We start from the raw sequence: 114,668 nt of genomic DNA on the forward strand, positions 1-114,668 counted from the left end.
GCCCCGGGCACGGGTCACGGGCGGCGGCCCAGCAGCACGTCGTTCGGCGCGCAGACACTGCACGGGGTGAAGCCGAGCTCGACCGCCTCGTGCGCGGGCAGCGGCTCGTGCTCCCGGCCGAGCAGGTGCGGGCAGCCCGGGACGTGGTACCGGGGGCGGCCGTCGATGACGAGCACGTCGGTCTCCATCGCGGCGACCCGGGCGGCGTCGGCTGCCGACGACTGCTGGATCGGCGGCTCGTCCGCCGGGTCCTCGTCGTCGTAGTCGTCGTCATCGTCGTCGTAGTCGGGCGTGGACGGCCCGGCGCCGCGCCCGGCCACGGCCGGATACTCGTCGTGGCGGGCCCAGTCGGTCTCACCCTGCTGTGGGATCGCCGGCGCCGTGTCGGGCTCGTCCCGGATCGGCGCGATCATGGCGGTTTCGTCCATTCCGGGAGAGCCGCCGCCATACGCGGCGCCGGTCCGCGCGCCCGCACCCACGGGCTGGCGCTCGCCGCCCCGTGCCCGGCGGACCCCGGCGAAATCGTCGGCGGAGTGACCGCCGGTTGTCTGCAGGTCGTCGTGGGTCAGCCGCGACTCCAGCGGATCGTAGCGCTCCGACGGCACCTGGCGGCCGGTCCGCGTCGCGCGCGCCGCACGCGCGGCGGCGGCCTGGCGGCCTCCGACGATGAGTGCGACCGCGGCCAGCAGGCTCGCCGCGATCGACGCCACCAGCAGGGCGTCGGAGCCTTGCAGCAGGCCCAGCACGAGCAGGCCGACGGCAACCACGATCAGCAGCAGACTTCCGACGATCACGGCCCTGTCCCTCCGCATGACGATCCCGGCGCGAGTTCCGGGCGAGTGTCTCTCAGCCGGTACAACGACCGAGCCCCCCGGAAGCGACCGGCGCCCCGGCCGAAATCGGCCGGGGCGTCGCGTGTCGCTGTGACCGGGTGTGCCGGTCGCGCTGTGCTGCCAACTCACGTTGCGGTGCTGGTGTGCCGCCTGTCCCGTGGGGCGTCAGCGCCCCGGCGGAGGCGCCGGCAGTGCCCGGTGCGCCTTCGCCGCCGCTTCGCCTGCCTCGTCGGTCGTCAGTGGCCGGCGCCGTCGCGACCGTAGGCGCCCGACAGGCTGGCCGTGGCCAGGCCACCGCCACCGGCCGTGGCGGCGCGGGTCGCGCCCTCGTTGCGGGCGGTCATCTCGGCCTCGAGGCTCTGCTCGCGGCCGGTCAGGTCGCGTAGCTGGCTCTCCAGGTAGGCCTTGAGACGCGTGCGGTACTCCCGCTCGAACTGCTTGAGCTCCTCGATGTGCTTCTGCAGCGCGGTGCGCTTGGCGTCGAGGCCGCCCATCGCCTCCTGGTGCCGCTGGCGGGCGTCCCGCTCCAGCGCGTCGGCCTTGGCGCGCGCGTCACGGGTGACCTCCTCGGCCTTGGTGCGGGCCTCGGAGAGCAGCTTGTCGGCCTCGCGGCGCGCGTCGGACACGTGGTCGTCGGCGGTGCGCTGGGCCATCATGAGCACGCGGAGGGCCTGCTGCTCACCGTCACCGGCGCCGCCGCCACCACCGCCCTGCGTGCGGATCTGGTCGAGCTCCTGCTGCATGCTGCGTGCCGCCTGCTCGGCGGACGACTTCTCCCGCTGTATGCGCTCGAGCTGCGACTTGAGGTCGGCGAGCTCCGCCGTGAGACGTGGGTCACCACCGACACCGGCGGGGGCACGGCCGCCGCCACCGCGCTCGAGCTGCGCACGCAGCTCGTTGTTCTCCTCGATGAGCCGGGCGAGCTCACGCTCGACCTCGTCGAGGAAGGCGTCGACCTCCTCCTCGTCGTAGCCCCGTTTGCCGATAGGGGGCTTCTTGAAGGCGACGTTGTGGACGTCGGCCGGGGTCAGCGGCATCGAAACTCCTCAGGTCAGTTGCGGCCGCGTGGCCGCCGAGCGGCGCTGGTCACGAGAACCACACGATCAGGCGGCTTACCACGACGTTCATCAGCACGAACAGGATAACCAGCAGCACAAGCGAAGACAGGTCCACGGCCACGGTACCAATCCGCAGCGGACGAATCACCCGCCTCAACGCTTTGAGCGGCGGATCGGTGACGCTCCACACCACTTCAAGCGTCGCCGCGGCACCCCGGCCCGGTTGCCAGCGACGGCCGAACTGCATGACATATCCCATGACGAAGCGCGCGAGCAGTGCCACCAGGAAGAGGAAGAGCAGCAGATGCACGATCTGCAAGGTGATGGACACCACGGCCGTTGAGTCCTCGCATCAGCTTTGGTTGAAGAACCCACCCTCGGCGATCTTAGCTTTGTCCTCCGCGGTGACCTGGACATTCGCGGGCGAGAGCAGGAAGACTCGGTTGGTCACCCGCTCGAAGTTACCACGCAGGCCGAATACCAGCCCGGCTGCGAAGTCGACCAAACGTTTGGCGTCCGCCTCGTCCATTTCGGTGAGGTTCATGATCACGGGAACACCGTCCCGGAAGTGCTCACCGATCGTGCGCGCCTCGTTGTACGTCGTCGGGTGCAGCGTGGTGATCGCGTAACGGCGATCGTCGCTCTCCTCTTCCACCACTGGCGTCCGCTCCCGCTCCCGGACGGTCGCCTGCGGCGCGAGCGCGAGATTGTCGCGTGTCGGGTAGCTGACCGTCGACGTGGGCCGAGTGATCGAGCGCACGGTGCTCGTCCGGCTCGCCGTGCTCGCCTCCAGGCGCTCGGCAGCCGTGAGCCGCTCCGAGACCGTCCTGGCACGCGGCGCCGGCACCTCGTCGACCTCGTCCTCGTCGTCGGCGAAGTCGTCGCCGTAGCCCCGGTAGTGACGATCATCGTAGCCACGCTCGTCCTCGTCCTCGACGAGTCCGAGCCAGACGCCCGCCCTGCGCAGAGCACCCATACGCGCTCCTCCGTCCACCGCCATGCGGCACTTCCCCCCGTTGGTGCCACCGATCACGTTGTGCGACACCGCCCCGCCGGCGCAGAACCACACCCGTGTAGTTTTTCCGTTCCCGCGGCCAGGCTACCCCAGTGGAGTTCGATTTCCGAGCAATGCGCTACCGACACGAACATGTGTCGAGCCGTACAGAATCGCCGTTTCGAGATCGTTGCTCATGCCTGCGGAAATCCAGTCCGCACCGGGAAACCGCTGCCGAATCCGGGCCGCGATCGCGGCCAGCCGGGCGAACGCCTCGTCCGGTTCCCAGCCCAGCGGCGCCACCGCCATGACGCCACGCAGCCGTAGTGCCGGGCTCGCCGCGATCGCCTCGGCGACCTGTTCGACCATGCCGGTGACCGCACCGCCACGGTGCTCGTCGTCGTCCAGGCTCACCTGGACGAGGGCACCCAGCGGCTCGGTCCGCTCCGCCCGCTCGGCGGCCGCCGCCAGGGCGTCGACCAGCCTCAGGCTGTCCACGGAGTGCACCGCCGACGCGTACCGCACCACGGACCGGCACTTGTTGCGCTGGAGTTGTCCGACGAAGTGCCAGCGCAGGTCCTTGTCGCCGACGGCGGCCGCCTTGGGCGCGGCCTCCTGGTCACGGTTCTCCCCCACGTCGTGCACCCCGAGCGCGGCCAGCTCGGCGACGTCCTCGGCGGGGTAGGTCTTGGTGATCGCGACGAGTGTCACCTCGTCGGGCTCGCGACCGGCGGCCCGGCAGGCAGCGGCGATCCGCTCCCGCACCCGGGCAAGGTTCCGGCCGATCTCCTCGGTCCGCGCGTCGTCCACGATGGGTCAGCCTCTCAGAAGACCGAGGCGGCCGCTCGGAGCAGGTGCCCGAGCGGCCCCTCCGAACGGCCCGCCCGGGTGGCGTGACGGCCTGCAAAACCTGACAATCTACGCAATGCGGGGCGAATTATCGATGCTGGGCGGCGGCATCGCGCGACGGCGGCGACGTGGTCCTCGATGGCCGCGATGTTCAGCCGCACGGCCGCCCGTCCACCCCGGTGTCGCGCTACGGGATGGTGACGCGCAGTCGTGCGGGTGGCACTTGATCGCCCATGATCGCCGCTGGACCCGGATGGCGGGCTCCGTGTCGAGCGACTCCATGACAGATCATGGGAAAGATCCGGCTATCTGGGCAGCCACATTTTTCCCATGATCACGAGATCGAGCGGCACGGCGGCGGGACGGACCTGCACGAACACGAACACGGAGCCCCGCGAGGAGCTCCGTGATCATGAACACACCACGACGCGGCCCCGTCGGGGGCCGCGATCCCGCTTACGCGCCGTTCTTCAGGAAGTCCGGCACGTCCACGTCGTCGAACAGGACCCGCCTCGGCGGCGGCGGAGCCTGGCGCTCCTGCGGAGCGGGCTCCTTCGGCTGAGGGTGCGGGGTGCTGTGCTGGGGCCGGGGCGCGCGGGCCTCGACCGGACGGTACGCCGGGGCGCCGCCGTCGAAGCCGGCCGCGATGACCGTGACCCGGACCTCGTCGCCCAAGGCATCGTCGATCACGGCACCGAAGATGATGTTGGCGTCCGGGTGAGCGGCGTCGGTGACCAACTGCGCGGCGTCGTTGATCTCGAACAGGCCAAGGTCGGAGCCGCCGGCGATGGACAGCAGCACACCGCGGGCGCCGTCCATGCTCTGCTCCAGCAGCGGGCTGGAGATCGCCGACTCGGCGGCTTCGACCGCGCGGTTGTCGCCGCGGGCGCTGCCGATGCCCATGAGCGCGCTGCCCGCGCCGCTCATGACGCTCTTCACGTCGGCGAAGTCGAGGTTGATCAGGCCGGGTGTGGTGATCAGGTCGGTGATGCCCTGCACACCGGAGAGCAGCACCTGGTCGGCCTGGCGGAACGCGTCCATCATGCTGATGCCGCGGTCGCCGAGGGCCAGGAGCCGGTCGTTCGGGATCACGATGAGCGTGTCGCACTGGTTGCGCAGCTCCTCGATGCCCGCCTCGGCCTGCACCTGACGGCGCTTGCCCTCGAAGGAGAACGGCCGGGTGACCACGCCGATGGTGAGCGCGCCGAGCTTCCGCGCGATGTTCGCCACGACAGGCGCGCCGCCGGTGCCGGTACCGCCGCCCTCGCCGCAGGTGACGAAGACCATGTCGGCGCCCTTGAGCACCTCTTCGATCTCGTCCCGGTGGTCCTCGGCCGCGTTCTTGCCGACGTCCGGATTGGCCCCCGCACCCAGCCCGCGGGTCAGCTCCCGACCGACGTCGAGCTTGACGTCGGCGTCGCTCATCAGCAGCGCCTGTGCATCGGTGTTGATCGCGATGAACTCGACGCCCTTGAGGCCAACCTCGATCATGCGATTGACGGCATTCACCCCGCCGCCGCCGATGCCGACGACCTTGATGACCGCGAGATAGTTGTGCGGATGAGTCATCGGACCACCTTTCCTTTCGAGGTTGGCGAGCGCCGATCCTTCCCGGAGCCGTCGAACTGGTCGCACCAGACCCGAGCCCGACCCCGCGACGGGCGGCGTCCGCCAATGCGAACGCAGAGGGTGGAGGTCCCGCTAACCCTCACCCTTTACTAGAGGCTTATAGTTATGTCAACTAATGCCTTATCGCAAGGTAAGGGCCCGGCTGTCGTGATCCAAGGACCGCCACCCGGCGTGTCGGCTATTCGCCCACGACACCGTCGACCATTTCCCTAACGGCGTCGAGGTGTCCGTTGTGACGGGCGGTCTCCTCGATCATGTCCGGAGCACCCATCGGACGGAGACGTTCCTGCCGTTGCGCAGCCCGGCGCAGACCCTGTCGAGGCCCAGACCCTCCGTGAGCTTGCGGGAACGGTACCGCCGCGGCAGGAACTCGGCGGTGACCCCGCCCCGGCCGCCGGCGCCGCTCCAGGCCGGGGCGGCTCACCGCTCCACCACGACGCCCGGCGCGCTCACGTCGAGCGTGCGGCCGGGCGCCACCTCGGTGAACTGCAGCACGCGCACCTTGGCCTCGTTCTCCGTGGCGTCGCCCCAGACGATCACGCGGTCGTCGGTGAGCTCGAGCCGGATCCGCGTCGGCGACTCGGCGACGAGCGCGGTCATCGGCACCCGCAGCACGGGTGGAAGCGCGGCGAGGACCGTCAGCGCGGCCTTGGTGGTCGCGTCGCCCGGCTCCGGATCGGCGAGCCGCACGATCGGGAGCCCGACCGGCGCCGACTCGACCGGCAGGTAGGCGACGCCGTCCGCGGCGATCAGCGTGAACCCGCCGACCTTCGGCACGGCGGCCACGGCGGTGCGCTCCTCCACCGTGAGCACCAGCGTGTCCGGGAAGTCGGCCCGGGCGGTCACGGTGCGCACCGGCTTGAGCTCACGCACCCGGCGCTCGACCGCGCGACGGTCCAGCCGGGCCAGCGGCGTGCCGGGGCGGACGGCCGCCGCGGCACGTACCGCATCCGGGGAGAGCACCGACACGCCGAGGATCCGGATCCGCTCGACGCCCAGTGCCGGCGAGGCGAACACGACGGCCGCCGCCACGCCGAGGACCACGACGACCCCCAGCGCGATCAGCCACGGCCTTGCCGCGCGAAGACGCTCCCGCCTCGCCCGCTTCGCGAACCGCCGCACCGACTGGGGTGCGTCGCGAGGAGCGATGACGAGGCGCCATCCGCGCGTCTGGGTCAACGGCGATCAGTCCCCGCGGGAGTGGCGGCCGACGTACCCCGTCGAGGCGTTCTTGAGCGCGGCGAGCAGCTCGTCGCCCATCAGCGAGATCGGCGGGGCGCCCATGGTGACGACCACGTCGCCCTCCTGCGCGCGTGCGACGACCTCGCCGGGCACGTCCTCCCACGAGGGCACGAACACCTTGCGATCCTCGGGCAGGTCGACGGCGGCGGTCAGCGCCACCCCGCCCTCCCCCGGCTCGCGGAGCTCACCCGGCCCGAAGACCTCCATCACGATCGCTTCGTCGGCGAGCGACAGCGCCTCGGCGATCTCCGTCTGAAAATCCCGGGTTCGGTACATCCTGTAGGGCTGGAAGACTACGACGAGCCGGCCGCCCGCGGCGACCTCGCGCAGCGTCCGCAGCGCGGCGGCCATCGGGACCGGGTGGTAGGCGTACTCGTCGTAGATCTTCACGCCCGACTCGGTGCCCTTGAACTCGAACCGCCGCCGGACGCCCGGGAACGCGGCGAGCGCCTCGATCGCGGTCTCGGCCGGGATGCCCAGCCGCACCGCGGTGAGGATCGCGCCGGCCGAGTTGAGCCCGAGGTGGGCGCCCGGAACCGGCAGGAAGACCTCGCCGAGCGGGACGCCGTCGTGGTGGGCGACGTACCGCACACCGTTGACGGACGAGCGGACCTCGCTGATCTGCAGGTCGGCGTCGGGCGCGGTGCCGTAGGTGACCACGTCGGCGCCGTTGGCCCGGGCCCGCACCGCCATGCGCGTCGCCCCGGCGTCGTCGGCGCAGGTCACCACGAAGCCGCCCGGCTCGACCCGGCCGCAGAACTCCACGAAGGCGTCCTCGAGGCCCTGAAGGTCGCCGTAGGTGTTGAGATGGTCGGCGTCGATGTTCGTGACGACCGCGACGTGCGGGTTGTAGAGCAGGAACGACCGGTCGCTCTCGTCGGCCTCGGCCACGAACAGGTCGCCGCTGCCGTGGTGGGCGTTGGAGCCGGCCTCGGAGATCTCGCCGCCGATCACGAACGACGGGTCGGCCCCGCCGTGCTGGAGGATCAACGTGATCATCGACGTCGTCGTGGTCTTGCCGTGCGTGCCGGCGACGGCGATGCTGCGCCGGCCGACCATCGTCGCGGCCAGGGCCTCCGAGCGGTGCATCAGCCGCAGGCCGCGCTCGCGCGCCGTGACCAGCTCGATGTGGTCCTGCGGGATCGCCGTCGAGTAGACGACCGTGTCGACCCCGTCGAGGTTGGCCGGCTCGTGGGTGCGATAGATCGTGCCGCCGAGCGCCTTGAGGGCCGCCAGTTGCGGCCACTCGCGCAGCTCGCTGCCGGACAACGGGATGCCCCGGGTCAGCAGCAGCCGGGCGAGGCCGCTCATGCCGACCCCGCCGACACCGACGAGGTGGACCCGGCCGAGGTCCTCAGCGGTCAGCGGAGTGCTCATGCTCCCACCACCTTCAGCAGGTACTGCCGGAGCGCCTCGTCGCCGTCGCGGCGCCCGTAGCCGGCTGCCGCGCGGCTCATCGACTCGAGCCGGGCGCGGTCACGCACCAGCGGTACCACCGTTTCCATGACCCACTCGGGCGACAGGTCGCCGTCCTCGACGATCAGGCCGCCCCCCGCCTCGACCACCGGCAGCGCGTTGCGGCGCTGCTCGCCGTTGCCCCAGGGCAGCGGCACGTAGATCGCCGGCATGCCCACGGCCGCGGTCTCCGCGCAGGTCATCGCGCCGCCGCGGCAGAGTGCCAGGTCGCCGGCCGCGTAGCCGAGCTCCATCTCGGAGAGGAACTTGATCTTCACGTATGGCGCGGGGAGGCCGGTCGGCACCTCGACGTCGTCGTTGCGCGCACCGATGATGTGCAGGACCTGAACGCCCGATGCCGTGATCCGCTTGGCCGCGCCGGACACCGCCAGGTTGATCGACCGGGCGCCGGCCGACGCGCCGAACACGAACAGCGTCGGCAGATAGGGGTCGAGCCCGAAGTGCGCCCGCGCCTGCGCACGCAGCGCCGCGCGGTCGAGCCTGGCGATGCCCTGCCGCAGCGGGACACCCACCACCGCGGCGTTCGCCACGGCGGGCATCTGCCGCGCCTGGTGCGGGAAGCCGAGCACGATGTGCTTCGTGAATCGCATGCCCATCTTGTTGGCCACGCCGATCGGCACGTTGACCTCGTGGATGATCGTGGGCGTCTTGCGCCGCCAGGCGGCGAGGTAGGCGGGAACGGAGACGTAGCCGCCGAAGCCGACCACCGCGTCGGCGCCGACCTCGTCGAGGATCTCGCGGGTCGCCTTCGCCGCCTTCCACATCCGGTCGGGCGTGCGGACCAGGCTCATGTTCACCGACCGCGGCAGTTGGTAGGCCGGGACGTGGCGCAGTTCATAGCCGCGCTGCGGGATGATCTCCGACTCCATGCCCCGCGGCGATCCGATGCAGGTGATGCGCAGATCGGGGTCGTGCCTGCGCAGGCAGTCGGCGAAGGCGAGCAGCGGGTAGATGTGTCCGCCGGTGCCTCCGCCGGCCAGCACCACCGAGCGCAGCGCTGCCATCAGGTGCTCCTTCCGCGGGTCGGCCCCGAGAGCGTCGTGGGCCGGCCCGTCGCGCGTGTCGAGGGGGCCTCGCCGTCGTCGTCCGCGCGGGCGCGCGGCAACGGCGGCAACGGCGCCCAGAGTAGTCGCACCCATTTCCGCGGCGGACGGGCGTGCATGGCTCGCGCGCAGTCCGGCTCGGCGCGGGCCGCCGACGTGAGCATCCCGGCCGCGCCGAGCGCCACCACCAGCGCGCTGCCGCCGTCGGAGATGAACGGCAGGGGCAGGCCCGTGATCGGCATCAGGCCGACGACACCGCCGATGTTGATGATCGCCTGGCCGACGAACCAGATCGTGATCGACGCGGCGACGAGCCGCCGGAAGGGGTCCTCGACCCTCCTGGCGATGCGCAGCCCGGTGTACGTCAGCATGCCGAAGAGCAGCAGGATCACCAGGCACCCGACGACGCCGAGTTCCTCGGCGACGATCGCGAAGATGAAGTCGTTGTGCGCGTTGGGCAGGCGGCCCCACTTCAGGTGCCCCTCGCCAAGGCCCACGCCGAACCAGCCGCCGTTGGCGACCGCCCAGAGGCCGCGGAGGTACTGGTACCGCCCCTTCTCGGCGTCCGGATCGATGCTCGGGTCGAAGAAGACCTTGATCCGGTCCAGCCGGTAGTCCTTGCCGGCGGGGAACAGGATGAGCGCCACGATGCCGGCGAGCGCGAACCCGCCCAGCCAGCCGAAGACCGGCAGCCGTGCCCCGGCCGCCCAGAGCAGGCCGGTGAAGAGCACGACCATGCAGATCATCGACCCGAGGTCGTTGTAGCCGACGAGGACGAGCAGCCCGACGGTCACCGGGAGCAGCGGCATGAGTAGCTGGCGCCACGCCAGGATGCTGCGCCCCTTGCGCACCAACAGGTCGGCGCCCCACACGACAAGGGCGATCTTGGCCAGCTCCGCGGGCTGGAGCTGCAACCCGCCGACGTGCAGCCACAGGTCTTCGACCCAGATCGGCCCGAGGCGGATGGCCGTCACCTCGGCGCCGGGCGGCGTGCGCCGGGCGGCCAGCCATCCCATGAGGTCGACGAACCCCATGAGGACGAAGGCGCCGATCAGCAGCGGTGCCGCCACCGCACGGAACGTCCGGACCGGCAGCCGCTGGCAGACCCAGAAGGCGATCAGGCCGACGACTCCGGACAGGATCTGCTTGGCGATCGAGGTGAAGGGGCTACCCGTGGTGGCGTAGTTGTCGATGCTGGTGACGGAGAAGACCATGACGAGGCCGATGAAGACCAGGAGGCCGATGCTGGAGAGCAGCAGGTAGTACGAGGCGAGCGGTCGGTCGAGGAGCCCCCGCAGCGTGTCGAGCCACGCGGTCGGCCACCCTCCGCCGGTTGCCGTCTCCTGATCTCCCTCACCGCGCATGGGGACCATCATCCGTCGGCACCCCCGCCACGTTCCCGACCACCGCTCCGCGTGTCGCACCCAACGCCTCTTCATATGCGTCGATCTTGCAGTTGTGGTGCCGAGACACTCCCAACTCGTCCGGGTTTGTCAGGCACCACAACTGCAAGATCGACGCTGTCGTTCGGAGGGGTCAGCCGGAGCCGCTCATCACCCGCAGGAAGTCGGCCGCGAACAGGCCCAGGGAGGCGGCCATGCCGAGGCCGGCGATGATCCAGAACCGGACCACGATGTTGACCTCGCTCCAGCCGGCCAGCTCGAAGTGGTGCTGGAGGGGCACCATGCGGAAGATGCGCTTGCCGGTCGTGCGGTAGGAGCCGATCTGCATGATCCAGGTCACCACGATGATGAAGAACAGCAGGCCCATCAGCGGCAGCAGCAGGATCGTCTTCGTGGCCAGCGCCAGGCCGGCGATCAGCGAGCCCAGGGCCATCGAGCCGGTGTCGCCCATGAAGATCCGCGCGGGCGAGGTGTTCCACCACAGGAAGCCGACCAGGGCGCCCACCGCGGCGCCGGCGATGAGGGCCATCTCCAGCGGGTCGCGCACGTCGTAGCAGTAGCCGGCCGTGTACGACTCGTCGGCGCACCAGTGACGGTACTGCCAGAAGGCGATCGCCATGTAGCTGCCGATGACCAGGATCGAGGTGCCCGTCGCGAGGCCGTCGAGGCCGTCGGTCAGGTTCACCGCGTTCGACATCGACATGACGACGAACACGAAGAAGATGACCGCGCCGATCTTGGTGATGTTGAACCAGTCGATGTCGTGCACCCACGACAGCTTCGGACTGGCCACCGTCGTGACGACCTGCCGGCCGGTCTGCGTCGCCGGCACGTACAGCGCGATGGCCCCGAAGATCGCGCCGATCAGCGCCTGGCCGATGAGCTTGCCGCGCTTGTTGAGCCCGTCGCTGTTGCGCTTGGCGACCTTGAGGTAGTCGTCGAGAAAGCCGAGGAGACCGGTGAAGACGAAGAGGCCGAGCAGCACCACGGCGGTGGCGGTCGGGCCGCTCGGGCGCAACTGCTTCTCCGGCAGGGTGGTCAGCGCGATGTGCCCGCCGGTGTAGGCGACGAGCGTGGCGAAGATGAACACCACGCCGCCCATGGTGGGCGTGCCCTTCTTGCCGAGGTGGGTCTGCGGACCCTCGGTGCGGATGGGCTGGTCCGCCTTGAGGCGGGTGAAATACCTGATCGCGATCGGCGTGCCGAACAGCGAGATGAGAAACGCCACGAAGGCCGCGACGAAGACGGCCCTCACTTGGCGGACACCCCGCCCGGCTCATCGTGGGAACGCAGGGCGTCCACGACGTCCCAGGTCCGGTACCGCGATCCCTTGACGAGGACCACGTCGCGCGGAAGCAGCGAGCCGCGCAGCAGCGCGACGGCGGCCTCCTGATCGGTCACGAGCACCGAGTCTCCTCCCCAACTCGCCACGGCGGCCGCCCCGTCCAGGATCGGCGCGGCCTGCTCGCTCACGGCGATGAGGCGGTCGACGCCGAGTTCCGCGGCGAGGCGACCGACCTCCTCATGGCCGGCTCGCTCGTACTCGCCCAGCTCCGCCATGAAGCCGAGCACTGCGATCTTGCGCCGCCCGCCGGCCACCGCGGCGAGCGCGTGCAGCGCCGCCGCCATGGACGCCGGATTGGCGTTGTACGAGTCGTCGATGACCGTGACATCGTCGGCACGGTCGAAGACATCCATCCTTCGGGTGGACAAACCCTCCCGGTCACCGAGGGCCGCGGCGATCGCGGCCGGTGCCACCCCGGCGTGCGACGCCACGGCGGCGGCGAGGAGCGCGTTGCCGACCTGGTGCCGTCCCGCGGCCGCCAGCCGGACCGGGACCGGCGAGGCGCCCGGGACGTGGAGCGTGAAGCCGAACCGGCCGCGCTCCAGCGCGACCACGTCGGTGCCCCGGATCTCGGCGGCCTCCGACTCGCCCGCCAGCATCACGCGGGCGGACGTCCGCGCGGCCATCGCGCGCACCCGGTCGTCGTCGGCGTTGAGGACCGCGAGGCCGGCCGGCGCGAGCGCCTCGACCAGCTCGCCCTTCGCCAGCGCGATGCCCTCGACGGAGCCGAACTCGGCGAGATGCGAGTTGCCGACGTTGATCACGACGGAGACGTCGGGCCGGGCGATGCCGCAGAGGTACCGCAGATGCCCGACCCCGCGCGCGCCCATCTCCAGCACCAGGAAACGGGTCTCCGCGGTGACCTTGAGGACGGTGTACGGCGTGCCGAGCTCGTTGTTCTCGGAGCCGGCCGTGGCGACCGCGGGCGCCCGGACCGCCAGCAGCTTGGCGATGAGGTCCTTGGTGCTGGTCTTGCCGGACGAGCCGGTGATCGCGACGACGGTGAGGTCCGGCAGCCGCTCCAGCACGGCGTGCGCGAGCAGGCCCAGCGCGTGCCGGGGGTCCTCCACCACGATCGTCGGCACGTCGGGGACGGGCCGGCTGCCCAAAACGCCGACGGCGCCGTCGGCGACCGCCTTGGCGGCGAAGTCGTGGGCGTCGACCTTCTCGCCGACGAACGCGACGAACAGCCCGCCGGGCCCGACCTTGCGGGAGTCGTACTCGACCGGGCCGTCGACCACGGGCGAGCCGTCGGAGCCGTGCAGCGCGCCGCCGGTGATCGAGGCGATGTCCGCCAGCGTCAGCGGGATCACGAGGCCGCCGCCGTCCGGAGTGCGGCCGCCAGCTCGACCCGGTCGTCGAACGGCAGGACCTCGCCGTCGACCTCCTGGCCGCGCTCGTGCCCCTTGCCCAGCAGGGTCACCACGTCGCCGGGCCCGGCCTGCGCGACGGCGTAGACGATGGCGGCCCGGCGCCCGTCGACCTCGACGACCGTGGCGGTGCCCTCGCGGGTCCCGGCGAGGATCTCGGCACGGATCTTCGCCGGATGCTCGGTGCGCGGGTTGTCGTCGGTGACGACGACCAGGTCGGCGCCCTGCGCGGCGGCCCGGCCCATCAGCGGGCGCTTGCCGCGGTCGCGGTCCCCGCCGGCGCCGACGACGCAGATGACCCGCCCGCCGCGCGCGGCGGCGAGGGTGCGCAGGGCGGCGAGCACCTCGACCATGGCGTCGGGCTTGTGCGCGTAGTCGACGACCCCGACGACGTCGCCCGGCGCGTCGACCCGCTCCATCCGCCCCGGCGAGCCGGGCGCGGCGGCCACGGCCGGGCCCGCGACCTCCAGGTCGACGCCGACGGCGACGAGAGCGGCGATGGCGAGCAGGGCGTTGGCCACGTTGTGCCGGCCGGGCAACTGGACGCCGGAGCGCACCGAGCGCCCCCGGTGGAGCACCGTGAACGACTGGGCGTAGCCGTCGACGGTGACGTCGGTCGCCCGGAAGTCGGCGCCGTCGGTGCCGGCCGCCGAATACGTCCACGTGTCCGGCTTGCGCAGCTTCATGACGTCGGCGTCGTCGAGGTTGAGGATCTCGATCGCGGCCCGGCCGTCGAAGAGCCGCGCCTTGGCCGCGTAGTAGGCGTCCACGTCCGGGTGGAAGTCGAGATGGTCCAGGCCGAAGTTGGTGTAGCCGGCGGCGGCGAACCGCACTCCGCCGACCCGGCCGAGCTCCAGCGCGTGGCTGGACACCTCCATCACCACCGACCGCACGCCGTGCTCCAGCGCCGCGGCGAACAGCGCGTGCAGGTCCGTCGCCTCGGGTGTGGTGCGGGCGCTCTCGACGACCAGGTCGCCCAGCCGCGTCTCGACGGTGCCGATGAGCCCGGTGACGTGCCCGGCGGCCCGCAGGCCGGCCTCGACGAGATACGCGGTGGAGGTCTTGCCCGCCGTCCCGGTGATGCCCACGATGGTCAGGCGGCGGCTGGGCTCGCCGTACACCTTCGAGGCGATGTCCCCGAGCGCGGCCCGCGGGTCGTCGACCACGACGACGGGCAGGCCCTGCGCCCTGGCCGCGCCGGCGGTGTCGGTGAGCACCGCGACCGCCCCGTTGGCCACCGCCTCCGGGATGAACTGTGCGCCGTGGACGCGCGAACCGGGCAGCGCGGCATAGAGGTCACCCTGGCGAATCGAAGAGCTACTGTGTGTCACTCCGGTGACGGCGACATCTCCCACGCCCCCCAGCTCGGCGATGAGCACGGGGCGGACATTCCTCGGACGGGGATAGCCGGGCACGGGGTCAGACCCTACCCGCCCCACCGCTGGACGCCAGACCCGGTGTCACGGGTAGATCGTCAACTTCGGGGGCTGGGTGCCGGTGGGAACGACACCGAAGTTGCTCAGGGTGACCGCCATCATCTCCTTGAACACCGGCGCGGCCACCGAGCCGCCACCGCCGCCGGGCACGTGGGCGTTCACCGCCACGATGTACCGCGGAGCCTCCGCCGGCGCCATGCCGATGAACGACACCACGTCACCGGACGCGTACCCGCCGTTCTCCGCCAGCTTCGACGTGCCGGTCTTGCCCGCGATCCGGTACCCCGGGATCGACGCCTGGCGGCCGGTCGCCTCGTCGAGCGTGGTGACACCTTCGAGCATGACGCGCAGCTCCTGGGCGTGCCGCGGGTCGAGCACCCGGCGGGTCTGCTGGGCCGGCGGCTTCGTCGGCGAGCCGTCCGGGGCGATGATCTTGCGGACCAGGGTGGGCTGCACCCAGAGGCCGTCGTTGGCGATCGCGCCGTACGCGGCGGCCATCTGGATCGCCGTCGTGGCGAAGCCGTTGCCGATCGGGATCGAGCCCGGGTCGGAGCCGCTCCACTTCCCCGGCGGCTGCAGCAGGCCGGCCGACTCGTTGGGCAGGCCGACGCCGGTCCGCTCGCCGAGACCGAACTTCCGCTGGTACTCGTACACCTTGTCCTTGCCGAGCTGATCGGCGACGGCGATCGTGCCGACGTTCGACGACAGCGCCAGGATGCCCGGGACGGTCATCTGCGTGCCGTTCTTCTGCGGCGGGTGGTCCTTGTAGGTGACGCCGCCCTTCCTCGCCTCGGAGTTGACGGTGACCGTGCTGGTGGGCGTGATGATGCCCTCCTGGAGCGCCGCGCCCATGATGATCGCCTTGTGGATCGAGCCGGGGTCGAACACCGTCGCCGTGCACTGGTCCTTGAGCTGACCGGGCGGCGACTTGCCGGGATCCGCCGCGGCGAACGACGGATAGCTCGCCATCGCCATGACCTCCATCGTCCGGGCGTCCAGCACGATGGCGCTTGCGAAGCTGGCGCCCAGCGGCTGCATGCGCTCGAAGAGCGTGTTCTGGATCGAGTACTGCAGGTCGGCGTCGATCGTCAGCTCGACCGAGCTGCCCGGGTGGGCCGGCTTCAGCTCGTCGTACCCCCGCGGCAGCGGCTTGTCCAGGTCGCCTTCGCCCCGCTCGTACACGTGGAGGCCGTCGACGCCACGCAACTGGGCGTCGTACTGCTGCTCGATGCCGAGCTGGCCGGCCAGGTCGCTCTTCCTGGTGAACCCGATGATGTTGGACGCCAGGTCGTAGCCGGGGATCTCGCGGCGCTCGTCACGGGAGACCCGCAGCGCGCCGACGCCGAGCGCCTTGATGCGGTCGCCGTCGGCGACGTCGATCTGGTGCGCGAGGTACTCGAAGCGCACGTTGGTCTTGCCGTCCGCGGTCTTGTGCGGCGTCAGCTTGCGGACCAGGTCGGAGCGCAGGACGCCGTACTTGTCGAGGATCGTGAAGAGCTTGTCGGCGAGCGCCTCGGGGTCCTGGACGATCATCGGGTCCGCGGCGACGAACCGGGTCTCGACCGAGTGCACGAGGATCTTGCCGTTGCGGTCCAGGATCGCGCCGCGCGACGCGGGCAGCACCTCGGGGACCAGGCGATCCCTGAGGCCCTCGGCGGCGTATGCGCTGGCGTCGGTCAGTTGTAGCTGGACGAGCCGCACGCCGATCGCGGCGAACATCAGCAGCGCGAGCACGGTGGCCAGGCGCAGCCGGCGGCGCGGCTCGGCGAGCTTCGGCAGCCCGGGCCGCCGGGCCGGCCGCGGAACCTTGACCCGGCTCTGCTTGCGGGGCTTCCGCACGGGAGTGGCACCTCGCCCGGCCGTCCGTTTCGCCGCGGCGGTACGGGCCGTGCCGCCCTTCACGGGCGTGGCGGCGACGGTGCGCTCGGCCGTCCTCGCCGTCCGGCGCTGCGCCGCCTTCTGCGGTGCCGCCTTCGGGGACGCCGCCTGTTGCGGGTTCGCCTGACGCGCGGTCTTCTGCGGGTTCGTCCGGCGCGGCTGGGCCGAACGGCCGCCCTGGAGGACCTCCAGCGCCGGGCGGAAGGGGTCGCCGCGACCGCCGGCCTCCACCGACGCGTCGCGGACCGACCGGCCCCGCGGTGTGAACCGCCGGGCCTCGGACATGGTGCCGCGTACCGGCGGCTCACCCGTACCGCCGCCGCTGCGGCTCCGGTCGCCCCCCGTGCGGGAACGGGCGGTCGCGCCGGCACCCCCTGCGCCCGCGCGCCCGCCCGTCCGCTGACGCCCGTCCACTCCACGACCGGCCGCGTCCCGGCGTTCCGTGCTGCTCCGCCGATCAGGAGTGTCGCCCGCCATCGCCCCGAACTTCCCGTCGTCTGTCCACTATGGACTTGGTAACCGCCTGACTACTTGCCCGGACCGGGCATCTCCAACTTGGTGCCGTCGGGCAGCAGCAGGAAGGCCGGGGTGCGCGAGGGCACCAGACCCAACTGCTTCGCCCGCGACGCGAGGGTCACCGGCGACTCCTTGTTGGCCAGGTCGCTGCGCAGCCGCTGCTCGTCCTGGTCGAGGCTGGACTGCTTGGTCTTCAACGCGTCGAGCTTGAAGGCGTTCTCGGCGATCCTGGTGTTGAGCACCAGGATGCCGATGACGCCGGCGAGCACCAGCACCAGCACGAGCGCCACGAAGGGCGCCCGCGGCGCACTGACCGGTGCCGGCGGTGCCACCCGCAACCGGGTGGACGTCTTCTTGGCGGGCGTGCCGACCGGTGTCGTGGTCTCGCGCGCCGGCTGAAGCGCCGTCGCGCCGTCGGTCAAGTTGTCCGGAAGCCTCGGCTCAGCCGCACGCGCCGTGGTCCGGCCCCCCGACCGCGGTGCTGCCTGCTGAGTGCTGCGCTGCCGGTTGGCCGGCAGTGTCGTCACGTTCATCACACCTCCCCCGATGTGTCTGTCCTGTTCGGACGGTCCTGTCGCGCCACGGCGCGGAGTCGCACGGACGCCGCCCGCGGGTTGGCCGCGATTTCGGCCGCGTCGGGAAGCTCGGCCCCCCGGGTGAGCGCCCGCAGCTTGGGTTCACTGCCGGGCGGCTCGAACGGCAGCTCGACCGGCACGGTCGAGCGGGTCCGCTCGGCGATCGCCTGCTTGACCAGGCGGTCCTCGAGCGACTGGTACGACATCACCACCAGGCGCCCGCCCGGCTTCAGCGCGTCGAGCGCCGCCGGAACGGCCCGCTCGAGGGCGGCGAGCTCGCCGTTGACCTCGATGCGGAGCGCCTGGAACGTGCGCTTGGCCGGGTGACCGCCGGTCCGTCGTGCCGGTGCGGGGATGGCCTCGCGGACGAGTTCGGCAAGGCGGGCCGAACTCGCGAGCGGGGCCTTGGCCCGTTCCCGGACGACGAACTGGGCGATACGGGAGGCGAACTTCTCCTCGCCGTACACCCGGAGGACCCGGGTCAGGTCACCATGGCTGTAGGTGTTGACCACCTCGGCCGCGGTGATGCCGCGGGTCTGATCCATGCGCATGTCCAGCGGCGCGTCCTGGGCGTAGGCGAACCCGCGGGCGGCGTCGTCCAACTGCATCGACGAGACGCCCAGGTCGAACAGGCCCCCGTCGATCCGCTCACCGCCCAGCACCTCGGGCAGTTCGTCGTAGACGGCGTGCACGAGACGGATCCGGTCGGCGAACGGCGCCAACCGCTGACCCGCAAGGCCCAGCGCTCGCGGGTCACGGTCCAGGCCGAGCAGGCGCACCCGCGGGTGCGCACGCAGCACGGCCTCGGCGTGACCTCCGAGGCCGAGCGTGGCGTCGAGGTACAACGCGCCCGGCCGGGCCAGCGCCGGAGAGAGCAGCTCGAGGCAGCGCTCGAGCAGCACGGGAACATGGATGCCCCGCTCCCCCATCGTCGACCCCCTACCGCGGCGGGTTCGCGGCCCGCCGATACTGCTGATCATGCATGCCCAGCGCGCCGGTTCCTCAATCCCGATCACGCGCACAGGTGCGGTAGTGCACGAGCGCCGTACCGCCAGCTCCCCATCCGCTCGCTCCGCCCTGGCACCGGGGAAGTGGTGTCAGGACATAGGAGCGGCTGGAGAACTCGCGGTACGGCTGCCACGAGGGGTTCGCCTGGCCTGGCTCGATGCGGCTTCGCCGGACCGAGCCGGACCAGGCGCTGCAGATGGACTTCACAGCCCGCCCGGCAGCACCCCCTCCTCGATTCCAGCGAAGTCCTCTTCGCTTTCGGCGAGATAGGTGTCCCACGACTGCCGGTCCCAGATCTCCACCCGGGTGCTCGCACCGATCACGACAAGCTCGCGGTCCAGCCCGGCATATTCGCGGAGATGCTGCGGGATGGTGACCCGGCCCTGCCGGTCGGGAACCTCGTCGTGAGCGCTGGCGAAGAACACCCGGCTGTAGGCCCGGGCGGCTTTGTGGGTCATCGGTTGAGCGTGAAGCTGCTCGGCGATCCGACTGAACTCGGCGGTCGGGAACACGTAGAGGCAGCGTTCCTGTCCCTTGGTGATCACGACACCTCCCGCCAGCTCATCCCGGAACTTGGCCGGCAGGATCAACCGGCCCTTGTCGTCGAGGCGGGGAGTGTGGGTGCCGAGAAACATCGACAACCACCCCTTCCCACCGCAAGCGGTCCCCCCGGGGCCGGCCGAGCCCCCCGGCTCCGCCATCGCGCTCCACTGTACTCCACTTCCCTCCACCGTCAACGGAAAACCACCCGATGCGACCCCGGGGTCCATGAAGAATTCCCACGTCAAACGGGGTGAGGCCGGGTGGAGGACGGTGGAGGTGACCGTTTCGCCGATGGGTGATTCCGGTGATCCAGTCACGCCGCAAATCGGGCGAAGCATCCCACGAGGGCGGAGTTCACCGAGGTGGCCAAGCCGCGCCGCGCTCCGGTGGAGGAAAGTGGAGCAATTCCGGGCCCGGCGGTGGGGTCGAGTGGGGGCTCCCCGGAACGGTCGCGGGAGGGCTCGGGAGCGCTCGGGAGGGTCGGCCGATTGGGAGTGTCGCGGCGGCCGGGTAGGGTCAGCGCATCCCGAACACCGTGGAAGCGAGATGACGGACAACAAGCTGCCGATGCGGGCCAAGCTCGCCACCTCGATATCGCGCGGTGCCGCCGCGCTGTCCCGCGCCACCGGCCGGGGGGACGGTTCGGTCATCGGCGGCCGGATCGGCCTGATGATCGACCCCAACCTGCTCGCCGAGCTCGCCGCGGGCCGCCAGATCGCCCTGATCTCCGGCACCAACGGCAAGACCACCACGACGCGGCTCACCGCGGCGGCGATGGGCGTGCTCGGCCCGGTCGCCACCAACAGTCTCGGCGCCAACATGCCGACCGGGCACACGTCGGCCCTGGCGAAGGCCGGTACCACGCCCTTCGCGGTGCTGGAGGTCGACGAGCACTACCTGAAGCAGGTGCTCGACCAGACCAGGCCGAAGGTCGTCGCGCTGCTCAACCTGAGCCGAGACCAGCTCGACCGGGCCAAGGAGGTCGCCATGATGGCGGCCCTGTGGCGCGACGCGCTGCCCGGCCGCGGGCTGCACATCGTCGCCAACGCCGACGACCCGATGGTGGTCTGGGCCGCCGGCAAGGCCGTCGCCGAGGGCACCGCGGTCACCTGGGTCGCCGCCGGCCAGCGGTTCCACGACGACTCGTGGGTGTGCCCGGAGTGCGGCGCGTCCATCGAGCGCACCGGCGAGCAGTGGTCCTGCGCGCAGGGCAACCTGACGCGCCCGATCCCCCACTGGACGGTCAGCGGCGACGGCGTCGTCGACAACACCGGGACGTACCACCACATCGAGCTCCAGCTCCCCGGCCGGGTCAATCGCGCGAACGCCGCGACCGCCCTGGCCGTGGCCGCGCAGTTCGGCGTCCCGCCGGCCAAGGGCGTGCCCGAGCTGTCGAAGGTCGCCTCCATCGCCGGCCGCTACGCCACGGTGGTCCGTGAGGGGCGCACCATCCGGCTGCTGCTGTCGAAGAACCCGGCCGGCTGGCTGGAGGCGTTCGACATGGCCGAGGACGTGCCGACCCTGCTGTCGATCAACGCCCGCGACCCCGACGGCCTCGACACCTCGTGGCTCTACGACGTCGACTTCTCCCCGCTGCGCGGCCGGCGGGTCCTCGTGACCGGCGACCGGGCGATGGACCTGGCCGTGCGCCTGGAGGTCAACGAGGTGCCGTTCGAGCACGTGAAGTCGTTCGGGCAGGCGCTGTCCCTGGTGCCTCCGGGCCGCCTGGAGGTCATCGCCAACTACACCGCATTCCAGGACATCCGAGCGGAGCTGGACCGTGTCAACTGAGTCGCACCTTCGTCTCATCTGGCTGTACCCCGACCTGCTGTCGACCTATGGCGACCGGGGCAACCTGCTGATCCTCGCCCGGCGCGCGGACCTGCGGGGCCTGCCGGTCGAGTGCGCCGAGGTCCGGGCCGACCAGCCGGTCCCGTCGGACGGCGACGTCTACCTGATCGGCGGCGGCGAGGACGGCCCGCAGGCGCTGGCCGCGCAACGTCTCGTCACCGACGGCGGCCTGCACAGGGCGGTCGACCGCGGCGCGACGGTATTCTCGGTCTGCGCCGGCTACCAGTTGATGGGCCACGCCTTCTTCGCCAAGGGCACCAAGTGCGCCGGCCTCGGCCTGCTCGACATCACGTCGGACCGCGGCGAGACCCGGGCGGTCGGCGAGCTGGCCGGCGAGTGCGACCCGATGCTGGGACTGCCGACGCTGACCGGTTTCGAGAACCACGGCGGCCGCACCCACCTGGGCCAGGGCGTCCGCCCGGTGGCCCGGGTGACGTCGGGCATCGGCAACGACGGCGCGTCCGAGGGCGCCTGGCACGGCAGGATCCTGGGCACGTATTCGCACGGCCCCGCCCTGGCCCGCAACCCCGCGCTCGCCGACCTGCTGCTGCGCTGGGCGACCGGCCTGACGCTGGAGCCGATCGACGACCGCTGGCCGACCCGCCTCCGCGAGGAGCGCCTGTCCGCGGTCCGCTGACCTCGCTCCCGGCGGCTTTGGCGCCGCGCGACCCGGGCCGGCCGCGGACCCCAAGCCGGGTGAGCTTCGCAAGCCGGACACGCACCAACGCGCGACGGCGGGCGGCCGGCACCTGCGAACGCCGTGGCCCGGCGCCGCGAGGACTTCGCGGGGCCGGGCCACGAACGTTCGTCGAACCCGGGATCAGACCACCACGGAGACCATGCGGCCGGCCACGACGATGACCTTCTTGGGCTGCTTGCCGGACAGGTGGGACTCGACCGCGGTCAGGGCCGCCTCGCGTACGGCATCCTCGGGCGCGTCGGCGGCGATCTCGATCTTGCCGCGGACCTTGCCGTTGACCTGGACCGGGTAGGTCACCGACTCGGCGACCAGGAACGCGGGGTCCGCGGCCGGGAAGTCGGCGTAGGCGATCGAGGACTCGTTGCCCAGCCGCTGCCACAGCTCCTCGGCCAGGTGCGGGGCGAAGGGCGCGATCATCCGCACCAGCGGGTCGGCCACCTCGCGCGCCGTGCCCGCCGAGGACACCTGCGTGACCCGGTTGGTCAGCTCGATCAGCTTGGCGATGGCCGTGTTGAAGCGCATCTCCTCGATGTCGACCCGCACGCCGTCGATCACGCGGTGCAGCAGCCGCCGGGTCTCGTCGTCCACCGCGCCGCCGACCACCCGCAGGGCGTCGGTCTGCTCGTCGACGAACAGGCGCCAGACGCGCTGCAGGAAGCGGTGCGCGCCGACGACCGCCCGGGTCTCCCACGGGCGCGACACGTCCAGCGGGCCCATGGACATCTCGTAGACGCGGAAGGTGTCGGCACCATACCGCTCGCACATCTCGTCGGGCGTGACGACGTTCTTCAGCGACTTGCCCATCTTGCCGTACTCGCGCTCCACCGGGGTGGAGCCGTGGAAGTACTTGCCGGGCTCCCGCTCCTCGACATTCTCGGCCTCCACGTAGACGCCGCGCGGGTCCTTGTACGCGTACGCCTGGATGTACCCCTGGTTGAACAGCCGGCGGAACGGCTCCTCCGACGACACGTAACCCAGGTCGAACAGGACCTTGTGCCAGAACCGCGCGTACAGCAGGTGCAGCACCGCGTGCTCGACACCGCCGACGTACAGGTCGACACCGCCGACGTCACCGTCGCGCTGCGGACCCATCCAGTACCGCTCGTTGGCCGGGTCGACCAGCGCCGAGACGTTCGTCGGGTCCAGGTAGCGCAGCTCGTACCACGACGAGCCGGCCCACTGCGGCATGACGTTGGTCTCGCGGGTGTACGTCTTCGGCCCGTCGCCCAGGTCCAGCGTGACCTCGACCCACTCCTTGGCGCGGGATAGCGGCGTCTCGGGCATCGAGCCGGCGTCGTCGACGGCGAACGTGCGCGGCGAGAAGTCCTCGACGTCCGGCAGGGTCACCGGCAGCATCGACTCGGGCAGCGCGACCGGCATGCCGGTCTCGTCGTAGACGATCGGGAACGGCTCGCCCCAGTACCGCTGGCGGCTGAACAGCCAGTCGCGCAGCCGATACGTGATCGCGCCCTGGCCGTGGCCGTTGGCCTCCAGCCACTCGATGATCTTCGCCTTCGCATCGGCGATGTCCAGCCCGTCCAGGAAGCCGGAGTTGATCGCCGGGCCCTCGCCGATGAACGCCCTGCCGTCGAAGCCCTCGCTGGGCTGTACCGTCCGGATGATCGGCAGCTCGTAGACCTCGGCGAACTCCCAGTCCCGCTCGTCCTGGCCGGGCACCGCCATGATCGCGCCCGTGCCGTAACCGGCCAGCACGTAGTCGGCGATGAAGATCGGGATCTTCGCGCCGTTGACCGGGTTGGTGGCATACGCACCCGTGAAGACGCCGGTCTTCTCCTTGGCGTCGGCCTGCCGCTCGACGTCGGTCTTGCCCGCCGCGAAGTCGCGGTAGGCGGCGACCGCCTCGGCGGGTGTGGCCTTGCCGCCGGTCCACTTCTCGTTGGTCGTGCCGTCCGGCCACGCCGCCGGCACGATCGCGTCGACCAGCTCGTGCTCGGGGGCCAGCACCATGTACGTCGCGCCGAACAGGGTGTCGGGGCGCGTGGTGAAGACCCGGATCGGCGTGCCGACCTCGGTCGGGAAGTCGATGTGCGCGCCGCGGGACCGGCCGATCCAGTTGCGCTGCATCGTCTTGACCTTGTCCGGCCAGTCCAGCCGGTCCAGGTCGTCCAGCAGCCGGTCACCGTACGCGGTGATGCGCATCATCCACTGGCGCAGGTTGCGCTTGAAGACCGGGAAGTTGCCCCGCTCGCTGCGCCCGTCGGGCGTGACCTCCTCGTTGGCCAGCACGGTGCCCAGTCCCGGGCACCAGTTGACCGGCGCCTCGGAGATGTAGGCCAGGCGATGGTCGTCGACGATCTGCCGCCGCTCGACCGCGGACAGATCGGCCCAGGCCCGCCCGTCCGGCGTCGGCCGGGTGCCCGCCTCGAACCGCTCGATCAGCTCGGCGATCGGTCGCGCCTTCCGCAGGCCGGTGTCGAACCACGAGTTGAAGATCTTCAGGAAGATCCACTGGGTCCAGTGGTAGAACTCGGCGTCGGTCGTCGCGACGCTGCGCCGGTCGTCGTAGGCCAGGCCCAGGCGGCGCAACTGGCCGCGGTAGCGCTCGATGTTGGCCTCGGTGGTGGTGCGCGGGTGCGTGCCGGTCTGCACGGCGTACTGCTCGGCGGGCAGGCCGAACGCGTCGAAGCCCATCGGATGCAGGACGTTGTAGCCGGCCATGCGGAAGTACCGCGTGTAGCAGTCGGTGCCGATGTACCCCAGCGGGTGACCGACGTGCAGGCCCGCGCCCGACGGATAGGGGAACATGTCGATCACGTACAGCTTCGGCGCCCCGGCGCGTGGGTGGTTCGGGTCGCTGAGCGGGCCGGTCGGGTTCGGGGCCTGGAAGGTGCCCTGCTCGGACCAGTAGTCCTGCCAGCATGCCTCGATGTCGCCCGCCATCGCCGCGGTATAGCGGTACGGCGGGATGTCGACCGCTCCGTCGGTCACTGCCTCGCTCATGACTGTCCCCACCTCAGGTCTCGGGATTCCCCAGCATTGTCCGGACATGAAAAAACCCCTCACACAGGAGGGGTCGCCGTGCCGTCGCAACTAGTGCGTCAGCACGGCTCGCCAAGAAGCCGGACCGCCCAGGTCATACCACGGAGTGTAGCGCAGCGTGCGGGGACCCACGGACCGCGTTTCCGCCGGGTGCCCACGGGCGGGGTGGCCCGCGGACACCCGGCGCGGGTCAGAGCGGGGTGGCGACCGGCAGGCCGGGCAGGCAGCGGCGCGGCAGCGCGCCGAGGGCGTGGACGTCATCGGCCGGGCCGGAATCGGCGGCGCCGGTGAATCCGGTGCCACCCAATCCGATGACCTTGGCCGTTTCGCCCGTGAGGCCGACATTGTCCGGCGTGACATCGCCGTGCACGCGGTGTTGGGCGCGCGCTGCCCGTCATGTACCGCATCAGTCTGCGCGAATCGACCGCAACCGACATACCTGTGGGCCCGTTTGTAAGGCATTTGTGAGGGTACGTACGACCCGCTTCATCGCCGCTTCATGGTCGCTTCACGGCCGCGCGAAATTCGCACAACGCGTCCGGGCGGGATGTCCGCAATGACGGAATCCGGTCCGACGCTGTGTCAATTCCCCGGCTAGCCTGAGGGGATACCACCGGCGCTGGCTGCGTTCCGATGACAACGATTCGGCGCAACCGGGCGGTTCACCTATGGGTCTAACACCTGACGGTGGCCACGGCACGACCATGAGGAGGCCAGTTGACCAGGCACCGCACGTTCGAGGAGCTCGGGCCCCCGCTCCCCGTCCCCGAGTTCCGCGCCGCGACGGATGCGATCGTCGCCAACATCGAGCAGGTCATCGAGGGCAAGACCGCCACCGTGCGGCTGGCCCTGGCCGTGCTGCTCGCTGAGGGCCATCTCCTCATCGAAGACGTTCCCGGCGTCGGCAAGACCAAACTCGCCAAGGCGCTCGCCCGGTCCATCGACTGTTCGGTGCGCCGTATCCAGTTCACTCCCGACCTGCTGCCCAGCGACGTCACCGGGGTGAGCGTCTACAACCAGGAGACGCGCGACTTCGAGTTCAAGCCGGGTGCGGTGTTCGCCAACATCGTGGTCGGCGACGAGATCAACCGCGCTTCGCCGAAGACGCAGTCGGCGCTGCTGGAGAGCATGGAGGAGCGGCAGGTCACCGTCGACAGCGCGACCTACCCGTTGCAGGTGCCCTTCATGGTCATCGCGACGCAGAACCCGATCGAGATGGAAGGCACCTATCCGCTGCCGGAGGCGCAGCGCGACCGGTTCACCGCCCGGATCGCGATGGGCTACCCCGACATGGGCGCCGAGCTCGCCATGCTCGACGTGCACGGCCGTCACGACGCGCTCGACGACCTGATGCCGATCTCCGACGCCATCACGATGCGGCGGATGATCGCCACCGTCCGCGAGGTGCACGTCGCCGACACCGTGAAGCAGTATGCGGTCAACATCGTCACCGCCACGCGCGAGTCCACCGAGCTGCGCCTCGGCGCGTCGCCCCGCGCCACGCTGCAATTGCTGCGCACCGCGCGTGCCGTCGCCGCCCTGGAAGGCCGCGAGTTCGTGCTCCCCGACGACCTCCAGGCCCTGGCCGTGCCGGTCCTCGCCCACCGCGTCATCCCGACCGCCGAAGCCCAGTTGTCCCGCCGGACCACCGACGCGATCATCGCCGAGCTCGTGCACCGCCTGCCGCTGCCGTCCGACCGGCAACCCCGTTCGCCGTACGACACGCGTCCGCGTGGGCAGCAGTACGGAGGCCGCTGAACATGCGCGAGGCGCTGCGGGGGCTCACCACACGGGGTCGTAGTTTCCTGGCCGCCGCCGCAGCGGCCCTCATCGCCTCGCTGATCCTCGGCGAGCGTGACCTGCTCCGGGTCGCGGTGCTGCTCGCCGCGCTGCCGCTGCTGTCGGCGGCGTATGTCGGACGCACCCGCTACCGCCTGTCGTGCAGCCGGACGCTCGACCCCCACCGCGTGCAGGTCGGCGCCAGCGCACGGGTCATCCTGCGGCTGCAAAACCTGTCCCGCCTGCCCACGGGCACGATGCTGCTCGAGGACCGGCTGCCGTATGCCCTGGGCAGCCGCCCCCGCCTGGTGCTCGAGAAGCTCGGCGCGCACCAGGCCAGTTCGGTGGCCTACACGGTCCGCGCCGACGTCCGCGGGCGCTACGAGGTCGGCCCGCTCGTCGTGCGGCTCACCGACCCGTTCGGGCTGTGCGAGCTGACCAGGGCGTTTCCGTCCGTCGACCGGCTCACCGTCATCCCGCAGGTCGTGCCGCTGCCCTCGGTGCGCCTGGCCGGCGAATTCGCCGGATCCGGCGAGAGCCGGGCCCGGTCGGTGGCCGTGCACGGCGAGGACGACGCCGCCACCCGGGAGTACCGCTACGGCGACGACCTGCGCCGGGTGCATTGGCGCTCGACGGCGCGCACCGGCGAGCTCATGGTCCGCCGGGAGGAGCAGCCCTGGGAGAGCCGGGCGACCGTCGTGCTCGACACCCGGGCGGGCGCGCACCGCGGCGAGGGGCCGACGGCGAGCTTCGAGTGGGCGGTGTCCGCGGCGGCGAGCATCGCGGTGCACCTGCGTCACGCGGGCTACAAGATGCGCCTGGTCACCGACGCGGGCGTGGACGTCGACGCGACCGAGATCGACGGCGACGGCCCGCTGCTCGACCAGCTCGCCGACGTGCGGCCGGCCCAGCGCGGCGACATCGGCACGCTGATCGAGCGGGTCCGCCGGCGCAACGACGGCGGCCTCATCATCGGCATCTTCGGCCTGTTGTCGGCGGCCGAGGCGGAGTTGCTGGCCGGATTCCGGGTCAACAACGCGACCTGCGTCGCGCTGTTCGTCGACTCGTCGACCTGGCTCAACCTGCCGACCGCGGCGCGGGAGGAGGCCGACCGGTCGTACGGCGTGGCGGCGCTCGCCCTGCTGCGCAGCGGGTGGCGGGTCGTCGAGGTACCGCACGGGGCCAAACTGCCCGCGCTGTGGCCGCAGGCGGGACGGGGGTCGCAGGGCTTCGCCTGGCGGGCCGCGTCCGCGGAGAGCGTCGCGGGAGGCGTTCGGTGAACCAACGAAAGCACCTCACCCTGATCGCCGCCGGCTCGGCGTTCCTCGCCGCGCTGCCGCTGATCAACGTCTTCGACAAGTACACGTGGGCGTTCCGCTCGTTCCTGGTGCTCGCCGTCATGTGCGGGGTGGCCGTGCTGGTGCGCAGCCTCCGCGCACCGAGCTGGGCGCCGACCGCGGCGATGGCGGTCTCCGGGCTGTTCGCGATGACCTGGCTCTTCCCCAGCGGGGCGGAGTTCGCCGGCATCCTGCCGTCGCCCGGCACGATCGCCCACTTCGGCTCGCTGCTGAAGACCGCGTCGGTCGAGATGAGCGAGTTCGCCACACCGGTCGGCGACCGGGAAGGCTTCCTGTTCCTGGCCACGCTCGGCGTCGCCGTGGTCGCGCTCATGGTCGATGTGTTCGCGGTCGTACTGCGCCGGCCGGCCCTCGCCGGCCTGCCGATGCTCGCGATCTACTCGGTGCCGGTCACCGTCACCACCGAGAGCACGAGCTGGTTCCCGTTCGTGCTCGGCGCGGTCGGCTTCCTGTGGCTGCTCGTCACCGACAACGTCGACCGGGTGCGCCGCTTCGGGCGCCGGTTCACCGGCGACGGGCGCGACGTCGACCTGTGGGAGCCGTCGCCGCTCGCCGCCGCGGGTCAGCGCCTCGGCGCGATCGGCGTGCTCGCCGCGGTGATGCTGCCGCTCCTGCCGTTCGCCATGCCGGCCGGCATCCTCAGCCAGTTCGGCAGCGGGGCCGGCGGCGGCCCGGGCATCGGCGGGCGCGGCGGCAACGGCCGCTCGGTGAGCATGTTCGCCCTGCTCGAAGGGCAGCTCAACCGGAACAAGGCGTTCGACATGGTCAAGGTGACCAACGTCAACGACAAGAGTCCGTACTATCTGCGCTTCAACGTGCTGGAGACGCTGACCAACCAGGGCTTCAGTGCCAGGCCGATCAGCGGCGGCAAGCCCGTCGACACCGGACTGGCCGGCCCGGCCTGGAACTCGTCGGTCAAGACGAACACGTACAAGGCCAACATCGAGGTCACCAACGAGCTGGCCATCTACTTCCTGCCCATCTACACCTGGCCGACCAGGATCGAGCGGGTCGACAACAACTGGTCGTTCGACAGCAAGACCGCGGTGGTGTACTCCAACAAGCAGACGACGGCGAAGAAGAAGTACACGGTCGAATACGTCCGGCCGGACATCCGCCCCGACGATCTGCGCGGCGCCGAACCGCTGAACACCAACGCCGCGGAGCTGCGGGACGTGCTCACCGCACCCGCGAACAACTACGTCAAGAACCAGGTCGCCGACCTGACCAAGGGCAAGACGACGCAATACGACAAAGTCATGGCGATCATGAACTTCTTCTCGCCGTCCAACGGTTTCATGTACGACACGACGACCGGCGCGGACACCAGCGGGAGCAAGATCGTCGACTTCCTGCAGAACAAGCGGGGCTACTGCGCGCAGTACGCGGCCGCGTTCGGTTGGATGCTGCGCGAGGCGAAGATCCCGTCACGGGTCGCGTTCGGCTTCGCCCGGGGCGGCACCCGGCAGGGCGACACGATGACGCTGACGAACTTCAACCTGCACGCCTGGACCGAGGTGTACTTCCCCGGCTACGGCTGGCTGCCGTTCGACGCGACCCCGTCGACGTCGATCGGCGGCTCGGTCATCCCGTCGTACGTGCCGCAGGCGGCCAACAACGTCACCGGCGACGACCGGCCGAACCGGCCGGGCGGCCTCCCCGGCGCGGACCCGTCCGAGTCCGCGACCGCTCCCGGCACCGACCAGGGCAACAACCCGGGCACGGTCGACAGCGGCCCCCTGGTGCAGGACGCCGACACGTGGGATCAGGTCAAGTCGGCACTCCCGTGGGTGGGCGGCGGCCTGCTGCTCCTGCTCCTGCTGCTGAGCCCGGCGATCACCCGCAACCGCACCCGGGCCAAGCGGTTGTTCGCCTCGGTCGGCGCGTCCAGGCCCGTCTCGTACGGTTCGTCGGGCGGGATGGAAGTGGTGCCGCTGCCGCCCGACGATCCGTCGTACGCCCGGGCCCGCACCGAAGCCCACAAGGCGTGGGACGAGCTGGTCGACCTGATGGTCGACTATCACGTCCCGACCGACGACGCGGAGACGCCTCGCGCGACGGTCGAGCGCCTGGTCGCCAAGGAGCGGCTCCGGGACAAGGCGCAGGACGGTGTGAAACTGCTCAGCATGGTCGAGGAGCACGCCCGATACGCGCGGCGCCCGCTCACGGGCCAGGAACTGCGCGGAGCGGTGAGCGCGGTGCAGACGGCGTTCGCCGAGCGGTCACCGCGGAAGACGAGAATCCTGGCGGTCCTGCTGCCCCCGTCGGTGCTGCGCAGGTGGCGCGCGGCCACCGGCATCCGCTTGAGCACGGTGGCGCTGTCCGTCGGCCGCGGCTGGGACCAACTGATGCGGGCCTTGAGCGTCCGCCGCTTCGTCGCCAGACGCTCCGACCGCTGATCCCCCGTTCGTCGCGGCCCCGCCCGCTGTCGCCGGCGGGGCCGCCTTTCGGCCGGAAGGTCCCCTCCGCACCCGCTTCCCCAACCGGCGGTCCGTCGGGCAGCCCTGCTGCTCGTCACCCTCCCAGCCCTCGCGCGTTCTCCGCAGGCCGTTCCGCTCGCACGTTCCGCAGCCCCAAAGCGGCCTAACGCGCCCTTCCTTGCCCCGTTCCCGGGCACGTCCTTTGATGCCCGGGAGACGCCTTCGATGCGGCGCCGCTTCCCTACCTTGCTGGTGAGCGTGCCATTCGTAGGCGACATTTCGGAAATGTCGCCCGCGAAGCCGCCACTTCAGTGGCTACCGACTCCCGATCGCCGCTCGATCTCATGATCATGGGAAAGATGTGGCTGCCCCGATAGCCAGATCTTTCCCATGATCATGGAGTCGCCGGTCCGGAACCCGCCGCCTCGGGTCGAGCGGCGACCACGGGCGACAGACACCCACCCGCACGACTGTGCGTCACCATCTCGTAGCGCAATACCGGGGTGGACAGGCGACCGCACGGCTCAACTCCGCGGCCATGCGCCTGGGCAGCCAGACGTTCCCCACGATCATGAGCCAGGCGACTCGCGCCGACCCGGGTCACTAGGCGTAGCACCGACAGCACCGACCAGGAGCCTAGATACACCCGTTAAGCGTGATTTGCCGGAATTCCGTCGCCCCGTCCCCGACGCCTCAAGCACTCCGGCACCTCCCTCAAGCACTCCGGCACCTCCCTCAGGCACTCCGGAATCTCCGTTCAGCATGGTCACGGAGCTTTACGGGGGTTCCGGGAGACAACGAGGCCGCCGAACCACGGCCTGACCACCCGAAGACCTGCGAGAACAGTGCCAGGACGGGACACCTGGCGACAGCCGAAGGAGGGCGGCCGACGAGTCGGGCGGGCAGCGAGACAGGGCGCGTCGGGCAAGTCGCTCGACACGCCTGATGGGTGCGGCCAGGCGGCTAGAGGTCGCCCTCGGGGCGGCGCCGCCAGCGTTCCTCCAGGCGGTCGACCAGGCCGCCGCGGCGCTGGCGCGTGCGCCGGCTGGCGGTGCCGCCGACGACGTGCAGGTCGGTGCTCTGCCCGCGCCGGTATGCCTGCATGCCGAACGCCAGGGCGCCGAGCATGACCACGAACCCGCCGACACCGAGCGGCGGGACTGAGATTGCGACGCCGTAGACGAGCAGCGCCATGCCGGCGAGCAGGAGCACCGCGGCCGCGATCATCCGGCGCTTGGCATGGAACCGCGGGTCGGTGGCGCGCACCGCTGAGGCGAACTTGGGATCCTCGGCAAGCGACCGTTCGATCTGCTCGAACAGCCGCTGCTCGTGCTCCGAGAGCGGCACGGCACTCCTCCCCGGTCGCGAAGACCGGCCCTGATGGACCGGCAGTCCGGCACAGCCGGACGGCTGCGTACTGGCAAGTTTACGAGGGGGTCAACCCGTCGGAAAGCGGGACGATGGTCCGGCCGTGCCGAATTTCCGTCGAGTGTGGCTCCTATGTTCTTCCATTGTGTCGCGTCCCGGACTCGGCGGCCCCTCCCCCGGCGGGTGCGGCACCGTTTCCGTCGGGTCGCATACCGTCGCCGCGCAGCAGGCTGGCGGGCCTGACGAGGCCCGAACCGAACCGCGCGGCGACCGCGTCGGCGGCCCGCTCGGCGTCACGCCAGCCGTGATCCCGCTCACCGAGCGTCATCTGCCGGGGTGCGCCCTCCGCGTGGACAAGACCCTCGACCCGTACTCCGATCAGGCGAATCCGCTCCCCCGTCCGGGCCGACCGGAACAACGTCCAGCCGATCTCGAAGATCTCCCGGCTGACGTCGGTGGGGATGTCGATGGTCCGTGACCGGCTGAGCGTCTGGAAGTCGGCCAGCCGGATCTTGACCGAGACGGTGCGACCCGCCTGGCCGGCGTGGCGGAGGCGCTGGGCGACCTTGTTGGCGAGGGCGAGGATCGTGCGTCGGATGATTGACAGGTCGCTCACGTCGACGTCGAACGTCGTCTCGGCACCGATCGACTTCTCGACGTGCTCGGGGGTGACGCGGCGGGGGTCGCGGCCCCGGGACAACTCGTGGAGATGCGCGGCGGCCGCGTCACCGACGGCGGAGCGGAGCATGCCCATCGGGGCGGCGGCGAGATCACCGACGGTCTTCAGGCCGAGCCGCCGCAGGGTCTCGGCGGTCCGCTCGCCGACGCCCCAGACCGCCGACACCGGCAGGGGATGCAGGTAGTCGAGGATGCGGTCCGCGGGGATGACGACCACCCCGTCGGGCTTGGCCCGGGTGGAGCCGAGCTTGGCCATGAACTTGGTGGGCGCCACCCCGACGGAGCAGGTGAGCCGCTGCTCCTCGGCGACCCGCCGGCGGATGAGCGCGGCGATCTCGGCGGGGCGGCCGAGCAGCTTGCGGGCACCGGTGACGTCGAGGAACGCCTCGTCGAGCGAGAGCGGCTCAACGAGCGGCGTCACGTCCCGGAAGATCGCCATGACGGCGCGCGACGCCTCCGTGTAGGCGGTGAAGTCGGGCGGCAGGAAGACGGCGTGCGGGCAGAGCCGCTGGGCGCGGCTGCCCGGCATCGCGCTGCGCACGCCGAACTTGCGAGCCTCGTAACTCGCCGCGGACACCACACCCCGAGGGCCGGCGCCGCCGACGATCACCGGCTTGCCGCGCAGCTCCGGCCGGCGGCGGATCTCGACCGACGCATAGAAGGCGTCCATGTCGACGTGCAGCACCGTGCAGCCGGTGTCGTCGGCACCGGGCCCGAACTCCTCCGAACCCGAGCCGTCCCGCGGCACCGCCTGACTTCGTCCCACACCGCGCACCCTAGCCCCACCCCCCGACAAAATTGACGAGAAGTTAGGCATGCCTTACCTTGCTGGAATGGCCCGCCTCGCGATGTCGTCGCCGCTGGCGCCCGTTGTCGCCGCCCTGGAGGGCCTCCGGCGGCGTCACCCGGACGTGTTGGCGTGCATCGTTCCCGGCCTGTTCCTCGCACCGCACGAGATCGCGCCGCACGAGATCGCGCCACAGAAGATCGCCGCGCCGCACGAGATCGCATCGCACGGAATCGCGCCGCCACACGAGATCGCACCGCGAGCCATCGACCCGCAGGCGCTGGCCGTGCTCGTCGTGGCGGGCTGGACGAGAGCCCGTCGCGTGCCGCTGCTGTTCCCCGACGCGACGTTCCTCAACCGGGCGGGTCAGCTCGGCGTCCGGCGGGCGGACGTGGCCGTGCTCGTGGGTGACCCCGTGGCCGGGCGCCCCGGCGTGGTCGTGGCACGCGACAAGGGCGAGCTGCTCGCGATCGTCCAGGACAACCTGTGCGTCCTGGCCGCCGGCCCGGGGCTGGCGAGCAAGATCCGCGAACTCACCGAGGAATGGTCAACGCCGCACCACGAGCAGCGGGATCTGCATCTCGGCGGCCGTGCTGGAGCCGTGGAACGCCACCATCCGTGACACCTTGGCCGGCTCGTGAGCGCTGGCCAGGACCACCCACCGCTCGCGGCAGGCCACCACGACGTCACCGACCCGCGCGAGGTGCTGCTGCGGGATCGGCCCGAACCAGCCCGACGCCACCGCCTCCTCGCGGGTCACCACCCACGCCCGGTCGCCCAGCACGCCGCGCCACGTGGCCATCACGTCGGCCGTCGCACCGGGGATCGTGTGCAGGTACCGCACCCGGGGCTCTCCGGCGACGACGGCGACCCCCTCGCGCAGCCGAGCGTCCCGGTCCAGGTCGAGGCGCCGGTCGGCCGGGATGTCCAGTTGGCCGTGGTCCGCGGTGACGATGAGCGCCGAGTCTGGCGGCAGGCCGTCGATCAGCCGGGTGAGCAGCCGGTCGGCGTCCGCGACGGCGGTGCGCCACTCGCCCGTACCGATGCCGAAGTCGTGCCCGGCCCGGTCCACGTCCGGCAGATAGCCGAAGACCAGCGCGGACGACGCCAGCGCGGCGAGCATCGACGAGGCGACGGCGTCGGCGGCGTCTCCCGCGCCGAACCGCGCGCCCCGGTAGGCGGACAGCGACAGGCCGGAGTCCTGGAACGCCGGGTTGCTCACCACCGTCGTCGGGATGCCCGCGTTCGCCGCGCGGGTGAACGCCGTCGGCAGCGGCTGCCACGCGGCGGGGTCCGGCTGGTCCTGCCAGCGCAGGTGGTTGACGAGCTTGTCGGTGCCCGGCTGGTTGAGCACGATCCCGACGATCCCGTGCGCACCGGGGGGCGCGCCGGTGCCGAGTGTGACCAGGCTGACCGGGGTCGTCGACGGGAAGCCCGAGGTGATCGAGCGCGCGGTCCCGAGCCGGCCGCCGATCATGTCGGTCAGGGTCGGCGCGTGCGGCGACGCGACGCCGAGCTGGTGCCAGCCGAGCCCGTCGAGCAGGACCACGGCGACGCGCCGGACGCCCGCGAGCGTGGCCGAGAGCCCGAGGGCGTCACGCTCATACGGCATGCCCAGCACGTTGAGCACGCTGGGCATCACCTCGGCCAGGCTCGCCTGCCCGTATCGGGGTGCGACCGGATCGAGCTGGCCCATCAGGCCTTCCGGGCCAGCAGGTGCAACTGGGTGGCGATGTCGCGATACGGCGACGTGCCGGCCAGCGCGAGCTCGAACGCCTGGAGGGCCTCCGGCTCGCTCTCCGCGACCGTCCCGGGCACGAGGTCGGCGACGACCCGCACCCCGTGGATCTGCTCCACCGCCAGGCCGCACTCGCTGAGCAGGGCGGTGGCGCTCTCCGCGGAGTAGCGCCGGCGCAACCGGTCACGGGAGTCGCCGCGCCCGTCGGGGCTCGCCACGAGCAGCGACGCGGCGGCCAGGTGTCCCCCGATCGCCTTGGCGAGCACGGCCGCCGCCCGGTTGGCGACGACGACGCTCGCCGCGCCGCCGGGGCGCAGCGTCGCGGCGAGCGCGGCGACGACCTTGTGCGGGTCGTCGACGACCTCGAGGAGGCTGTGGCCGAGCACCAGGTCGACGCTCTCCGGCGGCACCAGATCGGCGAGCCCGTCGCCGTCGCCCTGCACGGCGACGATCCGGTCGGCGACCCCGGCCTCGTCCGCGCGGCGCGTGAGCGCGGCCAACGCGTCCGGGCTGGGGTCGACGACGGTGACGACGTGGCCGGCCTTGGCCAGCGGCACCGCGAACCCGCCGGTGCCGCCGCCGACGTCGAGGGCGGTCAGCGGCCGACCGGCACGCGCCAGCTCACGCCGCAGGACCTGCCAGACGACAGCGGTGCGGGGGGCTGAGGACTCCACGCGATAGACCCTAGACCACCTCAGGAGTACAGTTGCGCCCCGCTCTCGATGAACTCGCGGGACTTCTGGCGCAGGCCGATCTCGTGACTGATCCGCATCGAACAGAACTTCGGGCCGCACATCGAGCAGAAGTGCGCGGTCTTCGCCGGGGCGGCCGGCAGGGTCTCGTCGTGGTATGAGCGCGCCGTGTCCGGGTCCATGGCCAGGTTGAACTGGTCCTCCCAGCGAAACTCGAACCGCGCCTTCGACAGCGCGTCGTCCCACTCCTGCGCTCCGGGGTGACCCTTCGCCAGGTCGGCCGCGTGCGCCGCGATCTTGTAGGCGATCACCCCGGCCTTGACGTCGTCCCGGTCTGGCAGCCCCAGGTGCTCCTTCGGGGTGACGTAGCAGAGCATCGCGGTGCCGTACATGGCGATCATCGCCGCGCCGATGGCGGAGGTGATGTGGTCGTACGCCGGCGCGACGTCCGTGGTCAGGGGGCCGAGCGTGTAGAAGGGCGCCTCGTGGCACCACTCCCGCTGCAGGTCGACGTTCTCCTTGATCTTGTGCATCGGCACGTGGCCGGGGCCCTCGATCATGACCTGCACGTCGTGGTCCCAGGCGATCCGGGTCAGCTCGCCCAAGGTCCGTAGTTCAGCAAGTTGTGCCTGGTCGTTGGCGTCGGCGATCGAGCCGGGGCGCAGGCCGTCGCCGAGGGAGAACGAGACGTCGTACCGCGCGAAGATCGCACAGAGCTCCGCGAAGTTCGTGTAGAGGAAGTTCTCCTCGTGGTGCGCCAGGCACCAGGCGGCCATGATCGAGCCGCCCCGCGACACGATGCCGGTCACCCGCTCCGCCGTCATCGGGACGTACCGCAGCAGCACGCCCGCGTGCACCGTCATGTAGTCGACGCCCTGCTCGGCCTGCTCGACGATCGTGTCGCGGTAGACCTCCCAGGACAGCTTGACCGGGTCGCCGTCGACCTTCTCCAGCGCCTGGTAGAGCGGCACCGTCCCGATCGGCACCGGCGAGTTGCGGATGATCGCCTCGCGGGTGGCGTGGATGTGCTTACCGGTGGACAGGTCCATGACCGTGTCCGCGCCCCACTTCGTGGCCCAGGTGAGCTTGGCGACCTCCTCCTCGACGCCTGAGGTGACCGCCGAGGTGCCGATGTTGGCGTTGACCTTGACCAGGAACCGGCTGCCGATGATCATCGGCTCGCTCTCCGGGTGGTTGACGTTGTTCGGCAGGATGGCCCGCCCGGCGGCGATCTCGTCCCGCACCAGCGCGGCGTCGACGCCCTCACGGATCGCGACGAACTCCATCTCCGGCGTGACGATCCCCCGCCGCGCGTAGTGGAGCTGGGTTCGCGGCTGGTTCTCGGGACAGCCGCGCTCGGCGATCCACGGTGCCCGCATCGCCGGCAGCCCGGCCGGCGGGTCGTTCAGCGGCCCGGACGTGTCGTAGAGCCGCACCGGCGGATTGCCGCCGCTGAGCTCCACCTCGGCGAACGGCACCCGGATGTCGGGCCTGGTTCCCTGGACGTAGACCTTGCGTTTCATGTGCGCGTCCCCTCTTTCGGGCAGGCTGCGTCAGCCCCCGAATCGCATTGATCCGGGAGTCGTACCGGCTGTGTTCGGTGCGATCGGCCTAGTCGAACGGCCCCCAGGACAGCGGCCCGTGCCCGGTTCCGAGGGACCAGCCGGCCGATCGCGTCAGTGCCTCGTGCACGTACTGCTTCGCCCCGCGCAGCGCGTCGGCGAGGGGCTGCCCGAGCGCGAGCCGCGCGGCGGTCGCCGCCGCGAAGGTGCACCCGGTGCCGTGGTTGTTCGCCGTGTCGATCCACGGCGCTGTGAGCAGCTCCACCTGCCCGTCGTGCCACACGACGTCGACGGCCTCCGCGCTGCCGCGCAGGTGGCCGCCCTTGACGACCACACAGCCCGAGCCGTGGACGGCCAGGTCGGTGGCCGCCTTGATCGCGTCGTCGACGTCGACGATCTCGCGGCCGAGCAGGACCGACGCCTCACGCAGGTTCGGCGTGACCACCGCGGCGTGCGGGAAGAGCAGGTCGAGGTACGCGCGCTCGGCGTCGCGGGTGAAGAGCCGGTCGCCGGACGACGCCACCAGCACCGGGTCGACGACGAGGCCGGGCAGCCGCGGCGCGTACGTCGCCACCAGCGCCACCGTCTCCGGGGTGGCGAGCATGCCGGTCTTGACCGCGGCCACCGGCAGATCGCCGAGGACCGCGTCGAGCTGCGCGCCGACGAACGCCGGCTCGACGGCCGAGACGCCCCGCACGCCGATCGTGTCCTGCGCGGTCAGCGCCGTGATCACGCTGGTGCCGAACACCCGGTGCGCGGCGAACGTCTTCAGGTCGGCCTGGATCCCGGCCCCGCCGCCGGAGTCGGACCCGGCGATCGTGAGCGCGACGGCAGGGTTCGTCATGCGGTCAGCAGCTCCTTCACGAGCCGGGCCGGGTCCTCGGCGCGCATCACGGCACCCATCACCGCCACCCCCGCGGCACCCTCGTCGAGGCAGTCACGGACGCGGGCCGGCGAGTCGACACCGCCCAGCGCGTACACGGGAATCGGCACCGCGAGCGCCATCCGCGCCAGGCCGGCGAGGCCGAGCGGCGGCCCGTACCCCGGCTTGGAACGCGTCGGGAAGATCGGCGACAGCGTGGCGAACTCGACGCCGGCCTCGTGCGCCGTGCAGAGGTCCGCCAGGTTGTGGCACTTGCGCAGCTCCGGCCCCTCCTCCAGGAGCAGCCGCCCGCCGGCGGCCGTCACCCTGGCCCGAAGCCGCCCGGTGAGGTCCTCGCGCTCGGCCGGCGGCAGGTCGCCCTCGCGCAGCACGAACACCCGCGCCCCGCCGTCGAGCGCACCGTCGACGACCTCGTCCAACGGCCGGTGCGCCTGGCGGCGGTCGGTGAACACGACGAGGCCCGGCGCTACCACGGCATACCCCCGGCGGGGCTGGATGCGGTCGCGTGCAGGCGGCGCGGGATGCGGCCGGCCGTGTACGCGAGCCGGCCCGCCCCGACCGCGAGCCGCATCGCCTCGGCCATCCGCGCCGGGTGCTCGGCCCTGGTGACCGCGGAGGCGAGCAGCACTCCGTCGCAGCCCAGCTCCATGGCGAGAGCCGCGTCGGAGGCCGTGCCGATCCCGGCGTCGAGGATGACCGGAACGGTGACCTTCTGCCGGATCAGCGCGATGTTGTACGGGTTGCGGATGCCCATCCCGGAGCCGATCGGGGCGCCGAGCGGCATGACCGCGGCGCATCCGACGTCGGCGAGGCGCTGGGCGAGGACCGGGTCGTCGGTCGTATACGGCAGGACGACGAACCCGTCGTCGACCAGCCGCTCCGCGGCGAGGGCGAGCTCGACCCCGTCGGGCAGCAGCGTGTCCTCGTCGCCGATCACCTCGAGCTTCACCCACGCGGTGCCGAACGCCTCGCGCGCCAGGTGGGCGAGCTTCACGGCCTCGGTCGCGGTGTAGCACCCGGCGGTGTTCGGCAGCACCCGCACCCCGCACCGCTCGATCACGTCGAGCAGCGACGGCGCGGCCGGGTCGAGCCGGCGCAGGGCCACGGTGACGAGCGCGGTGCCGCTGGCCCGGATCGCGGCCTCGAGCGCGGCGTGACTGGCGGCCCCGCCGGTGCCCAGGATGAGCCGCGACCCGAGGGACTCCCCGGCGATCTGTAGCTGGTCAACCACCCTGGACCGCCGTGAGCACCTCGATGTGGTCACCGTCGGAGGGGCGGATGGCGTCCCACTTCGTGCGCGGGATGACGTCGCCGTTGAGCGCGACCGCGATCCCGCGTGGGTCGGGACCGGCGAGCTGGTGCACGACGTCGGCGACGGTGATGTCGTCGTCGACGGTCGACGCGACGGCATTGACCACGAGCTGCATTCGGCTCACTCCTGCCTCCCTGCGCCGGCATGACCCGGATCAGGTTCGACGGTCGGGGGCTGACAGCCCCCCTCTCAGCCCGGTCATACCGGACTCCCGTGGGGTACCTGCCGACCATAACCCCTGGCAGGGCTCAGGTAAAGCGCGTCGCCGCGAACGCCGCAACATCGACATCGGTCGCCCCGGTGGTGGCCAGGTCGGCGATGACCCGCGCCGTCACCGGCGCGAGCAGCACCCCGTTGCGGTAATGCCCGGTCGCCACCAGCACCCGCCGCCCCCGCCCCCCATCGCGTTGATCATGCGGTTGTGGTGCCACGACACTCCCTGAATGCCCGGGTTTGTCAGGCACCACAACTGCATGATCAACGCGATGGGGGACGGGGAGGGGGCCGAGGAGCGGGGCGTTGTCCGGGGTGCCGGGGCGCAGGCCGGCGAGCGTTTCGGCGAGCGTCAGCTCGACCACGCCGGGCAGCAGGTCGGCGGCCGGACGGAGCAGGTCGAGCACCCCGCCGGCGGTCACGGTGGTGTCCGCGCCGCGCTCCTCCTCGGTGGCGCCGACGACCAGTTCACCGTCGGCGCGCGGCACGAGGTACACGTGGCGGCCCAGCGCCACGCCGCGGATCACGTGCCGGACCAGCGGCTCGGCGCCACGCAGCCGCAGCAACTGACCCTTCACCGGCCGGACCGGCAGCCCGGTGAGCCGTGCGGCGCCGACGCCGTTGGCGACGATGGTCACATCGTCCCGTACCGTGGAAAGATCATCGATACTCGTGGACTCGAAGCGGATCGGCAGGCTCCGCAGGGCCCGCAGCACCAGCCGCGGGTCGACCTGGTGGTCGCCGGGGGCGAACGCGCCGCCCCGGACCCGCGGCGAGAGCATCGGCTCCAGCTCACGTAGCTGCCGCCCGGTCAGCGGCTCGATCGGCGTGCCCGCCCGCCGGTAGTAGTCGACGAGCCGCAGCACCTCGGCGTGGTCGTCGTCGGTGAGGGCCACGAGCAGGCTGCCCTCGGTGCGGTAGCCGACCCGCATGCCGCTCGCCGCCTCCAGCTCGGCCGCGAACGCCGGCCAGCGGCGCATCGACTCGAGCATGAGCGCCCGCAGGGCCTCCTCGCCGTAGTTCGCCTCGGCCGTCGGGGCGAGCATGCCGGCGGCGACCAGGCCGGCGCTCCGGCCCGGGTCCGGGTCGTGCACGGTGACCTGCGCACCTCGCCGCAGGAGCTCCCAGGCACAGGCGAGGCCGATGACGCCACCCCCTACGACGGTCGCCCTCATCGCGACACCAGCGCCGCGAACTCGGCGGCGGCCGCGCCCGGATCCACGGCGCTGTTCACCGCGCTGACGACGGCCACCGCGTGCGCGCCGACCGCGAACAGCTCGGCGGCCCGCGCCGCGGTCACCCCGCCGATCGCCACCACGGGCACGTCGACGGCCCGCACCACCGCCCGCACCCCGGCGGGGCCGATGGCGTCGGGCAGCCCGGTCTTCGTCGTCGTGGCGAACGCCGGCCCGACGCCGAGGTAGGAGGCGCCGTCGGCGACCGCCTGGCGCGCGGCCCGCGGGTTTCGTGCGGTCGCACCGAGGACGGCGCCGGGGCCGAGGATCCGCCGTGCGGCGGCCACCGGCAGGTCGTCGGCGCCGACGTGGCCGCCGTCCGCGCCGGCCGCGAGCGCGACGTGCAGCCGGTCGTTGACCAGGCAGGTGGCGCCGCCGGCCCGGCACAGCTCCAGCACGCGGACGGTCAGCTCGTACGCCGCCCGGTCCGTCACGTCGTCCTCCGGCCGCACCTGCACGGTGTCGAAGCCGGCCCGGAGCGCGGCCGCCACGACCGTCAGCGTGTCGCGGCCGGGTCGGGTGTCGGTGATCAGATGCAGTCGTCCGAGGGTGTGCACCGCGCTAGCTTTTCAGACATGCAGCAGGTGCGACTGGGCCGGACCGGCCTCAAGGTTTCCGAAATCTGTCTCGGCATGATGAGCTACGGCGATGCCGCCTGGCGCGACTGGGTCCTCGACGAGGAGGCCGCCGATCCGTTCGTGCGGCGCGCCGCCGAGGCGGGGATCACGTTCTTCGACACCGCCGACGTCTACTCGCTGGGCGAGAGCGAGCGGATCACCGGGCGACTCCTGACGAAATACTTCGCACGCCGCGAGGACTACGTCCTGGCCACCAAGGTCCACGGCGCGATGAGCGACCGGCCCAACGACGCCGGCCTGTCCCGCAAGCACATCCTGGCCGGCATCGACGACTCGCTGAGCCGCCTCGGCACCGACCACGTCGACCTCTACCAGATCCACCGGTGGGACCCGCAGACCCCGATCGAGGAGACGATGGAGGCGCTCCACGACGTCGTGCGGGCGGGCAAGGCCCGCTACGTCGGCGCGTCGAGCATGTACGCCTGGCAGTTCGCGAAGGCGCAGCACACGGCCCGCGGCAACGGCTGGACCGAGTTCGTGTCGATGCAGAACCACTACAACCTGGTCTACCGCGAGGAAGAGCGTGAGATGCTGCCGCTCTGCCTGGATCAGGGCGTCGGGGTGATCCCGTGGAGCCCGCTCGCGCGGGGTCTGCTCGCCGGCAACCGCGGCCCGGGCGGCGAGCCGCGCACGACCCGCGCCAACAGCGACGCGTTCAACTCGATGTACACCGACGACGACTTCGCCGTGGTCGACGCCAACGCCGAGGTGGCCGCCGAGCGCGGCGTGTCCCCGGCCCGGGTCGCGCTGGCCTGGCTGCTGTCGCGCCCCGCGGTGACGGCCCCGATCGTCGGCGCCACCAAGCTCGCCCACCTGGAGGACGCGATCGCCGCGACCGGGCTGACCCTCGACGAGAAGGAGATCGAGCGCCTCGAGACCCCGTACGTGCCTCACCGGGTGCTCGGCCACTGACGCCCGCACGCGAGAGGGCCGGTCACTCAAGGTGACCGGCTCTCTCGTGTGTGGTGTCTTAGTTGGAGGCCACGCCCAGTCCGCCGGCGTTGCCGTGGAACTCGGTGCCCGTGGCGAACGAGGAGTCGATCTGCTGGCGCAGGGCGTCGATCTCGGAGTACTGCGAGTCGGAGGCCTCGACGCTGCCCTCGGCGGCGAAGATGCTGTCGGTGGAGGCCTCGTCGTGGCTGTAGTTGGTGAAGTCGGTCTCGGAGTAGCTGGCGCCGTGGCCGTCGGTCCACTGGACGTTGTGGCCCTGCTGGAAGTCGGTCGACTCGGCGTTGGCGCTGTCCTGCTCGTAGACGTTGAAGTCGCTGTTGTACGACGAGTCGTTGGCGTCGACCTGGTGGAGCTGGTCGAGCTCGCCGTGCTGCTGACCGGCCTCGTAGTGGCCGTAGTCGACGTCGCTGCCGCCGTCGTAGCCGGTGTCGAAGTCGCTCATCGGTGGTTCCCCCAGGTCTGGTCGCTGTCTGCGTTACACAGAACGTTACGTGCATAGTGGACCGCGCGAATCCCCGATTCGTGCCACCGAGCAGAGCCGACCAGACGACACTTCGGGCGCGGGGCTCGCGAGGTGTCGCCGCCGAGGCGTACCGGCCGGCGCGATCCGCCGCCGTGCCGCTCGATCTCATGATCATGCATGATCATGGGAAAGATGTGGCTGCCCCGACAGCCAGATCTTTCCCATGATCAAATCGGCCCTGTCCGGTTGGCGAGGAGGCTGTCGGGCTGCACTCCGCGGACTTGCGGGGCGACCCCGGGCAGCGGGCCAGGACCCGCCGGTTACGCTGTGCGCCGTGATCGGGCCGTTGGCAGTCGCCATCCACGTGCTGTCGCTGGCGCTGGCCGCCTGGGCGTTCATCGAGTTCGCGCGGCAGCGCGAGCCCTCCCGCCCGCTGTTCTACGGCCTCGGGGTGGTCGAGGTGCTCGTGCTCGTCCAGGTGATCGTGCTGGTGGTCCGCCTCGCCGGAGGCGGCGGGCCGGCCGAGGGCAGCGAGCAGGTCACCCTGATCGGATACCTGCTGACCGCGGCCCTGCTCCCACCGGCCGGCGGCGTGCTCGCCCGGATGGAGCCGACCCGCTGGGGATCGCTGATCATCGGCGCGGCCGCGGTCATCGTCCCGGTGCTGATCCTGCGACTCGGGCAGATCTGGAATGGCTGAGCAGCGCAACAAGGGCCCCGGCCGCGTCCTCGTCGCGGTCTACGGCGTCTTCGCCCTGTCCGCGGGTGCCCGCGCGAGCGTCCAGATCGCCGCCAAGTTCCACGAGGCGCCGCTGGCGTACAGTCTGTCCGCGCTGGCCGCGGTGGTGTACCTCGTCGCGACCGTCGCCCTGGCCCGCTCCGGCGAGACGGCCCGGCGGGTCGCGTTCGCCGCGGTCGGCTTCGAGCTCCTCGGCGTCCTCACCGTCGGGACGCTGAGCCTCCTCGACCCCGAGGCGTTCCCGGACGCCACCGTCTGGTCCGACTACGGCCAAGGCTACGGCTACGTGCCGCTCGTGCTCCCGGTCGCCGGCCTGCTCTGGCTGTGGCACACGTCCCGGCGGCCGGCGTCCTGAAGGTCGGTCACCCGGCCGCGGATCGACGGCCGGGAGCCGATCGCCGCGGACTGGGCGCGCACTCCGGCGGCCTGACGCACCTGTGGCACGTTTCCGGGATTCGAGCGGTCGCCGGTCCGCCTAACGTTCTTGGCAACACACCACCGCACACCACCGCACACCACCGCGACATTCTCGAAGGAAGACATCATGAGCGACTGGGACACCGGCGACACCGGCCACGACGGCGGCAGCGACGTCGACTACGGCCACTACGAGGCCGGTCAGCAGCACGGCGAGCTCGACCAGCTCCACCAGGTCGACGCCAACGACTCGTCGTACAACAGCGACTTCAACGTCTACGAGCAGGACAGCGCCAACGCCGAGTCGACCGACTTCCAGCAGGGCCACAACGTCCAGTGGACCGACGGCCACGGCGCCAGCTACTCCGAGACCGACTTCACCAACTACAGCCACGACGAGGCCTCCACCGACAGCATCTTCGCCGCCGAGGGCAGCGTCGAGGCCTCCGACTCGCAGTACTCCGAGATCGACGCCCTGCGCCAGCAGATCGACTCCTCGTTCGCCACGGGCACCGAGTTCCACGGCAACGCCGGCGGACTGGGCGTGGCCTCCAACTAAGACACCACACACGAGAGGGCCGGTCACCGTGAGTGACCGGCCCTCTCGCGTGCGGGCGTCAGCGGAAGTCGCGAGACGTGGAGCGGATCGGCAGGCTCAGCGGGGCCAGGTGGTCGGCGCGCAGGTTGAGGACGTCCTCGACCTTCTCCAGGATGCCGCGCACCACCATCGCGTTCGCTGTGCGCGCGACCCGGCGGTACCGCTGCCAAAGCCCGGGCGTGCAGGTGACGTTGAGCATGCCCGTCTCGTCCTCCAGGTTGATGAACGTCACCCCACCCGCGGTCACCGGCCGCTGGCGGTGCGTGACGATGCCGCCGACCGAGACGCGCCGGCCGTGTTCGACGGCGTGCAGGCCGGCGACGGAGACGGCGCCGATCCGGTCGAGGTGGTCCCGGGCGAACTGCGCCGGATGCGCGTCAGGGGCCAGCCCGGTTGCCCACACGTCGGCCACCATGCGTTCGACGGCGTCCATGCCCGGCAGCATCGGGGCGTCGACCCCGCCGGTCGTGCCCGGCAGGCGGCCGGCCGTCTCCCGCGCCGCCGCGCCCGCCGCCCAGAGCGCCTCCCGGCGGCTCAGTCCCAGGCAGGCGAAGGCGTCGGCGGTCGCCAGGGCCTCCAGGTGGGTCGCCGTCAGCCCGGCGCGCCGCGCGAGGTCGCTCATCGAGGTGTACGGCCCGTCGGCGGCCCGGCAGGCCTCGATGCGCTCGGCCACCGCGTCGCCGAGGGAGCGCACCGACGACAGTCCGAGCCGGACCACCGGGCCGCCGCGGCCCCACTCGCCCGGTGCGTCGCCTCCCGGGGTTTCGTCCGGCGGTGGAGGTTCCAACGTCGCTTTGGCGTTGCTGGCGTTGGCGTCCGGCCGGCGGACCGTCACCCCGTGCCGGCGGGCGTCGTCGACCAGGGACTGCGGCGAGTAGAAGCCCATCGGCTGGGCGTTGAGCAGCGCCGCGCAGAACGCCGCCGGGTGGTACCGCTTGAGCCAGGCGCTCGCGTACACCAGGTAGGCGAAGCTCATCGCGTGGCTCTCCGGGAATCCGTAGTTGGCGAAGGCGGCGAGCTTGTCGAACAGCTCGTCGGCCAGCGCGCCGGTGATGCCGTTGGCGGCCATCCCCTCGTACAGCCGGGACCGGATCCTTCCCATCCGCTCCATCGACCGCTTCGACCCCATCGCCCGGCGCAGTTCGTCGGACTCGGCCGGGGTGAACCCGGCGACGTCGATGGCCATCTGCATGAGCTGCTCCTGGAACAGCGGGACGCCTTTTGTCTTGGCCAATGAAGCTTCGAGGAGCGGGTGCGGGTAGGTGACGGGCTCAAGGTCGTTCGCCCGCCGGATGTAGGGGTGCACCGAGCCGCCCTGGATCGGGCCCGGCCGGATCAGCGCCACCTCGACGACGAGGTCGTAGAACTCGCGCGGCTTGAGCCGTGGCAGCGTGGCCATCTGCGCCCGGCTCTCCACCTGGAAGACCCCGACCGAGTCGGCACGGCACAGCATCTCGTAGACCTCGGGGTCGTCGAGCGGCATGTGTGCGATGTCCAGCGTGGAGTCGATCATCTCGAACGCGTACCGCAGCGCCGAGAGCATGCCGAGCCCGAGCAGGTCGAACTTCACGAGCCCGACCGACGCGCAGTCGTCCTTGTCCCACTGCAGGACGGTCCGGCCCGCCATCCGCGCGTGTTCGACCGGGCACACCTCGATCACCGGACGGTCGCAGATCACCATGCCGCCGGAGTGGATGCCGAGGTGTCGCGGAAACGTGAGCAGCTCGTTGGCGAAGTCGACGAGCTGGCCGGGGATCTCCCCCAGGTCCGCGGTGGTGATGCCGCCCCAGCGCTCGACCTGCTTGCTCCAGGCGTCCTGCTGACCGGGCGAGTGACCGAACGCCTTCGCCATGTCCCGCACGGCCGATTTCGGCCGGTACGAGATGACGTTGGCGACTTGTGCCGTGTGCGTCCGCCCGTACTTCTCGTAGACGTGCTGGATGACCTTCTCCCGCTGGTCGGACTCGATGTCGAGGTCGATGTCCGGCGGACCGTCCCGCTCGGGCGAGAGGAACCGCTCGAACAGCAGCCCCCACCTGACCGCGTCGACGTTGGTGATGCCCAGCGCGTAGCAGACCGCGGAGTTGGCCGCCGAGCCGCGGCCCTGGCAGTAGATGTCGTTGGCGCGGCAGAACGCCACGATGTCGTGGACGACGAGGAAGTACCCGGGGAAGTCCAGCTCCTCGATCAGCGCCAGTTCGTGTTCGAGCTGTTCGTACGCCTCGGGATTCCCGCGGTACCGCTCGGCGGCCCCCCGCATGGTGAGGTGGCGCAGCCAGGCCATCTCCGACATCCCCGGCTCGGGCACCGGGTAGGCCGGCAGGTTCGGCGCCACGAGCTGCAAATCGAAGGCCAGCTCGGCGCCGAACGCGGCGGCCCTGGGCACCGCATCGGGCCAGGCGGCGAACCGGGCCGCCATCTCCGCGCCGCCGCGCAGGTGGGCGGCCCCGGCGGCGGGAAGCCATCCGTCGATCTCGTCGAGGCTGCGGCGGGCCCGGACAGCGGCGAGCGCGGTCGCCAGGCGGCGCCGCCCCGGCGCGGCGTAGTGCACGTTGTTGGTGGCCACGACGGGGAGCCGGCGCTCCGTCGCGAGCCCGGACAGGGCGTCGTTGCGCTCGTCGTCGAGCGGGTCGCCGTGCGTGGTGAGCTCGACCGCCACCGACTCCGGCCCGAACAGCGCGACCAGCCGGTCGAGCTCGCGCCGCGCCGCGCCGGCCCCGTCGCGCAGCAGCGCGGCCGGCACGTGGCCCTTCCGGCAGCCGGTCAGCAGCAGCACGTGGTCGCGCAGCGCCGCCGCGGTCTCCTCCAGGTCGTAGACGGGCCGGCCCTTCTCCCCGCCGCGCAGGTGCGCCTCGCTGATGGTCCGCGACAGCCGCGCGTATCCCTCGGGGCCGCGGGCGAGCAGTAGGAGGTGCCGGCCGAGCGGGTCGGGTGCACCGTTCTGCGGACCCGGCAGGCCCAGCGACAGCTCCGCGCCGAACACCGTGCGGATCTCCAGCGCGCGGGCCGCCTCGGCGAAGCGGACGACGCCGTAGAAGCCGTCGTGGTCGGTGATCGCCACCGCCTCCAGACCCAGCCGGGCCGCGGTCTCCGCCAGTTCCTCGGGGTGGCTGGCCCCGTCGAGGAAGCTGAAGTTGCTGTGACAGTGCAGCTCCGCATACGGCACGGTGTCGGCGGGCCGCTCGACCGGCGGTGCGTGGTATTCCTGGCGTTTGCGGGTCCACGCCGGTGAGTCCCCGCCGTCGCCGTGGTCGGCGGAGAGCACGTCGGGGTGATAGTCCGCGCCGGGGTGCTCCCAGCTCTTCGCGTCGCGCCGGCGCCCCGAGAGCCGCCGCTCCAGCTCCGACCAGGGCACGTCCGGGTTGTTGAAGCCCATCAGTCGTACAGCGCTTCCACTCGCCAGGCTCCGTTCTCCAGGACCGCCAGCAGTGCGCGGTCGTCGGCCAACTGGAGCTGGAACCGCGCGTACCGGCGCGACTCCCCCTCCGCCCACCAGCGCTCGTCGACCGGCCACGGTCCCGCCCAGGCCACGATCTCGACGGGCTGCGGTGCTCCGCCGATCCGGATCTTCGACGGTACGGCCGTGAGCGTGAGCCTTCCGCTGACGCCCACGGGCGTGCCGTCCGCGGCGAGGACCTCGGCCGGCAGCGGTTCGACGTAGAGGGTGGCCGGCGCGGGTGGGGGCAGCCGGCCGGGCCACGGCGCCTCGACGCTCTGGGCGACCCGCTCGTCGCCCCAGGCCACGAGCCGGATCCGGCGGCTGTCGGCCCGTCCTCCGTCGAGGACCGCGGTGAGCACGGCGTCGGGTCCGAGGAGCCCTTGGACCCGGGTGAGCGCCCGGTGCGCGCGGTCGCGCTCCTCCCCCGCCTCGCCCCACAGGCCCGGCTGCAGGCCGAGGTGCTCGACGACCCCCTCGGGGACGAGCCGCAGCCGGATGATCCCCGATCCCGGCTTGGCCTGCTCGGTCCGGCGGGTGCGGAGCCAGCCGTCCAACTGCCAGCGGAGCCGGTCGGCGATCTGGCCCACACCGAGCAGGCCGTCGTGACGCCAGGTGCGCACGAGCTCCTCGCCGGTCTCGGTGGTGGCCTCGATCGCCAGCCGGGTGCAGGCGAGCCCGTGCGAGCCGAGCCGGTCGTGCAGCCGCTCGGCGAGCGCCCGAGCGGCGAACGCGGCCGCGTCGACCCGGTCGACCGGGTCGTCGAACGTCTCCGTCACGTCGAGGTCCGGCGGCGGTCGCCGGGGCGCGAGCGGCCGCTCGTCCCACCCGCCGGCCAGCCGGTGGGCGAGCGCGGCGTCGAACCCGAAGCGGGCCAGCACGTCGCCGCCCGGTAGCGCCGCGAACTCGGCGAGCGTGTGGATCCCGAGCCGGCGCAGCAGGTCGACGAGGGCCGGCCGGCCGAGAGCCGTGATGCTGAGATCGGCGAGAAACGCGGCCGTCTCCCCCGGCGGCACGACGGCCCCGGCCCGGGCGGCGAGCCCCGCGGCGAAGGTACCGTCGGCGATGCCGACCTGGGCCTCCACGTCACACCGCTGGGCGATCTGTTCGACGAGCCGCTCGGCCGCGGCCTCCTCACCGCCGTAGTAGCGTGCGGGCCCGCGGGCCGCCAGCGCGCAGGCCCCCGGCCGGAGCGTCTCCACCCCGGGTGCGAGCGCCTCGACGGCCGTGAGTACCGGCTCGAACGCCCGCATGTCCCGTCCCGGGTCGTGCTCGAGGACGATGAGATGCGGGCAACGCCCCTGGGCCTCCCGTTTCCGTAACCCCCGCCGGACCCCTTCGTCCCGCGCCGCGGGCGACGCCGAGAGGACGCGGTTGGCATGCAGGACCGCGACAGGCTCGTGGGAGGGGTATCCGTCCACGATCTCGGCCGCGATCACCGGCCAGTCCGGGCACCAGATCACCATCGTCCGCACCCCGTCACCGCCCCCGCCGCAACGGCACGACGTTGCCGTGCTCCGCTCCGGCACCGGCCAGGGGGCGGTCCGCGGTGGGCAGGGGGCGGCTGATCGGGGGCAGCACACCCTCGAGGGACGGCAGCCAGAGGGTCACCTCGCGCGGGGCGGCCGCCGCGCCACGGCCGCTGGCCTGGATCGTCATCTCGCGGCAGCGCAGGCGGCCGCGGCCGGCGCCCAACCCGTCCCACGCGCCGCGGACCGGGGCCACGGTGAGGTCGGCGCCGGCCCAGGTGCCGGCGGACATGAGCACACTGCCGCGCTGGCGGGCGCGTGCTGCCAGCCGCCCGGTGACCGACGGGGCGATCGAACCGGGCGGCGCGGCGACGACGATGTCGAGGCCGTCGAGCAGCGCCGCCACCGTCGTGGTCCACTCGGTGCCGGGGTCGGGGACGAGGGCCAGCCGGTCGAGGGCGATGCCCATCTCGGCGGCGGCGATCGGGCTCAGCGCGGGCAGGCCCACCACCGCGCACCACGATCCGGCCTTCGACGCCGCGACCAGCAGGGCGAGCAGCACCGACGAGGTGTGCACCGCGATCGTGGCGCCCCGGCGCAGCCCACCGCCCGGCAGCAGGCCGCGCAGCTCGGACAGCACCGGCAGCATCCGGGTGGCGCCGACGATCTCGGTGGTGTGCTCGCTGGCCGGGCGCACCACGCCACTCAGGCCGGCGGCCCGCACCACCTGGAGCCCGGGCGGTAACGCGTCCGCGACCAGCCCCGCCAGCCGGTCGATCCGCCGCGGCGTCCGCGCCGGCTGGACCCCGGAAGCAGCGTCCTCGGCGGGACGGCCGTAAACGCGGCCGAAGTATCCGTCGTCCGGATCGTCATAGGCGTCGTCGTAGAACTCTGCGGCCACCGAAGCCGACGTGCCAGCCACGGCACCTGCTCCCCCACTGTCGTGCCGTCGCACCGCCGCCGTCCCACGACGTGCACACAGCCCTGTTCACCGCAGCTCTGACCACTCCTTTGACGCCGCGGCCCGGCAAGGACGACCCCTTCCGGAGCGGAACGGCAGGCTCCGCCCCGGAAGGGGTCGGCTCAACTGGCCAGGCCCTCCAGCCGAGGCTGGTAGGAGAAGCCCAGACTCACCTCGACCACGGCGATGAACTGCTCGGCGGCCCGCATGAGATCGTCGGCCTCGCGCGCGCTGACCACCCGGGGGATGCCGGCCTCGGCGGCCGAACGCTTGCTCGCGCCCGCGGCGAAGAACGCCGCCCACTCGGTCAGCTCCGGCGCGACGAGCACCAGCAGCGACCAGACGCTCGTCACCCGGCTGCGCCGGCCGGGCGCGGCGGGGACGGCACGGGCCGCGAGCACGGCGGCCGCCGCACGCAGGGCGGCCAGGTGTGCGGTCGCATACCGCATGCCGTCGGTGCGGATCTCCGCCGCCTCCTCGAGACCGTGGCGGGCGAGGGTCAGCAGTTCCCGCGGCGTGCGGTGGGGAAGCGCATGCGCGGGGACCGGGAGCTGCTGCCGGGGAGCACCGCCGGCCGGAAAACGACTGACGTTGGACGAGCTGGTCGAACGGTTCGCCGGCATGTTGCTCTCCCTCGGTGGTGCGTCGGCAGGTCTGCGCCAAACGTGCGTGTCACCGCGGGGGGAGTCGCAGTGCCACGCGGGTCGATCGGTATCGAACGGCGACGGCGTCGCCGGCCGGGCGTGGAGCTTCCCCACACCACCCCCGGCCGGCTGGGTCGCGCCCGCCGCCCGGGGGTCGTGGGCGGCGGGCAACGACCCCGCCTGAGGCCGGACCCGCGAAAATCCGGCCTCCGCGGTGTCGCGGACCGCGCTCGGGATCGGCGCCGCGAATCGCCTCCCGAAGCAGTTCGAACACTCGTTCGATATGGATAAGACTACACCCGGGAGCCGCCAAACCCGCAACACTGACGGCAGAATTTTCGTACACCCGTGCCAATTAATGGGTTTCTGTGGGTAGTGATGTGGTGATGCCGCCGTGGCAGAGGTGGATCATTTCGATGAGGTTGTCGAGGTCGGCGTAGCCGTGGGAGCGGCGTTGGATGAGGCGGATGCCGGCGTTGATGCTCTCGAGGAGCGAGTTCGACAGTTGGAGGTGGATGGCGTTGAGGATGCCGGTGCGGTGGCGGCGCAGTCGCCGGGCGAGGGTGACGAAGGCGTTGATACCGCTGCGTTTGGCCCGGTTGATCCAGCGTCGTAGGTGGTCGGCTGCGTCGCTGGTGGGGACCTGGTAGAGGCGGCGGAGGTCTTCTTTGAGGCGCCAGGCGTGGTGGATGCGGGGGTGTTTGCGGCGGAGCTGTTCGATGATCGCGGTGCGGGTGGGGTCGTGTTGCCCGGCGGGCTGGCGCAGGGCGCCGCGGGCCTTCTGCCAGGTTTGGGCGGGTGTCAGTCCAGCCACGGCGATCTTTACGCCCTGTTCACGGCAGGTCTGGTAGGCCAGGTCAAGCGCTTCGCCGGCCCATTTGATCACGTGGAACGGGTCGAGGCAGATCGCCGCGTGCGGCACGTGGGTGGTGGCGGCGCCGCGGTAGATCGCGGTCATGTCCATGCTGACCGCCTCGATCCGGGCTCGGCCGTCCTCGCCGAGAGACTCCAGGAATCTGCCGAAGACGTCCTGCCTGCGGCCCTCGCCGACGAACACCACCCGGCCGGTGTCGTGGTCGGCGACCACGGTGAGGAACTTGCGGCCCCGGCGGTAGGCGATCTCGTCGACGCCGATGCGGTAGATCGCGTCGAGACGCTCGCTGTCCAGGTGGGTATCGACGAGCCTGGCTACGAGGTGGTCGACGGTCTGCCAGGTGGTGCCCAGCAGCGCGGCCGCGGCGCTCTTGGACATCCGTTTCGCCAGCCAGCAGGCCATATCCTCGAAGTCGCGGGTATGCCGGGCGCCGGGCCGGGCCCACGGCATCCACTCGCTGCGGACCTGCCCGCAGCCGCGGCAGTCGACCCGGCGGATCTCCGCTTCGATCACCACCCGGTACCGGCCGAAGTCGACATGACGCCACTTCCTGCGGGAACGGTCGTACCGGGCCCGGCTGGTCCGCCCGCACGGGCAGACCAGCACCTGCGAGCGAAGCCGGACCTGCACCACCATCGCGGTATCCGTGAAACACACGTCGTCCACAACCGTTCCCTCGAAGCCCAGCAGACGGTTGATCACAGCAGCGGCGCGCACGTGGATCCCTTCGCTCACAACGGTCTTCAGCAACCTGGTGAACGAACCGGCATCCCATGCGCGCCGCCATTTTGTCCGTTACAGCCCCCTATCCCCACCCACAGAAACCCACTAATTGGCACACCCGTTCGCATGATCACTCCACCACCCACACCGGGTCGGCCGCGACCAGCAGGTGCAGCGTGTTGTGCATGAGCCAGGTGCGTGCCAGCTCGCCCGCCGCCAGGGCGGCGTCGACGTCGGCGGCGGTCAGGCCGGCCGTGCGGGCGCGCACCGCCAGCCGCGCCGCGGGCATCGACTGCGCCTGCACCCCGACGACCCGTGAGACCGCGGCCGGCACGCTCGTCGCCGGCGCACCGGCGAGCATCTGCGCGCCGAGCCGCGCCGCCCCGTTCATCATGCCGAAGACCCTAGCCAGGGGGTATGACAAAACCGTCCGAGGTAAGGAGCGGAAAAGCCGATACTCCTGACCGTTACCCTCAACTGGTGACCCACCAGCCCCGCCCCGCCGTCGGTGTCGCGATGGTCCTCGCCGGCAGTGTCCTGTTCGCCGTCAACGGCACCGTCTCCAAGCTGGCCGGCGCGACCGGCATCGACGCTCCGCAGCTCACCACCCTGCGCGCCACCGGCGCGGCACTGGGCCTGTTCGCCCTCGCGCTGGTGCTGCGGCCGGCCTCGCTGAAGGTCACGCGGCGGGCCGTGCCGATGCTGGTCGCCTACGGCCTGGCGGGCTTCTTCCTGGTCCCCATGCTGTACTTCGTCGCGATCAACCGGATGCCGGTCGGCATCGGCCTGCTGTTCGAGTACACCGCACCCGTCCTCGTCGCCCTCTGGACGCGGTTCGTCCAGGGCCACGCCGTCCGGCCCCGGCTCTGGGTGGGGCTGGCCGCCAGCCTCGTCGGGCTCGCCTGCGTGGCGGAGGTCTGGGGCAAGCTGCGCCTCGACGGGTTCGGGCTGGCCGCCGCACTCGGCGCGGCCGTGCTGCTCGCCGTCTACTACCTGCTCAGTGCCCGCGGCGTCGCCGACCGCGACACGCTGTCGCTGACCGCCTACGCGTTCGGGGTGTCCGCGATCGCCGGGGCCGTGATGCGCCCGTGGTGGCGGTTCGACCCGGGCCAACTGACCGCCACCAGCGACCTCGGGGTGCAGACGTGGCTGCTCATGGTGTACATCGTGATCGGCGGTTCCATCGCTCCCTACCTGTTGATCGCCGGGGCGATGCGACACCTCCACCCGACGAGCGTCGGCATCATCGGCATGGCGGAGCCGGTCGTCGCCACCGCGGTCGCCTGGCTCGTCCTGCACGAGCACCTCAACGCGGCGCAGATCGCCGGAGGTGCGCTGATCCTCGTCGGTGTCGCTCTGGCCGAGACCGCCCGGGTGAAGCCCGAGCCGTCCGCCCCGAGCCACGTCCCTCCTAGCTGAACCAGGAAGAATATGGACATGCAGTCGCATCCCAACGTCCAGGCCGTCCAGGACGCGCTGGACGCCGCCGGCGCGCGCACCGCCGCCGGCGCATCCTGCCAGGTCAAGGTGCTCACCGAGCCCGTGCACACCGCCGCGGCGGCCGCCGCCGCGATCGGCATCGAGGTCGGCCAGATCGCCAACTCGCTGATCTTCGACGCCGACGGCGAGCCGCTGCTCGTGCTCACGTCCGGCGCGCACCGGGTCGACACGGCCAAGGTCGCCGCCCTGATCGGCGTGGGCGCCCTGAAGCGGGCCGGCGCCGGCTTCGTCCGTGAGCACACCGGCCAGGTCATCGGCGGCGTCTCCCCGCTCGCCCACCCCAAGCCGCTCCGGACGCTGGTCGACGTCGACCTGGGGCAGTACGACGAGATCTGGGCGGCCGGCGGCATCCCCCAGGCGGTCTTCCCGATCACGTTCGCCGAACTCGTGCGCGTCACCGCCGGTACCACCGCCGAAGTAGCGTGACCGTCCGGCTCTTCGTCTGGCGGGTGCGGCCCGCCGCCGTCCCGGCCGCGTTCTGGTCGATGGCGGTGGACCGCCGCAGGATCCGCAGGACCGCCACGTTCGCGAAGCTGCTCGGCACCGGGCGGGGCAGCGAGTTCGGTGTGGGCGCGGCCGATCTGACCCGGTGGGCGGCTTTGATCGTGACAAAAGATGACATGCCGCCCCCGCCGCTGATGCGCGGCGCGATCCAGCGGTGCACGCTCACGCTGGAACCGATCGCCAGCCGCGGCACGTGGTCCGGCCGTACGCCGTTCGAGGCGGATCTCCGGCAGCCGGCGAGCGAGGGACCGATCGCCGTCCTGACCAGGGCCCGGCTGAAATTGGCCCGGGCCACGGCGTTCTGGCGGGCCGTCGACCCGGTCGCCAGGAGCCTCGCCGGCGCCGACGGGCTGCTCTGCGCCTTCGGTGTCGGCGAGGCCCCCGTAGGATTCCAGGGCACGGTGAGCGTCTGGCACTCGGCGGCGGACATCGCGCGGTTCGCGTACCGTCGGCCCGAGCACGCGGCGGTGGTGGAGCGCACGGCCCGGCAGGGTTGGTATGCGGAGGAATTGTTCGCCCGGTTCCGGGTGCTCGACATCGACGGCGATCTGCAGGTGCTCGGTTGGAGGGACAGCCCGTGAGGCTCGTGCGGTGGCGCGGTGAGGATCTGCTGGAGCGCCTCGACGACGTCATCGCCGTCTACGGCGAGGCGATGGGCTATTCCGTGCAGCTCCTGCAGACCCGCCGCGGCTACGTCGCCGGGCACACCCGCCGGGAGTCGTTCCAGGCGGTCGCCACGCTGGGCGACGACAACAGCCTGCTCGGCTTCGGTTACGGCTACCGCGGCACCGCCGGGCAGTGGTGGCACGACCAGGTCCGCAACGCGCTGCGCCGCGACCACCGCAAGTTCTGGCTGGGCAACTGCTTCGAGCTCGTCGAGCTGCACGTGCGCCCCCACGCGCAGGGCCACGGCATCGGCGCCCACCAGTTGCACGAGCTGCTCAGCCACGCGCAGCAGCAGACCGTGCTGCTGTCCACGCCCGAGGCACCCGAGGCCACGTCGCGGGCCTGGCGGCTGTACCGGCGGTTCGGCTTCGTCGACGTGCTGCGCCACTTCAACTTCCCGGGCGACGACCGCCCGTTCGCCGTCCTGGGCCGGCAACTCCCGCTGTGAGGCTCTGGTTCCTCTTCGGCGCACTCGTCCTCGCCGAGATCGCCTATCCGCTCGTGCACGGCCGCACCCGCGCGGCGCTCGTCGTCGCGACGGTCGTCGCCGGCTACCTCCTCTCGGTGACGCACGCCTACGTCACCCGGGGCACCCGTACCGCCGCGGCCCTGGTGGTCGTGACGACCGGCGGCGGGCTGGCGGTCGAGGCGGCCGGACGGACGACGGGCTTCCCGTTCGGCGACTACGACTACACCGGCGCTCTGGGACCCGGCCTGCTGGGCGTACCCCTGGTGATCCCCCTCGCCTGGACCTGGATGGCCTGGCCGGCGTGGTTGGCCGCGGGTCGCCTCGCCCGCCGGACGCTGCCCCGCATCGGGCTCGCGGGCGTGGGGCTGGCCGCCTGGGACCTGTTCCTCGATCCGCAGATGGTCTCCGAGCGGTACTGGCTGTGGTCCGACCCGGCGACCACGCTGCCGGGCGTCCCGGACGTCCCGGTGAGCAACTACCTCGGCTGGCTGGCCGTGGCGATCGTCATGACGGCCCTGCTGCGCGTCGCCGCCGGGCCGGAGCCGGACGAGCCGCGAGCCGACGCGCCGATGTACGCGCTCTACCTCTGGACGTACGCGTCGAGCATCCTCGCCCACGCGGTCTTCCTCGGCCTGCCGGCCTCGGCGGCCTGGGGAGCCCTGGGCATGGGGCTGATCGCGGTCCCGCTGGCGGTGCGGCTGTGGCGGCCCTGACCGTCGCGGCCGGCGGTGCCGTCCTGCTGGCGCTCACCGTCCACACGCTGGTCAACGCGATGCTCCTGCGCAGGCCGGGGCCGGCGCTCCCGCGGACCGCGCGCATCGCGGTCCTGCTGCCGCTGCGTGACGAGGCCGGCCGGGTCGAGCCGTGCCTGCGGGCGCTGCTCGCGCTCGACGGCGCGCCCGACCTGATCGTGCTGGACGACGGCTCCACCGACGGCACCGCCGAGCTGGTACGGCGGATCGGCGGCGACCGGATCCGGTTGCTCGACGGCAGGCCGCTGCCCGGCGGCTGGCTCGGCAAGCCGCACGCCTGCCAGCAACTGGCCGACGCGGCCGGTGACGCCGACGTCCTGGTGTTCGTGGACGCCGACGTCGTGCTCGTGCCGGACGCGGTCGAGCGGGCGGCCGCTCTCCTGCGGCGGTCCGGGGTGGACCTGCTCACCCCGTATCCGCGGATCGACGCGGTGACGGCCGGGGAGCGCCTGGTGCAGCCGCTGCTGCAGTGGTCGTGGCTGACGTTCCTGCCGCTGCGGGCGATGGAGCGCTCGCCGCGGGCGTCGCTCGCCGCGGCCGGCGGGCAGTTCCTCGTGGTGCGGCGGGAGGCGTACGTCCGGGCCGGCGGCCACGCGGCGGTGCGGGACAAGGTACTGGAGGACGTCGAGCTGGCCCGGGCGATGAAGCGCGGCGGCGGGCGGATCGCCCTGGCCGACGGCTCCCGGCTGGCGCGTTGCCGCATGTACACCTCGTGGCGCGAGCTCGCCGACGGCTACAGCAAGTCGCTGTGGGCGTCCTTCGGCTCCCCGGCGGGCGCGGCGGCCGTCGTCGGCCTGCTGCTCGCGCTCTACGTCGCGCTGCCGCTGACCGTCCTCTCCGGGCAGTGGCTCGGCCTCGCGGCGTATGCGCTCGGCGTCACCGGCCGGGTGGTCAGCGCCCGGGCGACCGGCGGCCGGGCGTTCCCGGACGCGCTGGCGCACCCCGTCTCCGTGCTGCTGTTCGCCTGGCTCGTCGCCCGCTCGTACGCGCGCCGCGGCCGTACCACCTGGAAGGGCCGCCCGACATGGCTTCCGTGATCGTCGTCGGGGCCGGCGTGGGCGGGCTGGCGGTCGCGGCGCGCCTGGCCGCCGCCGGGCACCGGGTGACCGTCTTCGAGCAGGCACCGGTCGTCGGCGGGAAGCTCGGCCGGTACGAGCGGCGCACCGCCGGCGGGACGTTCCGCTTCGACACCGGTCCGAGCCTGTTCACGCTGCCGCAGGTCGCGGCCGAGCTGTTCGCCGCGACCGGCGGGCCGTCGCCGCTCGACCTGGTGCCCCTGGACCCGATCGTCCGGCACCGCTTCCCCGACGGGTCGGTCCTCGACTCCACGCAGGGCGACGGCTTCGCGGAGCGGATCGCCGAGGCCTTCGGCGGGGAGGCCGCCGCGGACTGGCGGCGGCTGTGGCGGCGGGCCGGCCGGGTCTGGGCGGCGTCGTGGCAGCACGTGCTGACGTCCCCTGTGGACAGTCCGCTGCGGATGGCCGGGCTCGCCTGGCGGCTGCGCGACCTCGCCGCCATCGCGCCCGGCCGGACGCTGGAGGGGCTGGGCCGCCGGCACCTGCGCGACCCGCGGCTGCGGATGCTGCTGGCGCGGTACGCGACCTACACCGGCGCCGACCCGCGCCGCGCGCCGGCGGCCCTGCTCGCGATCCCGTACGCGGAGCTCGAGTTCGGCGGCTGGTACCTGCGCGGCGGCCTCGGCACGCTGGCGACCGCGCTGCTCGACCGCTGCGTCGCGACGGGCGTGCGGGTGCGCACCGGGACCGCGGTCGGCGGGATCACCGTCACCGGCTCGCGGGCGTCGGGAGTGATGCTGGAGGACGGGACCGAGGTCGCCGCGGACGTGGTCGTGGCCAACGCCGACGCCCTCCACGTCTACCGCGACCTGTTGCCCACCCCCGGCCGCGCGCGGCGGCTGGAGGCGCGCAGCCTGGGCGGATTCGTGCTGCTGCTCGGGGTGCGCGGCCGGACGCCGGGGCTCGCGCACCACACGGTGCTGTTCCCGCGGGACTACGACGCGGAGTTCGACGCGATCTTCGGCGCACCGGCCCGGCCGATCGACGACCCCGCGGTCTTCGTGACGTCTCCGGACGATCCGGCGGCCCGGCCTGAGGGTCACGAGGCCTGGTTCGTGCTGGTCAACGCGGCACCGGACGGCACTGGGCCGGCCGAGGTGGACTGGACCGCGGCCCGCGACGGCTACGCCGACCGGGTGCTCGGCACGCTCGCCGCACGGGGCCTCGACGTGCGGGACCGGCTGCTGTTCCGCGACGTGCTCACCCCGGCGGACCTGGCAGCGGCGACCCGCTCCCCCGGCGGCGCGATCTACGGCACGGCGAGCCACGGCCTGACCGGGCTGCTCCGCCCGCCGAACCGCGGCCCGGTGCGCAACCTCTTCCTGGTCGGCGGATCGGTGCACCCGGGCGGCGGGCTGCCGCTGGTCATGCTGTCCGCGAAGATCGTCGCCGACCTGCTCGGCCCCGCGTCATGAGAGCACCGCGGCGAGCCCGTCACGGACACCCCCGTTTTGCGCGTTGATCTTGCAGTTGTGGTGCCTAGACACTCCCTGAATGACCGGTTTGTCAGGCACCACAACTGCAAGATCAACACGCAAAGTTCGGCCCGACGGTCCCTTGCCAGCCGGATTGGGCCGACAACGGGCGCCGCCCCGGGGGGGGCGCCGGACGGCCCGCGGTACGCCGCCAGGCCGCTCGATCCCATGATCATGGGAGAGACGTGGCTGCCCCGATAGCCGGATCTTTCCCATGATCATGGAGTCGCCCGGGCCGGGACGCGCCGGCCCGGGTCCAGCGGCGATCATGAGCGACAGACACCACCCGCACGACTGTGCGTCACCATCCCGTAGCGCAACATCCGGGGTTCGCAGACGGCCGCGCGGCCAACTTCACGGCCTTGCGAGATTGACGCGCAAAACGGGGGGTTAGGCCAGTGCCTTGCGGACCGCTGCGATGAGCTGGATCAGGCCGGCGGCCGTCAGCGCGGCCGTGACCGCCAAGACGATCGTCACGGCGTGCGGGGTCACGGCCACCGCGAGCAGGCCGAAGACGGCCAGCAGCACGCGGGTCGGGCGCTCGGCGACCGTGACGGTGCCGAGGTCCGTCATGCCGGCGACCGTGGCGCGCGCCCGCACGTACTCGTGCAGCCACATCACCGCGCCGCACCCCACCGCCAGCCAGACCGGCCCGCCCAGCAGGACGAACGCGACCAGCCAGCAGGCCTCGGCGACCCGATCGGCGGCCGAGTCGTAGACCTGGCCGAGGCGGCTGGCCCGGCCGGCGACCACGGCGAGGACCCCGTCGACGGTGTCGGCGACGGCCGAGAGCAGGACCAGCGCCGCGCCGGCGAACGCCCACGGCCGGCCGGCGGCGACCACGGCCGGCACGGCGACCGACAGCAGCAGCCCGGCCGCCGTGACGGCGTTCGGGTCGCGGACGCCGCGCCGGACGAGGGTGGCGCCGATGCCGTACGCCATGTGCATCCACCCGCGCACCAGCGGTGAGGCCGTGCGCAGGTCATAGCCGCCGTGGGCCGCCGACCAGCCCGCGGCGTAGCCGTCCCAGTCGGGGACCTCAGACGCGGGCACCGACGCCGAGCTGCTGCCAGACCTCGCGCGTGGCCGTGGAGCGGTTGAACGTGATGAAGTGGATGCCGGGCACGCCCTCGTCCAGCAGCCGCTGGCACATCTCGCCGGCGTGGTCGATGCCGAGGCGCCGCACGGCCCGCGGGTCGTCGGCGATGCGCTCGAACCGCGCGGCGAGCGCCGGTGGGAAGGGGGCACCGGAGAGCTGCTGCGAGCGCGCGATCGTGCCGATGTTGGTCACCGGCATGATGCCGGCGACGATCGGGGTGCCGCAGCGTGCCGCCGCGACCCGGTCCCGCAGCCGCAGGTAGTCGTCGACGTCGAAGAACATCTGCGTGATGGCGAAGTCGGCCCCGGCCCGGCATTTCTTGACGAAGTTGGCGGTGTCGGACTCGATGTCGAGCGAGCGCGGGTGCTTGTACGGGAACGCCGCCACCCCGACGCTGAAATCGCCGGCCTCCTTGACCAGCCGCACCAGCTCCTCGGCGTAGAGGACACCCTGCGGGTGCCGCACCCACTCGCCGTTGGGGTCGCCCGGCGGGTCGCCGCGCACGAGCAGGAAGTTGCGGATGCCGGCCCCGGCGAGCTGACCGATGACGTTGCGCAGCTCCGCGACGGAGTGGTCGACCGCGGTGAGGTGTGCCATCGGCAGCAGCGTGGTCTCGGTCGCGACCCGCTCGGTGACCGCGACCGTGGTGTCGCGCGTGGTGCCACCGGCACCGTACGTGATCGACACGAACGACGGCTGCAACGACTCCAGCTCGCGGATCGCCTGCCACAACTGGCGCTCGCCCTCCGGTGTCTTCGGCGGGGAGAACTCGAAAGAGAAGGTGGGCGCCCGCTCGGCGATCAACTGACCGATCGCGGCGGGTCCACCACCCATGACAGAAGGAAGTCCGAGAGCCACCCTTGCGACTGTAGTGCCCATCCCACCGGCTCCGGCACCACCGGGCAACCAAATCCTGTCGTACCCCCGCGGTACAACAGCACCGGACACTCCCCCGCCCGCGGTCACCGCGTCGGCCGGGCGGCCGGGGTGCCCACTGGCACCGCGAGCAGACGGGGGTCGCTGGTTCCAGGGAGGTTCGTGCATGTTGTCGACGGAGAGCGGCTCGCCCGTTGCGGAGGGCGAGCCGCTGGGAGTGCTGCTGACCCAGCTTCGCCTGGCGCGGGGCAAGTCACAGTTGCGCCTGGCGGAGCTGCTGTGCGCGGTTTCCGGTGTGCCCACCGTCACGAGGCACGAGATCTCGCGGTGGGAGCGTGAGGAGCGCGTCCCGAGCCGCACGTGGCTGGGCTGGCTGGCGCTCGTGCTCGACGTGCCCCTCGACGACCTCGAGCGTGCTGCCGCGCTCACCCGCCGCCGGCGCGAGGTCGTCCCGCCCCGGCCGGCGCCACCGGCCGGCCCGCGGCCGCCGGCGAGCGCGACCGGCGGACCGCCCGGGGGAAGGTTCGCACCGGCCCCCGGACGGTCGGCGGGGCACGCGACCGTGAAGCGGGATCGGCGACGAGCGGATCGCCGAGCTGCGCCGCATGGACGACCTGCTCACCGGGCCGGAGCTGGCCGCGCTCGTCGGTGCCGGGCTCCGTGCGGCGGTGCGCCGGGTGGCGGGCCGGCCGCGAGGGCACGGTGCGGACGCCGCCGATCTCGCCCGGGTCGCCGAGCTCGCACAACTGCGCGCCTGGGTCGCCGCCGACACCGGAGCCGGGCCGCGTGCGCCGGTGGTCGCGCCGGCCGTCCGGCACGGGCTGCGGGTGGCGCTCACCGGCGGGCACCGGCCGCTCGCCGGCCATCTGCTCGGTTGCCTCGCGCAGACCGCCGCCGAGGACGGCTCCGGGCCGGCGGCGCTGCGACTGGCCCGGGCCGCCCGCCGGACCGCCGCACCGGCCGACGCGGCGACCGGGGCGGTGCTGTGGCTGCGGGAGGCCTATGCGGCGGCGATCTGCGGGGACCGGCGCGCCTGCGACGCCGCGCTGGCGGCAGCGGAGCGGGCACACATCCGCCGGGAGCCGGAGCTCGACCCGCCGTGGCTCTACTGGCTCGACGACGCGCACCTGGCCGCCTCGGCCGGGCGGTGCCACGCGGCGCTCGGCCGTCCGCGGCTCGCCCTGCCGCTGCTGTCCACGGCGCTGGCGGCACCGGGTCTGCGGTTCCGCGCGGCCGGGCTGGTGTCGGTCGCCGCCGCCCGGGCGCACGCCGGCACCGGCGACCTCGACGCGGCATGCGCGGCCGCCGGGGAGGCGCTGCTGGCCTGCGTCCGCTCCGGATCCGTGCGGGTGCTGCGCGAGTTGCGCCGGGTCGAGCCGGCGCTGAGCCGTGCCCGCGCGTTCCGGGACTATGCCGGGATGTCCGAATCCGCGCGGTCGTATCTTCCCGGTGCACAGGACGGCCGCCGGGTCGGATCGGCAACCGCGCGCGTTTCGGGCTAGCGTCGTCGCCGTGACGCACGCCTTCCTCGACCGGGTCGACCTCCGCACGCGCGTGCAGCGTGCCCTCGACGACTTCCTCCGCGGTCGCCGGGCGCGCCTGTCCGAGATCGAGCCGGAAGCGCTCGCGCCGGTGTCCGACGCCATCGAGGCGCTCGTGCTCGGCGGCGGCAAGCGGCTCCGCCCCGCCTTCGCCTACTGGGGCTACCGCGGCGCGGGCGGCGCGGACGACGACGTCGTCGTCGCGGCGGTGGCATCCCTGGAGCTGGTGCAGGCCAGCGCCCTCATCCACGACGACGTGATGGACGGCTCGGAGACCCGCCGCGGCGAGCCCGCCACCCACCGCAGGTTCGCCAAGTTGCACGCGGAGGCCGGCTGGCGCGGCGAGGCCGACGGCTTCGGCACGGCCTCGGCGATCCTCCTCGGCGACCTGTGCCTGGTCTGGTCCGACGAGCTGCTGCACACCAGCGGCGTCGACCCGGTGACGCTCGCGCGGGCCCGGCCGGTCTTCGACGAGATGCGGACCGAGGTCACGATCGGGCAGTACCTCGACATGCAGACCCAGGCGACCGGCGACACATCGACCGCCCGGGCCGGCCTGGTCGCCCGGTACAAGTCCGCGAAGTACACGATCGAGCGTCCCCTGCTCTTCGGCGCTGCCCTCGCCGGCGCGCCGGCCGGGCTGGCGGCGTCGTATTCGGCGTTCGGCCTGCCGCTCGGCGAGGCCTTCCAGCTCCGCGACGACGTGCTCGGCGTGTTCGGCGACCCGGCGGTCACCGGCAAGCCGGCGGGTGACGACCTGCGCGAGGGCAAGCGGACCTATCTCGTGGCGGCCGCGATGGAGCACCCCGACGGGCAGGCGCTCGACGAGCGGCTCGGCGACCCCGACCTCGACGCGGACGGGGTGACCCGGCTGCGCGAGATGATCGTCTCGACCGGCGCGCTGGAGCGCACCGAGGAGCGCATCGCCGCCCTGACCGCGGCAGCGCTCGAGGCGCTGCGCGCCGCCGACGTGACCGCGGAGGCCCGGGAGGTGCTGGAGGGCCTGGCCCGGGCGGCGACCCAACGCGCCGGCTGAGCCCCGGAGCCGGCCGTGGCTCAGTCGCGGGTGGAGTCCGCCGAGCCGGCGGACCGGCGCGGCAGCCACGTCCACACCGACAGCGTCGTCAGGATCAGCGCGAATCCGAACACGAGGTCCTCCACCGGCGCGTGGACGAGACGGGTGCCGAGGATCGCCGCGGGGTCGTACAGCACGACCCCGCGGCCGGTCAGGATCCCGTTCGACAGCAACTGGAACCCGAAGATGATCGGATACGTGCACCAGAACACCCGGCCCAGCACGAGCCGGGTGCGCAGCACGAAGAGGTCGACCACCACGGCGGCCACCAGGCCGACGACCGCCGCCACCGTGTAGGTCATCGGCGCGACCAGCGCCGCAGCGTCTGCCGCGTCGCCTCGAACCCGAGGATCGCGCAGAGCGGCACCACGAGGAAGAACAGCACCTCTTCCAGGGGCAGCCCGCCGGGGAGCACGACACCGACCGTCTGCCGCGGGTCGAACGTCCAGTGACCCGCCCGGACGGCGAGCAGGTCCCAGACGACGAACACCGCGGCGATCGGCGCGATGGTGAGCACCAGGCGGCGGACCTGTCGCAGGACACCGACCTTGAGCAGCGGTTCCAGCCAGAGTGCGCCGGCGAGGCAGCCGGCCAGGACCAGCAGGTACGTCGCGCGCACCGTCAGAAGCCCAGCGCCTGCGCCCGGCGCTTGACCTCGGTCGCGCGGTTGCCGCACAGCGCCTCCGCCGGGGTGCCGGGCAGAGACTCGTCCGGGGTGTAGAGCCACCGCAGCGCCTCAGCCTCGTTGTACCCGGCGTCGGACAACAACGTGAGCACGCCGGGGAGGTGCTTCAGCACACCGGCCTCGGTGACGAAGTCGGCCGGGACGCGCAACACGCCCCCTTCCCGGACGGCGATCAGCGAGCGCTCGCGGACGAGTTGATGGACCCGGTTGACCGGGATGCCGAGTCGCTCGGCGACTTCGGGCATGGTCAGCCACTCGATGGGTCCCGCAGGTTGTTCGGTCACCTCTTCACAGTGCCATGTCCCAGGGCACGGCACGACGACGAGGCGCCGACACACGACAGAAGGGAGCGGCAAGTGGGGCTCTGGCTGAAGGTCCACCGTGAGGTCGCCGGCGCTTGGCGTTCCGCGTGCTACGACCTCGACCGGCACGTCAACCGGCGCCGCACGCACCGGCTGACCAGGGCGGAGACGGCCGAGTTCGGCCCCTGGCACCACCGGGGCCTGCACCGGCCGCCCCGGCGCGTCGCCGCCGTCACCGGCGTGGCGCTGCTGGTCGCCGGGGGCGCGGCGGGGACGTATCTCGCGGTCGTCGGCAGTCTCTCCGCCCTGACCGCGCGGCCGGCGGAGCCACCGCTCGCCGCGCCCGCGGCGCCGGCCGCGGCGACGACGGCGCCGCTCACCGGCCCGGCACCGCGGTTGACGCAGCCGCGCCCGCAGGTGCGGCGGTCGACACCCCCGCAGGTGATCGCCCTGCCGCCCGTCCAGGCGCCACCGGTCGTACCGACGACCAACGAACCCGAAAGCACACCGACGCCGTCGGAGAGCCCGAGTGCCAGCGATTCCGCCAGCCCGTCACCCTCAGCAACCGTACCGTCGACGAGCAGCTCAGCCTCAAACCCCCCGAAAGCCGGACGATACGGTGACGAGAACGCCGCGACGGGGCAAACCAGCGTCGGGCGATGAGGTTTCGGCTTCACCAGCCGTACACTCGCAGCCAATGGATACCACGGTCGCCGATCCACTGCTCGGTGCGCTTGTCGACGGGCGCTACCGCGTTCGCGCACGTGTCGCCAAGGGCGGCATGGCGACGGTCTACACCGCGCTCGACGAGCGGCTCGAGCGCACGGTCGCGTTGAAGATCATTCATCCGGCGCACTCGCGGGATCCGCAGTTCGTCGAGCGATTCACCGACGAGGCGAAGACGATCGCACGGCTCACCCACCCCAACGTGGTCGCCGTCTACGACCAGGGCACCTACCAGGGCCTGCCCTATCTGGTGATGGAGTATGTCCGCGGCCGCACGCTGCGCGAGGTGCTCGCCGAGCGCCGCCGCCTACAGCCGCAGGAAGCGCTCGCGGTCATGGAGCAGATGCTCGCCGCGATCGCCGCCGCGCACCGCGCCGGCCTCGTGCACCGCGACGTCAAGCCGGAAAACGTGCTGGTCGCCGAGCCGCCCGGCGGCACGCACGACCTGGTCGACGGTGTGGTCAAGGTCGCCGACTTCGGGCTCGCCCGCGCCGTCGAGGCGAGCGCCGACGAGACCGGCTCGCACCTGATGGCCACCGTCGCCTACGTGGCGCCCGAGCTGGTCACCGACGGCCACGCCGACCCGCGCACCGACGTCTACTCGGCCGGCATCGTGCTGTTCGAGATGCTGACCGGCCGGGTGCCCTACGAGGCCGATCGCCCGGTCGAGGTGGCATGGCAGCACGTCGACCGTGACGTGCCGTTCCCGTCGCGCTACGTGCCGGGCCTGCCGCCCGCGATCGACGACCTGGTGACCCGCGCGACCCGTCGTGACCCGGGCGCCCGGCCGACCGACGCCGGCGCGCTGCTCGCCGAGGTCCAGTCGACCCGCGACGACATCGGCGTCGACCTGACCGGCCGGTCCCGGCCGGTGGCGCAGCCGACGGTCATCGTGCCACGGGTCGAGTCGGTGCCGCAGACCTACCAGTCGCAGCCCCAGCGACCGTCGTGGGCGCGGCTGCCCGGCTCGGCCCCGTCGCCCGCCCGGCGCCGGCACACCTCCCCGGTCACCGCCGGTCCCGGCGGCCGTCTGGGTGGGCTGCTCGCCCAGGTCAACGCCAGCCCGCGCACCCGCCTGACGGTGATCGCGGCGATGCTGACGCTCGGCCTGCTGGTCGCGATCGGCGGTTACTGGTTCGGCGTCGGGCGCTACTCAGCCGCTCCGGACCTCACGCAGTACAACCGCGAACAAGCGATCCAGCAGGCGCAGAACAGCGGCTTCAAGGTCAAGTTCGCCGAGGCGAAGTTCGACGCGCGGATCCCGAGGGACAAGGTGCTGTCCCAGGTTCCGAGCCCCGGCGACCGCATCCTGGACGGCGGCACGATCACGATCACGCTGTCACTCGGACCCGAGATCTACAAGGTGCCGGACATCGCCGGCAAGGAGTATGACCTGGCGGTCGCCGACATCCAGGCGATGAAACTCGTCGCCAACCGCGCCGAGAGGTTCGACGACGCGATGCCGGCCGGCTACGTCGTCGCCACCGACCCGCAGATCGGCACGCAGGTCAAGCCCGGCCAGACGGTCACGCTGTTCGTCAGCAAGGGGCCCAACCCGGTCAAGGTGCCGCTCGTCATCGGCAAGCAGCTCGATCAGGCCAAGCAGGACCTCGCCAAGGTGAAGATCACGGTCAACAAGGTCGAAGAGGTCGACAGCGACAAACCGAAGAACGAAGTCGTCTCGCAGAGCATCGGCGACGGCAACAGCGTCACCGACGGCATGGTCATCGACCTCCAGGTCTCCAAGGGCCCGGCACTCGTGACCGTGCCCGAGGTGCGCAACATGGAGCTCGACGAGGCCCGCAAGACGCTGCAGGGCATGGGCTTCAACGTCGAGGCACAGGGCTTCGGCACCGTCCGGCAGCAGGACCCGCAGCCCGGCACGCAGGTCCCGCCCGGCACGACGATCCGCCTGTTCGCGTTCTTCTGATGACCGTGACCACCGATCCTCCGACGACGGTCACGACCCCGGTCGGCGGGCACGCGCCCGCCGCCGGCGGTCTGGCCAAGGCCGCGCTCCGCTACGTCGAGCAGACCGGCGCCACGGCCGTGCAGGTCTACGTCTCCAACCCGCGCGGCTGGACCCTCACGCCCGGTGACCCGGAGCAGGACGACGCGTTCGTGGCCGGCTGCGCCGAGCGCGGGGTGGCCGCCTACGTCCACGCCGCGCTCCTGGTCAACCTGGGCTCGCCGACCGAGGCGACCGTCGAGCGCTCGGTGGCGACGCTGGAGCACGCCCTTCGGCGCGGCAAGGCGATCGGCGCCCGGGGCGTCGTCTTCCACGCCGGTTCCGCCGTCGCCGCGGCACATGCCGAAAAGGCCCTGGAGGTCGTACGAGCCGTGCTCTCCCCCTTGCTGGACCGCGCCGAACGGGAGGGCTGGCCCCCGCTGCTGGTGGAGCCGAGTGCCGGCGGCGGCCGCTCGCTGGCGTCCCGGGTCGAGCACCTGGCGGACTACCTGGCGGCGGTCGACCACCACCCGCACCTGGGTGTCTGCTTCGACACCTGCCACGCCTGGGCGGCCGGTCACGACCTGGCCGAGCCGGGCGGCATGACGACGACGCTGGACACGCTGGTGGAGGCGGTGGGTCAGGACCGGCTGCGCCTGATCCACGCCAACGACTCGAAGGACGCGTGCGGCTCGACCCGCGACCGCCACGAGTCCCTCGGCAAGGGCATGATCGGCGCGGCCGCGTTCGCCGAGCTCCTGACGCACCCCGCGAGCGCCGGCATCCCGGTCGTCGTCGAGACCCCCAGCGGCGCCGAGGCCGTCGACCACGCGAGCGACATCGCCCTGCTCCGCGCGTCGCTCTGACCTTCGGCGGTGCGTGTGGTCCGCGCTCTTCGGTCTCAGAGCAGGCCGGGCAGGATCTTCGCCGCGCGGGCCACGCCCTCGTCGGTGAGGTCCAGGTGGGTCACCAGGCGGACCAGCCGCGGGCCGAGCACCGACACCAGGATGCCGTGCTCCCGGGCCGCCGCCGCGAACCGGGTGCCGTCCAGCCGGGCCTTCGTCAGGTCCAGCGGCAGGATGTTCGTCCGGATCCGCTCCGGGTCGACCACGCCGGTCGGGGCCATGGCCTCGGCCAGCAGCCGGGCCCGGGCGTGGTCCTCGGCGAGCCGGTCGATGTTGTTGCGCAGCGCGTAGAGGCCGGCCGCCGCCAGGATGCCGGCCTGCCGCATGCCGCCGCCCATCCGCTTGCGCAGCCTCCGGGCGGTCGCGATCGCCGCCGCGGAGCCGACGACCAGCGAGCCGACCGGCGCGCCCAGGCCCTTCGACAGGCAGACCGAGAGCGTGTCGAACAGCGCACCGTACTCCGCCAGCGGCACCCCGTCGGCCACGTGCGCGTGCCAGATGCGGGCGCCGTCGCAGTGCAGACGCACGCCGTGGCGATCGGTGAGCGAACGCAGGTCCTGGAGCGTCGACAGCGGGATCACCCCGCCGCCGCCGCGGTTGTGGGTCTGCTCCACGGCGACCGCCCGGGTCGGCACCGCCACGAAGCCCTCCGGGCGGATCATCGACTCGACCACGGCCACGTCGACGGCGGCGCCGACGGCGGGCCAGGTGCGGGTCGAGATGCCGCCGAGCGCGGCCGCCGCGCCGATCTCGTCGCTGACGACGTGCGCGGCGGCGTCGCAGAGCAGCTCGTCACCGCGCGGGACGGCGAGCTGGAGCGCCAACTGGTTGGCCATCGTGCCGCTGGGCGTGAACAGGGCGGCCTCGTGGCCGAACATGGCCGCGACCGTCGCCTGTAGCTCGTGCAGGGTCGGGTCCTCGTCGAAGACGTCGTCCCCGACCTCCGCCGTGGCCATCGCCTCCCGCATACCCGGCGAGGGCTTGGTCAGGGTGTCGGACCGGAAGTCGACGACCCGATCAGCCACGCAGCATCTCCGCGACCAGGAACGCGAGCTCCAGCGACTGCTGGGTGTTGAGACGCGGGTCGCAGGCGGTCTCGTAGCGGCCCGGCAGGTCCTCGTCGACGATGGCCTGCGCGCCGCCGAGGCACTCGGTGACGTCCTCACCGGTCAGCTCCACGTGCAGGCCGCCCGGATGGGTGCCCAGCTCGCGGTGCACCTCGAAGTAGCCGAGCACCTCGTCGACGATGCGGTCGAAGTGCCGCGTCTTGTAGCCGTTGGACGACTCGTGGGTGTTGCCGTGCATCGGGTCGCACTGCCAGACGACGCGGCACCCGGCGGCGGTGACCTTCTCCACGATGGGCGGGAGCACGTCCCGGACCTTCGTCGAGCCCATCCGCGCGACGAACGTGAGCCGGCCGGGCACGTTGTCCGGGTTGAGCTTCTCGAACAGCTCGATGGCCTGCTCGGGCGTCGTGGTCGGGCCGAGCTTGACGCCGATCGGGTTGGCGATGCGGGACATGAAGTCGACGTGCGCGCCGTCGATCTGGCGGGTGCGCTCGCCGATCCACAGGAAGTGCCCGGACAGCCCGTACGGCTTGCCGCCGGCGATGCGCGCGAGCGGCCGCTCGTATTCGAGCGCGAGCGCCTCGTGCGAGCAATACAGGGTCACGGTGCGCAGCGCCTCGTCGTCGTTGACCCCGCAGGCCTGCATGAACCGCAGCGCCCGGTCGATCTCCCGGGCGATCGCCTCGTATCGCTGCCCGGCCGGCGACGTCACGACGAAACCCTTGTTCCAGTCGTGGACCGCATGCAGGTCGGCCATGCCACCGCCGAGATACGCCCGCAGCATGTTCATCGCGCTGGACGAGTTGGCGTAGGCACGGACCATGCGCTGCGGGTCGGCGACCCGGGCGGCGGGGTCCTGGTCGAGCGAGTTGATCATGTCGCCGCGGTAGGCCGGCAGGCCGAGCGAGTCGAGCGGCGCGGAACGCGGCTTGGTGAACTGGCCGGCGACCCGCCCGATCTTGATGACGGGCAGCGAAGCACCGTATGTCAACACGACGGCCATCTGCAGCAAGGTGCGAGCGTTGGCCAGGACGTGGGCCTCGGTGTTGTCGGCGAACGTCTCGGCGCAGTCGCCGCCCTGCAGCATGAAGGCCTTGCCGTCGGCGACGAGCGCGAGCCGCTCCCGCAACTGGTCCACTTCGTAGGGCGCGACGATGGGCGGCACCGAGGAGAGCAGCGACCCCACCTCGTCGACAGCGTCCTGGTCCGGCCACGGCGGGACCTGCGCCCGGGGCATGGTCCGCCACCGGTCGAGCCCGAACTCGTCGTCGTCCTGGTTGCCCGGGACGGCGACGCGGGAGATCTCCGGTCCGGGGTATGTGAAGTGGTGCCACTCCTGCCGCATGAGCCAAAGCGTAGCGACTCGGACCGCCGGGGTGACTGTCGCCACCGCCGATCCCACGCCCCGAGACCGGCCCCGGAACGACCACCGTCCGGGCGCGCCTGCCCGCCGAACAGGCGCCCCGGGTCGTCTACATGTTGATCATGTGCCCGGACAGGCCGTGGACCGCTTCCTTCACCGCCTCGCCCAGGGTCGGGTGGGCGTGGACGTTGCGGGCGACCTCGTGCACCGTCAGGTCCCACTGCTGGGCCAGGGTCAGTTCCGGCAGCAACTCGGTCACCTCCGGGCCGATCAGGTGGCCGCCGAGCAGTTCGCCGTACTTCGCGTCGCTGATCAGCTTCACGAAGCCCGTCGCGTCGCCCAAGCCGTGCGCCTTGCCGTTGGCCGTGAAGGGGAACTTCGCGACCTTCACGTCGAAGCCCTTCTCCCGGGCCTGCGCCTCGGTCCAGCCGAAGCTCGCGATCTGCGGCTGGCAGTACGTCGCCCGCGGGATCATGACGTAGTCCAGCTCCATGGTCTCCGCGCCCGCGATCGTCTCGGCCGCGACGATGCCCATCGCCTCGGCGGCGTGGGCGAGCATCAGCTTCGCGGTGACGTCGCCGATCGCGAAAATGTGCGGAACGTTCGTGCGCAGCCGGCCGTCGACCGCGATCGCCCCGCGATCGGTCAGTGCCACGCCGGTCTTCTCCAGGCCGTAGCCGTCGACCCGCGGCTGGAAACCGATCGCCTGGAGGAGCTTGTCGGCCTCCAGGACCTGCGTCGAACCGCCCGACGAGACCGTCACCCGCACGCCGGAGGAGGTCTCGTGCACCGACTCGACCCGGGTCGAGGTCAGGACGGTGATGCCCAGGCGCTTGTACCGCTTGGCCAGCTCCGCCGACACCTCGGCGTCCTCGAGCGGCACGATCCGGTCGAGGAACTCCACGACGGTGACCTTGACACCGTAGTTGTGCAGCACGTACGCGAACTCGACGCCGATCGCGCCGGCGCCGGCGACGATGATCGAGGACGGCAGATCCTCGGTCATGATCTGCTCCTCGTACGTCACCACGCGGTCGGACAGCGTGGTGCCGGGGAGCAACCGGGTGGTCGCTCCGGTGGCGATGATGCAGTTGGCGAACGTGATCGTCTCGTCGCCCACCTGGAGGGTGTGGTCGTCGAGGAACGAGCCGCGCGCGCTGTACTGCTTGATCTCGTTCTTCTTCATCAGGTAGTGCACGCCCTTGACCCGGCCGTCCGCCACCTTGCGGCTACGCTGGAAGGCCGCCGAGTAGTCGAACGTCACGGAGCCTTGGATGCCGAAGGTCTTGGCCTCGGCGGTGAAGATGTGCGCCAGCTCCGCGTTGCGCAGCAGCGCCTTCGACGGGATGCAGCCGACGTTGAGACAAACGCCACCCCAGTACTTCTCCTCGACGATGGCGGTGCGCAGGCCGAGCTGCGCGGCCCGGACCGCGGCAGTGTACCCGCCCGGACCGGCGCCGAGGACGACGACGTCGAAGTGTTCAGTCATAGCCAATCCTTGCGTTTGAAGGTGACATACAGTCCCACGGACAACACCACGATCAGCACCGCCGAGCTGACGAAGCCGGCGTGCTGCTCGAAACCCGGAAAAGGCAGATTCTGCCCGTAGTAACCGGTAACAGCCGTCGGGACCGCGACGATGGCCGCCCAACTGGTGACCTTCTTCATGATGTTGTTCATCCGGTTGCCCTGGACGCTGAGGTTCGACTCCAGAATGGTCCCGACGAAGTCGCGCAGCGACTCGGTGAACTCCGCCACCCGCAGCACGTGGTCGTAGAGGTCGTGGTAGTACGGCATCATCTCGTCGTCGACGACGCACACGCGGGACCGCATGAGGCCGTTGACCAGCTCCCGCATCGGCAGTCCGACCTTGCGCAACCGGCCCAGACTCTTGCGAAGCTGGAAGCTGCGCTGCTGCACCTGGCGGATCGCCTGCGGCGTCTCCTCGAACAGGGTGTCCTCGAGTCCTTCGAGCGCCTCGTCGAGCGCCTGCACGGCGTCGAACTGCCGGTCGACGATCACGTCCAGCAGGCCGTGCGCCAGGTACGGCACGCCGTGCCCGGCGAGCTCCGCGGTCTCGTCCCAGCGCTCGACGACGACGCCCATGTCGAAGTCGCCCCCGTGCACGGTGATCAGCGCCTGCCGCATCACGAAGGCCGCCACCTCGTGAACGGTGAGGGCCCCGGTCCCGGGGTCGAAGTTCGTCGCGTACGCGTTGAAGTACTGGTGGGCGGCGTAGTGACTCAGCTTGGGCCGCTCGTGCGGCGACGACGCGTCCTCGATCGCCAGCCGGTGCAGCCCGAACTCCTCCTGCACCCGACCGAAGTCGGCCTCGTCCGGGTCGGTGAGGTCGAGCCAGACGACCGCGCCGGCGTCCCGGAGATGCTTGGATATGTCGTCGAGCGGGAAGTCCTCCGCTTCCAGACGACCGTTGCGGTAGAGCCGCGTGCGCGTCATACCGCCCATCAAAGCAGAAGGAGGCCGTGGCGGCGGGGTTCGCCGCAGCGGCCCACCCGGTTCCACAGTGGACCGTAGGGAGCAGACCGCACGGTGGCCACCTGCCGGCCGTCCTCGCCGGGGCCGCCCGCTCGGGGCGCCACCCCGACCCGCTGCCGGCCGGTGCCGAGCCGCCGCGGGCGGGCCGCGGCGCGGCGCGGGCCACCCGGCTCGCGGCCTGCCCGATGACCATGCGACGCAGCCGCGCCCCGCACCGGAGTGCGGAGCGCGGCCGGGAGAGGAGGTTACCGCTTGACTCGTTTCCTCACGCTCTTGCTGGTGCGCCGCCACGCGTCGACGGCCCGCTGACGCGGCGTCATCGGGCGGGCCCGACGACGGCGTACGACCGTCGCGACCGCCACCACGACGGTGGCGAGGCCGGCGGCGGCGGTGGCCAGCGGAACGGGCCGACGACGTGCCACGTCCTTGCCCTGCTCGGCCAGTCCGGCCGCGCGGTCCTTGGTCGCGGCGATCGTACTGCCGAGATCACCGCGCTTCTCGGCGACGGTGTCTTCGATCCCGGTACCGTTCGCATGCGTCACGCTCATCGCTGCCCCTTTCTCTCTTGAGGAAGGGATGCCCATTCGTCGCTCGGTCGAACCGCGGTTCGGCTCACACAGCCGCGCCGAGCACCGCCGACACCGGGGCGTGGTCGGCGGTCAAGGCCGTGCCGACGACGACGTTCGAGCAGGTCAGACCGCGGACGAGCACGTGGTCGATCTCGTTGACCGGCACGTCGGCGGGAAACGTGCGCACCGGCCGGAACGCGGCGAGACCGTCCGCGTATCCCGCCTCAGCGAAGGCCCGCATCGAGGGGCTGCCCGGCTCGATGTTGAGGTCCCCGGCGATCAGCGTGGGCCGGTCGCCGCCGAAGCGGGTGGCGAACGCCGCGATCTCCCGCACCTGCACGAGCGGCTCGGCGTCCGGCGGCGGCTGGATGTGCGTCGACACGACCGCGATCTCGCGGCCGCCGAACACCACCACGACGCCGAGCGCCTGCGCGCCGGTCGGCGCTCCCACCGCGGACAGCCGCACGGACTCCGACCGCCGGACCGGCAGGTTGGTGAGCACCGCGTCACCCCACACCGCGTCGGCGGCCGGCGCGAACGTGTACCGCATGCCGAGCTTCCGGGCGAGCACGTCCAGGTCGTCGTGGCCGCCGTTGAGCAGCCAGGCCCGGTCGACCTCGGACAGCACCACGACGTCGGGCCGCTCCCGCGCGATGGCCGCCGCCGTCCCGGCCGGCCGGAAGGTCCCGTCAAGACCAAAACCCATCCGGATGTTGTACGCCGTGAGCCGCAACTCCCGTCCGGCCTCCTCGACGGGCTGGACCGCCGGCCGGAACGACACCCCGGCCAGCGGGACGAGCAGGCACGCGGCGAGCGCGGCGCCGAGCACGGGCAGCGCGCCGGAGCCCAGCGGCTCGGGCCACGAGGGAGGCCGCACGAGGACCCAGACCGGCACCAGCACGACCGCCGGCGGCACCCACCAGTTCGGATAGCCGATGTCGTAGGCCGCGTAGTAGGCGACCGCCCCGACGGCGAAGATCACCATCCCGCCGACGGCGGCGTAGCCCTCGGGCCGCGGCGAGGGCCGGCGCGAGACCGAGAGGGCGATTCCGAGGGCGGCCGCGCCCATCACCAGTGCGACGACGCGCCCCGTCCAGCTCGGCGTGACCGAGATCGGCCACACGAACACCGTCGTGGCGAGGACCAGGAAGAGGGCCGCCCACCACCGCCGCCATCGCACGTGGGCGCCGGGTGCGCGCAGGACCGGGACGAGGAAGACGAAGACGGCCAGGCCGAGGACCAGTTGGGGCAGGAAGGGCAGTGGCTGCTCCACGACGTTGTTCTTGTGCGCGGACACCGCGATCGACGCCATCGGGGGCGACAGCACGAACATGCCGGTGAGCAGCACGGCCGGGCCGACGAGCAGCCAGCCGCCGCCGTGGACCGGTCCGGGGGCGGGCCTCAGCTCGTACCACAGGAAGACACCGGCCTCGGCGAGGACCAGTGGACCGGCCCACCACCACGCCTGCCACGACAGGTCGACCGTGGACAGTGCGGCGTGCTGGAGCGCCGCGGCGGCCAGGCCGATCGGGACGCCCGGGGTCGCCGGCCCGCCGCGCGCGGCCGTGGCGGCCAGCCAGACGAGGCCGGCGAGCAGGCCGAGGGACGCGACGTAGAGCTGCGGCTGTCCACCGTGGATGAAGACGAGCGCGAGCCGGGCGGCCGCGAGCCCGACCGCCCCGACGGTCGCAAGCGGCAGGCGGCGGGCGAGCGGCACCGCGGCGACGGCCGCCACGAACCACACCAGGGCGAACGCGCCCATGAGCTCGGCCGGCGTGGACGCCGCCTGCCCGAAGATCGTGATGATCGACGGCAGCCAGACCCGCAGGAGGTCGACCAGCAGGAGCGTGCCCGCGGCGAGCGCGAGCGTGTCAGTCCTCGCGAACGACAACCTGGACGGCGGCGTCATCGTCGAGACGATAGCCGACGCCGCGCACCGTGGCGATGATCCGTGCGGCGTCCCCGAGCTTGACCCGCAACCGGCGGACGTGGACGTCGACGGTGCGCTCGGTGCCGATCATGTCGTAGCCCCAGACCTGGCGCAGCAACTGCGCGCGGCTGAACACGCGGCGCGGGTGCTCGCAGAGGAAGAGGAAGAGGTCGTACTCCCGGCGGGTCAGCGGCACCGGGACGCCGTCCTGGAGGACGAGGCGGGAGCCGGTGCACAGGTGGAGCCGTGGCGTGTCGACGGTCGCACGCCCGATCCGCTTGGCCTTCGGGTCCGCGCCGGCATCGGCCGGCTCGGCCGCGGTCTCGACGAGACGCAGCGCGCGGGTGGGCGCCTGGGCCGGGGCGCGCTGAGCCGGGGCGGCGCGCTGGATCTGCTGGGTGGCCTGGGCGGCGGCGAGGGCTTCGAGGTCGTTGAGCAGGCGCGCCGCCTCGGGTGGGAGTTCGTCGCCGTTGAGCGTGATGTGGACGGTGATGGTGACCACGGACGACGCGGTCCCGGGCGCACCGACAACCGAAACGGCCATTTTCATTTCCTCTCGAAAGCCTTTGGAATTCACGCCGAATCAACGGGAGTAGTCATTCGACAAAGGCCGTCGAAATGGTGCGCGCGGCGGGACGCCCACATGGGGTCTAGCAGCACCTCAGGGCACATGGCTCCGACCTTACCAGTATCGTCAATCGGTGCGACAGGCCTGTAACGTGCCGCACAGAATAGGTCGGCACAAATAAGTCTGACGTTTTCGGACTCTATTCACCGGCAATTCACGGACACTGGTCCTCATCCAGGATTGCCGGGCCCGCGCGGCGGGTCAACGTGGTCTCACACAGTGGGACAACGTCGTTTCTAGCATCAGCAAATACGTTGCGACATGCCGATACGTTGACGACAAATCCTCTCCGTTAGGTATGGTCAGTCGCACCACCATATGGGATCGAGGCCCGCAGCCGGCCGGGGCTGATAATACTCGCACCCTGACCCTCGACGCGCTGCCGGAGCCCCCGGTCGGCTGTCACGACGATCACCGGCCTGCGCCACACATTGTCCCGGACGAGTGCGACAATATGATCGTCACCGGATTGCGGCGCGGCTTCCACACCCACCCCGGCGACCGGACCGATCCCCCGCGCCGCACCCTCCACGACCAACACGATCTCACCGGGCAGCGCCGATTCGTCACGCGCCGCCAACGCATCACGCAACCGGGCCGCCGCTCCGGCGCGGTCGCGCCACCAGCCGTCGGGCACTGATCCCACGACGTTCGCACCGTCGACGATGATGAGCGGTTCCATGCCGGAAGTGTTACCTACCGGCGCCCCAGGGCCGCGAAGTTCAGCCCGACAGCCCGCCGCCAACCCTGATCAGGCCGACAATCCGGGCGCGGCGCGGCGCCGCCGAGGCGTGCTGGCCGGCGCGCGTTCCGCCGCAATCCACCGCGATCCGCCGCCGTGCCGCCCGACCCCATGTTCCCGCGCACTCCGCCACCACGCCGCCCGACCCCATGATCCCGCACACTCCGCCACCACGCCGCCCGACCCCATGATCCCGCACACTCCGCCACCACGCCGCCCGATCTCATGTTCCCGCGCACGCCGCCACCACGCCGCTGATTTTATGATCATGGGAAAGATGTGGCTGCCCCGATAGCCAGATCTTTCCCATGATCTGGAGTCGCCCGGCCGGAACGCTCCGCCCCGGGTCCAGCGGCGACCACGAGCGACAGATACCCGCCGCACGACCGTGCGTCACCGTCTCGTAGCGCGGCACCGGGGTTGACAGACGGCCGCACGGCCGAAATCGCGGCCTTGACCGGTGCCCCTTGAACCCTCGGCACCGCCACCGCCGAACCGGCGCCGGGTCTCAGGCCCTGACCGTGGACCGGGACAGGTGCGCGAGGACCGCCTGGTTGGCCTCCCAGCCGTCCGGGAAGCGGACCGGGACGTTGAGGTGCACCGGCTCCGCCGACGGGTGGTTGTCCAGCAGCTCCGCGATCCCGGCCCGCGCGACGACGATGCAGGCGTGCCGGTGGCGGGACGTGAGCACGCACAGCCGCCCGGCCTCCAGGTGGAACGCGCCGGCGTCCCGGCGACCCGAGAGCGGGTGCAGCACGACCGTGACGTCGTACTCGCGGCCCTGGAGCCGGTTCGCGGTGTCGACCGTGACGTCCGCGGCGACGCTGCCGGCGAGGGCCTGCCGGATGGCGGCCACCTGATCGCGGTGCGCGGCGCCGACCGCGACCCGCTCGGCGGTGACCGGGCGGCCGTCGGGGGCGTGCTCGGAGTACGCGACCGGCCCCCGTTGCAGCAGGCGGGTCACCAGCGCGGCGATCGTCGCCACCGCCTCCCGGTCGGTGCGCACGGTGTGGCGGGCGGGCAGCTCGTGGAGCGCCCAGCCGGTGCGCCGGGCGATCTCCAGCGTGTTGTCGATCCCCTGCCCAAGGTCAAGCGCCGAAGGCGTCGACCGGTGCTGGCGAGGACCGAGGTCAAGCGCCGAAGGTGTCGACCGGTGCTGGCGAGAGCCTCCGCCGATCGCGCTGGTGGAGAACTCCAGCCGCCGGTCCCCCTCCGCGGTTCCCGCCCGGAACGGGGTGAACGGGTAGAAGGCCGCCGACACCAGGTCGGCCGCCGACGGCGGCAGCCGCCAGGACACCGGCAGCCGGTGCACCGGCAGGTCGGAGTTGTGGCGCAGCAGCACCGCCACGGCGCTCTGCATCGGATCCCACGACAGGCCGGCCCACCGCTCGCCCGCCACCACGGAGAACGGGTCGAGCTGGCCCGGGTCGCCCACGAACAGGCCCCGGGAGAACCGGCCGGCGACCCGCAGCAACATGTCGGAACGCATCTGATATGCCTCGTCGACGATGGCCCGCTCCCAGGTGCCGTCGCTCACCGTGGCCCATTTCGCCGCGGTGCCGATGACGACGGCGCTGTTCTGCACGTCGGACACCGCGCCGCTGACGGTGACGGTTCCGTGCTTGATCACCCGCTGGGCGGGCACGTAGGTCGACGCGGACAGCCGCCCGATCTCGAGCTGCGGCGCGGCGGTGGCGAGCCGGTCGATCAGGTCGTCGACCTGCTCGTTGGTCTGCGCGATCACCATCAGCCGTTCGCCGCTCTCGGCCATGGTACGGGCGGCGTGGACGACCAGCGTCGACTTGCCCGCGCCGGGCGGCGAGTCGACGACCACGCCGCGCCCCTGTGAGCTGCCGAAATCACGCAGGATCGCCTCGATCACGACCAGTCCTCCGTGGCGTCGAGGTCGGTTGGCGGGAGCTCCGGCGGCGGCCCGCCGTGCGTCCACGGTGTGTCCTCCCGGCTCGGGAACTTCCCGGGCGGCTGGTAGGAGTCCGTGACGGGTCCGTAGGTGACCCGCTCACCGACCTCGGGCACGGAGCCCGGTGCCGGGTTCTTGACCGAGCGGCCCATGCCCTTGCTGAGCTCGAGCACGACGTCCACATCGGACACCGAGATCACGACGGCCTGCTGGGCGAGGCGCGCGGGCGAGACGAGCTGTGCGCCGGGCTCGAGGCGCACCGGGTCGTCGGTCTGCACGGTGATGTGCGGGCGCAAGGCGGCCTTCTTGCCCGAGGTGTCGACGCGGTTGGGCGAAGCGGCCACGACGGTGCCGGTGAACGCCTCGCCCGCCAGCCGGAACTCGGCCATGACGAGCGGGTCGTCGAGCGCGCGCTGCGCGTCGTAGCGGGCCTGTTCACGCTCCAGCCGGTCGAGCCGGCCGGCCGCGGCGACGGCGCTGTCCCGCCGCGGCTGGGGCAGCGCGGTGCCCTCGGCCAGCGACATGTGGTACACCGTGAAGACATCGCGGTCGATGGCCCAGCGGGCCTCGACGGACGTGCCCGGCCGCCGGGCCCGCAGCAGGCCGACCGCCTGCCAGACCAGTTCCCAGGTGGGTTGCAACTGGTCGGACAGGGCCGCGGTGAGCGCGGCGACGGCACGCTCGCGGGCGTGGTCGTCGGCGGCGCGGGCCACGGTGGCCAGCGCGGGCGCCAGGATCTCGTTGTCGAAGGTCGGGTCGGTGCTCGGCCCGGCGGGCGGCCAGCGCAGCGGGTCCTCGGCCAGGGCGGCGGCGGTCGCGCCGTCGAGGCCGTCGGGCGGGTCGATCCAGCCGATCAGCGCGGCGAGGTTGGCGTCCTCCAGGCCGCTCTGACCGGTGGCCCAGTGCGCGCCGAGCACCTCGGTCATCGCCAGCAGCATCGCCGATCCGGGGTGGTCGGCGCGTTCCCGCAGGAACGTCAGCCACTGCCCGAGCAGCGGGACGCTGCGGTGCACCGGGTACGGGCCGAAGGGGCGGCGAAACCTGGTCGAGCGGCCGAGCAGCCGGACGAATTCCACACCGCCGCGGTTGGGCACCAGCACCTGCGGCGCCTCGGCGTACCGCACCTTCGACGTCTGAGCGGTGTCGACGGCACGGGCGCAGCCGTCCACATAGGACAGCAGGACCCGGGCCAACCGCGCGACGAAGTCGAACCGCTGCGTGCGGTCGCGCGGGTTCGCCACGACGAGCAGCCGGGGCGCCGCCGGGTCGGTGCCGACCATCGCGGCCAGCGGGGCGGCGGCCTCGCCGGCGAGGCTGAGCGGCACAAGGACCAGCGGCCGGTCGGCGATGTGCGTGTGCCGGACGGTGGTCAGCGGCTGCGCCCGCCCCGACTCGACCGCCTCCGCCCTGGCGAGTGCGGTCAGGATGCTCACGCGATCCCTTCGAGGCACTCGGTGCGCAGCCGGTGCGCGAAGCGCAGCAGCCCGGCGATCTCCTCCTGGCCCGCGCCCGGGGTGAGCGTGCCACGGGCCAGGCCGAGCACCGTGCCGATGCTCTCCACGCCGCCGAGATCGTCGCGGACCGAACGACCCAGCGCCGCCGTCGAGCCGGCCGACTCCTCCCGGCAGAGGAACGCCATCTCGCAGGTGCCGAGGCAGTCCGGGCTGTACCTCGCGTCGATCGCGCTCACCGCCTTGCGTAGCTCGTCGGCCGGGCGGGTGGGCAGGTGGTCGGCGTCGTAGCCGAGGTCGAACGACAGCCCGGCGGGCAGCGAGTCGAGGATGTCGTCCAGCCGGGTGAGCCGCGAGAGCTGCCGCCGCAGCACCGAGAGCTGCTTGCGCACGTCGACCAGCGTCGCCGTGGGCCGGTTCGCGAAGTTCTCCGGGCAGACGAGCACCACGTCGTGCGAGACGGTCTCCGGCGGATAGCCGAGCTCGCCGAGCAGCTCGCGCATCGCCAGCACGTAGACCGCCGACTGCCGAGCGGCCGCGGCCGTCTTGCCCGCGTCGGCCTGCCCGTCGATGACGGCGAACGACTTGATCTCGACGACGTAGAACTTGCCGCCGGCCCGGAACGCGATGAGGTCGGGCTCCAGGTAGGCGTAGTAGCCGGCGATGTCGAGCCGCAGCATCGGGTGGTCGAAGAGCGTGCCGGCGTCGTCGCGCTCCCCCGCGGCGCGGGCCAGCAGGCTCTTCGTGCGGGCGTACCGCACCTCGCGGCTGGCGTTGCCGCCGACGTTGGACAGGTCGTCGTACGCCACCTCGGGGATGGCCAGCCCCAGCCGCTCGCGCAGCAGTTGCAGCAGCTCGGCCGCGCCGTCGGCCTTGACCTGCGCCTCGAAGGCGTTGCCCCGGGCGATCGCGAACCGGGACTGGCCGAAGCCGGCCGGATAACCGAGGTGCCCGGCCACGGCACCCTTGTTGACCCCGGCGGCGTCCATCAGCCCCCGGCGGCCGCAGCCCGGGTTGCTGGTGAGCGCCGAGATCGTGCGCGCGTTGTGATTGCGCGGCGCAACCGTGCCGCGGATGCGGTCCAGCCGGTCGACCAATGCGTCCATGGGCGTCTCATTTCGGGGAAGGCGTGCATCAGTTCGCGGTCCTGCGCATTTTCTGCAGCCGGGCGCCGAAAAGCGCCTCGGCGCCGTCGAGCCGTTCCTGCGCCCGGGACGCCGCCGCGGCGCGGTCCGCGGCGTCGGCCTCGAGGTGGACGTCGAGCTCGGCCCGGGCCAGTTCGGCCACGATCGCGGGGTCGACCACACCGCCGGCGGCGCCCGGGATGCTCGCGGCGAAACGCCACAGCAGGCGGCGGGCGTCGTGGGCGTCCTCGGGCAACTGCGCCACCCGCTGGGCCACCCTGATCGCGCCGGTGAGGAAGTCGACTCGAGCGCTCAGCGGCCCGACCACTCGGGTCTCGAGCGGCCAGGTCGACAGTGCGAGCAGGCCCCGCGCCGGCGAGAGGAGGTCGGCGGCGAGAGCGGGACACAGATAGTACGGCCGGGCAAACGGAGCGATCTTGAAGGAGCGTTCCTCGTCGCGGCGCAGGCTGGTGAGCCGCGCGGCCACCAGCTCCCCCGGGAAGAAGGCGTCGTGCACCGCGATGATCAGCTTGGGTGCCGCCGGGACACCCAGGAGTGTGAGCGCGTGGTGCACCTGCTCGCGGATGGAAAGCATCGGCGGCGGCATACGGCCGAGCGCCCCGGCCCGCTCCGGGACGGCCCGATCCTCCAGGTCGGCCAGGGCGTCGTCCCAGGCGTGCTCCGCACGGCGCAGCTCGGCCCGCAGCGCGCGGGCATGCGTCCGGTCACCGACGGTGGCGGCGCGCCGCAGCTCGCCCCGCAGCCGGTCGATCCTCCGCTCGAGGGCCTCGATGGAGGCCGAGGTCGGTTCGGACACGAACGGCACGGTAGCCGGTTCCAGCAAACTCCAGCAAAGACCAGTGTCGGCGTGTCGCCGCGTTCGCCAACTCACGTGCCGCCGCGTTCGCCGCGTGGTTGCGCGTTGATCATGCAGTTGTGGTGCCTGGACACTCCCTGAATGCCCGGTTTGTCCAGGCACCACAACTGCATGATCAACGCGCGGATCGGGGGGTGGGGGCGCGCGTGTCGCCCTCGGGTGTCAGGCGGGGACCGGGGCCGCGTGCTCCGGAACGGCCGCACGGGTGCGCTTCGGCAGCGGGACGAGCTGCGGTTTGCGCTTGGCCGCGAGGTCCTCGACCCAGCCGAGACTAAGCACCACCACCGCTACCAGCAGGAACACGGCACTTAGCTGGATCAGCCCCCCGGTCGCGCCGAGCAGCGAGACGCCGAACCACAGCGCGGCGCTGCGCACGAAGATGATGATGGCCTCGTGCCAGAGGTAGATGGTGAGCGCGCGCCGGTTGACCGCCTCGACGACCGGCTCCGCGGCGCCGAGGGACATCACCGCCGGCGCGGCGTTGAGCATCACCAGCAGGAACGCCGTCGACCACAGCGTGTCGGCGACCGGCATGTCGTTGAGGTCGTAGCCGCGCGGGCCGGGGTTGTTGTACAGCAGGGTGAGCCCGATCCCGCCCATCACCGCCGCGAGCGGCCAGAGCACCTTCTTCGAGATGCGCTGGAGGGTGCCGTCATGGTGCGCGAAGCCGAGCATCCAGGCCGGCGCGTACATGAAGAAGTCACGCACGATGCCGCCGTCGCCGTGGCCGGTCTCCCACAACACGACCAGCACCGTGAACGGCACCAGCAGCGACGGGATCGGCCAGCGGCGGAACACCCACAGCAGCACCGGGGACAGGATGATGAACCAGAGGTACGAGCGGATGTACCAGATCTGGCCGAACATCGGCGCGCCCCAGTCGCTCGCCGGCGGGTCGCCGACCGGGAAGAACCACAGCAGGAGCCGCCACGTGTGTTCCAGGCCACCCATGATGCTCATGATCACCACGGCGAAGGCGCCGAGGACCCAGAACGGCGGCAGGATGCGGCGCATCCGCCTGGCGAGGGACCGGACGCCGGAGCGATCCAGTGAGGCGGCCATCAGGGAACCGCCGAGCGCGAACATCAGCCCCATGGCCGGGAACGCCACGGTCAGCCACGCGAATCCGAGGGTGTGGTACGTGACCACGCGGATGATCGCGACGGCTCGCAGGAGGTCTACGTACCGGTTCCGCATCCCCTACAGGTTGCCCTGTGCGTCTTAACGGCAACCTTCGTTAAGCTCAAAATTGGCTGTGTTTCTTCTCAAAGATCGTAGAGACCGCAAGCCGTAACCGATCGGGCAATAGGCGTGGTTCACCCTTTTCTCACCTATTGGACACCGGCTCCACCGCGCGACCGGTGCCAGCGGATGCGGGTCCGTCGATTTACGGCCGGGACGTCCGGTTCACGCCCCTGATACCCGATCGAGGGTCGCGGCAAGCGAGTCGTAGTCGTACGCCCCGTCGTGGAGGGCCCCGTTGACGTAGAACGCCGGGACGTCGCCGACGCCGCTGTCCCGGCCACTGCTCAGGTCGCGGTCGATCCGTTCGTAGTGCGCACGGGTTCCCCCGGTGTCGGGCAGCCCGAACTGGTCGGCGTACCGCGCGAGGTCCGGGTCCTCGAGGCGGTCCTGATGGGCGAGGAGCAGCGCGTGCATCCCCCAGAACGCTCCGGCGTCGGCGGCGGCCTCGGCGAGCAGGGCGGCGGGCATCGCCCGGGGGTGGGCGTCGACGAGGGGAAAGTGGCGGAATGCGAAGCGCAGCCGGTCGCCGAGGCGCAACTGCAGGCGTTCCACGACACCGAAGGCCCGCCCGGTCCCAGGGGAGGCGTAGTCGCCGTACTCCACCAGGGTCAGCGGCGCGGTCGCGTAACCCTGGACGTGGTCGTCGCCGGTCAGCGGGAGACTCAACCTGGTACCCATGCGGTCATCCTGCCCATAACGGGCAGGATGACGCATGTGTGCGGTGCTAGTCCAGCAGCTCGGTCACCGTGCCGGCGCCGACGGTACGGCCACCCTCGCGGATGGCGAACCCGAGGCCGACGTCCATCGCGATCGGCTGGCCGAGCTCGACCGTCAGGTCGACGGTGTCACCCGGCATCACCATCGTGACCTCGCCGAGGTCGACCGAGCCCACCACGTCCGTGGTGCGGAAGTAGAACTGCGGCCGGTAGTTGGCGAAGAACGGCGTGTGCCGTCCACCCTCCTTCGTGGTGAGCGCGTAGACGTGCGCCCGGAACCGCCGGTGCGGCGCGACCGTGCCGGGCAGGGCGACCACCTGGCCGCGCTGCACCTCGTCACGGCGGACACCCCGCAGCAGCAGCGCCGCGTTGTCACCCGCCTCGGCCCGGTCGAGCTGCTTGCCGAACATCTCCAGGCCGGTCACCACGCTGGACCGGGTGGGTCCCAGCCCGACGATCTCGACCGGCGTGTTCAGCACCAGCTTGCCCCGCTCGACGGCGCCGGTGACGACGGTGCCCCGCCCGGTGATGGTGAGGACGTTTTCGATCGGCATCAGGAACGGCTCGCCCAGCACGCGCTCGGGCAGCGGCACGTACTCGTCGACCGCGTCGAGCAGGTCGACGACCGCCCGCGTCCACACCGGGTCGCCCTCCAGGGCCTTGAGCGCCGAGACGCGGATCACCGGGATGTCGTCCCCGGGGAACCCGTACTCGCTCAGCAGCTCGCGGACCTCGAGCTCGACCAGGTCGAGCAGCTCGGTGTCGTCGACCGCGTCGGCCTTGTTCATCGCCACGACGAGATAGGGCACGCCGATCCGGCGGGCGAGCAGCACGTGCTCGCGCGTCTGCGGCATGACCCCGTCGACGGCGCTGACGACCAGGATCGCGCCGTCGACCTGGGCCGCACCGGTGATCATGTTCTTCACGTAGTCGGCGTGACCGGGCATGTCGACGTGCGCGTAGTGGCGCGTCGCCGTCTCGTACTCGACGTGGGCGATGTTGATGGTGATGCCCCGGGTGATCTCCTCCGGCGCCCGGTCGATCCCCTCGAACGAGGTGTACCGGTTGACTGCCGGGTACCGCTCCGCGAGCACCTTGGTGATGGCGGCGGTCAGGGTCGTCTTGCCGTGGTCGACGTGACCCATCGTGCCGATGTTGAGATGGGGCTTGCTCCTCGTGTACGCCTGCTTGGCCATCTGACACTCCACAGTGGATTTGTGGTCCGGTGTGCAGAACCCTGTGCCGAGGCCGGGAATCCTCTTGGGAAGGGGGTCTCCGGCTCGGCCGGCTCACCCTCCTCCGTCGGTTCCGCGGGAAGCTGCGGGAGGAGGGTCAGCGTCGCAGGCCGGCCTCTAGCGCCGCGGCTAGCGCTGAAGGCGCCCAGGCGACCGCCGAGCCGGCCAGCAGGCCCAGCTCCAGGAAGGCGGTCGTCACGATCACGGGGCGAACCGTAGCGCGTCGCCGCACCGAGCGGCAACGCATTTCACTACGGCGTTGGACAAACACCCCCAGGGGGTATTCCTACTTGGGAAGACGCAGCGCGATCGTCGGCGCGTCGGCCATCACCGAGTTAGGCGCGCCGCCCTTGGCGACGTCGGCCGGCGGCCGGTCGGCCCGGCCGACGGTCACCTCGGGGTAGAGCTCGACCTCGTCCCACTCCCCCATCGCCTGGGCCTCGTGCCGGTTGAGCGCCACCTCACGCGGTGCCGCGGCGGCCGAGGTGCGGGCCAGCACCGCGGCACCGTTGGTGCTCACGTCGGTCACCAGCACCATGCCGTCGCGCAACTCCAGGCGGACGTGGTTGCGGCTCACCCGGCGGCTCGCCTCGTCGTCGAGCCAGTTGCCGATCGTGATGCCGTCCTCCGGGGCGCGGCCGACGACAACCGGCCGGGCCGCGGTCAGCGGGAAGCGGGTGCGGACCGTGCCGTTGATCCGCACCACCATCGGCACCGCGGGCGGGCGCACGCCGGCGTCGATGAGCCGCTCGCCGTGCCGGGGGCAGATCGGCGCGCCGCTGGGCAGGGCCGGCGGGGCCTGGCCCGCGCCGGCGGCCGGCGGGCGGCCGAACACCGGGCAGTCCCCGGCGGGGCACCGCCAGAACCGGCTCAGCACCGGATGCGGCCGGGGCGTCGACCCGGTCGACGGCGCCATCGTGAGGTCCATGCCGCCGCGGGCGCCGACCGTCACGTACACCGGGCCGGGGTGGCCGGGCAGCGGTACCCGGCTGATCACCGGCAGGCCGGTGAGCGCCGCGACCTCCCGCACACGGCCGCCGGGCCGCGCACCGGGTGGCAACATCTCCATCAGCCCGTCGTCGGACCAGCGGCGCAGCACCATCCGCTCGTTGGAGGTGAAGTCGGTGTCGGACATCGCGCCGCGCTCCGCGACGGCATAGAGCCCGACCCCGCCGTCACCCAACTGACGGCTGAGCGCGTCGACGAAGAGTCCGAGGCGGAGCAGCGCGGCCGGACGGCCGCCGTCGAGGTCGACGCTGCGGGCCGCCTCCACCAGGTCGATGACGCCACCCGCGACCAGCGGGTCGACGCTCAGTCTCCGCTCGATCGCGTCAAGTGCACGGCTGGTTTCGAATCGCACCCCGATATCATGGCATCAGTCCGGTGTCCGCAAAGCCGCCGCCGACCACCTTGGCAACCGGCGGCGGGCCTTGCGTCGCGCATCGGCGTCACCTCCGGGGGGAGAGGCGGGAAAGGCACCGGTGCGCGGTATACATGCCATGACTGTTGGTGACCAACGGTAGATCACCGTCCGGCGTGAGGACAGCGGTGAATGGCTGAATGAACCGCGGCCTCAGCCGCCGCAGACCTCGGCGACCTCGGCCAGCCGATGCGCGTCGATGCCGGTGCGCTGCTCGACGGCGAGCGGATGTTCGGTCGGCTCCAGTTCGACGAATGGCCGGCGCCCCGGCTCGCGGGTGTGCACCCGGGTCTTCAACTGCAGCGTCTCCGGGTAGCCCGGGATGTTGTTCGAGAGCCAGCCGAAGTACGGCTTCTCCTCGACGCGGCCGGGATCCTCCCAGCGCTCGACGGCCCGCTCGAAGTTCGCCGGGCTCAGGCTGACCCAGACGTTGTAGGTGAGCTGCTCCTCGGTGCCCTTCACCGGGATCTCGATCAGGCCCCGGATGAAGAAGTGCCGCTCCTCCCGCTCCGGGGTGTCGATGCAGCACAGCTCCTCTTCCAGGAACGATTCGCCGCCGACGCCCGGCGCGCTCCAGTAGTCCGGTGCGGAGAACGCCCAGACGCTGGGCACGTCGCCGAGGTCGAGCTCGCAACACTCGCAGACGAAAGTCACCGCGGCATCCTTGCAGACGACCGGCGGCGGCTTCCCGCGGGCCGGACCGCACGCCCGGCCCGGTTTCAGCTCTGGGACGCGATCTCCCGCGCGCGGTCGCGGGCCGCCTCCAGCGCGGCCAGGAACGCCGCACGGACGCCGTGGTTCTCCAGCTCCCGGATGGCGTTGATGGTGGTACCGGCGGGCGAGGTCACCGCCTCACGGAGCTTGACCGGGTGCTCGCCGGACTCGCGCAGCATCACGGCCGAGCCGACCGCCGACTGGACGATGAGGTCGTGCGCCACCTGGCGGGGCAGGCCGAGCAGGATGCCGGCATCGGTCATCGCCTCGACCAGGAAGTAGAAGTAGGCCGGGCCGGAGCCGGAGAGTGCGGTCACCGCGTCCTGCTGCGACTCGGGGACGCGGATCGTGCGCCCGAGCGGCCGGAACATCTCCTCGGTCTGGGCCAGGTGGTCGCCGGTCGCGTGCGAGCCGGCCGAGATCGCGGTCATGGCCTCGTCGACGAGTGCCGGGGTGTTCGTCATGACCCGGACGACGGGTGTCCCCTCGGGGAGGTACTTCGCGAAGAAGGTGGTGGGCAGGCCGGCGCAGAGCGACACCACGAGCTTGTCCCCGGGCACCTTGGGCCCGATGTCCTCGAGCAGCGTCCCGGCGTCCTGCGGCTTGACCGCGATCGTGAGCACGTCCGCCGCGCGCAGGGCGGTCTCGTTGTCGACGACGCGGATGCCGTAACGCTCGGTGAGCTCCTGGGCCCGCTCCGGCCGCCGCGCCGTGGCGATGAGCCGGTCGGCCGGCCAGCCGGCGCGCAGGAGCCCGGACAGCAGCACCTCGCCCAGCTTCCCGGCGCCGAGAACCGCAACGATCCGCACGTCGAACCTCCTCCGTTCGAGCCTCCCGGGGCACCGCACGGCGCGGACCGGCGCGGCTCCGGACTCCATCTTGCCGGCCGCCGAGCGGCCGCGGACAGCGCCGTGACCGGCTGCGGCCCGCGGGCTACAGGGTGGCCGCGAGGCGCTGCCGGTCACGGACTCCGTCAGGAACCGAAGAAGACCTCGGCCTCGGTGTACCGCTCGACGGGCACCGTCTTCAGCTCGCGCGTGGCCTCGACCAGCGGAACGCGGATGATGTCGACCCCTTGGAGAGCCACCATCTTGCCGAAGTCGCCCTCGTGGACCGCGTCGATCGCGTGCAGACCGAACCGGGTGGCCAGGACGCGGTCGAACGCGGTCGGGGTGCCGCCACGCTGGATGTGACCGAGGACGACCGTGCGGGCCTCCTTGCCGGTCTTCTCCTCCAGTTGCTCGGCCAGCCACTGACCGATGCCGCCCAGCCGGACGTGGCCGAACGCGTCGAGCTCCTGGTTGTGCAGCACCATCTGACCGTCGAGCGGCTGAGCGCCCTCGGCGACGACGACGATCGGCGAGTACTGCGTCTGGAAGCGCTTCTCGACGTAGCCCGCGACCTGGTCGACGTCGAACTGCCGCTCCGGCAGCAGGATGACGTTGGCACCGCCGGCGAGGCCGGCGTGCAGCGCGATCCAGCCGGCGTGGCGCCCCATGACCTCGACGACGAGGGTCCGGTGGTGCGACTCGGCGGTGGTGTGCAGCCGGTCAATCGCCTCCATGGCGATGTTGACCGCGGTGTCGAAGCCGAACGTGTAGTCGGTGGCGCCCAGGTCGTTGTCGATCGTCTTCGGCACGCCGACGACGTTGACCCCCAGGTCGGTCAGCTTCGCGGCGACGCCGAGGGTGTCCTCGCCACCGATCGCGACGAGCGCGTCGATGCCCAGGTCGGCCAGGTTGGACTTGATCTTCTCGACACCACCGTCGATCTTGAACGGGTTGGTGCGCGAGGAGCCGAGGATGGTGCCACCGCGCGGGAGGATGCCGCGCACCTGCGCGATGCCCAGCTCACGGGTGACGCCTTCGAGGGGTCCGCGCCAACCGTCACGGAAGCCCACGAACTCGTGCCCGTAGGTGGAGATTCCCTTGCGGACCACGGCACGGATGACCGCGTTGAGACCGGGGCAGTCGCCGCCACCGGTCAGTACGCCGATACGCATACTTGATCTTGCCTTCCTGGTTGCGTTGCTCGCTCGATCCGTGCGCACTGGCGCGGTCGAGCCGGAGTTACCCGCTCATGGCGACGCTGCCGATTCACTGCGCACTGTAGTCGCTTCACCTGAACGCTCAGCAGTCGTCCCTCCGGATTCCGAACTTCTTCGCCGACTCGTGTTCCTGTGCGAGGCGGCGCAGCGCGGCCAGCAACGAGTCACCGAGGATCGAGCCGACGACCGCGGCGTGCAGCATTTCCTCGGCGTCCGCGGTGCGCCCGACGAACCGCAGATCGTGCACCGCGATCCGCTCCGCCGCGTCGGCGTACTGCTCCAGCAGGTCCGCGACATCGGCTCCGACCTGCTCGAACGCGGCGAGCACCTCGGCGGCGGCCTGCCGGGCGGGCGCACCGGACCCGACGAGCCAGCCGCGGCGTGCCACGAGGTCGTCCACCCGGGCCTTCGCCGCCGTGACGGCTGCCGGCTCGACGGTGTCCCGGGTGGTCAGGATCGCCGGCAGGGCCGAGCCGAGCACCGAGTGCACGTCCGGGTCCGGCCGGTCCAGGGCGGCCAGAAGATCACGGATCGTGGCGATGGGCAGCCGGCCGATGTCCAGCAAGACCCGCACGAGCCGCAGCCGCTGGACGTGACGGTTGTCATATCTGGCCTGGTTGGGGCTGGTCAGCTCGCCGGACGGCAGGAGGCCCTCGCGCAGGTAGTACTTGATCGTCGGCACCGGCACGCCCGTCTTCTGACTCAACTCCGCGATGCGCATGAAACTCCTTCCGACCTTGATATGGATAGTGTAGCTTTCCAATAGCAGACAGCACCGCTATCCATTCTTGGGAGCCTCCGATGCGTGTCGCTCAACTTCACCGCCCCCTCGTCGTCGTCGCGGCCCTCATGGCCGCCCTCGCCGTCCTGGCGGCCGCCGGCATCACCGTCGACGACCGCATGCTGGTCGGCGTGCCGATCTGGCTCAAACCGCTCAAGTTCGCAGTGTCGATCGCCGTCTACGCCGTGACGATCGCCTGGATGGTGTCGCTCCTCGACCGCCACCGGCGCTTCGGCTGGTGGCTCGGCACCGTGATCGCCGCCACGATGCTGATCGAGATGGTGGTCATGGTGGGCCAGGCGGCGCGCGGGCACCAGAGCCACTTCAACAATCAAACCCCGCTCGACGCCACGTTGTTCAGCATCATGGGCGCCACGATCGCGATCGCCTGGCTCGCCACGCTCGGGCTCGGGATCCTGCTGCTCATCCAGCGGCTGCCGGACCGCGCCGACACGTTGGCGGTGCGCTTCGGCCTGCTGGCCGGGCTCGGCGGCATGGCGATCGGCGCCCTGATGACCATGCCGACCAAGGCGCAGCTCGCCGAGGACTCCCCCGGCATCGTCGGCGCGCACAGCGTCGGCGTCGCGGACGGCGGGCCCGGTCTGCCACTGGTCAACTGGAGCACGACCGGCGGGGACCTGCGCGCCGGGCACTTCATCGGCATGCACGCGCTGCAGGCACTGCCGCTGATCGCCTTCGGGCTGACACTGCTGTCGCGGCGGCTGCCCCGCCTGCGCGCCGCGGGGGTGCGCACCCGCCTCGTCGCGGTCGCCGGCCTCGCCTACGCCGGGCTCACCGTCCTCGTCACCTGGCAGGCGCTGCGCGGCCAGCCGCTGATCCACCCCGACGCGCTCACGCTCGCGGTCGCGGGCGGCCTGCTGCTCACGACGGCCGGTGGGGTGGTCTGGGCCGTCGCGCGGACCGGCGACACCGGCGACACTGCGGCACCGGCACCGGCGCCGGTCCCGGCCGAGGTGGCGTGATGGCGCCGGCGCTCTTCCAGCTTGCGTTTCTGGCGGCGGTACCGTTCTGGGCGCTCATGATCTTCACCCCGACCTGGCGGTGGACGCACCGGATCGTCTCGTCACCGCTGATCGTCCTGCCCGCGCTGGCCGTGTGGGCGGTCGCGATCGGGCCGGTGTTCGGCGACTTCACGGCGGAGATGCTCAGCCCCTCCATCGACGGGGTCCGGACCCTCTTCGCCGACGACACGGTGATCGCCGCCGTGTGGGCACAGGTGCTGGCGTGGGACCTGTTCGTCGGCCGCTGGATCTACCTGGACGGCCGGGAGCGGCGGATCCACCCGCTGATCACGGCCCCGGTGCTGGTGCTGACGATCCTGCTGTCGCCGATCGCCGTGCCGCTCTACCTGCTGCTGCGCTCGGCCCGCCCCGCGCCCGCCGCGCGACCGGCTACGCAGGACGCATGACCCGCCAGCGGGCGAGGTTGTGCCGGGCGTCCACCAGCGCGTCGTGCCGCCCCTCGGCGACCGGCAGCGGTGGACGCCCGGACTCGTCCCAGAGCTGGCGCAGGTCCTTGGTGAACCGGGGGATCTCCCGCGGCAGCGTGGGCATCGGCCCCCAGAGCTGCGCCAGTGCGACGTGGTCGTAGGCGGCGTACCAGGCCCAGAGCTCGACCTCGTCCGCCTTCCCGGTGCGCAGCGGCTCGGCGAGGAACTCGAGCAGGTCGTCGCGGATCCGGTCGCGGGAGCGCCACGCCTTGTCGGCCGGCGAGGGAAGCTTGTCGAGGACGTGGCGCCGCACCCACGGCACCGCGCGGGACTCGTCGAACTCGGTCGAGACGGCGTAGTACTCCCGTCCGTGCTCGTCGACGACGCCGATCGAGACCAGGTCGATCAGCCGTCCGTCCTCGATGAACTCACAGTCGTAGAAGTACCGGTGCACCACCATCCACTTCATCCTGCCCGGGCCGCCGCGACGGCGGTCAGCGGGGGTGGCCGGGTCACGTACCGTAGCCGGAAATGGGATCATCCGCCCTTCGGGTGCGACGTGCCGGATATCACCCGCGGGATGCGAACGGTCGCCGCGCCGAGCGCCGGCAGGTCGACCACGGGCGAGCGGCCGGGCCGGGTGCTCGCACCACCCGCGGCCCGGCCGCATCCCTCTCCACCGCCCCCGCCCCCCAGCGGTTCGCGTGGTGGCACTAGCCTGCCTGCGTGCTCATGCACGGGCTGTCGGTGAGCCGATGCGGGGGATGTACAGACTCCGACACGCGCGTCATGATCTGGTAGAAGTTCATTACTGTGCTCGTGATCACCTACCGTTGATCACGAGTCCGTTCAAGGCTGAACCGGGAGGGGTTTGACCGTGGAAGGTCGACTGCCAGATCCCGGCGACGCACTGACCGGTGTGGACATGTTCAGTGGTCTGGATCCCGACGTGCGTCAGCGGGTCATCCAGGCGGCAGTGCCACGGACATACCGCAAAGGCCAGCTGCTGTTCGTCGAAAACGATCCGGGCGAGTCACTCATCGTGCTCAAGCGCGGTGCCGTGATGGTGTTCCGGACCGCTCCGACCGGCGAGCGCGCGGTGCTTTCGGTGGTCCGTCCGCCCGACACGCTCGGCGAGGTCTCCCTGCTCGACGGGGCCGCCCGGTCCGCCTCCGCCGAGGCGATCGAGGACTGCCAGGCGCTCGCGCTGTCCCGGCACGCGTTCATCGAGCTGGTGCACGCCAACCCGCGCATCCTCGACGCCGTCATGCGGTCGCTGGGCGCGCTCATCCGGCGGCTCACCGAGCAGAACGCCGACCACGTCTTCCTCGACCTGCCCGGCCGGGTCGCCAAGACCCTGGTCCGGCTGGCCGGCGAGACCAACGCGCCGATGGTCACGATCGAGCTCAACCAGAGCCAGCTCGCCGAAATGGCGGGTGGCTCGCGGCAGAGCGTCAACCAGGCGATCGGCTCGTTCGCCAGTCGCGGCTGGCTGCGCACCGAGGGCCGCCGGATCGTGGTGACGGACCTCACCGCGCTGCGCCGCCGGGCCGGCATGATCGACCGCTAGCCGGCGCTCGCAGACCTTTCAAGCATCGTCGTCCGGACGGGCGGTCGGGCCGGCCCGACCGCCCGTCTCCTTGTTCCGTGTGCGCACGACACCGGCCGCCGCCAGCTCGGCGAGCGTGGTCGCGTCGACCTCGACCGTGGCACCGGCGGCGTGTGGCGTGCCTGTCGCATCCGTCCAGTCCCGGTCGAGTCGTACCTCTGGCATCGTTCGCCTCCCGTGTGTCGAACGTGAATGTACTCAACATTCCGCGTTCACGCGCTCTCTGTGCGTGCACCTGGTCGGTGCGGTCGCCGACATGTGAGGATGTGTTTCTCAGCGAGGTTCGGGAGTGTCGGCGATTTCCAGTCAGTGCGCACGCTGCGGCCGTCAGGCAGGCGAGGGCGACCGGTTCTGTGGCGGATGCGGTGCCGAGCTGAGCCCGGCCTGCGTCACGTGCGGCCGCACCCTGAGCCCGGACGCCGCGTTCTGCACCGGCTGCGGCACCCCGCGCGACGCCACCGCCGCGGTCCGCAACCTCTCCCGCGCCGAGCGCCCGATGGGCCGCGCGACGGTGCCGATCCCGGCACCCCGCAGCGAGGACCGCCGCCGCATCAGCGTGCTGTTCGTCGACCTCATCGACTTCACGCCGTATGTCGAGCGCGCCGATCCCGAGCTGGTCCGCGAGTTGCAGCAGAGCTTCTTCTCCACCGCCCGGGAGGTCATCGGGCAGTACGGCGGCGTGGTCGAGAAGTACATCGGCGACGCCGTCATGGCGCTCTTCGGCGCCCCGGTCGCGACCGAGACCGACGCGGTGCGCTGCGTGCGGGCCGGACTGGAGCTGCAGCGCGTCCTGGCCCGCTACGCCAACGTCGCCGAGGGCACCACCGATCGGGCGCTGCGCTTCCGGGTCGGCGTGGCCACCGGCGAGGCCCTCGTCGACGTCGCCGCGGCCCGTGACGGCGGGCAGGCCATCGTCGCCGGCGACGTGGTCAACACCGCCTCCCGGCTGCAGTCCCTCGCCCCGCCCGGCGGCGTGCTCGTCTGCGGCAGCACCTATGCGTTGACCAAGTCCTCGATCCGCTACGAGGCCCAGCCACCGGCGACGCTGCGCGGCCGGTCCACGCCGACCGAGGTCTGGCTCGCGCTCGCCCCGCTGCGGCGCAACCACCCGGACCGTGAGGCCGGCTCGACCCCGCTGGTCAACCGCACCCACGAGCTCAGCCTGCTGGTCAACGCGCTGCACCGCGGCCTGCGCGAGCGCACCCCGCAACTGGTCACCGTGCTCGGCCACGCCGGCATCGGCAAGAGCCGGCTGGTCCACGAGCTGTTCCTGCACGCCGAGCGGCTCTTCGACGCGCCGGTCGCCTGGCGCACCGGCCGCTGCCCGCCGTTCGGGGCGAACGTCGCGTATGCCGCCCTCGCCGACATCGTCAAGGCGCAGGCGGGCATCCTCGACACCGACAGCGCGGAGACCACCCGGGAGCGGCTCGACACGGCCCTGGCGGCGATCGTGAGCCCGTCGGAGGCCGAGCGGCTCGCCGAGGCGCTCAGCCCGCTCGTCGGCCTCGACGGGCCGAAGATGGCCGCCGACGAGACCGAGTCGGCGTGGCGGCGGTTCGTCGTGGCGCTGGCCGCGCACCGCCCGACCGTGCTCGTCTTCGAGGACCTGCACTGGGCCGACGAGTCGATGATCAGGTTCGTCGAGCGGCTCGCCGCCTCCGTGCGCGACGTGCCGCTGCTGCTGCTGTGCACGGCGCGTCCAGAGTTCCTGGAGCGCAACCCGAGCTGGGCCGGCGCGGTCGCCGGGTCGGTGACCATCACGCTGCCACCGCTGCGGGACGCCGAGATCGCGACCATGTATGCGCACCTGCTCGGCCAGGCCGCGTTCCCGACCGGCTCGCTCAGCTCGCTGGTGGAGCTCGCCGACGGCAATCCGCTGTACGCGCTGGAGTACACGCGCATGCTCGCCGAGCAGGGCAACCTGCGGGCCACCGACGCGCTCGGCCGGACCCTGCCCATGCCCGACAGCGTCCACGCCGTCATCGCCAACCGGGTCGACCTGCTCGACGCCGCCGACCGGGCCGTCCTGCAGGCCGCCGCCGTCGTCGGCATGAACTTCTGGCCCGGCGCGGTCGGCGCCGCGATGAGCCGCCCCGCCGACAGCATCGAGCGCTCGCTGCGCCGGCTCGAGCAGCGCGACCTCATCCACGAGCAGGCGGCCTCGACGATGGCCGGCCAGACGGAGTACCGCTTCGGCCACGTCCTGGTGCGGGACGTCTGCTACCAGCGGCTCCCCCGCACCGAGCGGGTCGCGCGGCACGAGCTGACCGCCGAGTGGCTCGACGGCGTGGCCGCCGACCGGAACACCGACCTGGCCGAGGTCGTGGCCAACCACCGGAACACGGCCTACGAGATCGCGCAGTCGCTGGGGCTCGACGCCAAGCGGTACAGCGTGCCCGCCCGGGACGCGCTGCACCGGGCCGCCCGGCGCGCGTACGCGTTGCACGCCCTCGACGCCGCCGCCGCGCACGTCGGCAAGGCCCTGGCGCTGTGCGACGGCGAGACCGATCGCCCGGAGCTGCTGCGCATCGAGCAACTGGCCAACGAGATCAGGTTCTACGCCGACCCGCAGGGCTTCCTCGACACGGGCGGCGCCGACCACCTCGCCGGGCTCGCCGAGCGGCTCTACGCGGCCGGCGACCAGGCCGGGGCGGCCCGCGCGTGGACGGTCCGCGGCCAGGCCGCCTGGCTGCGCGCCGACCGGCTCGACGCGCTGTCCTGCCTCGACCGGGCGGTCGAGCTCTTCGACGAGCTGCCCGACGGCCCGCAGAAGGCCGACGCGTATGCCGAGCTGGGCCGCCTGCACATGTCGAACTTCGAGGTCGAGCCGGCCGTCGCCGCGGCCAGCGTGGCCGCCGAGATCGCCGACCGCCTCGGCCTGATCGAGGTCGCCACCGGCGCCCGGATCACGATCGGCACGGCGCTGTTCCAGGCCGGCGACCGGTCCGGGCTGGTCGAGCTGCAGTCGGCGCTGGAGGTGTGCCGCGAGCGGCGGCTGCTGTCCGAGCACCGGGCGTTGCGCAACGTCGCCTGGGCGCTGCTGGAGGACGGCGACTGGACCGCCTCGCAGGCGCTGCTGGAAGACAGCGGCGACGTGGTCCCCGGCAGCCACACCCTCGCCATCGGCTTCTCCGAGGCGGCGCAGACGGCGTACTTCACCGGCGACTGGCCGGCCCTGATCCGCGCCGCCGAGGCCGCGCTGGCCGAGTCGGGCCTGGAGTGGGATCTGCAGATCGTCGGCGTGCACGCCTGGATGAAGGTCCTGTCGTCGCTGGAGCCCGTCGGCGACGGCGTCGAGGATCTCCTCGCGGCCGGCCGCCGCAGCGGGTTCTACCGGCTGCAGTGGACGGTGCTCGGCCAGAGCGCGCTGTGCCGGGCGTTACAGGGCCGCGAGCAGGAGGCGGAGGCGCTCATCGTCGAGCTCGCGAAGAGCTGGCGCGAGGTCCGGGCCATCGCCAGCGGTGAGTGGATCGACGCGACGGCTCACGCGGCCGTCCTGTCCGGGCGCCCCGCGATGGTGGCGATCCGCGACATGCTGGTCGACGTCCCCCACCGCACCCCCTGGGTCGAGGCGGCGATGCGGACCATCACGGGCGGCATGGCCGGCCTGGACGGGGACTACGTCAGGGCGGCCGACATGCACCTGGCCGCGGCCGGGATCTACTGCGAGATCCCGAACGCGTCGGCCCGCATGCTGTCGCTGACCTGGGCCGTACGGGCCCTGGGCCAGGTGGGCGACGAGGACCGCCTGGAGCCGTGGCGCAGCGAGCTGGTCGCGTTCGCCACCCAGGCCGACGCCCCCCGCCTGCTGGTGCTGGCCGGGCTGCCCCCGATCTAGCGCGGTGCCCACCACCGCTCGCCGCCTCCTTGCCCGCCGATCTTGCAGTTGTGGTGCCTGACAAACCGGGCATCCAGGGAGTGTCTCGGCACCACAACTGCAAGATCGGCAGAGAAAAGAGGGGTTACACCGCGACGGGCTCGGCGGGCTTGGAGGTCGCCGCGGCGTTCTTGACCTTCTGCGCGTACATGTCGATGTACTCGCGGCCGGAGAGGACCATCAGCTCGTACATGATCTCGTCCGTCACCGCGCGCTCGATGAACCGGTCGCCCGACATTCCGGCATATCGGGAGAAGCTGAGCGGCGGGCCGAACTTGATGTGCACCCGCTTGAGGTTCGGCAGCCTCTGGCCGATCGGTTGCACTTTGTCCATGTTCATCATCGCTACGGGTACCACCGGAGCGCCCGACTCCAGCGCGAGCCGCGCCACGCCGGTCTTGCCCCGGTAGAGCCGCCCGTCGGGCGAGCGCGTGCCTTCGGGGTAGATGCCGAAGATGCCGCCCGCACGCAGGATGTTCAGCCCGACCTCCAGGGCGGCGCGCGCCGCCTTGCCGCCGGAGCGGTCGATCGGGACCTGGCCGGTGCCGGCGAAGAAGAGCTTGGTGAGCCAGCCCTTCAGTCCCTTTCCGGTGAAGTACTCCGCCTTGGCCGGGAAGGTGACCCGGCGCCGGACGCTCAGGGGCATGAAGATCGAGTCGGCGAACGAGAGGTGGTTGCTGGCGATGATCACCGGCCCGTCGGCAGGGACGTGCTCCAGTCCTTCGACCTTCGGACGGAAGATGAGCTTCAACCAAGGCCCGAGGACGATGTACTTCAGGACCCAATAGAGCACGGCCAGCCTTTCAAGATCGCGCGACAATCGGTGATGACCGTCGCAATGAGCGTACGAACCAGTACGGCACACCACAACGCACTCCCGGAAGCACGCCCGGGCATGTCAGGATTTCGGTCAGCGGGAAGTTCGCGGCGCACCCGGAGTCGCGAGGGCCACCGCGGGGAGGGGCGAGCTGTGCCAGGGGGCGGGGCGCGGCGCGGCCGGCGGGACAACGGCCTGGTAGCGCAGGAATACGCAGTGGTCGGCGACGTCGATCCCCGGGTCGGGGAGCACCTCCTCGACGTGTTGGCGGCCGGCGGGATCGCCGCATACCTTCAGCCTGCCACCGATCTGCATCCGGTGACGCGCACCACCACGCTGCCCGCCCGGCCCACCGACCGGCTCTACGCTGATCGGGAGCACCTCGCAACGGCACGGGACTTTCTGACCCGGCTCACCTCCGTGCCCGAGCAGCACACCCCGCCCGCCGAGGCCGCTCACCCGGCCACGGCGTCCCCCACCCCGCCGGCCGCACGCGACAAGCCGCCCTCCCGCGAGAAGCCCTCGCCGGAGGCGCCCGGCCAGGAGGCGTCCGCTCAGGAGGCCAAGACGAGCCGCAAGTCCGACGACGAAACGTTCGCCAGCATCATCGCGGGCTTCCACACCACCGTCGACCCCGGCTCCGCCCCCTGGCCCGCCGCCGAGGACCTCGACTCGTCGAGCAGCACCGTCCCCGACATGGACACCGAGCCGGCCCCCCGCACGCCGCTGCGCCGACCCGCGGACGCCGTGGACCGGTCGCTGCTGGACAGCCTCGACACGTTCGGCGCGGACCTGCCGGACGACGACGAGGAGGGGTACACGCCGCCACCCCCGCCCCCGCTGCCCAGGATCGCGCCGTCGACCCTGCTGGCGGTGGTGGCCCTGATCGCCGGCCTGCTGCTGCTCTTCTGGCCGGACCTGCTCCCGCTCGGCGCGCAGACGACCCTGTTCCTGGGGTTCGCGGCGGTGCTGGCCGGGTTCGTCACCTTGATCCTCCGGCTGCGCCCGGGCGACGAGGAGGACGACGACCCGGACAACGGCGCCAAGGTCTGACCGCTCCCCCGGCGGTCAGCGGGACTTCTCCAGCCAGTCCAGGATCGCGTCGATGGGCTCCTGCCACCGCGCGTCCAGCATCAGGTCGTGGCCCATGCCCGGGAACAGCAGCGGAGAGCCGCCGTAACGGCGGGCCACCCACTCCAGCGCCGCGCCGGACACCACCCTGTCGTCCGGGCTGCCCACCACCAGGACCGGCGGGTCGCCCACCGCCGGCTCCGGCCGACGGCGGCGGATGAGCTGCCGCTGGGCGGCGGCCGGCACGCGTTGGAGACGCTTCGCGTACGACTGCGCGAGGTTCGCCGGCAGGCCGCGGCTGAAGAGCTGGGAGGGCCGCAGCGACACCCGGCCGCCGAACAGGCCCGGCAGCGTGCCGGCCGGGTTGCGGCGCAGCATGCCGAACGCCGTGCCCGGGCCGCCGAAGACGGGCGCCACCAGGACACCGGCCCGAGCCGGGTAGCGGGCGAGCGCCTGCGCCACGACCAGCGCGCCGGCACCGTGTCCCACCAGCACCGCCTGCTTCGGCAGCGAGGCGGCGACCTGCGCGACGTCGTGGACGTAGTCGCGCAGCCGCGCCTGCGGGAAGGGCCCGCTGCCGCCGTGGCCGCGCAGGCTCATCGCATAGGCCGGGAACCCGCGCCCGGCGGTGTGCTCCAGCCAGTGCTGGGCGAACGCCCAGGCGGCGTGGCCGTAGCCGGGGACGAACAGGACCGGTGGGCCCAGCTCACCGGCGTCGGGAACGGCGTCGAGGACCTCACGCCGCACGGGCGCCGGAGGGCTCGACCACTCGTCCGAGCGCATCACGCGCGTGCTCAACGGACCGCCTCCAGCTCGTGCAGGGCCTTCTCCAGCTCGCGCAGGTACACGAAGTGGCTCACCTCGAACCAGTGCCGCGTGGAGTCGGTGACCTTGCCCTGGGTGTACCGCCGGTCCCCCTCCTGCCGCAGCCTGGCCCAGATCGCCCTCGACCTGTCCGGCGCGGCGTCGAGGACGCGGAGCCATTGCGCGATGAACACCGTCTGCCAGTGCGACAGCGTGAACAGCGCCGAGTCGGGCTGCAGGAGCCCCGCGACGGCGAGGGTCGGGTGGCTGCGCGACAGCATCCGCAGCGCGAGCCGCGGCCGGCCGGCGGCGTCCATGGACAGCAGCTCCGGGGCGAGGAACTCGAACTTCGGCAGGTAGCCGGTCGCGAAGACCACCAGCTCCGGGTCGACCACCCGCCCGTCGGCGAGGGTCACCTCCGTCCGGCCGAAGTGCCGCACGTCCGGCACGGGCGTGATGCCGCCGTGCCCGAGGTAATACGGTAGCTGGCTGTTGAGCAGCGGGTGCATCTCGAGGATGCCGTGGTCCGGCTTCGGCAGGCCGAACCGGGTGAGGTCGCCGACCGTCATCTTGATCGTCCGGTGCAACAGCCATTGGCGCAGCTTGAACGGCAGCCGCATCGCCAGGATCCGGTCGTTGACCTGGTCGGCGGGGCGGCCGAGCGCGAACTTCGGCGCGTACCAGTAGCCGCGCCGGGTCGAGTGCCAGCACCTCGCCGCCTGCTGCGCCGCCTCGACGGCGATGTCACAGCCGGTGTTGCCGGCCCCGACGACGAGCACCTTCTTGCCGCGGAGCTGTGCGGCGTCCTTGTACTGGCTGGCGTGGATCACCTTGCCGCGGAAGTCGGCCAGCCCTTCGTACTCCGGCATCTTCGGCGACCAGTTGTGACCGTTGGCGGCGACCACGGCCGCGTAGCGCATGGTGCGCGGCGCGCCGCCCCGCGAGCCCCGGACGGTGACGTCCCACCGCGGCGGGCCGCCGCCGGCGTCCTCGGCCGGCTCCACCCGGGCCACGTCGGTGCCGAACCAGATGTGGTCGCGCAGCGAGAAGTGGTCGGCGTAGCGCTCGAAGTAGGTGAGGAGCTGCGAGTGGTGCGGGTAGTCCGGCCACTCGTCCGGCATCGGGAAGTCGGGGAACTGCGTGAAGGGCTTCGACGAGATGAGGTGCGTGCTGGCGTAGACCGGGCTGCGGTCGTGCCGCCAGTTCCACCCGCCGCCGACACCTGTCTCCCGCTCGTAGCAGTCGACACCGAACCCTGCCTCGCGGAGGTTCTTGATCGCGGTCAACCCGGTCCCGCCCGCGCCGATGACGCAGACGGTGTCGCCGCGGTCGTAGACCGGCTCCCCGTCGCGCCAGTGGGTCGCGTTGCCGGTGGGATCCCCGGCGAAGCCGTCGAATCCGCTGTCGGAACTCACCCGTCGCCTCCCCACTGCACCGGTATGCGCGCAGATCCTCGTCCGGTGGAAGGGGGTTTGTCCAGTCCGACTAGTCGATCTCCAGATCGACCACGACGGGGAAGTGGTCGCTCGCGGCGTGGGCCTGCGCAGTGTCGACGACGTCGTACTGGAGCACACGGATCCGCGGATCGGCGAACACCGCGTCGATACGGTCCCGGGGAGCCGTGCACGGGAACGTGTGCCGCTCGTCGTCGCCGGCGGTGTCGGCGAGGCCGTCGGCGAGCATCCGCCAGGCGGCCCCGCCCGAGTTCTCGTTGAGGTCGCCGCCGAACACCACCGGCTCGGCGACCTCGTCGAGGTACTTCTTCAGCAGCGCCGCCTGATGCGGACGCTCGTTGGCGTCGGTGGACAGGTGCGAGCCGACCGCCACGAAGGTCGAGCGGCCGATGCGGCAGCGCACGAACGCCGCGCCGCGCATGTGGCGGCCCGGCGTCAGCGGATACCGCACGTTCCAGTTCTCGACGGTCCGCACCCGCAGGTTGGTGAGGATCAGGTTGCCCAGCGACGGCAGCCCTCCCCCGCCGACCACCAGGTCGAAGTCGCGCGCCAGGTCGGCCGACTTCTGCCGCCAGCGGAACCGGCGGGGTGCCTCCTGCAGGATCGCGACGTCGGGCGCGATCTCCCGGACGATCGACGCGAGCGCGCGCCGATCGTCCCGCAGCGAGTGCAGGTTGTACGAGAGCACGCGCACCTTGGTCATACCGTCACACCCGCGCCAGGTCCGCCGCCCCGACCACGCCGGCGAGGTTGCCCATCAGTGCCGGGCGCACCTCGGCGACCGGCAGCCGGCCGCGCTGGGCGAGTTGCTCCTCGTAGCTGGCCCGCGCCGGCTTCATCAGCAGCTCGCCGGCGTCGATCACGCCGCCGCCGACCACGATGACCTGCGGGTCCAGGATCTGCACGACGTCGGCGAACGCGACGCCCAGCCAGCGGCCGATCTGCTCGAACGCGGCGATCGCGACCGGGTCGCCGGCCCGCGCCGCCTGGGTGATCGCCGGGCCGTCGATCTTGTCGACCTCGCCGCCGACCAGGTTGAGGAGCTGCTCGGCGGCCTCGGGCCGCTCGCGGGCGTCGGCGCGGGCGAAACGGACGAGGGCCCGGCCGCTCGCGTACTGCTCCAGGCAGCCGTGCCGGCCGCAGCCGCACCGGTGACCGGCGGGGACCATCATCGCGTGACCGAGCTCGCCGGCGATGCCGTGTGCGCCGCGGATGAGGTTGCCGCCGATGACGATGCCGCTGCCGATGCCGGTGCCGACGGTGAACAGGACCATCGAGTCGTCGGCGTCGTGCGCGGCGCCGAACCGGAACTCCGCCCAGGCCGCGACGTTGCCGTCGTTCTCGATCACGCAGGGCAGCCCGACGGCGGCGACGATCTTGTCGCGCAGCGGCTCGTTGCGCCAGGCCAGGTTGGGCGCGAACTGCACGATCGACCGCGTGGCGTCGATCCAGCCGGCCGCGCCGATGCCGACGGCGTCGACCGGGTGCGACGCGGCCAGCTCCTTGATCACGTCGATGATCCGGCCGGCCGTCTCGCCCGGGTCCTGCGCGGGCGTGTCGCGCCGCGTCTGCACGAGCACGTCACCCGCGGAGTCGACGACACCGCCGAGCACCTTGGTCCCGCCGATGTCGACGCCGATGGTCAGCCCCACTGCGGCAGACTCCTCTCGTTCTGGCTCAGGTCTCCGAGGTGGCCGATCGCCAGACGTCGTCGTCTTCGTCGGAGTTCGAGGCTTCAGCGGTACGGGCTGAGCTCGTTGATTCTGCACGTGCGGCCGTGCCGAACGAACGCAGGACCCCGGCCAGCCCGACGGCGAGGTCGCCGGCCCCGGTCGCGACGCGCTCGGCGAGGTCCGGATCGGGGTCGCGCGCGGCGGCGATGGCCTTGCAGACGGGGCAGGCGCAGCACTCGCCGGAGCCGGTCGCGAAGCCGGCGGCCCGGTTGGCGGCGACGGACAGCGCGGCGAACGCCGTGGCGACCAGGCGCTCGGCCTCCTCTCGCGGGTCACGATGGGTCATCGCGTCACCTCGACGCGGCGCTTGAGCTCCTTGAGCGCGGTGTCCATGATCATCTTCTCGGCCTTGCGCTTGAACATCCCGATCATGCCGATCGCCAGCTCCACGGCCAGCGAATAGGTAACCGTGGAGGTGCCGTCGGCGTTGGCGGTAATGTCATACGAGCCGTCCTGTTGCTTCTGCATCTTCGACGGCGCCACCAGGCTCCACTCGATGCGACTCAGGTCCTCGGCGTATTCGTACCGCAAAGTGTATTCGTCGGTGAACGGGCCGGAGTCCAGCCTGAAGCGGACCTGACTGGCATACCCGTCCTCGTACTCCTCGACCACCTCGATCGACTTCACCGCGGCCACCCATTCCGGGTAGTGCGCGAAGTCGACGATGACCGCGGCGACCCGCTCCGGGGTCGCGTCAATGACGATCGACTGCGTCGAAGTGTCGGCCATGCGTGGCAGGCTACCTCTGTCCCGGCGGCAGCGGCCCGCCGGCTCGCCGCTGGTCGACGCGGTGGGAGCACGTGGGCGGCGAACAGGTAGGTTCCGGATACGGAAACAGAGCTGACATGAGGAGCCGGACGTGCGCGAGTTCTCCGTCCCCGCCGCGGTGACCGTTGCGGACACGGCCACGCTGACCGACCCGGTCTGGGACAACGCGGCCGCGGCGCCCGACGCCGTGCAGTTCCAGCGGCGGGTGGGTGCCGTGTGGCAGGACGTCACCTGCGCGGAGTTCCTCGATCAGGTCGTGGCGCTGGCCAGAGGCCTGCTGGCGGCCGGCATCGAGCCGGGCGAGCGGGTCGCGCTGATGAGCAGGACGCGATACGAGTGGACGCTCATCGACTACGCCATCTGGACCTGCGGCGCGGTGACGGTCCCCGTCTACGAGACCTCCAGCGCCGAGCAGGTCGCCTGGATTCTGGAGGACTCGGGTGCGGTCGCCTGCTTCATCGAGACCGACGCGCACCGGGAGATCCTCGCCGAGGCCCGCGACCGCGCCCCGGCGCTGGCCCACGTCTGGCAGATCGAGAGCGTCCGGAGCGCGCTCGACGAGCTCGTCGCCGACGGCGCCGCGGTGCCACGGGAGGACGTCGACCGGCGCCGGACCGGGACCAAGGCCGACGACCTGGCGACGATCATCTACACCAGCGGCACGACCGGCCGCCCCAAGGGCTGCATGATCACCCATCGCAACATGCTGTCCGACATCGTCAACGCCGTCCCGGAGCTGCGCTCGCTGTTCAACGAGGGCGCCCGGACGCTGCTGTTCCTGCCGCTCGCGCACTCCTTCGCCCGGCTCATCCAGATCGGCGCGGTCCAGGCGCGGGCCACCATGGGCCACACCGCCGACACCAAGAACCTCGCCGAGGTGCTCAAGAGCTTCCAGCCGACGTTCCTGTTGTCGGTGCCGCGGGTGTTCGAGAAGGTCTACAACACCGCCAAGCAGCGGGCCCACGCCGACGGCAAGGGCGCGATCTTCGACCGGGCCGAGCGCGTCGCGATCGCGTACAGCCAGGCCGAGCGGCCCGGGCTGGCGCTCAAGGTGCAGCACGCGCTCTTCGACCGCCTCGTCTACAGCAAGCTGCGGGCCGCGCTCGGCGGCCGGTGCGAGCGGGTCATCTCCGGCGGCGCCCCGCTCGGCGAGCGACTGGCGCACTTCTTCCGGGGCATCGGCGTGACGATCTACGAGGGGTACGGGTTGACCGAGACGTCCCCGGCCACCAACGCCAACCGGGACACCGGCGTCCGGATCGGCACCGTCGGGCGTCCCCTGCCGGGCGTGACGATCCGCATCGCCGACGACGGCGAGACCCTCGTGCGGGGCGACATCGTCTTCAAGGGGTACTGGAACGACCCCGACGCCACCGCCGAGGCGATCGACGACGACGGCTGGTTCCACACCGGCGACCTCGGCGAGCTCGACGAGGACGGCTACCTGCGCATCACCGGCCGCAAGAAGGAGATCATCGTGACGGCCGGCGGCAAGAACGTCGCCCCCGCCGTCCTGGAGGACCGGGTGCGGGCCCACCCCCTGGTCAGCCAATGCGTGGTCATCGGCGACCGCCGGCCGTTCATCGCCGCGCTGGTCACCATCGACCCGGACGCGCTGCCGGCCTGGAACAAGGCCAACGGCAGGCCCGACGGGGCGACCGCGGCGGACCTGGCCGACGACGAGCAGTTGCGCACCGAGGTCCAGCAGGCGATCGACGATGCCAACCGGGCCGTGTCGAAGGCCGAGGCGATCAAGGTCTTCCGCATCCTGCCGCGCGACTTCACCGAGGCGACCGGCGAACTGACGCCGTCGTTGAAGGTCAAGCGAAACGTCGTGACGAAGGAGTACGCGGACGAGATCGCCGCCATCTACGAGCGCTGATCGATCCGTGTCCTCCGGTTCCACCCCCACCTGGAAAGGGATCGCTCTTGACCGAGCTGCCGGTGCCTGGTGAACGCCCCAGGAGCGCCGTGATCGCGGTTCGTGTCCTGATGCTCGCACTGGTCGCGACACTGTTGCTGATCGACGGTGTCCGCGCGGTCGAGTTGCTGTGGCTCGCGCTGCTGCTCGCCTCGGCGGCGATCGCGACGGTCGCGCCGCCCGGGCACCGCGTCGCCCAGCTCGGCCGGATGGCCGAGGTGCTGATCACGGCGTTCGCGGCGTCGACGCTCAACGCTGACGCCGGGGCGCTGCTGGTGTACCTGCCGGTGCCGATCATCGGGGCGGCGCTGTCGGATGGCCGCCGGATCGCCGGGCTGTTCCTCGGCGCCGCCGTGGCGCTGCTCGCCGTCGGGGGCGCGGTCGAGGGTGCGCTCGACGAGCGGGCGTACCTCGTCTCCGCCGTCCAGTGGCTGCTCATCGCCGGCGTAGGCGCCTTCCAGGCAAGCCTCCTGCAGCGTGTGCTGGCCCGCCGTCCCGACGACACGCCACAGCCCTACGCCGAGGCGACCCGCCTGCTCACCCAGCTCCGCAGTGTCGCCCGGCAGCTACCCGGTGCCACGCTCGATCCGGGTGGTCTCGCCGAGCACCTCCTCGACGAGGTCCGGGCCATGGTCCCCGCCGTCCGGGGAGCCGTGCTGTCCGGCAGCGGCGGCGGCCGGCTCGTCGTGCTGGCCCAGGCCGGTGTCGAGCGGCTCGACTGGGAGACCGCGCTGGACACCGAGAGCGCCGTCGCGGACGCCTGGGCCACCCAGCAGCCGGTCACCTCGACCCGTTCACAGGCCCGGTCGGTGTCCGGCCGACGGGACCTCACGTCGCTGGTCGTGCCGCTGATCGCCGGGGTCCGCACGGTCGGGCTCATCGTCCTGGAGAGCGACAGCGCGGGCGCGTACCCGCCCTCGCTCATCTCGCGGGTCACCGCGATCACCGGCCCGGCGGCGCTGCGGCTGGAGGCCGCGCTGCTCTTCGACGAGGTCCGCTCCCTCGCGACCACCGAGGAGCGGCAGCGGCTCGCCCGCGAGATCCACGACGGCGTGGCCCAGGAACTGGTCATGGTCGGCTACGGCATCGACAACGCCGTGGCCGCCCTGCCCGACGCGACCGCCGCCGAGGAGGAGCTGCGCCTCCTGCGCGCCGAGGTCACGCGGGTGATCACCGAGCTGCGGCTCTCGCTTTTCGAGCTGCGCAGCGAGGTCGACCGCTACGGGGGATTGACGGCCGCGATCGCGGACTACGCACGTACCGTCGGTGCGTCGGCGGGCCTCCGGGTCCACCTGTCGCTCGACGAATCGACCGCCCGGTTGCCCGCGGCGGTTGAGGCAGAACTGCTGCGCATTGCCCAGGAAGCCATCACCAACGCGCGGAAACATGCCGGAGCGGAGAATCTTTGGGTAACGTGCGCGGTCGATCCACCGTTCGCACAGGTAGAAATCTCCGACGATGGCAGCGGCATCGGTGAGAACCGCCCGGATGGACGCTATGGTCTTGCGATCATGGCCGAGAGGGCGGAACGTATCCGGGGCCGGTTGGAGATCACACCACGTGTGCCGAATGGGACCACAGTGGCGGTTGTGCTCGGAACCGCACCGCGTGCGCGGTAGCGTGAAGGCACCCAGAGGGAGAGAGCACCGGGAATGTCGACTACCGCGACGCCGACGACGCGCACCAAAGTGCTGCTCGTCGACGACCACGATCTCATCCGCAGAGGACTCCGGCACGCGTTCGAACGCGACCGCCAGTTCGAGGTGGTGGGCGAGGCCGCCACGGCCGCCGAGGCCATCCGGCAGGCCGGCGCCTTGCAGCCCGACGTCGTGATCATGGATCTCCGCCTGCCCGACGGCAGCGGTCTGGAGGCGACCCGGGCGCTGCGGAAGACCAGCAACACCATGGGCATCGTCGTGCTGACCATGTATGCCGGCGACGACCAGCTCTTCGGCGCCCTGGAGGCCGGCGCGTCCGCGTTCGTGCCGAAGACCGCCCCCGCCGACGAGGTGGTGGCCGCGGCCCGTCACGCGGCCTCGGCACCGAGCGCGTTCACGGCCGCCGACCTGGCCGAGGCGATGAAGCGGCGGCTGGCCCCCAGCGGCCCGCAGTTGTCCCCCCGCGAGGGCCAGGTGCTGCGGCTGCTCGCCGACGGCATGAGCGTGGCCGGCATCGCCAAGCAACTGTTCGTCTCCGAGTCCACGGCGAAGACGCACATCTCGAAGCTGTACGAGAAGCTCGGCGCCGCGAACCGCGCCCAGGCCCTCATGACGGCCCTTCGCCTGGGCCTCCTGGAAGCCCCCGACGCCCCGAAATTCTGACCCGGGCCCTCAACCCGCCACCGCCTCGGCCGCGCCGCAGTTTCTGCGACGCGGCCGACGCCATTCAGAATGACCAGCGGCTCGGCCACATTACGGTTGCGATAAGATAACGCATTGACGGCAACTGATAGCCAGATCGCGCCGTCCCGATTCCGCCACCAACGGCGTTGCGACACAATCCCCGCGATCACCCCTGTCCGTTTCCGCCAAAGCCCCGGCACCCCGGACGAACAGTTCCACCACCCGGTTCCGACCGGTACCCACCGCCCTGCCGCCCGACCTGGACTCCATGATCATGGGAAGGATGTGGCTGCCCCGATAGCCAGATCTTTCCCATGATCAAGCAGTCGCCCGGCCCGGACCGCGCCGCCTCGCTCCAGCGGCGATCACGAGCGACGGACGCCACCCGAACGACCGTGAACCTGAGGGGTCAGTCGCGGTCGACCGGGTGGCCGCGGTCAGCCGGTCAGCAGTGCGTGGAGGCGGGCGGCCTGGGTGTCCCAGCGCCAGTCGGACTCGACCCAGGAGCGGCCGGCGGCGCCCATGCTCGTGGCCAGTGCCGGCTCGGCGAGGAGTTGGGTGAGGCGGTCGGCCACGGCGTGGACGTCGCGGCCGTCGACGACGAAGCCGGTCTCGCCGTCGCGGACCGCGTCGGGGGCGCCGCCCGAGTTGCCGGCGACGACCGGGAGGCCGGTCGCGGAGGCCTCCAGGTAGACGATGCCCAGGCCCTCGACGTCGAGGCCGCCGCGGCGGGTGCGGCAGGGCATCGCGAAGACGTCGCCCGCCGCGAAGTGCGCCGGCAGTTCGGCCCAGGACACCGCGCCGGTGAAGACGACGTGGCGCTCGAGTCCGGCGTCCCGGGCGAGCCGTTCGAGCGTTTTACGGTACGGCCCGCCGCTCACCACCAGCAAGGCGGCGTCGGGCACGGTGCGGCGGACCCGCGTCAGGGCGCGGATGAGCACGTCCTGGCCCTTGCGCGGCACCAGCCGGGACACGCAGACGATCACCGGGCGGTCGGTCAGCCCGTGCCGCCACCGGACGATGCCGCCGTCGACCGACGGCGTGTACGCGTCGACGTCGACGCCCGGTGCGAGCCGCTCCAGCGACGTGCGGTCGTCGAGGACGCGGGCGAGGCGGACCCGTGTGTACTCCCCCAGGTAGGTCACCACGTCGGCGCCCCGGCCGATGCGGCGCAGGAGGGAGCGGGCGCCGGGCAGGGCGGCCCAGCCGACCTCGTGGCCGTGCGTGAGGGCGACCGCCCGCCGGATCCCGGCGCGGCGGCGCAGTCCCTCGGCGAGCAGTCCCAGCGGGGCCGCGGCACCGAACCAGACGGTGTCGCAGCCGTGTGCCCGGGCCAGCTCGGCCGCCCGGCGCGCGACGGACGGAGTGGGCAGCAGCATGCCGGTGGACTCGCGGACCACCTCGAACGGCTGCTCGGCGTCGAACTTGTCGGCGCCCTTCCAGGTCGAGGCGTAGACGACCACCTCGTCCCGCGGCTGACGGACCGCCAGGTTGTGCACGAACTGCTGGATGCCGCCCGGCCGCGGCGGAAAGTCGTTGGTGATCAGCAACGACTTCATCGCTCGCCCCTCGCGAAGGCCCGGGCCGCGGCCATGCGCTCGACCGCCGTCGGGTGCGAGCCGAACAGGAACTGCTCGACCGGGTTGGGGTCGGGGTCGCCCAGGTTGACCAGGGACAGCCGGCCCTGCATGGCCTCGAACCGGGCCGGGTCGCCGGTCAGCCGCAACGCGTGCCGGTCGGCGCGCGCCTCGATCCGCCGCGACACGAACGCCTGTGCCGGCCCGGCGAACAGTCCGGCGACGGCGGCCACGGCGAGCAGCAGCGCGACGGCCCGCGGCTCGGCGATCGAGTCGACGCGGGCCAGGCGTAACAGGCCGGTCCACGAGCCGAGCAGGTAGAGCGCGCAGACCGCCGCCGCGGCGCCGAGCGCGCCCAGCAGGGTGCCGGTGAGCACGTCGTTGTCCTTGGCGTGGCCGAGCTCGTGCGCGACCACGGCCTCGACTTCGGCGGGCGGCGCCTGTTCGAGCAGGGTGTCGTAGACGACGATCCGGCGGGTGGGGCCGAGCCCGGACACGTAGGCGTTGACCGCCCGGGTCCGGCGGGAGGCGTCGGCGATCAGCACGTCACGCACGGGCACGCCGTCGCGGGCGGCCATCGCCATGAGCCGGGTGCGTTGCTCACCCTCGGGCATGGGGGTGAACTTGTTGAACACCGGCTCGACGAGGACCGGGAAGACGAACGTCAGCAGGATGGTCAGGACGGCCGCGCCGGCCGCGCCCCAGGCCCACCACCAGCGCTGGGCGAAGTGGGTGACGGTGAAGAAGCCGACCAGCACGATCGCGCCGATCACGGCGCCGACCGCGTAACCCTTGAGGACGTCGACGGTCCAGGCACCCCAGTCCTGGGTCGAGAGCCCGTATCGCTTGAGGATGGTGTGGCGCCAGGCCGCCAGCGGAAGGGCGACCACCTCGCCGACGAACACGATCGCCAGGCCGCCGAGCAGCGCGCGGGCGAGCCAGTGGCCGTTGAACGGGCGGCCGACCTGCTCGACGATCCAGGACCCCGCCGGCGTGAGGCCGAGCAGCAGGGCGACCACCAGGCCGACGGCCATCGACAGATACATGGCGGGGCGCAGCGCCCCGCGAAACTCCCTGCCCTTGGCGACGGCGTCGGCGGGCAGGCTCTCGAGCGCGGCCAGTTGGTCGGCGCGCGGCGCGGGCGGCGCCACCCACGGCACCCGCAGCAGCGCGACCGCGGCTGTGGCGATGACGAGCACGACCAGGGTGATCGCGGCCCACTGCCGAGAAGTCATCGCGCAAGCTTATGCGGCCCGGCGCCGCCTGCTCCTCCGTGGTGAACGCTCGGGGGCCAGCTCCAGACGGGTCGGCTCATGGTGGGTCGGCTCATGGTGGGTGGGCTCCAGGACGGTCACCTCGAAACCGGCCAGCTCGAACACCTCGATGGCGCGGATCTCGGCGGGGCCGAGCTGGTGGATCACGGGTGGGGTGTCGAGCAGCAGGGTCACCACGCAACCGCCGCAGGCGGTGCCGCGCACCGAGCAGCTCTCGCAGTCGACGAGCATCGCTCCTCCTCCGTATGTCAAGGCAGTACACACGGTAGAGGCGGGGTACGACAAAAACCGCGTCTCCGCAGGTCAGGAGCGTGACAGCCGCCTCAGCAGGGTGTCGGACGAGAGTGGGTACGCCCCGTGGCGCCGGACGCCGTCGACGACCTCCTTGTCGGAGGAGATCACCACGATCGGCCGGCCGGCGGGCTCGGCGCGGACCAGCCGGCGGATCAGCTCGTCGGCGGTCTCGCCCTTGCGCGAGAACAGCACGCGGACCCCTCGCGGCGCGGGCGGCAGCCCGTGGACCCGCTCGGCGCCGTCGAAGACGACGGTGACCTCGGCCCGGGTCTGTGCCACGAGGCCGCCGACCCCGGCGATCAGCCGGTTGCGCTGCTGCTCGAGGGAGATCTCGGCGTATCCCTTCTTCGTGACGTTGTACCCGTCGACGATCATGTGCGCCTTCGGCAGGCTCAGGAGATGGTCGAGCCGGACGGGGTCGTCGGCGTCGAGCGCGCGGGCGGCGCCGGCGACGGACGCGTTCTCCGGCCGGTCGGCGGAGGTGTCGGCGACGAAGTCGGCCGGGAGCCTGTCGGTCGGGTCGAGGGCCAGCTCGCGGCGCAGCCCGACGGCGGCCTGGCCGATCGTCTCCAGCAGCAGCCAGAGCCGCGCGTCGTCGACGGCGCGCGCGTCCTTGGCACTCTGCCGCTGCGCGCCGGCGGCGGACTCGGCCTCGGCGAGCTTGGCGCGCAGCCGGCGCACCTCGGCGTCGTGGTCGGCCGCGGCGCGGACGGCTCGGCCCTTCTCGGCGGAGAGCATGTCGGTGGTCTTGCGCTCGCGGGCCTGGGACTCCCGCAGCGACTTGCCCAGGGACCGGACCTCTTCCCGCAGCCCGGCGGTCTCGTCACGGAGCCGGGCGAGCTCGTCGCGCAGCTTGTCGGCCTCGACCCGCGCGACGGCGCGGTCGTGCTCGGCCCGGGCGAGCCGCTGCTCGACGTCGCGGATCCGCTCGGCGGCGACGGAGCCCTCGGCCTCCGCCCGGACCGCCTCGGTGGCCTCGTCGACGATGGAGCGCCAGCCGTCGGGACGGGCGAGATAGGCCAGTGCCGCCACCTCGACCGGGTCCGCGGCGGCGGGGGTGACGCCCTCCAGGATCGCCGCGCCCAGGTCACCGGCGTCGTTGACGATCCGGGTGGCCAGCCGCTGGCGCAGCAGCGGGTCGCCGGACAACTGCATGGCGATGACCGGGCCGCCGAGCCGGGCGCGCCGGTTGGGCGCGAACTTCGCCACCCGCCGCAGTGGCATCGGCAGCTCGTCGAGGGGCACGCCGGTCATGGCCCCGGCGGCGAGGGAGATCACCCGCTGGCGGACGACCTCGGGCAGCACCGGCTCGACGTGGTCGTCCTCGCTCTGCGCAGACGCCACCGCGGCCTCGGGGGTGAGGTCGTCAGGGGTGTCGGACAGAGGCATCAGTCCAGTGTCGCATTGTCGACCAGATTCGCCCGGGATGGAGTCGAGGACCGGCGGCTTCCCTCGAAAGGATAAAAGCTGACATATCCTGGTTTAACTCTATCGGGGGATGCTCTGGGAGGCAGGGATGGCGGCACCGGTACCTCAGAACGAAGCCGAGCGACTGTCGGCACTGCGCTCCATGGCGGTCCTCGACACGCCGCCCGAGTCCGACTTCGACGATATTGTCCGGATCGCCTCCGAGATCTGCGGCGCCCCGATCTCGCTGGTCACACTCGTCGACGCGAAGCGGCAGTGGTTCAAGGCGAAGATCGGTGACGTCCCGCAGCAGGAGACGTCACGCGAGGTGGCGTTCTGCGCGCACGCGATCATGGGCAGGGACCTGATGGTCGTACCGGACGCGGCCGCCGACGCCAGGTTCGCCGACAACCCGTTCGTCCGCGGCGACGACGGCATCCGTTTCTACGCCGGTGCCCCCCTGATGACCAGCGAAGGCGCCGCGCTCGGCACGCTCTGCGTCGTCGACCACGCGCCGCACCGGCTGAACCTCGACCAGATGCGGGCCCTGCGGGCGCTGGCGCGCCAGGTCACCGAGCTGCTGGAGCTGCGCCGGCTGGTCGTGGCGACCGCCCTGGACGGCCGGGCGGAGCCCAGGTCGGTCGACCTCGCGTACCTGACCGAGGCCCGCATCCGAGAGCTGCGCGGCATCGCCGACGCCCGCAACATCGCGATCACGCTCGCGTTGCGCGACGAGGCGTTCGTCCACGCGGATCCGGCGCGGCTGTCGCGGGCGCTGGACTACGTCATCTTCACCGCGTTGAAGGTCGCGCCCGCGGGCGGCCGGGTCGCCGTGCGGGTGCTCGGCTCGCCGGCGCCGACGCTCGAGCTCGCCCACGCCGGCGGGTCGATCCTGCCGGAATGGCAGTTGGACCTGGGCGAGATCCGCGCCGCCGACGAGCCGGTGCCGCACGCGGTCGCCGAGATCCTCCGGACCCACGGCGCCGCCGTGGCCAGCACGTCGACGATCGTCGGCTCGCCGGACGTGCGATTCGAGCTGCGCTTCCCCACCCACTGACACGCTTTTTGTCGGACCCCGTGCGTAGTGTGCGGCCGTGCCCGACTACCACCAGGAAACGCTCGACGCCCTGTTCGCGGATCCACGCGCCGCCACCCTGTTCGCCACCACGTTCGTCGTGGTCGACCTCGAGACCACGGGCGGCGCGCCGGACGGCGGCGGGATCACCGAGATCGGCGCGGTCAAGGTGCGCGGCGGCGAGATCCTCGGCGACTTCGGCACACTGGTCGACCCCGAGGAGCGGCTGCCCGCGTTCATCACGGTGCTCACCGGCATCACCGAGATGATGCTGCTCGAGGCGCCGAAGCTCGACACGGTGCTGCCCGCGTTCCTGGAGTTCGCCGCGGGAGCCGTGTGGGTGGCCCACAACGCGCCCTATGACGTCGGGTTCCTCAAGGCGGCCTGCGCCAAGCTCGGCTATCCGTGGCCCAGGCCGATCGTGCTGGACACCGCCGCCATCGCCCGGCGGGCGATGATCGCCGACGAGGTGCCCAACCACAAGCTGTCCACGCTGGCCCGCCACTTCAAGGCCGCCCACCAGCCGATCCACCGCGCCCTCGACGACGCCCGCGCCACCGTCGACGTGCTGCACGGGCTGTTC

The 114,668-nt window shown here is 72.0% G+C and carries 107 protein-coding genes and 1 riboswitch (1 of these 108 only partly in view); of the genes, 32 read left to right on the forward strand and 75 right to left on the reverse strand.

Annotated features, from left to right (window positions below):
* Window positions 1-14: 14 nt before the first annotated feature.
* The 18 genes from Drose_RS29555 to mraZ form a co-directional block, all read right to left on the reverse strand.
* On the reverse strand, window positions 15-794 hold the full coding sequence (locus tag Drose_RS29555) for a hypothetical protein (protein WP_260724563.1): 780 nt from the start codon (window positions 792-794) through the stop codon (window positions 15-17).
* A 275-nt stretch (window positions 795-1,069) separates the two neighbouring features.
* Window positions 1,070-1,870: a DivIVA domain-containing protein gene (locus tag Drose_RS29560; protein WP_260724564.1), complete on the reverse strand. Its 801-nt coding sequence runs from the start codon at window positions 1,868-1,870 to the stop codon at window positions 1,070-1,072.
* A gap of 49 nt (window positions 1,871-1,919) precedes the next feature.
* The gene (locus tag Drose_RS29565; RefSeq protein WP_259858804.1) at window positions 1,920-2,225 is read right to left on the reverse strand and encodes a YggT family protein; all 306 of its coding nucleotides are present in this window, start codon (window positions 2,223-2,225) and stop codon (window positions 1,920-1,922) included.
* An 18-nt stretch (window positions 2,226-2,243) separates the two neighbouring features.
* Window positions 2,244-2,867, reverse strand: coding sequence for a cell division protein SepF (locus tag Drose_RS29570; protein WP_260724565.1), 624 nt, complete (start codon window positions 2,865-2,867; stop codon window positions 2,244-2,246).
* Window positions 2,868-2,990: 123 nt separating this feature from the next.
* Window positions 2,991-3,695 (reverse strand): YggS family pyridoxal phosphate-dependent enzyme, encoded by a 705-nt coding sequence (locus Drose_RS29575; protein WP_260724566.1) that lies wholly within the window; start codon window positions 3,693-3,695, stop codon window positions 2,991-2,993.
* Between the two features lie 495 nt (window positions 3,696-4,190).
* Window positions 4,191-5,303, reverse strand: coding sequence for a cell division protein FtsZ (gene ftsZ / locus Drose_RS29580; protein ID WP_260724567.1), 1,113 nt, complete (start codon window positions 5,301-5,303; stop codon window positions 4,191-4,193).
* 238 nt (window positions 5,304-5,541) lie between these two features.
* Window positions 5,542-5,634: a mycothiol transferase gene (locus Drose_RS29585; RefSeq protein ID WP_313899946.1), complete on the reverse strand. Its 93-nt coding sequence runs from the start codon at window positions 5,632-5,634 to the stop codon at window positions 5,542-5,544.
* A gap of 149 nt (window positions 5,635-5,783) precedes the next feature.
* Entirely contained in the window at window positions 5,784-6,542 is a 759-nt protein-coding gene (locus Drose_RS29590; protein WP_260724568.1) for a cell division protein FtsQ/DivIB, read from the reverse strand.
* A 6-nt stretch (window positions 6,543-6,548) separates the two neighbouring features.
* On the reverse strand, window positions 6,549-7,982 hold the full coding sequence (gene murC / locus Drose_RS29595) for a UDP-N-acetylmuramate--L-alanine ligase (RefSeq protein WP_260724569.1): 1,434 nt from the start codon (window positions 7,980-7,982) through the stop codon (window positions 6,549-6,551).
* Window positions 7,979-9,085 carry an undecaprenyldiphospho-muramoylpentapeptide beta-N-acetylglucosaminyltransferase gene (murG, locus tag Drose_RS29600; RefSeq protein WP_260724570.1) on the reverse strand — a complete coding sequence of 369 codons (1,107 nt, stop codon included), beginning with the start codon at window positions 9,083-9,085 and terminating at the stop codon, window positions 7,979-7,981. Before murG ends, murC begins: the two co-directional genes overlap by 4 nt.
* Entirely contained in the window at window positions 9,085-10,488 is a 1,404-nt protein-coding gene (locus Drose_RS29605) for an FtsW/RodA/SpoVE family cell cycle protein (RefSeq protein ID WP_260724571.1), read from the reverse strand. The genes murG and Drose_RS29605 overlap by 1 nt, the downstream gene beginning before the upstream one ends.
* A 172-nt stretch (window positions 10,489-10,660) precedes the next feature.
* On the reverse strand, window positions 10,661-11,782 hold the full coding sequence (gene mraY, locus Drose_RS29610; RefSeq protein WP_260724572.1) for a phospho-N-acetylmuramoyl-pentapeptide-transferase: 1,122 nt from the start codon (window positions 11,780-11,782) through the stop codon (window positions 10,661-10,663).
* Window positions 11,779-13,185 carry a UDP-N-acetylmuramoyl-tripeptide--D-alanyl-D-alanine ligase gene (locus Drose_RS29615; RefSeq protein ID WP_260724573.1) on the reverse strand — a complete coding sequence of 469 codons (1,407 nt, stop codon included), beginning with the start codon at window positions 13,183-13,185 and terminating at the stop codon, window positions 11,779-11,781. The genes mraY and Drose_RS29615 overlap by 4 nt, the downstream gene beginning before the upstream one ends.
* Window positions 13,182-14,657 (reverse strand): UDP-N-acetylmuramoyl-L-alanyl-D-glutamate--2,6-diaminopimelate ligase, encoded by a 1,476-nt coding sequence (locus Drose_RS29620; RefSeq protein WP_260724574.1) that lies wholly within the window; start codon window positions 14,655-14,657, stop codon window positions 13,182-13,184. Before Drose_RS29620 ends, Drose_RS29615 begins: the two co-directional genes overlap by 4 nt.
* Window positions 14,658-14,702: 45 nt before the next feature.
* Window positions 14,703-16,841, reverse strand: a complete 2,139-nt coding sequence (locus Drose_RS29625) for a peptidoglycan D,D-transpeptidase FtsI family protein (RefSeq protein WP_260724575.1) — start codon at window positions 16,839-16,841, stop codon at window positions 14,703-14,705.
* Between the two features lie 242 nt (window positions 16,842-17,083).
* Window positions 17,084-17,605, reverse strand: coding sequence for a hypothetical protein (locus Drose_RS29630; RefSeq protein ID WP_260724576.1), 522 nt, complete (start codon window positions 17,603-17,605; stop codon window positions 17,084-17,086).
* The gene (gene rsmH / locus Drose_RS29635) at window positions 17,605-18,576 is read right to left on the reverse strand and encodes a 16S rRNA (cytosine(1402)-N(4))-methyltransferase RsmH (protein ID WP_313899947.1); all 972 of its coding nucleotides are present in this window, start codon (window positions 18,574-18,576) and stop codon (window positions 17,605-17,607) included. The genes Drose_RS29630 and rsmH overlap by 1 nt, the downstream gene beginning before the upstream one ends.
* A 282-nt stretch (window positions 18,577-18,858) precedes the next feature.
* Window positions 18,859-19,290 (reverse strand): division/cell wall cluster transcriptional repressor MraZ, encoded by a 432-nt coding sequence (mraZ, locus tag Drose_RS29640; RefSeq protein WP_260724577.1) that lies wholly within the window; start codon window positions 19,288-19,290, stop codon window positions 18,859-18,861.
* 454 nt (window positions 19,291-19,744) lie between these two features.
* On the opposite strand from mraZ, the gene Drose_RS29645 reads away from it, so the two are divergent.
* A complete protein-coding gene (locus Drose_RS29645; RefSeq protein ID WP_260724578.1) occupies window positions 19,745-20,989 on the forward strand; it encodes a MurT ligase domain-containing protein in 1,245 nt (414 codons plus the stop codon).
* A complete protein-coding gene (locus tag Drose_RS29650; protein ID WP_260724579.1) occupies window positions 20,979-21,686 on the forward strand; it encodes a type 1 glutamine amidotransferase in 708 nt (235 codons plus the stop codon). Before Drose_RS29645 ends, Drose_RS29650 begins: the two co-directional genes overlap by 11 nt.
* Window positions 21,687-21,869: 183 nt before the next feature.
* Here Drose_RS29650 and leuS read toward each other — a convergent pair whose 3' ends face one another.
* The gene (leuS, locus tag Drose_RS29655) at window positions 21,870-24,710 is read right to left on the reverse strand and encodes a leucine--tRNA ligase (protein WP_260724580.1); all 2,841 of its coding nucleotides are present in this window, start codon (window positions 24,708-24,710) and stop codon (window positions 21,870-21,872) included.
* A gap of 756 nt (window positions 24,711-25,466) precedes the next feature.
* Here leuS and Drose_RS29660 point away from each other — a divergent pair.
* From Drose_RS29660 to Drose_RS29670, 3 genes are read left to right on the forward strand one after another with little or no spacing between them, the layout of a single operon-like run.
* Window positions 25,467-26,507 (forward strand): AAA family ATPase, encoded by a 1,041-nt coding sequence (locus Drose_RS29660; protein WP_260724581.1) that lies wholly within the window; start codon window positions 25,467-25,469, stop codon window positions 26,505-26,507.
* A 2-nt stretch (window positions 26,508-26,509) separates the two neighbouring features.
* Window positions 26,510-27,808, forward strand: a complete 1,299-nt coding sequence (locus Drose_RS29665; protein ID WP_260724582.1) for a DUF58 domain-containing protein — start codon at window positions 26,510-26,512, stop codon at window positions 27,806-27,808.
* On the forward strand, window positions 27,805-30,285 hold the full coding sequence (locus Drose_RS29670; RefSeq protein ID WP_260724583.1) for a transglutaminase TgpA family protein: 2,481 nt from the start codon (window positions 27,805-27,807) through the stop codon (window positions 30,283-30,285). The genes Drose_RS29665 and Drose_RS29670 overlap by 4 nt, the downstream gene beginning before the upstream one ends.
* A gap of 984 nt (window positions 30,286-31,269) precedes the next feature.
* On the opposite strand, the gene Drose_RS29675 is transcribed toward Drose_RS29670, so the two are convergent.
* On the reverse strand, window positions 31,270-31,653 hold the full coding sequence (locus Drose_RS29675; RefSeq protein ID WP_260724584.1) for a DUF3040 domain-containing protein: 384 nt from the start codon (window positions 31,651-31,653) through the stop codon (window positions 31,270-31,272).
* A gap of 151 nt (window positions 31,654-31,804) precedes the next feature.
* Window positions 31,805-33,118, reverse strand: a complete 1,314-nt coding sequence (locus Drose_RS29680; protein ID WP_260724585.1) for a DNA polymerase IV — start codon at window positions 33,116-33,118, stop codon at window positions 31,805-31,807.
* 67 nt (window positions 33,119-33,185) lie between these two features.
* Between Drose_RS29680 and Drose_RS29685 the strand changes: the two genes are divergently transcribed.
* Window positions 33,186-33,761: a hypothetical protein gene (locus Drose_RS29685; RefSeq protein ID WP_260724586.1), complete on the forward strand. Its 576-nt coding sequence runs from the start codon at window positions 33,186-33,188 to the stop codon at window positions 33,759-33,761.
* On the opposite strand, the gene Drose_RS29690 is transcribed toward Drose_RS29685, so the two are convergent.
* The 9 genes from Drose_RS29690 to thiE form a co-directional block, all read right to left on the reverse strand.
* Entirely contained in the window at window positions 33,687-34,835 is a 1,149-nt protein-coding gene (locus tag Drose_RS29690; protein WP_260724587.1) for an alkaline phosphatase family protein, read from the reverse strand. The two genes, Drose_RS29685 and Drose_RS29690, sit on opposite strands and share 75 nt — an antisense overlap.
* Window positions 34,835-35,551, reverse strand: coding sequence for a class I SAM-dependent methyltransferase (locus Drose_RS29695; protein WP_260724588.1), 717 nt, complete (start codon window positions 35,549-35,551; stop codon window positions 34,835-34,837). The genes Drose_RS29690 and Drose_RS29695 overlap by 1 nt, the downstream gene beginning before the upstream one ends.
* 20 nt (window positions 35,552-35,571) lie before the next feature.
* Window positions 35,572-37,092 (reverse strand): phosphomethylpyrimidine synthase ThiC, encoded by a 1,521-nt coding sequence (gene thiC, locus Drose_RS29700; protein WP_260724589.1) that lies wholly within the window; start codon window positions 37,090-37,092, stop codon window positions 35,572-35,574.
* Window positions 37,093-37,180: 88 nt separating this feature from the next.
* Window positions 37,181-37,975 carry a bifunctional hydroxymethylpyrimidine kinase/phosphomethylpyrimidine kinase gene (thiD, locus tag Drose_RS29705; RefSeq protein ID WP_260724590.1) on the reverse strand — a complete coding sequence of 265 codons (795 nt, stop codon included), beginning with the start codon at window positions 37,973-37,975 and terminating at the stop codon, window positions 37,181-37,183.
* A complete protein-coding gene (locus Drose_RS29710) occupies window positions 37,972-38,487 on the reverse strand; it encodes a thiamine phosphate synthase (RefSeq protein ID WP_260724591.1) in 516 nt (171 codons plus the stop codon). The genes thiD and Drose_RS29710 overlap by 4 nt, the downstream gene beginning before the upstream one ends.
* The gene (locus Drose_RS29715; RefSeq protein WP_260724592.1) at window positions 38,481-39,245 is read right to left on the reverse strand and encodes a thiazole synthase; all 765 of its coding nucleotides are present in this window, start codon (window positions 39,243-39,245) and stop codon (window positions 38,481-38,483) included. The genes Drose_RS29710 and Drose_RS29715 overlap by 7 nt, the downstream gene beginning before the upstream one ends.
* Window positions 39,238-39,441, reverse strand: coding sequence for a sulfur carrier protein ThiS (thiS, locus tag Drose_RS29720; RefSeq protein WP_260729852.1), 204 nt, complete (start codon window positions 39,439-39,441; stop codon window positions 39,238-39,240). Before thiS ends, Drose_RS29715 begins: the two co-directional genes overlap by 8 nt.
* A riboswitch (TPP riboswitch) is annotated at window positions 39,441-39,551 on the reverse strand. (Overlaps the previous gene by 1 nt.)
* 23 nt (window positions 39,552-39,574) lie before the next feature.
* Window positions 39,575-40,714 carry a glycine oxidase ThiO gene (thiO, locus tag Drose_RS29725; protein WP_260724593.1) on the reverse strand — a complete coding sequence of 380 codons (1,140 nt, stop codon included), beginning with the start codon at window positions 40,712-40,714 and terminating at the stop codon, window positions 39,575-39,577.
* Window positions 40,711-41,331: a thiamine phosphate synthase gene (gene thiE, locus Drose_RS29730; RefSeq protein WP_260724594.1), complete on the reverse strand. Its 621-nt coding sequence runs from the start codon at window positions 41,329-41,331 to the stop codon at window positions 40,711-40,713. The genes thiO and thiE overlap by 4 nt, the downstream gene beginning before the upstream one ends.
* 18 nt (window positions 41,332-41,349) lie before the next feature.
* Here thiE and Drose_RS29735 point away from each other — a divergent pair, with 18 nt between their 5' ends.
* Window positions 41,350-42,324 (forward strand): aldo/keto reductase, encoded by a 975-nt coding sequence (locus Drose_RS29735; protein WP_260724595.1) that lies wholly within the window; start codon window positions 41,350-41,352, stop codon window positions 42,322-42,324.
* Window positions 42,325-42,382: 58 nt separating this feature from the next.
* Here the strand turns inward: Drose_RS29735 and Drose_RS29740 are convergent, their stop codons facing one another.
* Complete coding sequence (locus Drose_RS29740; protein ID WP_260724596.1) at window positions 42,383-42,805, reverse strand: hypothetical protein; 423 nt, start codon at window positions 42,803-42,805, stop codon at window positions 42,383-42,385.
* A 355-nt stretch (window positions 42,806-43,160) separates the two neighbouring features.
* Here Drose_RS29740 and Drose_RS29745 point away from each other — a divergent pair, with 355 nt between their 5' ends.
* The 3 genes from Drose_RS29745 to Drose_RS29755 all read left to right on the forward strand — a co-directional run bounded on the left by Drose_RS29745 (window position 43,161) and on the right by Drose_RS29755 (window position 44,541).
* A complete protein-coding gene (locus Drose_RS29745) occupies window positions 43,161-43,526 on the forward strand; it encodes a hypothetical protein (protein ID WP_260724597.1) in 366 nt (121 codons plus the stop codon).
* Window positions 43,519-43,920: a hypothetical protein gene (locus Drose_RS29750; RefSeq protein ID WP_260724598.1), complete on the forward strand. Its 402-nt coding sequence runs from the start codon at window positions 43,519-43,521 to the stop codon at window positions 43,918-43,920. Before Drose_RS29745 ends, Drose_RS29750 begins: the two co-directional genes overlap by 8 nt.
* A 189-nt stretch (window positions 43,921-44,109) precedes the next feature.
* Window positions 44,110-44,541 carry a hypothetical protein gene (locus tag Drose_RS29755; protein ID WP_260724599.1) on the forward strand — a complete coding sequence of 144 codons (432 nt, stop codon included), beginning with the start codon at window positions 44,110-44,112 and terminating at the stop codon, window positions 44,539-44,541.
* 58 nt (window positions 44,542-44,599) lie between these two features.
* Here Drose_RS29755 and Drose_RS29760 read toward each other — a convergent pair whose 3' ends face one another.
* The 6 genes from Drose_RS29760 to Drose_RS29785 all read right to left on the reverse strand — a co-directional run bounded on the left by Drose_RS29760 (window position 44,600) and on the right by Drose_RS29785 (window position 53,081).
* Entirely contained in the window at window positions 44,600-47,956 is a 3,357-nt protein-coding gene (locus Drose_RS29760) for an error-prone DNA polymerase (RefSeq protein ID WP_260724600.1), read from the reverse strand.
* The gene (locus Drose_RS29765; RefSeq protein ID WP_260724601.1) at window positions 47,956-49,482 is read right to left on the reverse strand and encodes a DNA polymerase Y family protein; all 1,527 of its coding nucleotides are present in this window, start codon (window positions 49,480-49,482) and stop codon (window positions 47,956-47,958) included. The genes Drose_RS29760 and Drose_RS29765 overlap by 1 nt, the downstream gene beginning before the upstream one ends.
* 13 nt (window positions 49,483-49,495) lie before the next feature.
* Window positions 49,496-50,245: a hypothetical protein gene (locus Drose_RS29770; RefSeq protein WP_390891459.1), complete on the reverse strand. Its 750-nt coding sequence runs from the start codon at window positions 50,243-50,245 to the stop codon at window positions 49,496-49,498.
* 323 nt (window positions 50,246-50,568) lie between these two features.
* Window positions 50,569-51,069: an SAV_6107 family HEPN domain-containing protein gene (locus Drose_RS29775; protein ID WP_260724602.1), complete on the reverse strand. Its 501-nt coding sequence runs from the start codon at window positions 51,067-51,069 to the stop codon at window positions 50,569-50,571.
* A gap of 376 nt (window positions 51,070-51,445) precedes the next feature.
* Window positions 51,446-52,714: an ISL3 family transposase gene (locus Drose_RS29780; RefSeq protein ID WP_260723251.1), complete on the reverse strand. Its 1,269-nt coding sequence runs from the start codon at window positions 52,712-52,714 to the stop codon at window positions 51,446-51,448.
* Window positions 52,715-52,817: 103 nt separating this feature from the next.
* A complete protein-coding gene (locus tag Drose_RS29785; protein ID WP_260724603.1) occupies window positions 52,818-53,081 on the reverse strand; it encodes a winged helix DNA-binding domain-containing protein in 264 nt (87 codons plus the stop codon).
* 86 nt (window positions 53,082-53,167) lie between these two features.
* On the opposite strand from Drose_RS29785, the gene Drose_RS29790 reads away from it, so the two are divergent.
* Genes Drose_RS29790 through Drose_RS29820 form a run of 7 tightly spaced genes read left to right on the forward strand, consistent with a single transcriptional unit; the run spans window position 53,168 to window position 59,069 of the window.
* A complete protein-coding gene (locus tag Drose_RS29790) occupies window positions 53,168-54,106 on the forward strand; it encodes an EamA family transporter (RefSeq protein WP_260724604.1) in 939 nt (312 codons plus the stop codon).
* An 18-nt stretch (window positions 54,107-54,124) separates the two neighbouring features.
* Window positions 54,125-54,613, forward strand: a complete 489-nt coding sequence (locus Drose_RS29795) for a YbaK/EbsC family protein (RefSeq protein ID WP_260724605.1) — start codon at window positions 54,125-54,127, stop codon at window positions 54,611-54,613.
* A complete protein-coding gene (locus Drose_RS29800) occupies window positions 54,610-55,272 on the forward strand; it encodes a monooxygenase (RefSeq protein WP_260724606.1) in 663 nt (220 codons plus the stop codon). Before Drose_RS29795 ends, Drose_RS29800 begins: the two co-directional genes overlap by 4 nt.
* Window positions 55,269-55,805, forward strand: coding sequence for a GNAT family N-acetyltransferase (locus Drose_RS29805; RefSeq protein WP_260724607.1), 537 nt, complete (start codon window positions 55,269-55,271; stop codon window positions 55,803-55,805). Before Drose_RS29800 ends, Drose_RS29805 begins: the two co-directional genes overlap by 4 nt.
* Entirely contained in the window at window positions 55,802-56,539 is a 738-nt protein-coding gene (locus tag Drose_RS29810; RefSeq protein ID WP_260724608.1) for a carotenoid biosynthesis protein, read from the forward strand. Before Drose_RS29805 ends, Drose_RS29810 begins: the two co-directional genes overlap by 4 nt.
* 59 nt (window positions 56,540-56,598) lie before the next feature.
* On the forward strand, window positions 56,599-57,615 hold the full coding sequence (locus Drose_RS29815) for a glycosyltransferase (protein ID WP_260729854.1): 1,017 nt from the start codon (window positions 56,599-56,601) through the stop codon (window positions 57,613-57,615).
* Entirely contained in the window at window positions 57,603-59,069 is a 1,467-nt protein-coding gene (locus Drose_RS29820; RefSeq protein WP_260724609.1) for a phytoene desaturase family protein, read from the forward strand. The genes Drose_RS29815 and Drose_RS29820 overlap by 13 nt, the downstream gene beginning before the upstream one ends.
* Window positions 59,070-59,519: 450 nt before the next feature.
* Here Drose_RS29820 and Drose_RS29825 read toward each other — a convergent pair whose 3' ends face one another.
* Complete coding sequence (locus Drose_RS29825) at window positions 59,520-60,182, reverse strand: CDP-alcohol phosphatidyltransferase family protein (RefSeq protein ID WP_260724610.1); 663 nt, start codon at window positions 60,180-60,182, stop codon at window positions 59,520-59,522.
* Entirely contained in the window at window positions 60,169-61,086 is a 918-nt protein-coding gene (gene metF / locus Drose_RS29830) for a methylenetetrahydrofolate reductase [NAD(P)H] (RefSeq protein WP_260724611.1), read from the reverse strand. The genes Drose_RS29825 and metF overlap by 14 nt, the downstream gene beginning before the upstream one ends.
* A gap of 623 nt (window positions 61,087-61,709) precedes the next feature.
* Here metF and Drose_RS29835 point away from each other — a divergent pair.
* Window positions 61,710-62,606, forward strand: coding sequence for a hypothetical protein (locus Drose_RS29835; protein WP_260724612.1), 897 nt, complete (start codon window positions 61,710-61,712; stop codon window positions 62,604-62,606).
* A gap of 10 nt (window positions 62,607-62,616) precedes the next feature.
* Entirely contained in the window at window positions 62,617-63,681 is a 1,065-nt protein-coding gene (locus Drose_RS29840) for a polyprenyl synthetase family protein (protein WP_260724613.1), read from the forward strand.
* A gap of 20 nt (window positions 63,682-63,701) precedes the next feature.
* On the opposite strand, the gene Drose_RS29845 is transcribed toward Drose_RS29840, so the two are convergent.
* Genes Drose_RS29845 through Drose_RS29855 form a run of 3 tightly spaced genes read right to left on the reverse strand, consistent with a single transcriptional unit; the run spans window position 63,702 to window position 64,650 of the window.
* Entirely contained in the window at window positions 63,702-64,022 is a 321-nt protein-coding gene (locus Drose_RS29845) for a lycopene cyclase domain-containing protein (RefSeq protein WP_260724614.1), read from the reverse strand.
* The gene (locus Drose_RS29850; RefSeq protein WP_260724615.1) at window positions 64,019-64,339 is read right to left on the reverse strand and encodes a lycopene cyclase domain-containing protein; all 321 of its coding nucleotides are present in this window, start codon (window positions 64,337-64,339) and stop codon (window positions 64,019-64,021) included. The genes Drose_RS29845 and Drose_RS29850 overlap by 4 nt, the downstream gene beginning before the upstream one ends.
* Before the next feature lie 2 nt (window positions 64,340-64,341).
* On the reverse strand, window positions 64,342-64,650 hold the full coding sequence (locus Drose_RS29855; RefSeq protein ID WP_260729855.1) for an Rv2175c family DNA-binding protein: 309 nt from the start codon (window positions 64,648-64,650) through the stop codon (window positions 64,342-64,344).
* 111 nt (window positions 64,651-64,761) lie between these two features.
* Between Drose_RS29855 and Drose_RS29860 the strand changes: the two genes are divergently transcribed.
* The 3 genes from Drose_RS29860 to Drose_RS29870 are packed head-to-tail and all read left to right on the forward strand — an operon-like array spanning window position 64,762 to window position 68,247.
* Complete coding sequence (locus tag Drose_RS29860) at window positions 64,762-65,370, forward strand: hypothetical protein (protein WP_260724616.1); 609 nt, start codon at window positions 64,762-64,764, stop codon at window positions 65,368-65,370.
* A gap of 34 nt (window positions 65,371-65,404) precedes the next feature.
* Entirely contained in the window at window positions 65,405-67,363 is a 1,959-nt protein-coding gene (gene pknB / locus Drose_RS29865) for a Stk1 family PASTA domain-containing Ser/Thr kinase (protein WP_260724617.1), read from the forward strand.
* A complete protein-coding gene (locus tag Drose_RS29870) occupies window positions 67,363-68,247 on the forward strand; it encodes a deoxyribonuclease IV (protein WP_260724618.1) in 885 nt (294 codons plus the stop codon). The genes pknB and Drose_RS29870 overlap by 1 nt, the downstream gene beginning before the upstream one ends.
* A 35-nt stretch (window positions 68,248-68,282) precedes the next feature.
* On the opposite strand, the gene Drose_RS29875 is transcribed toward Drose_RS29870, so the two are convergent.
* From Drose_RS29875 to Drose_RS29970, 20 genes are all read right to left on the reverse strand, one after another.
* A complete protein-coding gene (locus tag Drose_RS29875) occupies window positions 68,283-69,254 on the reverse strand; it encodes a threonine aldolase family protein (protein ID WP_260729856.1) in 972 nt (323 codons plus the stop codon).
* A gap of 49 nt (window positions 69,255-69,303) precedes the next feature.
* Window positions 69,304-70,698: a class II 3-deoxy-7-phosphoheptulonate synthase gene (locus Drose_RS29880; RefSeq protein WP_260724619.1), complete on the reverse strand. Its 1,395-nt coding sequence runs from the start codon at window positions 70,696-70,698 to the stop codon at window positions 69,304-69,306.
* A 127-nt stretch (window positions 70,699-70,825) separates the two neighbouring features.
* Entirely contained in the window at window positions 70,826-72,205 is a 1,380-nt protein-coding gene (gene lpdA, locus Drose_RS29885; protein ID WP_260724620.1) for a dihydrolipoyl dehydrogenase, read from the reverse strand.
* Complete coding sequence (locus tag Drose_RS29890) at window positions 72,202-73,173, reverse strand: magnesium transporter CorA family protein (RefSeq protein ID WP_260724621.1); 972 nt, start codon at window positions 73,171-73,173, stop codon at window positions 72,202-72,204. Before Drose_RS29890 ends, lpdA begins: the two co-directional genes overlap by 4 nt.
* Before the next feature lie 284 nt (window positions 73,174-73,457).
* Window positions 73,458-73,760 carry a hypothetical protein gene (locus Drose_RS29895; RefSeq protein ID WP_260724622.1) on the reverse strand — a complete coding sequence of 101 codons (303 nt, stop codon included), beginning with the start codon at window positions 73,758-73,760 and terminating at the stop codon, window positions 73,458-73,460.
* A gap of 64 nt (window positions 73,761-73,824) precedes the next feature.
* Window positions 73,825-75,690 (reverse strand): endonuclease/exonuclease/phosphatase family protein, encoded by a 1,866-nt coding sequence (locus Drose_RS29900; protein WP_260724623.1) that lies wholly within the window; start codon window positions 75,688-75,690, stop codon window positions 73,825-73,827.
* Window positions 75,653-76,255 (reverse strand): winged helix-turn-helix domain-containing protein, encoded by a 603-nt coding sequence (locus Drose_RS38855; RefSeq protein ID WP_313899948.1) that lies wholly within the window; start codon window positions 76,253-76,255, stop codon window positions 75,653-75,655. The genes Drose_RS29900 and Drose_RS38855 overlap by 38 nt, the downstream gene beginning before the upstream one ends.
* A gap of 376 nt (window positions 76,256-76,631) precedes the next feature.
* Window positions 76,632-77,021 carry an NYN domain-containing protein gene (locus Drose_RS29910; RefSeq protein ID WP_260724624.1) on the reverse strand — a complete coding sequence of 130 codons (390 nt, stop codon included), beginning with the start codon at window positions 77,019-77,021 and terminating at the stop codon, window positions 76,632-76,634.
* A 568-nt stretch (window positions 77,022-77,589) separates the two neighbouring features.
* Window positions 77,590-78,963: an AAA domain-containing protein gene (locus tag Drose_RS29915; protein ID WP_260724625.1), complete on the reverse strand. Its 1,374-nt coding sequence runs from the start codon at window positions 78,961-78,963 to the stop codon at window positions 77,590-77,592.
* Entirely contained in the window at window positions 78,960-80,435 is a 1,476-nt protein-coding gene (locus Drose_RS29920; protein WP_260724626.1) for a hypothetical protein, read from the reverse strand. The genes Drose_RS29915 and Drose_RS29920 overlap by 4 nt, the downstream gene beginning before the upstream one ends.
* Entirely contained in the window at window positions 80,432-81,559 is a 1,128-nt protein-coding gene (locus Drose_RS29925; protein WP_260724627.1) for a hypothetical protein, read from the reverse strand. The genes Drose_RS29920 and Drose_RS29925 overlap by 4 nt, the downstream gene beginning before the upstream one ends.
* A gap of 28 nt (window positions 81,560-81,587) precedes the next feature.
* Complete coding sequence (locus Drose_RS29930; protein ID WP_260724628.1) at window positions 81,588-82,394, reverse strand: hypothetical protein; 807 nt, start codon at window positions 82,392-82,394, stop codon at window positions 81,588-81,590.
* Between the two features lie 222 nt (window positions 82,395-82,616).
* Window positions 82,617-83,651: an acyltransferase family protein gene (locus tag Drose_RS29935; protein ID WP_260724629.1), complete on the reverse strand. Its 1,035-nt coding sequence runs from the start codon at window positions 83,649-83,651 to the stop codon at window positions 82,617-82,619.
* Between the two features lie 210 nt (window positions 83,652-83,861).
* Window positions 83,862-84,377: a DsbA family protein gene (locus tag Drose_RS29940; RefSeq protein ID WP_260724630.1), complete on the reverse strand. Its 516-nt coding sequence runs from the start codon at window positions 84,375-84,377 to the stop codon at window positions 83,862-83,864.
* Between the two features lie 46 nt (window positions 84,378-84,423).
* Window positions 84,424-85,611 (reverse strand): elongation factor Tu, encoded by a 1,188-nt coding sequence (tuf, locus tag Drose_RS29945; protein ID WP_260724631.1) that lies wholly within the window; start codon window positions 85,609-85,611, stop codon window positions 84,424-84,426.
* Between the two features lie 325 nt (window positions 85,612-85,936).
* Window positions 85,937-87,010, reverse strand: a complete 1,074-nt coding sequence (locus Drose_RS29950) for an FHA domain-containing protein (protein WP_260724632.1) — start codon at window positions 87,008-87,010, stop codon at window positions 85,937-85,939.
* A gap of 213 nt (window positions 87,011-87,223) precedes the next feature.
* Entirely contained in the window at window positions 87,224-87,724 is a 501-nt protein-coding gene (locus tag Drose_RS29955; RefSeq protein ID WP_260724633.1) for a DUF2199 domain-containing protein, read from the reverse strand.
* 65 nt (window positions 87,725-87,789) lie between these two features.
* Window positions 87,790-88,593 (reverse strand): pyrroline-5-carboxylate reductase, encoded by an 804-nt coding sequence (gene proC / locus Drose_RS29960; RefSeq protein WP_260724634.1) that lies wholly within the window; start codon window positions 88,591-88,593, stop codon window positions 87,790-87,792.
* Between the two features lie 164 nt (window positions 88,594-88,757).
* On the reverse strand, window positions 88,758-89,786 hold the full coding sequence (locus Drose_RS29965) for a 6-phosphofructokinase (RefSeq protein ID WP_260724635.1): 1,029 nt from the start codon (window positions 89,784-89,786) through the stop codon (window positions 88,758-88,760).
* 127 nt (window positions 89,787-89,913) lie between these two features.
* Window positions 89,914-90,552 (reverse strand): MerR family transcriptional regulator, encoded by a 639-nt coding sequence (locus Drose_RS29970; RefSeq protein WP_260724636.1) that lies wholly within the window; start codon window positions 90,550-90,552, stop codon window positions 89,914-89,916.
* Window positions 90,553-90,632: 80 nt separating this feature from the next.
* Between Drose_RS29970 and Drose_RS29975 the strand changes: the two genes are divergently transcribed.
* Both Drose_RS29975 and Drose_RS29980 read left to right on the forward strand, forming a co-directional pair.
* Window positions 90,633-91,595: a hypothetical protein gene (locus tag Drose_RS29975; RefSeq protein ID WP_260724637.1), complete on the forward strand. Its 963-nt coding sequence runs from the start codon at window positions 90,633-90,635 to the stop codon at window positions 91,593-91,595.
* On the forward strand, window positions 91,595-92,041 hold the full coding sequence (locus Drose_RS29980) for an ABA4-like family protein (protein WP_260724638.1): 447 nt from the start codon (window positions 91,595-91,597) through the stop codon (window positions 92,039-92,041). Before Drose_RS29975 ends, Drose_RS29980 begins: the two co-directional genes overlap by 1 nt.
* Here the strand turns inward: Drose_RS29980 and Drose_RS29985 are convergent.
* Window positions 92,025-92,519, reverse strand: a complete 495-nt coding sequence (locus tag Drose_RS29985) for a polyadenylate-specific 3'-exoribonuclease AS (RefSeq protein WP_260729857.1) — start codon at window positions 92,517-92,519, stop codon at window positions 92,025-92,027. The two genes, Drose_RS29980 and Drose_RS29985, sit on opposite strands and share 17 nt — an antisense overlap.
* A gap of 420 nt (window positions 92,520-92,939) precedes the next feature.
* On the opposite strand from Drose_RS29985, the gene Drose_RS29990 reads away from it, so the two are divergent.
* Window positions 92,940-93,632: a Crp/Fnr family transcriptional regulator gene (locus Drose_RS29990; protein ID WP_260724639.1), complete on the forward strand. Its 693-nt coding sequence runs from the start codon at window positions 92,940-92,942 to the stop codon at window positions 93,630-93,632.
* 18 nt (window positions 93,633-93,650) lie between these two features.
* Here the strand turns inward: Drose_RS29990 and Drose_RS29995 are convergent, their stop codons facing one another.
* A complete protein-coding gene (locus Drose_RS29995; RefSeq protein ID WP_260724640.1) occupies window positions 93,651-93,836 on the reverse strand; it encodes a hypothetical protein in 186 nt (61 codons plus the stop codon).
* Window positions 93,837-93,960: 124 nt separating this feature from the next.
* On the opposite strand from Drose_RS29995, the gene Drose_RS30000 reads away from it, so the two are divergent.
* Complete coding sequence (locus tag Drose_RS30000) at window positions 93,961-97,509, forward strand: adenylate/guanylate cyclase domain-containing protein (RefSeq protein ID WP_260724641.1); 3,549 nt, start codon at window positions 93,961-93,963, stop codon at window positions 97,507-97,509.
* Between the two features lie 124 nt (window positions 97,510-97,633).
* Here the strand turns inward: Drose_RS30000 and Drose_RS30005 are convergent, their stop codons facing one another.
* On the reverse strand, window positions 97,634-98,341 hold the full coding sequence (locus tag Drose_RS30005) for a lysophospholipid acyltransferase family protein (RefSeq protein WP_260729858.1): 708 nt from the start codon (window positions 98,339-98,341) through the stop codon (window positions 97,634-97,636).
* Window positions 98,342-98,518: 177 nt separating this feature from the next.
* Between Drose_RS30005 and Drose_RS30010 the strand changes: the two genes are divergently transcribed.
* On the forward strand, window positions 98,519-99,418 hold the full coding sequence (locus Drose_RS30010; protein WP_260724642.1) for a DUF308 domain-containing protein: 900 nt from the start codon (window positions 98,519-98,521) through the stop codon (window positions 99,416-99,418).
* 15 nt (window positions 99,419-99,433) lie between these two features.
* On the opposite strand, the gene Drose_RS30015 is transcribed toward Drose_RS30010, so the two are convergent.
* The 6 genes from Drose_RS30015 to Drose_RS30040 form a co-directional block, all read right to left on the reverse strand.
* On the reverse strand, window positions 99,434-100,219 hold the full coding sequence (locus Drose_RS30015; RefSeq protein WP_260729859.1) for an alpha/beta hydrolase: 786 nt from the start codon (window positions 100,217-100,219) through the stop codon (window positions 99,434-99,436).
* A gap of 11 nt (window positions 100,220-100,230) precedes the next feature.
* Window positions 100,231-101,655 (reverse strand): flavin-containing monooxygenase, encoded by a 1,425-nt coding sequence (locus Drose_RS30020; RefSeq protein ID WP_390891250.1) that lies wholly within the window; start codon window positions 101,653-101,655, stop codon window positions 100,231-100,233.
* Between the two features lie 70 nt (window positions 101,656-101,725).
* Window positions 101,726-102,397 (reverse strand): endonuclease/exonuclease/phosphatase family protein, encoded by a 672-nt coding sequence (locus Drose_RS30025; protein ID WP_260724643.1) that lies wholly within the window; start codon window positions 102,395-102,397, stop codon window positions 101,726-101,728.
* A 4-nt stretch (window positions 102,398-102,401) separates the two neighbouring features.
* On the reverse strand, window positions 102,402-103,346 hold the full coding sequence (locus tag Drose_RS30030; RefSeq protein WP_260724644.1) for an ROK family glucokinase: 945 nt from the start codon (window positions 103,344-103,346) through the stop codon (window positions 102,402-102,404).
* A 25-nt stretch (window positions 103,347-103,371) separates the two neighbouring features.
* Window positions 103,372-103,713, reverse strand: a complete 342-nt coding sequence (locus Drose_RS30035; RefSeq protein WP_260724645.1) for a hypothetical protein — start codon at window positions 103,711-103,713, stop codon at window positions 103,372-103,374.
* Window positions 103,710-104,156: an SRPBCC family protein gene (locus Drose_RS30040; protein ID WP_260724646.1), complete on the reverse strand. Its 447-nt coding sequence runs from the start codon at window positions 104,154-104,156 to the stop codon at window positions 103,710-103,712. Before Drose_RS30040 ends, Drose_RS30035 begins: the two co-directional genes overlap by 4 nt.
* A 130-nt stretch (window positions 104,157-104,286) precedes the next feature.
* Between Drose_RS30040 and Drose_RS30045 the strand changes: the two genes are divergently transcribed.
* From Drose_RS30045 to Drose_RS30055, 3 genes are all read left to right on the forward strand, one after another.
* A complete protein-coding gene (locus Drose_RS30045) occupies window positions 104,287-106,077 on the forward strand; it encodes an AMP-dependent synthetase/ligase (RefSeq protein ID WP_260724647.1) in 1,791 nt (596 codons plus the stop codon).
* A gap of 110 nt (window positions 106,078-106,187) precedes the next feature.
* Window positions 106,188-107,735, forward strand: a complete 1,548-nt coding sequence (locus tag Drose_RS30050) for a sensor histidine kinase (protein ID WP_260729861.1) — start codon at window positions 106,188-106,190, stop codon at window positions 107,733-107,735.
* A gap of 33 nt (window positions 107,736-107,768) precedes the next feature.
* Window positions 107,769-108,437: a response regulator transcription factor gene (locus tag Drose_RS30055; RefSeq protein ID WP_033362529.1), complete on the forward strand. Its 669-nt coding sequence runs from the start codon at window positions 107,769-107,771 to the stop codon at window positions 108,435-108,437.
* A 458-nt stretch (window positions 108,438-108,895) separates the two neighbouring features.
* On the opposite strand, the gene Drose_RS30060 is transcribed toward Drose_RS30055, so the two are convergent.
* From Drose_RS30060 to Drose_RS30075, 4 genes are all read right to left on the reverse strand, one after another.
* Complete coding sequence (locus tag Drose_RS30060; protein ID WP_260724648.1) at window positions 108,896-110,017, reverse strand: glycosyltransferase family 4 protein; 1,122 nt, start codon at window positions 110,015-110,017, stop codon at window positions 108,896-108,898.
* A complete protein-coding gene (locus Drose_RS30065) occupies window positions 110,014-111,270 on the reverse strand; it encodes a M48 family metallopeptidase (RefSeq protein ID WP_260724649.1) in 1,257 nt (418 codons plus the stop codon). Before Drose_RS30065 ends, Drose_RS30060 begins: the two co-directional genes overlap by 4 nt.
* Before the next feature lie 9 nt (window positions 111,271-111,279).
* Window positions 111,280-111,540, reverse strand: a complete 261-nt coding sequence (locus tag Drose_RS30070) for a hypothetical protein (protein WP_260724650.1) — start codon at window positions 111,538-111,540, stop codon at window positions 111,280-111,282.
* Between the two features lie 72 nt (window positions 111,541-111,612).
* Window positions 111,613-112,992 (reverse strand): NYN domain-containing protein, encoded by a 1,380-nt coding sequence (locus tag Drose_RS30075; RefSeq protein ID WP_313899949.1) that lies wholly within the window; start codon window positions 112,990-112,992, stop codon window positions 111,613-111,615.
* Between the two features lie 127 nt (window positions 112,993-113,119).
* Between Drose_RS30075 and Drose_RS30080 the strand changes: the two genes are divergently transcribed.
* Complete coding sequence (locus Drose_RS30080) at window positions 113,120-114,067, forward strand: sensor histidine kinase (RefSeq protein WP_260724651.1); 948 nt, start codon at window positions 113,120-113,122, stop codon at window positions 114,065-114,067.
* Between the two features lie 37 nt (window positions 114,068-114,104).
* Window positions 114,105-114,668, forward strand: partial view of a DEDD exonuclease domain-containing protein gene (locus Drose_RS30085; RefSeq protein WP_260724652.1) — the beginning only. It continues 1,170 nt past the right edge of the window; 564 of the gene's 1,734 nt are visible here — the first part of the coding sequence; its start codon is at window positions 114,105-114,107; the stop codon falls past the right edge of the window.

This window comes from Dactylosporangium roseum (genome assembly GCF_025264685.1).
GTDB classification, from domain to species: domain Bacteria; phylum Actinomycetota; class Actinomycetes; order Mycobacteriales; family Micromonosporaceae; genus Dactylosporangium; species Dactylosporangium roseum.

Excerpts from the sequence above, each read along its gene's own strand:
- murG (WP_260724570.1), bottom strand. The coding sequence starts at position 9,085 with ATGGCAGCGCTGCGCTCGGTGGTGCTGGCCGGCGGAGGCACCGGCGGA.
- Drose_RS29910 (WP_260724624.1), bottom strand. The coding sequence starts at position 77,021 with ATGGAACCGCTCATCATCGTCGACGGTGCGAACGTCGTGGGATCAGTG.
- Drose_RS29845 (WP_260724614.1), bottom strand. The coding sequence starts at position 64,022 with ATGACCTACACGGTGGCGGCGGTCGTCGGCCTGGTGGCCGCCGTGGTG.
- Drose_RS29775 (WP_260724602.1), bottom strand. The coding sequence starts at position 51,069 with ATGCCGGCGAACCGTTCGACCAGCTCGTCCAACGTCAGTCGTTTTCCG.
- Drose_RS29890 (WP_260724621.1), bottom strand. The coding sequence starts at position 73,173 with ATGACGCGCACGCGGCTCTACCGCAACGGTCGTCTGGAAGCGGAGGAC.
- Drose_RS29740 (WP_260724596.1), bottom strand. The coding sequence starts at position 42,805 with ATGAGCGACTTCGACACCGGCTACGACGGCGGCAGCGACGTCGACTAC.
- Drose_RS29925 (WP_260724627.1), bottom strand. The coding sequence starts at position 81,559 with ATGGACGCATTGGTCGACCGGCTGGACCGCATCCGCGGCACGGTTGCG.
- Drose_RS29970 (WP_260724636.1), bottom strand. The coding sequence starts at position 90,552 with ATGCGCATCGCGGAGTTGAGTCAGAAGACGGGCGTGCCGGTGCCGACG.
- Drose_RS29645 (WP_260724578.1), top strand. The coding sequence starts at position 19,745 with ATGACGGACAACAAGCTGCCGATGCGGGCCAAGCTCGCCACCTCGATA.
- Drose_RS29895 (WP_260724622.1), bottom strand. The coding sequence starts at position 73,760 with ATGAGCGTGACGCATGCGAACGGTACCGGGATCGAAGACACCGTCGCC.
- Drose_RS29900 (WP_260724623.1), bottom strand. The coding sequence starts at position 75,690 with ATGACGCCGCCGTCCAGGTTGTCGTTCGCGAGGACTGACACGCTCGCG.
- thiC (WP_260724589.1), bottom strand. The coding sequence starts at position 37,092 with ATGAAACGCAAGGTCTACGTCCAGGGAACCAGGCCCGACATCCGGGTG.
- Drose_RS29785 (WP_260724603.1), bottom strand. The coding sequence starts at position 53,081 with ATGATGAACGGGGCGGCGCGGCTCGGCGCGCAGATGCTCGCCGGTGCG.
- Drose_RS30065 (WP_260724649.1), bottom strand. The coding sequence starts at position 111,270 with ATGACTTCTCGGCAGTGGGCCGCGATCACCCTGGTCGTGCTCGTCATC.
- Drose_RS30070 (WP_260724650.1), bottom strand. The coding sequence starts at position 111,540 with ATGCTCGTCGACTGCGAGAGCTGCTCGGTGCGCGGCACCGCCTGCGGC.
- thiS (WP_260729852.1), bottom strand. The coding sequence starts at position 39,441 with ATGCAGCTCGTGGTCAATGCCGTCGCGTCGACCGTCGACGACGACATC.
- Drose_RS30075 (WP_313899949.1), bottom strand. The coding sequence starts at position 112,992 with ATGCCTCTGTCCGACACCCCTGACGACCTCACCCCCGAGGCCGCGGTG.
- Drose_RS29940 (WP_260724630.1), bottom strand. The coding sequence starts at position 84,377 with ATGGGTACCAGGTTGAGTCTCCCGCTGACCGGCGACGACCACGTCCAG.
- Drose_RS29975 (WP_260724637.1), top strand. The coding sequence starts at position 90,633 with ATGCGTGTCGCTCAACTTCACCGCCCCCTCGTCGTCGTCGCGGCCCTC.
- Drose_RS29755 (WP_260724599.1), top strand. The coding sequence starts at position 44,110 with ATGAGCGACTGGGACACCGGCGACACCGGCCACGACGGCGGCAGCGAC.
- ftsZ (WP_260724567.1), bottom strand. The coding sequence starts at position 5,303 with ATGACTCATCCGCACAACTATCTCGCGGTCATCAAGGTCGTCGGCATC.
- Drose_RS29795 (WP_260724605.1), top strand. The coding sequence starts at position 54,125 with ATGCAGTCGCATCCCAACGTCCAGGCCGTCCAGGACGCGCTGGACGCC.
- lpdA (WP_260724620.1), bottom strand. The coding sequence starts at position 72,205 with ATGACTGAACACTTCGACGTCGTCGTCCTCGGCGCCGGTCCGGGCGGG.
- Drose_RS29875 (WP_260729856.1), bottom strand. The coding sequence starts at position 69,254 with ATGCGGGAGGCGATGGCCACGGCGGAGGTCGGGGACGACGTCTTCGAC.
- Drose_RS29665 (WP_260724582.1), top strand. The coding sequence starts at position 26,510 with ATGCGCGAGGCGCTGCGGGGGCTCACCACACGGGGTCGTAGTTTCCTG.
- Drose_RS29815 (WP_260729854.1), top strand. The coding sequence starts at position 56,599 with ATGCTCCTGCGCAGGCCGGGGCCGGCGCTCCCGCGGACCGCGCGCATC.
- Drose_RS29630 (WP_260724576.1), bottom strand. The coding sequence starts at position 17,605 with ATGAACGTGACGACACTGCCGGCCAACCGGCAGCGCAGCACTCAGCAG.
- Drose_RS29980 (WP_260724638.1), top strand. The coding sequence starts at position 91,595 with ATGGCGCCGGCGCTCTTCCAGCTTGCGTTTCTGGCGGCGGTACCGTTC.
- Drose_RS29585 (WP_313899946.1), bottom strand. The coding sequence starts at position 5,634 with ATGGGTGCTCCGGACATGATCGAGGAGACCGCCCGTCACAACGGACAC.
- Drose_RS29835 (WP_260724612.1), top strand. The coding sequence starts at position 61,710 with ATGGACGACCTGCTCACCGGGCCGGAGCTGGCCGCGCTCGTCGGTGCC.
- Drose_RS29935 (WP_260724629.1), bottom strand. The coding sequence starts at position 83,651 with ATGCGGAACCGGTACGTAGACCTCCTGCGAGCCGTCGCGATCATCCGC.
- Drose_RS30025 (WP_260724643.1), bottom strand. The coding sequence starts at position 102,397 with ATGACCAAGGTGCGCGTGCTCTCGTACAACCTGCACTCGCTGCGGGAC.
- Drose_RS30040 (WP_260724646.1), bottom strand. The coding sequence starts at position 104,156 with ATGGCCGACACTTCGACGCAGTCGATCGTCATTGACGCGACCCCGGAG.
- Drose_RS29760 (WP_260724600.1), bottom strand. The coding sequence starts at position 47,956 with ATGGGCTTCAACAACCCGGACGTGCCCTGGTCGGAGCTGGAGCGGCGG.
- Drose_RS29690 (WP_260724587.1), bottom strand. The coding sequence starts at position 34,835 with ATGGGCCAGCTCGATCCGGTCGCACCCCGATACGGGCAGGCGAGCCTG.
- tuf (WP_260724631.1), bottom strand. The coding sequence starts at position 85,611 with ATGGCCAAGCAGGCGTACACGAGGAGCAAGCCCCATCTCAACATCGGC.
- Drose_RS30015 (WP_260729859.1), bottom strand. The coding sequence starts at position 100,219 with ATGCGCTCGGACGAGTGGTCGAGCCCTCCGGCGCCCGTGCGGCGTGAG.
- Drose_RS30080 (WP_260724651.1), top strand. The coding sequence starts at position 113,120 with ATGGCGGCACCGGTACCTCAGAACGAAGCCGAGCGACTGTCGGCACTG.
- Drose_RS29570 (WP_260724565.1), bottom strand. The coding sequence starts at position 2,867 with ATGGGTGCTCTGCGCAGGGCGGGCGTCTGGCTCGGACTCGTCGAGGAC.
- Drose_RS29560 (WP_260724564.1), bottom strand. The coding sequence starts at position 1,870 with ATGCCGCTGACCCCGGCCGACGTCCACAACGTCGCCTTCAAGAAGCCC.
- thiD (WP_260724590.1), bottom strand. The coding sequence starts at position 37,975 with ATGACGAACCCTGCCGTCGCGCTCACGATCGCCGGGTCCGACTCCGGC.
- leuS (WP_260724580.1), bottom strand. The coding sequence starts at position 24,710 with ATGAGCGAGGCAGTGACCGACGGAGCGGTCGACATCCCGCCGTACCGC.
- Drose_RS29965 (WP_260724635.1), bottom strand. The coding sequence starts at position 89,786 with ATGCGTATCGGCGTACTGACCGGTGGCGGCGACTGCCCCGGTCTCAAC.
- Drose_RS29870 (WP_260724618.1), top strand. The coding sequence starts at position 67,363 with ATGACCGTGACCACCGATCCTCCGACGACGGTCACGACCCCGGTCGGC.
- Drose_RS29750 (WP_260724598.1), top strand. The coding sequence starts at position 43,519 with ATGGCTGAGCAGCGCAACAAGGGCCCCGGCCGCGTCCTCGTCGCGGTC.
- Drose_RS30050 (WP_260729861.1), top strand. The coding sequence starts at position 106,188 with ATGCTCGCACTGGTCGCGACACTGTTGCTGATCGACGGTGTCCGCGCG.
- Drose_RS29685 (WP_260724586.1), top strand. The coding sequence starts at position 33,186 with ATGGCCCGCCTCGCGATGTCGTCGCCGCTGGCGCCCGTTGTCGCCGCC.
- murC (WP_260724569.1), bottom strand. The coding sequence starts at position 7,982 with ATGAGCACTCCGCTGACCGCTGAGGACCTCGGCCGGGTCCACCTCGTC.
- Drose_RS29605 (WP_260724571.1), bottom strand. The coding sequence starts at position 10,488 with ATGCGCGGTGAGGGAGATCAGGAGACGGCAACCGGCGGAGGGTGGCCG.
- rsmH (WP_313899947.1), bottom strand. The coding sequence starts at position 18,576 with ATGGGGGAGCGGGGCATCCATGTTCCCGTGCTGCTCGAGCGCTGCCTC.
- Drose_RS30035 (WP_260724645.1), bottom strand. The coding sequence starts at position 103,713 with ATGACCCATCGTGACCCGCGAGAGGAGGCCGAGCGCCTGGTCGCCACG.
- Drose_RS30060 (WP_260724648.1), bottom strand. The coding sequence starts at position 110,017 with ATGAAGTCGTTGCTGATCACCAACGACTTTCCGCCGCGGCCGGGCGGC.
- mraZ (WP_260724577.1), bottom strand. The coding sequence starts at position 19,290 with ATGTTTCTCGGCACCCACACTCCCCGCCTCGACGACAAGGGCCGGTTG.
- Drose_RS29855 (WP_260729855.1), bottom strand. The coding sequence starts at position 64,650 with ATGCCCGAAGTCGCCGAGCGACTCGGCATCCCGGTCAACCGGGTCCAT.
- pknB (WP_260724617.1), top strand. The coding sequence starts at position 65,405 with ATGGATACCACGGTCGCCGATCCACTGCTCGGTGCGCTTGTCGACGGG.
- Drose_RS38855 (WP_313899948.1), bottom strand. The coding sequence starts at position 76,255 with ATGGCCGTTTCGGTTGTCGGTGCGCCCGGGACCGCGTCGTCCGTGGTC.
- Drose_RS29765 (WP_260724601.1), bottom strand. The coding sequence starts at position 49,482 with ATGGTGATCTGGTGCCCGGACTGGCCGGTGATCGCGGCCGAGATCGTG.
- Drose_RS29995 (WP_260724640.1), bottom strand. The coding sequence starts at position 93,836 with ATGCCAGAGGTACGACTCGACCGGGACTGGACGGATGCGACAGGCACG.
- Drose_RS29820 (WP_260724609.1), top strand. The coding sequence starts at position 57,603 with ATGGCTTCCGTGATCGTCGTCGGGGCCGGCGTGGGCGGGCTGGCGGTC.
- Drose_RS30055 (WP_033362529.1), top strand. The coding sequence starts at position 107,769 with ATGTCGACTACCGCGACGCCGACGACGCGCACCAAAGTGCTGCTCGTC.
- Drose_RS29735 (WP_260724595.1), top strand. The coding sequence starts at position 41,350 with ATGCAGCAGGTGCGACTGGGCCGGACCGGCCTCAAGGTTTCCGAAATC.
- Drose_RS29625 (WP_260724575.1), bottom strand. The coding sequence starts at position 16,841 with ATGTCCGAGGCCCGGCGGTTCACACCGCGGGGCCGGTCGGTCCGCGAC.
- Drose_RS29880 (WP_260724619.1), bottom strand. The coding sequence starts at position 70,698 with ATGCGGCAGGAGTGGCACCACTTCACATACCCCGGACCGGAGATCTCC.
- thiO (WP_260724593.1), bottom strand. The coding sequence starts at position 40,714 with ATGAGGGCGACCGTCGTAGGGGGTGGCGTCATCGGCCTCGCCTGTGCC.